Annotated in this window: 71 protein-coding genes, 2 tRNA genes, 2 pseudogenes and 1 riboswitch; of the genes and pseudogenes, 48 read left to right on the top strand and 27 right to left on the bottom strand. The window is 35.8% G+C overall.

All coding sequences use genetic code 11. The features are described from left to right. Positions 1-273: 273 nt before the first annotated feature. The 4 genes and pseudogenes from BJK46_RS12675 to BJK46_RS09105 all read right to left on the bottom strand — a co-directional run. A pseudogene (locus tag BJK46_RS12675) lies at positions 274-420 on the bottom strand (YSIRK-type signal peptide-containing protein); the annotation flags it as partial. 1,832 nt (positions 421-2,252) lie between these two features. Continuing rightward, positions 2,253-2,341, bottom strand: a tRNA-Ser gene (locus BJK46_RS09115). Between the two features lies 1 nt (position 2,342). Next, a tRNA-Asn gene (locus tag BJK46_RS09110) sits at positions 2,343-2,417 on the bottom strand. Positions 2,418-2,629: 212 nt separating this feature from the next. Beyond that, the gene (locus BJK46_RS09105; RefSeq protein WP_014614331.1) at positions 2,630-3,247 is read right to left on the bottom strand and encodes a competence protein ComK; all 618 of its coding nucleotides are present in this window, start codon (positions 3,245-3,247) and stop codon (positions 2,630-2,632) included. Between the two features lie 236 nt (positions 3,248-3,483). On the opposite strand from BJK46_RS09105, the gene BJK46_RS09100 reads away from it, so the two are divergent. Next, entirely contained in the window at positions 3,484-3,702 is a 219-nt protein-coding gene (locus BJK46_RS09100; protein ID WP_014614330.1) for an IDEAL domain-containing protein, read from the top strand. Positions 3,703-3,923: 221 nt separating this feature from the next. Here the strand turns inward: BJK46_RS09100 and BJK46_RS09095 are convergent, their stop codons facing one another. Then, positions 3,924-4,916, bottom strand: coding sequence for a lipoate--protein ligase (locus tag BJK46_RS09095; protein ID WP_014614329.1), 993 nt, complete (start codon positions 4,914-4,916; stop codon positions 3,924-3,926). 187 nt (positions 4,917-5,103) lie between these two features. Between BJK46_RS09095 and BJK46_RS09090 the strand changes: the two genes are divergently transcribed. Both BJK46_RS09090 and BJK46_RS09085 read left to right on the top strand, forming a co-directional pair. Next, a complete protein-coding gene (locus BJK46_RS09090) occupies positions 5,104-5,289 on the top strand; it encodes a YkvS family protein (RefSeq protein WP_014614328.1) in 186 nt (61 codons plus the stop codon). Positions 5,290-5,295: 6 nt separating this feature from the next. Then, entirely contained in the window at positions 5,296-5,898 is a 603-nt protein-coding gene (locus tag BJK46_RS09085) for a CPBP family glutamic-type intramembrane protease (RefSeq protein WP_014614327.1), read from the top strand. Between the two features lie 146 nt (positions 5,899-6,044). On the opposite strand, the gene BJK46_RS09080 is transcribed toward BJK46_RS09085, so the two are convergent. Continuing rightward, entirely contained in the window at positions 6,045-6,329 is a 285-nt protein-coding gene (locus tag BJK46_RS09080; protein ID WP_014614326.1) for a YolD-like family protein, read from the bottom strand. A gap of 195 nt (positions 6,330-6,524) precedes the next feature. Here BJK46_RS09080 and BJK46_RS09075 point away from each other — a divergent pair, with 195 nt between their 5' ends. From BJK46_RS09075 to BJK46_RS09060, 4 genes are read left to right on the top strand one after another with little or no spacing between them, the layout of a single operon-like run. Further along, on the top strand, positions 6,525-7,637 hold the full coding sequence (locus BJK46_RS09075) for a tyrosine-type recombinase/integrase (protein ID WP_000706213.1): 1,113 nt from the start codon (positions 6,525-6,527) through the stop codon (positions 7,635-7,637). A 2-nt stretch (positions 7,638-7,639) separates the two neighbouring features. Next, complete coding sequence (locus BJK46_RS09070; protein ID WP_000026851.1) at positions 7,640-9,703, top strand: tyrosine-type recombinase/integrase; 2,064 nt, start codon at positions 7,640-7,642, stop codon at positions 9,701-9,703. 8 nt (positions 9,704-9,711) lie between these two features. Next, positions 9,712-10,077, top strand: a complete 366-nt coding sequence (locus BJK46_RS09065; RefSeq protein WP_000410574.1) for a DUF6262 family protein — start codon at positions 9,712-9,714, stop codon at positions 10,075-10,077. Between the two features lie 4 nt (positions 10,078-10,081). Continuing rightward, positions 10,082-11,452 (top strand): hypothetical protein, encoded by a 1,371-nt coding sequence (locus BJK46_RS09060; RefSeq protein ID WP_000368920.1) that lies wholly within the window; start codon positions 10,082-10,084, stop codon positions 11,450-11,452. 42 nt (positions 11,453-11,494) lie between these two features. Here the strand turns inward: BJK46_RS09060 and BJK46_RS09055 are convergent, their stop codons facing one another. After that, on the bottom strand, positions 11,495-11,905 hold the full coding sequence (locus tag BJK46_RS09055) for a YolD-like family protein (RefSeq protein WP_000612779.1): 411 nt from the start codon (positions 11,903-11,905) through the stop codon (positions 11,495-11,497). Between the two features lie 312 nt (positions 11,906-12,217). Beyond that, positions 12,218-13,071, bottom strand: a pseudogene (blaZ, locus tag BJK46_RS09050) (penicillin-hydrolyzing class A beta-lactamase BlaZ). A 106-nt stretch (positions 13,072-13,177) separates the two neighbouring features. Here blaZ and blaR1 point away from each other — a divergent pair. The 5 genes from blaR1 (at position 13,178) to BJK46_RS09025 (ending at position 17,629) form a co-directional block, all read left to right on the top strand. Continuing rightward, on the top strand, positions 13,178-14,935 hold the full coding sequence (gene blaR1, locus BJK46_RS09045; RefSeq protein ID WP_002500295.1) for a beta-lactam sensor/signal transducer BlaR1: 1,758 nt from the start codon (positions 13,178-13,180) through the stop codon (positions 14,933-14,935). After that, positions 14,925-15,308, top strand: a complete 384-nt coding sequence (blaI, locus tag BJK46_RS09040) for a penicillinase repressor BlaI (protein ID WP_014614324.1) — start codon at positions 14,925-14,927, stop codon at positions 15,306-15,308. Before blaR1 ends, blaI begins: the two co-directional genes overlap by 11 nt. Positions 15,309-15,649: 341 nt before the next feature. Next, positions 15,650-16,225: a GNAT family N-acetyltransferase gene (locus tag BJK46_RS09035; protein ID WP_014614323.1), complete on the top strand. Its 576-nt coding sequence runs from the start codon at positions 15,650-15,652 to the stop codon at positions 16,223-16,225. Next, positions 16,218-16,868, top strand: a complete 651-nt coding sequence (locus BJK46_RS09030; RefSeq protein ID WP_014614322.1) for an ABC transporter ATP-binding protein — start codon at positions 16,218-16,220, stop codon at positions 16,866-16,868. Before BJK46_RS09035 ends, BJK46_RS09030 begins: the two co-directional genes overlap by 8 nt. Then, on the top strand, positions 16,865-17,629 hold the full coding sequence (locus tag BJK46_RS09025; RefSeq protein ID WP_014614321.1) for an ABC transporter permease: 765 nt from the start codon (positions 16,865-16,867) through the stop codon (positions 17,627-17,629). The genes BJK46_RS09030 and BJK46_RS09025 overlap by 4 nt, the downstream gene beginning before the upstream one ends. A gap of 315 nt (positions 17,630-17,944) precedes the next feature. Here BJK46_RS09025 and BJK46_RS09020 read toward each other — a convergent pair whose 3' ends face one another. Beyond that, a complete protein-coding gene (locus tag BJK46_RS09020) occupies positions 17,945-18,883 on the bottom strand; it encodes a 1,4-dihydroxy-2-naphthoate polyprenyltransferase (protein ID WP_014614320.1) in 939 nt (312 codons plus the stop codon). Positions 18,884-19,056: 173 nt separating this feature from the next. On the opposite strand from BJK46_RS09020, the gene BJK46_RS09015 reads away from it, so the two are divergent. The 4 genes from BJK46_RS09015 to menB are packed head-to-tail and all read left to right on the top strand — an operon-like array spanning position 19,057 to position 23,691. Then, entirely contained in the window at positions 19,057-20,415 is a 1,359-nt protein-coding gene (locus BJK46_RS09015) for an isochorismate synthase (protein ID WP_014614319.1), read from the top strand. After that, positions 20,408-22,078, top strand: coding sequence for a 2-succinyl-5-enolpyruvyl-6-hydroxy-3-cyclohexene-1-carboxylic-acid synthase (gene menD, locus BJK46_RS09010; RefSeq protein ID WP_014614318.1), 1,671 nt, complete (start codon positions 20,408-20,410; stop codon positions 22,076-22,078). The genes BJK46_RS09015 and menD overlap by 8 nt, the downstream gene beginning before the upstream one ends. Beyond that, entirely contained in the window at positions 22,065-22,856 is a 792-nt protein-coding gene (menH, locus tag BJK46_RS09005; RefSeq protein ID WP_014614317.1) for a 2-succinyl-6-hydroxy-2,4-cyclohexadiene-1-carboxylate synthase, read from the top strand. Before menD ends, menH begins: the two co-directional genes overlap by 14 nt. A 16-nt stretch (positions 22,857-22,872) precedes the next feature. After that, positions 22,873-23,691: a 1,4-dihydroxy-2-naphthoyl-CoA synthase gene (gene menB, locus BJK46_RS09000; RefSeq protein WP_014614316.1), complete on the top strand. Its 819-nt coding sequence runs from the start codon at positions 22,873-22,875 to the stop codon at positions 23,689-23,691. Positions 23,692-23,879: 188 nt separating this feature from the next. Here the strand turns inward: menB and BJK46_RS08995 are convergent, their stop codons facing one another. Both BJK46_RS08995 and BJK46_RS08990 read right to left on the bottom strand, forming a co-directional pair. Beyond that, positions 23,880-25,040 carry an aminotransferase class I/II-fold pyridoxal phosphate-dependent enzyme gene (locus tag BJK46_RS08995; RefSeq protein ID WP_014614315.1) on the bottom strand — a complete coding sequence of 387 codons (1,161 nt, stop codon included), beginning with the start codon at positions 25,038-25,040 and terminating at the stop codon, positions 23,880-23,882. Between the two features lie 114 nt (positions 25,041-25,154). Then, positions 25,155-26,165 carry an acyltransferase family protein gene (locus BJK46_RS08990; protein WP_014614314.1) on the bottom strand — a complete coding sequence of 337 codons (1,011 nt, stop codon included), beginning with the start codon at positions 26,163-26,165 and terminating at the stop codon, positions 25,155-25,157. A 358-nt stretch (positions 26,166-26,523) separates the two neighbouring features. Between BJK46_RS08990 and BJK46_RS08985 the strand changes: the two genes are divergently transcribed. Then, a complete protein-coding gene (locus BJK46_RS08985; RefSeq protein ID WP_014614313.1) occupies positions 26,524-28,329 on the top strand; it encodes an acyltransferase family protein in 1,806 nt (601 codons plus the stop codon). 448 nt (positions 28,330-28,777) lie between these two features. Here BJK46_RS08985 and BJK46_RS08980 read toward each other — a convergent pair whose 3' ends face one another. The 4 genes from BJK46_RS08980 to BJK46_RS08965 all read right to left on the bottom strand — a co-directional run bounded on the left by BJK46_RS08980 (position 28,778) and on the right by BJK46_RS08965 (position 35,559). Beyond that, entirely contained in the window at positions 28,778-32,944 is a 4,167-nt protein-coding gene (locus BJK46_RS08980; RefSeq protein WP_014614312.1) for a GW dipeptide domain-containing protein, read from the bottom strand. A 328-nt stretch (positions 32,945-33,272) separates the two neighbouring features. After that, the gene (locus BJK46_RS08975) at positions 33,273-33,701 is read right to left on the bottom strand and encodes a GNAT family N-acetyltransferase (RefSeq protein ID WP_014614311.1); all 429 of its coding nucleotides are present in this window, start codon (positions 33,699-33,701) and stop codon (positions 33,273-33,275) included. A gap of 194 nt (positions 33,702-33,895) precedes the next feature. Beyond that, positions 33,896-34,366, bottom strand: a complete 471-nt coding sequence (locus BJK46_RS08970; RefSeq protein ID WP_014614310.1) for a DUF2538 family protein — start codon at positions 34,364-34,366, stop codon at positions 33,896-33,898. Positions 34,367-34,380: 14 nt separating this feature from the next. Beyond that, positions 34,381-35,559: an LCP family protein gene (locus tag BJK46_RS08965; RefSeq protein WP_014614309.1), complete on the bottom strand. Its 1,179-nt coding sequence runs from the start codon at positions 35,557-35,559 to the stop codon at positions 34,381-34,383. 231 nt (positions 35,560-35,790) lie between these two features. On the opposite strand from BJK46_RS08965, the gene BJK46_RS08960 reads away from it, so the two are divergent. From BJK46_RS08960 to BJK46_RS08910, 11 genes are all read left to right on the top strand, one after another. Then, positions 35,791-37,434, top strand: coding sequence for a phospho-sugar mutase (locus BJK46_RS08960; protein WP_014614307.1), 1,644 nt, complete (start codon positions 35,791-35,793; stop codon positions 37,432-37,434). A gap of 659 nt (positions 37,435-38,093) precedes the next feature. Next, positions 38,094-39,368 (top strand): nucleotide sugar dehydrogenase, encoded by a 1,275-nt coding sequence (locus BJK46_RS08955; protein WP_014614306.1) that lies wholly within the window; start codon positions 38,094-38,096, stop codon positions 39,366-39,368. A 130-nt stretch (positions 39,369-39,498) separates the two neighbouring features. After that, a complete protein-coding gene (locus tag BJK46_RS08950; RefSeq protein WP_014614305.1) occupies positions 39,499-40,431 on the top strand; it encodes a hypothetical protein in 933 nt (310 codons plus the stop codon). A gap of 1 nt (position 40,432) precedes the next feature. Then, positions 40,433-42,994 carry a glycosyltransferase gene (locus BJK46_RS08945; RefSeq protein WP_103263644.1) on the top strand — a complete coding sequence of 854 codons (2,562 nt, stop codon included), beginning with the start codon at positions 40,433-40,435 and terminating at the stop codon, positions 42,992-42,994. Between the two features lie 12 nt (positions 42,995-43,006). Then, positions 43,007-44,875 (top strand): hypothetical protein, encoded by a 1,869-nt coding sequence (locus BJK46_RS08940; RefSeq protein ID WP_226957592.1) that lies wholly within the window; start codon positions 43,007-43,009, stop codon positions 44,873-44,875. Then, a complete protein-coding gene (locus tag BJK46_RS08935) occupies positions 44,872-45,681 on the top strand; it encodes an ABC transporter permease (RefSeq protein ID WP_014614302.1) in 810 nt (269 codons plus the stop codon). Before BJK46_RS08940 ends, BJK46_RS08935 begins: the two co-directional genes overlap by 4 nt. Positions 45,682-45,692: 11 nt before the next feature. Beyond that, positions 45,693-46,883: a glycosyltransferase family 4 protein gene (locus BJK46_RS08930; protein WP_103263707.1), complete on the top strand. Its 1,191-nt coding sequence runs from the start codon at positions 45,693-45,695 to the stop codon at positions 46,881-46,883. 5 nt (positions 46,884-46,888) lie between these two features. Then, positions 46,889-47,809, top strand: coding sequence for an ABC transporter ATP-binding protein (locus BJK46_RS08925; protein ID WP_100006656.1), 921 nt, complete (start codon positions 46,889-46,891; stop codon positions 47,807-47,809). A 19-nt stretch (positions 47,810-47,828) separates the two neighbouring features. Continuing rightward, complete coding sequence (locus BJK46_RS08920; RefSeq protein WP_103263706.1) at positions 47,829-48,644, top strand: glycosyl transferase; 816 nt, start codon at positions 47,829-47,831, stop codon at positions 48,642-48,644. Positions 48,645-48,691: 47 nt separating this feature from the next. Continuing rightward, positions 48,692-50,023 (top strand): glycosyltransferase, encoded by a 1,332-nt coding sequence (locus BJK46_RS08915; RefSeq protein ID WP_063284637.1) that lies wholly within the window; start codon positions 48,692-48,694, stop codon positions 50,021-50,023. A 109-nt stretch (positions 50,024-50,132) separates the two neighbouring features. Then, positions 50,133-50,768 carry a PepSY domain-containing protein gene (locus BJK46_RS08910; RefSeq protein ID WP_014614297.1) on the top strand — a complete coding sequence of 212 codons (636 nt, stop codon included), beginning with the start codon at positions 50,133-50,135 and terminating at the stop codon, positions 50,766-50,768. Between the two features lie 514 nt (positions 50,769-51,282). Here BJK46_RS08910 and rihC read toward each other — a convergent pair. The 6 genes from rihC to BJK46_RS08880 all read right to left on the bottom strand — a co-directional run bounded on the left by rihC (position 51,283) and on the right by BJK46_RS08880 (position 57,181). Further along, positions 51,283-52,188, bottom strand: coding sequence for a ribonucleoside hydrolase RihC (gene rihC, locus BJK46_RS08905; RefSeq protein WP_015728941.1), 906 nt, complete (start codon positions 52,186-52,188; stop codon positions 51,283-51,285). A gap of 180 nt (positions 52,189-52,368) precedes the next feature. Next, positions 52,369-52,659 (bottom strand): cytochrome aa3 quinol oxidase subunit IV, encoded by a 291-nt coding sequence (qoxD, locus tag BJK46_RS08900; protein ID WP_014614288.1) that lies wholly within the window; start codon positions 52,657-52,659, stop codon positions 52,369-52,371. Further along, a complete protein-coding gene (gene qoxC, locus BJK46_RS08895; protein WP_014614287.1) occupies positions 52,656-53,264 on the bottom strand; it encodes a cytochrome aa3 quinol oxidase subunit III in 609 nt (202 codons plus the stop codon). The genes qoxD and qoxC overlap by 4 nt, the downstream gene beginning before the upstream one ends. Continuing rightward, positions 53,254-55,242 carry a cytochrome aa3 quinol oxidase subunit I gene (gene qoxB / locus BJK46_RS08890; RefSeq protein ID WP_031253657.1) on the bottom strand — a complete coding sequence of 663 codons (1,989 nt, stop codon included), beginning with the start codon at positions 55,240-55,242 and terminating at the stop codon, positions 53,254-53,256. The genes qoxC and qoxB overlap by 11 nt, the downstream gene beginning before the upstream one ends. A gap of 2 nt (positions 55,243-55,244) precedes the next feature. Continuing rightward, positions 55,245-56,345, bottom strand: a complete 1,101-nt coding sequence (gene qoxA, locus BJK46_RS08885; RefSeq protein WP_014614285.1) for a cytochrome aa3 quinol oxidase subunit II — start codon at positions 56,343-56,345, stop codon at positions 55,245-55,247. A gap of 500 nt (positions 56,346-56,845) precedes the next feature. Beyond that, positions 56,846-57,181: a DUF5011 domain-containing protein gene (locus BJK46_RS08880; RefSeq protein WP_014614283.1), complete on the bottom strand. Its 336-nt coding sequence runs from the start codon at positions 57,179-57,181 to the stop codon at positions 56,846-56,848. Positions 57,182-57,408: 227 nt separating this feature from the next. Here BJK46_RS08880 and BJK46_RS08875 point away from each other — a divergent pair, with 227 nt between their 5' ends. Continuing rightward, positions 57,409-58,554: a globin domain-containing protein gene (locus BJK46_RS08875; protein WP_014614282.1), complete on the top strand. Its 1,146-nt coding sequence runs from the start codon at positions 57,409-57,411 to the stop codon at positions 58,552-58,554. A 310-nt stretch (positions 58,555-58,864) separates the two neighbouring features. Here BJK46_RS08875 and folD read toward each other — a convergent pair whose 3' ends face one another. Continuing rightward, complete coding sequence (gene folD, locus BJK46_RS08870; protein ID WP_014614281.1) at positions 58,865-59,722, bottom strand: bifunctional methylenetetrahydrofolate dehydrogenase/methenyltetrahydrofolate cyclohydrolase FolD; 858 nt, start codon at positions 59,720-59,722, stop codon at positions 58,865-58,867. A gap of 209 nt (positions 59,723-59,931) precedes the next feature. Here folD and purE point away from each other — a divergent pair, with 209 nt between their 5' ends. The 11 genes from purE to purD are packed head-to-tail and all read left to right on the top strand — an operon-like array spanning position 59,932 to position 71,117. Beyond that, on the top strand, positions 59,932-60,414 hold the full coding sequence (purE, locus tag BJK46_RS08865; RefSeq protein ID WP_014614280.1) for a 5-(carboxyamino)imidazole ribonucleotide mutase: 483 nt from the start codon (positions 59,932-59,934) through the stop codon (positions 60,412-60,414). Next, positions 60,401-61,534, top strand: coding sequence for a 5-(carboxyamino)imidazole ribonucleotide synthase (gene purK / locus BJK46_RS08860; RefSeq protein WP_015728942.1), 1,134 nt, complete (start codon positions 60,401-60,403; stop codon positions 61,532-61,534). Before purE ends, purK begins: the two co-directional genes overlap by 14 nt. Then, positions 61,531-62,232, top strand: a complete 702-nt coding sequence (purC, locus tag BJK46_RS08855; protein WP_014614278.1) for a phosphoribosylaminoimidazolesuccinocarboxamide synthase — start codon at positions 61,531-61,533, stop codon at positions 62,230-62,232. The genes purK and purC overlap by 4 nt, the downstream gene beginning before the upstream one ends. A 2-nt stretch (positions 62,233-62,234) precedes the next feature. Then, positions 62,235-62,495: a phosphoribosylformylglycinamidine synthase subunit PurS gene (gene purS / locus BJK46_RS08850; RefSeq protein WP_014614277.1), complete on the top strand. Its 261-nt coding sequence runs from the start codon at positions 62,235-62,237 to the stop codon at positions 62,493-62,495. A gap of 1 nt (position 62,496) precedes the next feature. Then, positions 62,497-63,168, top strand: a complete 672-nt coding sequence (purQ, locus tag BJK46_RS08845) for a phosphoribosylformylglycinamidine synthase subunit PurQ (protein WP_014614276.1) — start codon at positions 62,497-62,499, stop codon at positions 63,166-63,168. Further along, a complete protein-coding gene (gene purL, locus BJK46_RS08840) occupies positions 63,161-65,350 on the top strand; it encodes a phosphoribosylformylglycinamidine synthase subunit PurL (protein ID WP_070407580.1) in 2,190 nt (729 codons plus the stop codon). Before purQ ends, purL begins: the two co-directional genes overlap by 8 nt. Beyond that, complete coding sequence (gene purF, locus BJK46_RS08835) at positions 65,329-66,750, top strand: amidophosphoribosyltransferase (protein ID WP_014614274.1); 1,422 nt, start codon at positions 65,329-65,331, stop codon at positions 66,748-66,750. The genes purL and purF overlap by 22 nt, the downstream gene beginning before the upstream one ends. 3 nt (positions 66,751-66,753) lie before the next feature. After that, positions 66,754-67,785: a phosphoribosylformylglycinamidine cyclo-ligase gene (gene purM / locus BJK46_RS08830; protein WP_065354425.1), complete on the top strand. Its 1,032-nt coding sequence runs from the start codon at positions 66,754-66,756 to the stop codon at positions 67,783-67,785. After that, on the top strand, positions 67,785-68,351 hold the full coding sequence (purN, locus tag BJK46_RS08825; RefSeq protein ID WP_063284640.1) for a phosphoribosylglycinamide formyltransferase: 567 nt from the start codon (positions 67,785-67,787) through the stop codon (positions 68,349-68,351). The genes purM and purN overlap by 1 nt, the downstream gene beginning before the upstream one ends. A gap of 16 nt (positions 68,352-68,367) precedes the next feature. Continuing rightward, positions 68,368-69,846: a bifunctional phosphoribosylaminoimidazolecarboxamide formyltransferase/IMP cyclohydrolase gene (gene purH / locus BJK46_RS08820; RefSeq protein ID WP_096538264.1), complete on the top strand. Its 1,479-nt coding sequence runs from the start codon at positions 68,368-68,370 to the stop codon at positions 69,844-69,846. 17 nt (positions 69,847-69,863) lie between these two features. After that, on the top strand, positions 69,864-71,117 hold the full coding sequence (gene purD, locus BJK46_RS08815) for a phosphoribosylamine--glycine ligase (RefSeq protein ID WP_065520578.1): 1,254 nt from the start codon (positions 69,864-69,866) through the stop codon (positions 71,115-71,117). Between the two features lie 218 nt (positions 71,118-71,335). Here purD and BJK46_RS08810 read toward each other — a convergent pair whose 3' ends face one another. From BJK46_RS08810 to graF, 4 genes are all read right to left on the bottom strand, one after another. Continuing rightward, positions 71,336-72,127 (bottom strand): energy-coupling factor transporter transmembrane component T family protein, encoded by a 792-nt coding sequence (locus BJK46_RS08810; RefSeq protein ID WP_100006654.1) that lies wholly within the window; start codon positions 72,125-72,127, stop codon positions 71,336-71,338. Further along, positions 72,124-73,527, bottom strand: coding sequence for an ABC transporter ATP-binding protein (locus BJK46_RS08805; RefSeq protein ID WP_063284643.1), 1,404 nt, complete (start codon positions 73,525-73,527; stop codon positions 72,124-72,126). The genes BJK46_RS08810 and BJK46_RS08805 overlap by 4 nt, the downstream gene beginning before the upstream one ends. Positions 73,528-73,539: 12 nt before the next feature. Continuing rightward, the gene (locus tag BJK46_RS08800) at positions 73,540-74,115 is read right to left on the bottom strand and encodes an ECF transporter S component (protein ID WP_103263705.1); all 576 of its coding nucleotides are present in this window, start codon (positions 74,113-74,115) and stop codon (positions 73,540-73,542) included. 124 nt (positions 74,116-74,239) lie between these two features. After that, a riboswitch (TPP riboswitch) is annotated at positions 74,240-74,339 on the bottom strand. An 842-nt stretch (positions 74,340-75,181) separates the two neighbouring features. After that, positions 75,182-75,313, bottom strand: a complete 132-nt coding sequence (gene graF, locus BJK46_RS12280; RefSeq protein WP_014614266.1) for a glycopeptide resistance-associated protein GraF — start codon at positions 75,311-75,313, stop codon at positions 75,182-75,184. A 365-nt stretch (positions 75,314-75,678) separates the two neighbouring features. On the opposite strand from graF, the gene auxA reads away from it, so the two are divergent. The 5 genes from auxA to ptsP all read left to right on the top strand — a co-directional run bounded on the left by auxA (position 75,679) and on the right by ptsP (position 81,057). Next, positions 75,679-77,010, top strand: a complete 1,332-nt coding sequence (auxA, locus tag BJK46_RS08795) for a lipoteichoic acid stability factor AuxA (RefSeq protein WP_015728950.1) — start codon at positions 75,679-75,681, stop codon at positions 77,008-77,010. A gap of 135 nt (positions 77,011-77,145) precedes the next feature. After that, a complete protein-coding gene (locus tag BJK46_RS08790; protein ID WP_014614264.1) occupies positions 77,146-78,315 on the top strand; it encodes a class I SAM-dependent rRNA methyltransferase in 1,170 nt (389 codons plus the stop codon). Positions 78,316-78,375: 60 nt separating this feature from the next. Next, positions 78,376-78,906, top strand: coding sequence for a hypothetical protein (locus tag BJK46_RS08785; RefSeq protein ID WP_014614263.1), 531 nt, complete (start codon positions 78,376-78,378; stop codon positions 78,904-78,906). Between the two features lie 163 nt (positions 78,907-79,069). Further along, entirely contained in the window at positions 79,070-79,336 is a 267-nt protein-coding gene (locus tag BJK46_RS08780) for a phosphocarrier protein HPr (protein WP_015728952.1), read from the top strand. Then, a complete protein-coding gene (gene ptsP / locus BJK46_RS08775) occupies positions 79,336-81,057 on the top strand; it encodes a phosphoenolpyruvate--protein phosphotransferase (protein WP_015728953.1) in 1,722 nt (573 codons plus the stop codon). Before BJK46_RS08780 ends, ptsP begins: the two co-directional genes overlap by 1 nt. A 176-nt stretch (positions 81,058-81,233) precedes the next feature. Here ptsP and BJK46_RS08770 read toward each other — a convergent pair whose 3' ends face one another. Further along, on the bottom strand, positions 81,234-81,467 hold the full coding sequence (locus BJK46_RS08770) for a glutaredoxin family protein (RefSeq protein ID WP_014614260.1): 234 nt from the start codon (positions 81,465-81,467) through the stop codon (positions 81,234-81,236). Positions 81,468-81,669: 202 nt separating this feature from the next. Here BJK46_RS08770 and BJK46_RS08765 point away from each other — a divergent pair, with 202 nt between their 5' ends. The 3 genes from BJK46_RS08765 (at position 81,670) to BJK46_RS08755 (ending at position 84,840) form a co-directional block, all read left to right on the top strand. Then, entirely contained in the window at positions 81,670-83,013 is a 1,344-nt protein-coding gene (locus BJK46_RS08765) for a cytochrome ubiquinol oxidase subunit I (protein WP_103263704.1), read from the top strand. Continuing rightward, positions 83,013-84,032, top strand: coding sequence for a cytochrome d ubiquinol oxidase subunit II (locus BJK46_RS08760; RefSeq protein WP_014614258.1), 1,020 nt, complete (start codon positions 83,013-83,015; stop codon positions 84,030-84,032). The genes BJK46_RS08765 and BJK46_RS08760 overlap by 1 nt, the downstream gene beginning before the upstream one ends. A gap of 148 nt (positions 84,033-84,180) precedes the next feature. Beyond that, a complete protein-coding gene (locus BJK46_RS08755) occupies positions 84,181-84,840 on the top strand; it encodes a potassium channel family protein (protein ID WP_014614257.1) in 660 nt (219 codons plus the stop codon). Positions 84,841-85,017: the final 177 nt, after the last annotated feature.

Raw genomic sequence — 85,017 nt, 5'->3', positions numbered from 1 at the left:
TCACACTTTCCTTATCCCCCTCATTTTCTTCTAATTTAATTTCCCTCTCTATAGTCAAACAAATTTTGTTTATGGTATAATTTTGATACATGATAAAGCACCTCTCTCAAATGGATTAATCACCTATATTATAGCAGAGTGTGCTTTATTTTTGTATTCACTTTCAAAAGATAAATAGAGGTCTTTCCACTACTATCTAAATGGAAAGACCTCTATTTTTCATATAGGAGCTACTTTTGGGTCAGCCCTTTGTAATTGCGCTACAGTGACGGGAGTTGTTGAGTTTTCAGCTGCGAAAGCCTCGTGATGTATTCCGAAAAACGCAACAGTTCCAATTAAAAACGATGCTGTCCCCACAGAGCATTTTCGAATTGAAAAGCGAGAGAGCGTTCGGTTACTTTTCGAGTTCATGTGTTTCATTTAAATATCATCTCCATTTAACTTTTGTCGATTTAAATTCTAATCGATTGTGTTTGAATTCTATCATAACCAATTGTTTAAAACAACAAAAGCAATTAAAAATTTTAATTAATAACGGAATTCTAAAACTAAAATTTTCCTATTATATAAAATTTCTATTTTTACAAGTGAAAATAATTATATAATACTTCTATTAATAAGATTGAATAGCATAGAGGTTGTTTGGAATTTAACCATTTTTGATTAATGATATATTACAGAAGTAAACACGTTATTATAGTACTTTCTAACATTCGAACTCCAATGATAGTTGACTTTAAAATATTGAGATATTTGGAGAAGATTTTATGGATTGTTTTTAGCTATAAAAATTTAAAAAAGATAGAAATTTTAAAATGACTGGTTTTTTCATGATTAGACAATAGATATTCTTATCTAAATTTTAAAAAGATACTTTAAAACATCTAGTATCTCCCTTTTTGTAATTTTTCATCTCATCTAGTTGACTCGAACTTCAAATATTGTTTGTGTCATGTATTAATTATTGAACTATCCGATACGCTATATTTTGGGGGAGATTTTAGAACTTAAGTTATTATTCAAATATGCTTGAACGATTTTTAACGTAACGTCCAATCTATAATATTTACCTAATAAAAACGTACTATAAAAGTCGGATTTTAGTCCACCTTTTAAGATGTACATCATTACTCAAGTGGTATTTATTAATATTAAGAAAGGATAACAAACTGATGGATTCGATGTAAGAAAAAAGAGGGTGTAAGTATGGAGCTATAAAGCAATTTGATTGTAGAACAGGCAATTTTCGCTCTTTTTTGAAATGTATATTGTAAATATGAAAAGGTCGCGTGACTCGCTTGTGACCTAAATTCCTAAAAAATAAATTTAACTATACTCAAACTAAATTTTTAGGAATTTTGCCGTAACAATTTCAAGTCCTTGATATCGTGGTGTTTTGACATGCATAAAATAAAAAAGGGGGCGGGACATAAAAACTTTTGAAGCGATTGATGCAATATTTTGTTAAACTTGCCCTCCCTACGATTTTCGGTTTTTGATTGCCATCATGGCTTCCCTTTCCTAGGGGCTGACCCTCCAACTCAATTCGGCTTGATTGAAGTCAACACTTGTTTGAAGCCGAATTGGATTTTGGGAGCAGTACAGGAATCTCATGTGTAACAAAGATTTCGTCGTACTGCCCCCACAAGGCTGACTAGACTTCTCAAAAGCATGCGCATTGAGAAGTCAGACAGCTACTGCGTTAAACGGTAGCCACTTTTAAAGTTAAATGACGTTGTTTAGCCTTTAACTTATCCCTCAGGCGTCTCAGCCTTCTGGGCAATCATATTTCAAATACTGCGCAACTGCTTGCAAGTTGATGAAATCAAGAAAACAATCGCATCATTTTTTACATACACCCTTATTTTTCAACAGTTTAATCACCATTAATGGATATCAATCCATAAATAGAAGCAGAGACTGGGAAATCATCATGTCCCAGTCCCTTTCCTACGATTTGTCAAGGGTTCAATAAGTGAAATTGACATTACTGAACTAGACCGTCCAATTTTGTAATTTTATCTGAGTATAAAACGATGTGACTAATTGATAAAATGCTTGTGACTAAAATGATAATTTTTTAGTCATTATCTAGTCACATTGTGCCGAAAAATTTTTAAAACTAAGTTAAAGGTAGTTAAACAAAGTTTGTCTCTTATTTTTATAATCTCCTGAAACCCTTGATACGACTGGGTTTGACGAAGAAATAAAAAAGCGTCAAAAAAGCATTTTAAACTTTTTTGACGTCCTAGCGGAAACGGAGGGATTCGAACCCTCGCGCCGCTTTCGCGACCTACACCCTTAGCAGGGGCGCCTCTTCAGCCAACTTGAGTACGTTTCCATGGCTCCACAGGTAGGACTCGAACCTACGACCGATCGGTTAACAGCCGATAGCTCTACCACTGAGCTACTGTGGAATAACTTTTTCAATCACAAATATTATTATATCAACATCATTGGAGAAATCAAGGGTTAATAACAAAAAAGTTAACGGAACATTTACACTATGCGTATATAAATTCCGCTAACTTTACACTTTGTTGAATAAATAGTCTAGATGAAACATGTTGCGTTTTCTCGCAAGTCATACAATCATAATTTATTCAATACAAAATTCAAAATAACATAGCTACAGGTAAGTCGTTTTTTTCTTCTTTTCTTCTAATTCTCTTTTTGCATTTTCTAATAAAGCATATTGCGATAGTGCTTCAAAAATATTAAAAGGTTGTTGGTCATAATCAATAGGTTTTTCAGGATTATGTGTTTGTACTTGATTAGACCTTCCTACTAAATAAGCAAAATAAACACAATTCAAAAATTGATGTTTAACACTATGATGCGAAATAGGCAGTATGACAGTTAAATCATTGGCAAAAGTGACTTTACAACGGGCGCCTTTTAATGGTTTAAGTTTGACTACGTAATGCATGTTCAGCCAACTATTTTCAGGAACCCTATCCGAGTGAGTGGGGAAAAAGTAGGTTTGATAAATTGGAGTGAGCAATATGGGTGTCTTGTTAGAGATATTGGCGATACGTTTAGCTTGTGCTTTTCTTCCTGAGTACGATTCACCGTAATGTCTACAACTGCGCTCAATAATACGTTGGGCACGATCGTGAATAATAAAATGATCACCATCATATCTATAGATTTCCGTACTCGTGAGTGCACCATCAGGACCATCTACTGGTCTCAAAAACATATCTCCCTTACTAATTGCATACATGATGTTGGATTTTTGGTCCATAATAGAACCCTCCTATCTCTTAAGGTGTCGGGTCTCTCTGTCTAATTCTTATTATATGAATATTCTGAACTAAGTCAATGCCGTTTTGTAAATATATGGATAATATTACAAAAAGTAGATAAAAATTTGACTTAATTACTTTAAAAATTCAGAAAATTCGTTGCGTTTTGCGACATGTTTCGTTATACTATTAAATAACTTAATACTATGCATTTAACACAAAGGAGTGACTCAACATGAAAAATCAAACTGATGTAAAGAAACAAATGGTTGCTGACCCGGTACGTACGATTAATCAGCTGGGCGTTGAACTTGTGATTGCACATGCATTGAAGAATCAAAGGAAGCAAAAATTGCAGCATTTAATTGATGAAGCATTGGTTAATAAAAATGAACAAGCATTTCTAAAGTATACTGATGAATATTTAGAGTTGGAGGCAGTCAACGGTGAGTAGTCAAAGTGCATCCACATCTTCAAATTAAACAGGACTATCCTTCATGTATGAGGTAGTCCTGTTTTTATGTCGATATGTTCAATTTTTAACCATCTTATATCCAGAAATCAACCAATAAGAGAATATTTACACTTTTAACAGAAGTGAAATATGCCACATTTGACTCGGAATCAGATGAAGTTAATATACAATATGATTAATAACAGTGTGATCTACATGTATTAAACCATCATGTCAATGAGGTCATCACGAGGAATGTCGCCAAAATAATGATAAAGATCGTAATCTTTGAGCGCTTCTTGAATGGCTGCTCTTTGGTGTAAAATGTCTGTCAGTGCATTTTCAAGTTCAGCTACATCACCTTCACCGAAAAAGTCCCCGAAAATTTTAGCATGCGCAATACGACCTTTTTTGACATCAAGTTTAATTTGAACAAAACCCTTTTCAAATTTATGCTCGCGTTCAAAGTTATATTTTGGATTTTTACCGTAATTCCAGTCCCACGTGCGATATTTTTCGTTGCTTAACTTTTCAATATTTTTCCAATCTTCCTCTGTCAAAGTATAAGATTCGACTTCTGCTTCACCGAACAATTTTTTGAGTATAATGGTTTTGAATGTTTCAATATCAAGCGGCTCATCTATAAATTCTTGAATGTTAGCGACACGTTTGCGGACAGATTTGACGCCTTTTGATTGAATTTTTGCAGGATTGACACGCAATGCATTTTGCACTTCATCTAAATCACTGTTCAACATAAGTGTCCCATGACTAAACATACGGTCTTTGACTTTGACCATCGCATTACCAGAGATTTTAGCTTGACCAACTTGAATGTCATTGCGGCCTGTGAGTTCAGCCTTTACACCTAAATCGTTGAGCACTTCAACAATCGGCTGTGTGAATTTTTTGAAGTTATGAAAACTATCGCCATCATCTTTAGTAATAAAGCTGAAATTTAAATTACCGAAATCATGATACACTGCGCCACCCCCAGAAATACGGCGTACGACATCAATCGCATGTGTTTCGATGTAAGGTTGATGTACTTCTTCAATCGTATTTTGGTTTTTTCCCACAATGATGGACGGTCTGTTAATGTAAAATAGAAAATAACTATCGTCGTCATCCATAGGTACGGTTTTTAATACGTACTCTTCCATTGCTAAGTTTAATGTTGGATCAGTATGGTTTTGATTATTAATAAATTTCACTCATAAACACTCCTTTCCCCAAATATGCCCTTACTTATGTTATGCATGATTTAATTCGATTTTTCCAATCATTTATCTTAAAAAGACCCTGAATGTAAATAATTTCTGACAATTGACGTAAATTGTTTATTTAAAATGTAAATTTTAGTACAATATATGCTAGTAAATTTCTAAGGGGGACAGAAAGATGACAATTGCAGAAGTAGGAGATATCGTAGAATTCTATGATGGGATACGAGGAAAAGTTGAAAAAATCAATGATAATTCTGTCATTGTTGATTTAACGATCATGGAAAATTTCAGCGAGTTAGATTTGCCTGAAAAAACAGTGATTAATCATAAGAGATATAAAATTATTGAACAAAAAGGATAAACGTATATGAAAAAGATCAACAAACCGCTACTTTGGTTTATACTGAGCTTTATTGCTTTCCACATTATTTTAATGTTGTTGTGGGGTGAGCATGGTGTATATTGGCAACTCTATACAGGAATTATGTTAATCGCAGGCATTAGTTATGTCTTTTATCAAAGAGATTTTGCCTCCAAACGATTATTAACATCCATTGCCATAGGGTTAGCGACTGGTGTTGCGCTTGTACTGATACAAGTCATTTTCTCATGGATCACTTCAGAACTGACGTATGCTTCGTTAATTAAACAATTATCACGAACAGGTGTTTATTTTAAATGGCAAATTTTAGTGACGCTATTATTTGTAATGCCATGTCATGAATTATATATGCGTACCATTTTACAAAAAGGCATCGTGCGTATGACTTCAAAACCGTGGCTCGCTATAATAATCGGTGCTTTAGCTTCAGGTTCATTTTTTATCTATTTAGATCAATGGTGGATTGTGACATTCATTTTTGTTTGCCAATTGTTACTCGGTTTTAGTTATATGTACACACGCCGAATTATCACCACAACAGTCGCTCAAATTGTAGCGGTCGTCATTTTATTGATTTTTCATGGTTAAACCTTACACAGTAAATGTTGTTATTCGTGCAATGTTTGCTGTGTTTTTTTGTGATAAAAAGCATAGCCAATACATCTTTTTGAATCAAATGATGACATCTTTTTTCAAATCAGGGTATAAGATAAAATAAAGTCAATCACGCGATACTATTCAATCGCATACAATTCGTTTAATCCGATGACTAATCGATCTGTGCGTCGTTCATTAGTGAGCACTAATTCGTTTGTCAATGTATCGATACTCGCGATATAGCCTTGAATAGTATGGATGTGTCCAGCGCGCCAATAGTGAATTTTACTAAAAGCATTGTGCGCTATTTTTAAATGCAGCATTTGGTTCAGTTCATTGATTTGATCTTCGCTTAAGTCAGGACGGTCAATTTTAAGTTGATTGGCTTCGAATTGTTTAATTGCTTCAAACTGTTCGGGCAATGTTGCGAAAGGTTATATATATGTTGAAGAATATAGACTATTTTGTTTAAAATGAATCATATTTTAAGAAAAAATGAACAAAGTAAAAATATTAAATAGTCTTTTTTTATTACGTGTAATAAGTTTAATATGTATGATGTAAAAAGAATTTGAATAGTGTATACTTATACTATTAAAATTAGAAATGAGATTATTATGAAAATAGTAGAAGTAAAATCTAAGAATGGTACCAATTTTATGATTTTAGATGGTAATAATGAACCTATAGTAGATGCAGTAAGATATTTGAAGTATCTGGATAGTGTTAAGAAAAGTTTAAATACCAAGAAAACCTATGCCTATGCACTAAAAAATTTTTTTGTTTACTTAGAAAGTAAAAAGATATGCTATAAAGAAGTTAGTTTTGATAACTTTGTTGATTTTATAAGATGGATGAAAACACCTTTTGAATATGAGAATGTCCTCTCTTATCACCGAAAAGAAAAAAGCATTAGTCCTAAGACAATTAATCTGACTATGACTGTAGTATCTAATTTTTATGATTATCTCTATAGGAGTAAAAAATTAGATGTTAATTTCTATGATTTTATGCATATGGAAAGTAAATACTCTAAAAAATATAAAAGTTTCATGCATCACATAAATAAGGACTATAGAACGTTGAAAAATATTTTGAAAGTTAAAGAACCAAAGAAAAAAATAGAAGTGTTAACTAATGCGGAGGTTAAGAAATTATTAGAGGAAGCTAATAATATTAGAGATAAATTCTTAATACAATTACTATATGAAACCGGATTACGTATAGGTGAGGTATTATCATTACGTATTGATGATATTAAATTTGACTTTAGAAAAGGCCATCAAATAGTTTTGAAAAATAGATTTAATGATAATGGTACTTATTTGAAAACTGGGGAAAGAAAAATATTTATTTCCCAATCGTTAATTGATTTATACGATGATTATGTCTACGAAATAATTGACGAACTTTCAATATGTTCTGATTATCTTTTTGTAAAAATAAAGGGGAGAAATGTAGGAGAAGCTATGAATTATAGTGATATATATTCATTATTTAAAAGGCTAAAACATAAAACATCTATAAATGTTCATCCTCATTTATTTCGCCATACACATGCAACTGTTTTTTATAATGAAACTAAGGATATAAAACAAGTTCAAGAAAGACTTGGTCATAGTAATATACAAACGACTATTAATTTATATGTTCATCCCACTGAAGAAGATATACGTGAAGATTGGAATAAAGTAAAGCATCAATTTCAAGTTTTTAATAAAGGGGAATGACTATGTCAATACCAATTAATTTACCTACAAACAGTACTATGATTAATGAATTATGTACATTACAAAGTAGAACCATCAATATAAAAGGAGAGGTTTTAATAACTGAAATATATGATGATTACTTTTTTAAAAATGATGAGTGGCACATTACAGCTTTTAACAAATTCAAGCAATTTCAAGATAGTATCAAGAACTATAGAGACAAAAGAAAAAATGTTTTCTTTAGGATTAAAAGTAAAAATTTGAATTTAGAATTTAAATACCTTTTTTTGAAACTGATCGTTAAAGAGGATTGGTCCTTATCTAATTTATTTAATACTGGAGCAGTAAAGCTTAATAAGATTGCTAAGTTCTTTAATGAAGTTTATCCAAATTTAAATTCTTTACTTGATTGTGATATAAATACATTAGAAAAGCACTGGTTTAATTGGCTGACTGAAAATAATATACCAATAAAAAGAAGATCATCAACAATAGTTTTTGGTGATTATGAATACAAAAGCGGACTGGCTTCTTTTTTAAAGAATATGTACATTAATCTAATTAAGTTCATTGATAAGCGAGAAGAATGGGAAAAAGATAAATGGGATATTAGAAATTTAGAAAAATATGGATTGAGTTATAATAAAACACTAACTGGCAATTATTTAAACTTTGAAAAAATTGAGTCAATTAAAATGCGAGAATTAGCAAAAAAATATTTAAAAAATCGTTTGATAACTGGTGATATAGCATTTGCTACAGCAAGGTTTTATATAAGAGTTTTAACTAGGTTTTTTCAAAATATATCTAAAAATAAAGAAACAAGGAATAGTTTAAATGAACTAGATAGATGTCATATCGAAGCATATATAGAATTTTTGTTTGAATATGCAGCTAATAAAAATTTGCAAAGTACTAAGAATTTTGTGAGAGAAGAATTAAAAACAATTAGAAGGTTCTTAAACGATATTATAACTCAAAACTATGCTATAGCACCGTACCAAGATATACGATTTTTAATTTATCCTCAAGACTTACCTAAACACGAAAAGAAAAATAGTAGCCAAATTGATTATATCCCAGATTTTGTATTGGAACAGCTTTTTGAGCATATAAATGATTTGCATAAAGATTTAATACCTGTAGTTTGGATAGCTTTTAAAACAGGATTAAGAATTTCTGATGTATTGACATTACAAAATAATTGCCTTGCAAAAGTTAATGGAAAGTATTCAATAATCACAGATATTGCTAAAACTTTTGTTAAAGGACATAGAATACCAATTGATAATAAATTAGCTGATATAATAGCAGTTTTAATAGCCGATTCTAAAAGTAAAAGTACAAAAGATAATAATCCTAATAATTATATTTTTGCTATTTATAAAGGAAAAAGAAAGGGAATGCCCTTTACACAACATATGGTCAGAGCACACTTAAATCATTTATCAAAGACTAAAAATATTATTGATGAACAAGGAGAAATCTTCCATTTCAAAACTCATCAATTTAGACATACCTATGCAGTAAAATTGTTAAATGGTGGAGCAGATATATTAACGATACAAGAATTATTAGCACACTCCTCACCAGAAATGACTCTAAGATATGCTAAGTTACTTGATGATACAAAGAGAAAGGCTTTTGAATCAGTTATTGATCAAGGAGCTTTTAGTTTTGATGTTGACGGTAAAATTAAAAATATACAGCATAGTAGTGAACTATCTGAAAAAGCATTGAATTCTTTATGGCAAGAACATAAATTAAACGCAATGGACAATCCTTATGGCACTTGTCATGCTAGATTGAGTGGTGATTGTCCATACATGGAAGCTCCGCCATGCCTGACTTGTAATTCTGGGAAACCATGTAAGGATTTAGCTATTGGATTTTCTGATTTAGATGTTGAAAAATATGAATTACATATCAAATCAACGGTCAAATCTATAGAATTAGCTAAAAATAATAATAGACAAGATATGGTTGAAAAGCATATAAATATATTAAATAAATATGAAGAAATACTAGGTAATATAAAAGATGGAAACATTATATTCGGGAGAAGTAATAGAATAAAAGTATAGAGGTTAAGATGGAAAAATTTAATAGACAAGAACAATTAAAACAGTTGCATGCAGAACGAAAAGTTAAAACCGAGAAAAAAGTTGATAAAGCAATAAATGATTTAGTTCAAAAAAATAAAGAAATTAACTTTAACATCGTTTCTAAACATTCAAAAGTTTCGAAAGCTACATTATATAAAAATAATAAAATTCGAAAGAAAATAGAGAAGTTACGTGAACAAAACAGAGAAATATTTGTTCATAAAAATAAAAATGACGGTAAAGATGCGTTAATCTCCTCTTTAAAAAGAAAAGTAAATTCTTTAGAAAAAGAGAAAAAAATGTTGAAAGAAGAAATTAGCGTTTTATATTCTAGGCTGTATGAGGATATTTAAAATAATGGACAATAAAATTGAAAAGATTCTAGAAGATATTAATAAATTACAAGGCTATAAAGTAACATATCAATATGCTACTGCTATAAATATAAAAGATAATAACATGAACCCTTGGTTTGAAAAAATTGAGGAAATTCTATTGAATGTAAAAGGAGTTATACGCATTTTATCTCCTGACAACCCCCCGGTAAATTATGATTATTGGATTTTACCTGGAAGATATAAAAGACATACAAAAGAATATCACGAAAAACTAGAAAAATTTTTAGAAAAATTTGCTACTAATGCAAATATTAATGATGGATTGTTTGATCAAAATAATATACATGGATACAAATATAAAAAATATATATTCACTCCACATATTGAAATTACTCATGAGAACACTTTGAATTTATTTTTTTTAACCTTAACTATATTTAACAATGGTACATTTGTTATAGAAATCATTGAAGACTTAGAGAGTATAAACTTTGGAAGCGACTTGTATAGTACTTTCTCATGTGTAAAAGATAAGATATATCCTCTAATTAATCAAGAAAAAAATAATAGACAAAGACAGTATCAATTGTATGGTAATAGACATTGTAAAAATATTAGAGATGTTTCTAGACAAATTAATAGAATTATAAAAATTAATAGTAAGGATATTTTTGAATATAAAGTATCTAAAAATATGGGTTTTGAAGTTTATTATTTAGCTAATGAAAATGAATTTACTGATGATCCTTTCTATGAGGACGTGAAGATTCAAGAGTGGTTAGTAAATGCGCCTATTTTTTCATTTGAAGGAAAAAGTAAACATTTTAGGCAAGATGGTTATAGCGATAATTATATAAACTTCTTGAATAAAGCATCTGTTTTTGTAGTTTGGATGGATGAGCAAGAAGGAGATGTTTTAGAAAAATGTTCTCAAATGGCACTTTATTTCAATAGTTCTGCTAATTTCTTTTTCTTAGAAACTATGTTAAATGAATTACAATTGTATGGGTATCAACAATATAATTTAAATGGAAAAAAAGAAGCCCTATATTTTAGACAATGGATACTAAATTTCAAGAGATCTATTGCAATTATTTATAGAACAGAGCTTTTACCTAGTTTATATTTATATTTGTATCTAAAGAATAATAATGATTTTAAATCTCCACAATATATTGAAGAATTAAACAAAGAAGAATTATTACTAATTGAATTGGAGCAGTCATATAAGGAAGAAGAAAGAAGCGAAAAATTAAATAAACTTTTGTTAATAATAAGTCTTTTATCAATTTTCCAAGTAGTAGAAATTTTTTTCAGTGATAAAAATAATATATTTAATATCAGTATGATACTTATAATGATTTTGCTAGAAGTATTTCGAAAAAGGTAATTATAAGAACACTATTTAAACTTTTTAAAAGTTTAAATAGTGTTAAGTGATACTACAAACGTTAGCATTATTTAAATTATATATATTATTGTTAGTATCAGAAAAGGAAAATGTATTACTAATTTCATCCTTTTTTAAAATTTTTCCTGTATATTTTGAAATGTTACCGTCTTCCCAATATGAGATTGTACATAACTCATCATTTTGAATTTTTATTTGAAAAATCTGATCTAAATTATCTAATGAATCATGTGTTAGCAATGGTTTTTCTATTTTATTTTGATCCTTTATAATTTGTTCTAAAATTTCAAACTGTTGCGGGAGAGTCGCAAAAGCTTGCCATTTGATTTTTCCACGCCCTTGAGGGATTTTAGGGTTTAAATATTTTCTTGGTATTTTTCTATAATCAGTTTCATATTTATATTCATCTGGCGCATTAGGATTTGGAATCATGTTTACCACCTCATCATCATTGTAGAACGTATGTTCTTTTTTGGCAAGGATTATATAATTTTTTAATGTGATTAATTAATTAATTTAAAATAAGTTATTTTCTATATGGAAAAGTTGAGTAAGATTATCGAGCATTTATAATTATAGTAACTGGAATATGATGTTTGGTATGTTAATAGTATTTTCTCTTTTAAAAAATGTGAACATAAAAAAATAGAACATATATAATTATAAATAATATATATGTTCTTCGATATTATGAAGTTTTATGAAAGATAGAATTATATCAGTTTTTGTAGTACATTTAGACTATTAAAATTTGTTTATTACATTCTTGGCGGTTTCACTTATCAATTTATCATTAGGTTTATCACTTTTATTGTCTTTATTCGTAAAAATGACTAAAATAATAGGTTCAGATTGGTTCTTAGGATAAATAAAAGCTACATCATTTCTAGAAGCATATGTTATTGCTTGACCACTTTTATCAGCAACCTTATAGTCTTTTGGAACACCATCTTTAATTAAAGTGTCTCCGTTTTTATTATTTAACATTAAATCAAGTAAGAAATTTTTATTTTTTTTGCTTAATTTTCCATTTGCGATAAGTTTATTTAAAGTCTTGCCGAAAGCAGCAGGCGTTGAAGTATCTTTTTTGCTCTTTGGTGAATAGTAATTTAATTCTATTTCATATCTAACTGGATTTGTTACTTTATCTCCCAATTTTTTTAAACGTTTTTTAATTTTTTTGATTCCACCGATTTCGTTTATAATTTTATTGTTTGCTGTATTATCACTATACTTCATTGAAGCCTCAATAAGTTCTTTTAAAGTGATATCTTTTCCTACATATTTTTCTAAAATAGGAGAATAAGCAACTATATCATCTTTGTTAATATGTACTTTTTTATTTAACTTATTATAAGGTGCTTGTTCTAACAAAATAGCACTATTTATCGCTTTTGAAGTTGAAGCATAGGCAAATCTCTTATCGGCATTAAATTTTACTTCCTTACCACTTTTAGTATCTAATGCATAGACACCAATATTAGCATTATATTTCTTTTCTAAATTATTAAATTATTTAACTCTTTAGCATGTGAACTGGTTGAATTACATGCACTTAAAACTAAAGCAATTGCAATTAAAAGTATTAACTTTTTCAAAATATACCCTCCAATATTACAGTTGTAATTTCTATAAATCAATAATATTACAATTGTAATATTCTCGTCAATAGTTTATTATAAATATTTGAAAGAAGGTGTTGAAATGGCTAAGTTATTAATAATGAGCATAGTAAGCTTTTGTTTTATATTTTTATTGTTATTATTTTTTAGGTACATATTAAAACGCTATTTTAATTATATGTTAAATTATAAAGTTTGGTATCTAACTCTTCTTGCAGGATTAATTCCTTTCATCCCTATTAAATTCTCTTTTTTTAAATTTAATAATTTGAATAATCAAGAGCCCACAGTTGAAAGTAATTCACACAATTTGAATCCTAACATAAATACCACTAAACCTGTTCATGAGTTTACAACAGACATCTATAAGTTTAATTGGGATTCAATAGATAATATCTGCACAGTTATTTGGATAGTTTTAGTTATTATTTTAAGTTTTAAATTTTTAAATTCTTTATTATATCTTAAGTATTTAAAGAAACAGTTACTTTATCTAAATGAAAAAGAAAAAGATAAAATAAACAAGATACTTTTCAATCATCAATATAAAAGAAATATTGTGATTCGAAAAGCAGAATCTATTCATTCTCCAATAACTTTTTGGTATGGAAAATATATTATTTTGATTCCCAGTTTATATTTTAAAAGTATAAATGACAAAAAACTAAAATATATAATATTGCACGAGTATGCTCATGCTAAAAACAGAGATACTTTGCATTTAATTATCTTTCATATTTTTTCTATTGCTATGAGTTATAATCCACTAATACAAATTGTAAAAAGAAAGATGATTCATGACAATGAAGTAGAAGCCGATAGATTTGTCCTTAATAATATTAACAAAAATGAATTTAAGTCTTATGCGGAAGCTATTATGGATTCCGTATTAAAAACCTCATTTTTCAACAAAAATATATTAAGCCATTCATTTAATGGTAAAAAATCATTACTCAAAAGAAGATTAATTAATATAAAAGAAGGCAATCTGAAGAAGCAGTCAAAATTAATTCTAATTTTTATTTGTATTTTTACTTTTTTTATCATGATAATTCAAAGCCAGTTTTTAATGGGGCAATCCTTAACTGATTATAATTATAAAAAGCCCTTACAAAGCGATTACCAAATTTTAGATGAAAGTAAAAATTTTGGTTCAAATAGTGGATCTTTCGTTATGTACAGCATGAAGAAAGACAAATACTATATTTATAATGAAAAAGAAAGTAGAAAAAGATATTCTCCTGATTCAACTTACAAAATTTATTTAGCACTGTTTGGACTTGACCGTCATATTATAAGTGACAAAAATTCACGTATGTCATGGAATCATAATCATTATCCTTTCGATTCTTGGAATAAGGATCAAGATTTAAATACGGCAATACAAAACTCAGTTAATTGGTACTTCGAACGTATTAGTAATCAATTATCAAAGAATTATACTTCTGATCAACTCAAGCAATTAAATTATGGTAATAAAAATTTGGGAAGTTATAAAGCCTATTGGTTGGAAGATAGTTTGAAAATATCTAATCTTGAACAAGTAATAGTTTTAAAAAATATGATGGAACAAAATAACCATTTTAGTAAAAATGAAAAGAAACAATTATCTTCTTCGTTATTGATTAGAAAAAATGAAAATTATGAATTGTATGGGAAAACAGGTACAGGTATAGTAAACGGGAAATATAATAATGGGTGGTTTGTAGGTTACGTAATTACAAATCATGATAAGTATTATTTTTCTACACATTTATCAGATGAAAAAGCCTCTGGTGAAAATGCTAAATTCATAAATGAAAAAATATTAAAAGAAATGGGTGTTTTAAATGGCCAATAAGCAAGTTGAAATATCTATGGCTGAATGGGATGTTATGAATATAATATGGAATAAAAAATCAGTATCAGCTAATGAAATTGTAGTTGAGATTCAAAAAAATAAAGAAGTTAGCGATAAGACGATTAGAACATTAATTACAAGACTATATAAAAAAGAGATTATAAAACGATATAAATATAATAATATTTATTTTTACTCATCAATTATTAAAGAAGATGATATTAAAATGAAAACTGCTAAAACCTTTCTTAATAAATTGTATGGAGGGGATATGAAAAGTTTAGTGCTTAATTTTGCGAAAAATGAAGAATTAAATAACAAAGAAATTGAAGAATTGCGAGACATTTTAAATGATATTAGTAAAAAAAAATAGATATAGGGTTCAAACATAATACATATATAAATTATGTTTGAACCCTATTAAATTAGATTTTTTATGAGATTAGTACATATAATAAAAGGGGCCCATTTCACAATGCCGCGCCCTCTAGGAATTCGAGTGTTAAGATATTGTCTTGGAATTTTTCGATAGTCTGTTTCAGATTGGTATGCTGTAGGGAGCGTATGATCATGCATGGAAATCACCTCAACCTGATTATAGAACACTTGTTCTGATTTGTGAAGTATTTTTAGAACATTTGTTTGTGTAAATGTTGGGGTATTTTTAAACGTCAGATAAATAGGCTAAAATGTAAAGAGTGAGGTGACTCAAATATGATTAGAACAGCAACACCCAAAGATGCGCGTGCGATTGCAGAGTTAACATACCTCGTTTGGCAAGATATGGAACTTGAAATTGTGCGTCGTTATGAGAAAGAAACCGTGATAGCAGCACTTGTTAAAAGCGCCACAGAAGTTCATTATCGCAATCATATTGAACACGTAGATATTTATGAAGTCGCAGGACAAGTGGCAGGTATCTTGATTGCGTATCCGGGCCAGTACGAAGCGGCATACGAACAGGCTTGGCAAAATTTAACATTAGCCGAAAAGATTCAATTAGAAACAGACACGCCATTACCTGTATTAGAGGCAGAGCGAGGAGATGTCTATATTGAAACGATTGCTACTTTCCCTGAGTTTCGTGGTCGAGGTATTGCAACAAAATTGATTCAAGCACGGCTCCAATCGAATCCAGAAGTGACATGGGGCTTGAACTGTGATGAGCAAAATGAACGTGCCTATCAGTTGTATTGTAAGTTGGGATTTCAAGAAAAAATGAAAAAAGTACTTTATGGGCATGAATACCGCTATATGATCTACCAAAATGAGGGTAACGCTTATGCTTGAGTTAACAAATGTCAGCTACGAAAGCGGTGAACGCAAAATTTTATACAATATCAGTTGTCATATCGACAAAGGTGAAGCGGTGGCTATTGTCGGGCCGTCTGGAAGTGGTAAAAGTACGCTGTTGAGGTTGATTGCAGATTTAATGAGCCCAACTAGTGGAAATATTGAATTTAAAGGACAACCTTATGCACACTATTCACCCGAAATATTAAGACAGCATATTAGTTATTTGCCGCAAAGTGTGGAATTGTTTGGTGAGACGATTCAAGATAATTTAGCTTTTCCGGCAAAGGTGCGTCAAGTTTCGTTTAATAAGTCTAAAGCAAAGAAGCTATTGGAAAAAGTAGGTTTAAAAAAATACAAACTTTCGGACAAGGTGCAACATATGTCCGGGGGTGAAAAACAACGAATCACGATTGCACGTCAGCTCATGTTTACGCCAGATATACTGATGCTTGATGAAGCGACGAGTGCGTTAGATGATAAGAGCAGTCGTCAAATTGAAGAATTGGTGTTTGATTTAGTTCAAGAGGGCATGTCCGTTTTGTGGATTACGCACAATGATGCACAAAGTCAACGCCAATTTCACCGCAAAATGGAAATTCGTAATGGTATGTTAACGAGGGAGGCGCGTTTGTCATGATGAGTACGACTTCGCTATTATTGACATCATTATTGCTACTCATTCCCATTTTAGTTTCGTTTAAAGAGCGATTACATATTGCTAAAGATTTAATCATTGCGGCGATACGTGCAGTGATTCAATTAGTGATTATTGGTTATTTACTAGAATTTGTTTTTAAATTAGAAACGACATGGATTGTACTGTTACTCATTTTAGTCATTATGGTTAACGCGGCTGCCAATACACAAAAGCGAAAACCAGAAGTGGTGCAGCATGCGTTTTGGATATCCTTAGCAGGGATACTCACAGGCTCAATTTTATCTTTAGGTGGCGTGCTTTTAACGGGTGCTATTGATTTTAAGCCGAATGAAATTATTCCTGTTGCGGGGATGGTCGGTAGTAATGGCATGATTGCGATCAATTTAAGTTATCAAAATTTAAATCGTATCTTTACGAAAGAGACAGCGGTCATTGAAGCAAAACTTTCTTTAGGTGCAAGTCCAGCTGTGGCGGCAAAAGAAGCGATAAGAGAAAGTGTCAAAGTCGCGATTGTGCCGACGATTGATTCTGTGAAGACGTATGGCCTGGTATCGATTCCAGGTATGATGACGGGCATGATTATTGCAGGTGTGCCACCGATACAAGCGATTAAGTTTCAGTTAATGGTCGTATTTATTCATACTACAGCGACGATTATTTCAGCATTGGTTGCGACGTATTTGACCTATCGACAATTTTTTAATGCGCGCCATCAATTAGTACAAGCGTCTCAGAATTAGCTAATGTAACGCTTTTGAGGCATGACGTTTAAGAGATAAATGCATACTGTTATGGTACAGTATGCGTGACATTCAGAAGAGCTTTCCGATTTTTACAAAGTGCGTGAAGATATCAAAAGCGTGGTGTTTCTTTAATCTTACGTATGCAAATAGAGGATGACATGAATGATAAAAATGGTAAAGTAGAGATATATTAAAATTTCGTAAACACATTTTCATTTGTAAGCGAATAGTGTGGTACGATATATATAAAACTATAAAAAAGAATCGAAGCCTTTGTTATTCTAAGACTTCGATTCTATCGAGTGTTTTAACTTATACGCCACCAAGCAATGCACTAATGTAAATACCTAATGCGTATAGTAGACCGAATAATGTATTCGTTTTACCTGAAGCAGCCATTGCCGGCATCATTGATTGCGGTGTATCATTCTTTTGGAAACGACGATACACTTTCACTGGTAATGGGAAACTCAGTAATACAAGTAAATAGAACAGTGAACCACCATCTTTGAAAAGTGCAGTGTAAATGACAAAAAGGTAGGCAATCGCGTAAAATGTTGCTAAAAAGATAAGTGAGCCACGTTTTCCTAATAAAATAGGTAAAGTACGTCTACCACTTTGACTGTCTTTAACTCGGTCACGAATGTTGTTTGACATGTTGATGAGCCCAATTGTAATGACAATAGGAATACTAATCCAAAATGCATAATTTTGAAGGTGACCTGTTTGGATGTAAAAAGCAATCACGATAATAATCATACCCATGAAAACACCTGAGAATAATTCGCCAAATGGTGTCCATGAGATTGGGAATGGACCGCCTGTATAGAGGTAACCAATAGCCATACATAATAAACCAACAGGAATAAGCCAAAATGAACTTTGAATCGCTAAGTAAAGCCCAAGTATTGCTGCAATGATATAAAAAATAATTGCAAGTTTTAATACATGTTGGGGTGTCATCCCGTTACGTACGATGGCGCCACCAATACCTACTGATTCATGGTCATCTAACCCTTTTTTGAAGTCGTAGTATTCATTGAACATATTCGTTGCGGCTTGAATTAACAAACAAGCGAACAACATTGCTAAGAATAAACCGAAATGGAGATGGTCCTCGCTACCTAATAAAAAAAGTTTTGCAGTCGCTGTTCCGACTAAAACAGGAACAACAGATGCTGTTAATGTATGAGGACGCATGAGTTGCCAATATTTGTGAAACGTTGAATGTTTTTCAAATTGAGACGTCATGTTAGTCAACCTCTTTTTTATAATATTTATATTACATTGATATTATAAAAAAGTTCGTCAATGAAATCAATAACAATATTATGGAAAAGACACTTGTGCACACAATCGCCTTTAAAAATGTTAAAATGTAATAATGGATAAAACTTGATTATGATGAAAGAAGTGAGTATGGGATGAGTGTTGATGTCTGCGAACAGGCAATCATCGACGCGGTACAACAAACAAAACAACGATGGGTCTCAGTTGAAGTCAAATTAGAACAACAATTAGATCCGATTACGTTGTTCGATATGTCGAAAGAAGATGCAGGGGACCGTTTTTATTTTCGGTTAAATGATAACGAAACTTCTTTTTTTGGATACCGTGTTGCAGCAAAAATAAAAAATGATTTTACAAATAAACGTTCTATTTTTAAAGAATGGGAAAAATTTAAAGATGATATCGCATTAATCCATCCCGATTCTGAACGCCATCATTTACGTATTTGCGGTGGATTTCAATTTTCTACTAAGCGGATGGGGGATGAATGGCGTCGCTTTGGTGTGAATCATTTTATTTTACCTGAAGTCTTAATATCGCAAGTCAATCAAGAAACGTTCTTAACATATACTGTGCAAAAAGAAGCGTTTTCGATTGAGCAATTTTATGAATTAGTTGAAAAGTTAAATCATTTACCGCGTGTGGTCGTGCAAAATACAACACCGCCACAGATTAAGCGGATTGAAGATATATATAAAGATGAGTGGGAAGCATTAGTCGAGGAAACGACAGCAAAATTAGCGCATGATGAAAAGGTTGTGCTCTCTCGTCGTCGCATGGTGCAATTTGATGCGGATATTGAAATCGGAGCCGTGTTATATCGTGCACTTAAAAATGAAAAAAATAGTTATTTATTCGTGTTAGAGTCAGAAGATGATATTTTTATTTCTCAAACGCCCGAGCAATTATTTAAGGTTACAAATGGCATGTTATCAACGAAAGCTGTTGCGGGAACAATTCCAAGAACACACAACGAAGCCCAAGATCAGGCGCGTATCAATGCGTTGTTAAAAAATGAAAAGAACTTAATTGAACATGGTATCGTTGTTGAAAGTATTCTTGAAGATATTCGTCCGTTTATTCAGTATGCCGATTACAATCGTGAGCCACAAGTATTGAAAAATGACCATTTATATCATTTATATACTGAGATTGGAGGCCCATTAGCGCATAAATCATATATTGAGCTGATAGATGATTTACATCCAACACCTGCTTTAGGCGGGTATCCGAAAGCACGTGCATTAGAATATATTGAAGCGCATGAATTTGGTGCACGTGGCCTTTATGGTGCGCCAGTCGGTATGATCGATATGTATGATGATTGTGAATTTATCGTGGCCATTCGCTCGATGTTAATGAATCATCAGCAAGCGTTACTGTTTGCAGGTGCGGGCATTGTAAAAGATTCGGATGCAGCAGAAGAAGTCGCTGAAACAGCATTAAAATTCAAACCGATGATGGTAGCTTTAGGGGTGAGTGAACATGACTAATCAACGTTTTTTGACGGAGCAAGTGTTTCATTTTGTATCAGAATTATATGCATATGGATTACGTGAAGTCGTGATCAGTCCGGGGTCACGCTCCACGCCTTTAGCACTCGCGTTTGAATGTCATCCGTATATTCAAACGTGGATCCATCCTGATGAAAGAAGTGCGGCTTTTTTTGCGTTAGGTTTAATCAAAGGAAGTCAACGTCCGGTTGCAATTCTTTGTACATCTGGCACAGCTGCTGCAAATTATGTGCCTGCTATTGCTGAAAGTCATATTAGTCGTTTGCCCCTTATTGTACTGACAAGCGATCGACCGCATGAATTAAGAGGTGTAGGTGCGCCACAAGCAATCAATCAAGTCAATATGTTTCAAAACTATGTGCGTTTCCAATTTGATTTACCGATTGCAGATGGCACGCCGAATACATTGGCTGTGAACAAATACCAATTACAAAAGGCGAGTCAGTTTTTCGATGGCCCTCACCAAGGTCCAGTGCATTTCAATTTACCTTTCCGTGAACCGTTAACACCGGATTTGTCACGTCAAGATTTGTTGACGTCATTGCATTATGAACGTCCACACTATCAAAAAACGATGGACTTCAGTGCGATTCTTCCAGTGTTGAAGCAATCTAAAGGACTGATTGTTGTAGGGGACATGCAGCATCAAGATATTTCACAAATTTTAACTTTCGCGACGATATATGACTTGCCGATATTGGCTGACCCACTCAATGGTATTCGCGCGACACAACATCCGAATGTCGTCACGACGTATGATTTATTGTTGCGCTCAGGACTCAACTTGTCGGCTGATTTTGTCATTCGTGTCGGTAAACCAGTCGTCTCTAAAAAGTTAAATCAATGGTTGAAAACGACAGATGCGACACAAATTTTAGTTCAAAACAATGCAGATATTGATGCGTTCCCGAAAAATCCAGATTACTTTTTTGAAATGTCGGCCAATGACTTTTTCAGAGCATTAGGAGATATCCCTGCTGCTTATCGAAAAATGTGGCTGCGACAATGGCAAAGTATGGAAGAACAAGCGCGTCATACGATTAAAGCACATCAAAAAACGGCGAATGATGAAGCGGCGTATGTCAGTCGTGTACTCGATAAATTAGGCGCTGACGACGTGTTGTTTGTCAGCAATAGTATGCCGATTCGTGATATCGATAATTTATATATTGACCATCAAGCACGCATTTATGCCAATAGAGGGGCGAACGGCATTGATGGTGTTGTTTCTACAGCACTCGGTATGGCTGTACATCAAAAAGTGACATTACTTATAGGTGATATTGCATTTTATCATGACATGAACGGGCTATTAATGTCGAAACTGAACGATATCCATATGAACATCGTCTTATTGAACAATGACGGTGGGGGTATTTTTTCTTATTTACCACAAAAAGAAGGGGCACCGGAACATTTTGAACGGTTATTTGGTACGCCGACTGGTTTGAACTTCGAACATGCAGCATTGTTGTATGACTTTAACTATAAACGCTTCCAAGACTTACAATCGTTCGAATATAGTCATTTGACGACGATGACACCGACATTATTTGAAGTCGTGACGCAGCGTGAAGCCAATTACGAAGCACATCAAAATTTATATCAGAAATTGAGTGAAGTTGTGAATGTTACATTATAACTGGTATACAGCACAGTCAGAAACGAACAAAATGATTGTCCTCTTACACGGCTTTATCAGTGATCAACGCACATTTTCATCTCATATTGAGCCATTGACCCAAGCGGCGCATGTCTTATGTGTGGATTTGCCTGGCCACGGTCAAGATCAATCACCAGAGGAGGTTGTGTGGGATTTTGAGTGGATATGTACGCAATTACATGCTGTGTTGGCACAGTTCAAAGGCTACACGCTATACCTTCATGGCTATTCAATGGGGGCACGTGTTGCGCTAGCTTATGCATTGCAATATCAAGATGCATTGGCAGGTGTCGTGTTAGAAAGTGGCTCACCTGGAATTGAAGATGATGAAGCACGTCTTGAACGTCAACAAGTGGATGCAGCCCGGGCGCGCGTCCTTGAAATTGCGAGCATTGAAGTGTTTGTGAATGATTGGGAAAAATTGCCATTATTCCAGACACAACGCTTTTTAACGGAGACAACACACCAACATATTCGCGAGCTGAGACTTGCACAACAACCGAAGCGATTAGCGAAAGCATTGCGTGATTATGGTACAGGACATATGCCGAACTTATGGCCACAATTAGCAAGTTTGAAATTGCCTGTGCAACTCATCGTAGGGGAATGGGATGAAAAGTTTATGCATATTGCTGAACGTATGTCTGACGCGCTTTCAGAGGCACAATTGACAGTCGTATCGCAAGTCGGCCATACAGTAAATGTGGAAGATGGCGATAAATTTGATACAATACTATTAGAGTTTATAAAAGGTTAACTTGAGGAGGTCCACCATGGAAAGACAATGGGAAACATTAAAAGAATATAAAGAAATCAAATATGAATTTTTTGAAGGGATTGCGAAAGTAACAATTAATCGTCCCGAAGTACATAATGCGTTCACACCGAATACAGTACAAGAAATGATTGATGCATTTACACGTGCAAGAGATGACGAGCGTGTAGGTGTCATTGTATTAACGGGTGAAGGCGACAAAGCGTTCTGTTCTGGTGGAGATCAAAAAGTACGTGGCCATGGCGGTTATGTCGGTGATGACCAAATTCCACGTTTAAATGTGTTAGACTTACAACGTTTAATTCGTATCATTCCAAAACCAGTTATCGCAATGGTAAAAGGGTATGCCATTGGTGGCGGTAACGTCCTTCAAGTCGTATGTGACTTAACAATTGCGGCTGATAACGCCAAATTTGGTCAGACAGGTCCTAAAGTAGGTTCATTTGACGCAGGTTACGGTTCAGGTTATTTAGCGCGCATTGTCGGCCATAAAAAAGCACGTGAAATATGGTATTTATGCCGTCAATACGATGCACAACAAGCGTTGGATATGGGTATGGCGAACACAGTTGTACCACTTGCGGACATTGAAGATGAAACAGTACAATGGTGTAAAGAAATCATGCGTCATTCACCAACAGCGTTACGTTTCTTAAAAGCAGCGATGAACGCAGATACAGATGGCTTAGCTGGTTTACAACAATTCGCTGGCGATGCGACATTGTTATACTACACAACTGATGAAGCGAAAGAAGGCCGTGACGCGTTTAAAGAAAAACGTGAACCTGACTTTGATCAGTTCCCTAAATTCCCATAAGTCTTTAAATTAAAGATGTAAGATGAAAAGTCCGTTTTATTCATTGAGTGAGTAGAATGGGCTTTTTTGTTTTGACATTGAATATCTTTTTGAACATAAAAACTGATATTAAAAATGATCACTAAAAAAGTAGCAGATATTGTTGTTGAGTGATCTTACAACATCCGCTACCCTTATCGTGTATTAAGTTAATTATAACGCGCTTCCAAATACTGTCGTAAACGTGCCATACCTTCTTGCAATTGCGTCATTTCATAAGCGTAGGAGATGCGGACGTAGCCTTTACCGAAATCAGTAAATGCGGAACCCGGTACCATCGCAACGCCTGCATTTTCTAATACATCGACACAGAACGCAAAGTCATCGTCGGCAAAGGCTTCGATATTTGGAAAAATGTAAAATGCCCCCTGTGGTACGCCGTCTAATCGAAAGCCCATCGATTGTAATGCGTTGACGAGGTAATCTCGACGTTCGACATAAGCTTGATTCATCACATGAGGTGCATCAACGGCTTCACGTAATGCAGCTATAGTTGCCATTTGTGCGGGTACGTTGGCACAAATACAGTTGTACGCATGCATAAATGTCAGCTTGTCGATTAAGTATTGTGGACCTGATAGAAAACCAATACGAATCCCTGTAGCTGAATGAGATTTACTTAAACCATTGATTAACAATAATTGATCACGAATTTCATCAAATTGCGCGAAAGATGTATGCGTATGACCGAAAGTGTTCTCGGCATAAATTTCATCGCTTATCACAAATAGAGGATGTGTCTTTAATACGTCGACAATAGCTGTCACTTCTTCAGCCGTCAATATCGCTCCAGTTGGATTGGAAGGGTAGTTCAGTAATATCGCACGTGAACGCGGTGTCATATGTTGTTGAATCGCTTCAGGGGTCACTTTAAAACCTGTCTCCCGTGTATCAATAAATACAGGTACGCCACCTAACGTTTGAATTAATGGAATATAGCCCGCATAAACAGGTCCAGGTAATAAAATTTCGTCTCCTGGATTAATAATACAACGGAGTGCCGTGTCCAATGCTTCAGAAGCACCATTCGTAATAATGATTTCTTCCGGATCAAAATGCACATTGAAGCGAGATTGATAATAATGTGCAACAGCTTCACGTGTGTCACGACGGCCTTTGTTGTGAGAATAAGTTGTATAATCATTCGCAATTGCATCTTGATATGCTTGTTTAACGACATCAGGCATCTGAAAATCAGGTTGTCCAATTGTCAGATTGATCACATCGTCCATTTCATTGATTTTACTTGAAAACTGGCGGATACTAGGTGCTTTTAAAAATTGTGCGTATGTATTGAGTTGTAATTTCATCCTATCACGTCCTAAAAAAAGAGAAGTTAACATTTAGAATAACACGACCGTATAGCCAAAATCTAATGTAAAGTGATGACTATAGGCGATGTATTCTCATGTTAACTTCATTGTTTATTGGTCATAAGGTTTAAATGCGGAAGGTCGTTGTAAATGAACGACAGGATTCGTCCATTTCGCCACAAAGCTACTCGACCATATCCAAACGATAAAACATGCGAGTAGGAAGTTATAAAACAATCCTAACCAAGGCTGTTCAATAAATGGATAGATTTGATGGCCACGAATGAAGCCGATAAAAATACCGTGAAGTAAGTATACATACATTGTGCGTGAGCCAATATACGTAAATGCATGATGCGTTCTAGGTACTAAATTAAGAAAGGCACACATCGTCCCTAAAATAATGATGTACAAGCTCAATCTTTTTAATGGGCTAAATAAAAATTCAGTGCCTTCAATATTTTTATAAGGTGAGCTTGCGAGTAACCAGTCCGAATCGATAGGGTGTACCGTATAAAAAATAAAGAAGCTCACTAACACCATCACCGATACTGGCATAAAACGTCTTAATCGGATATAACGGCTAAATCCACCATCCATAATGTAACCGATGTAGAAAATAGGGAAAAAGACCAGTGTTCGTGACCAGCTCAGATACCCGTTGACATCAGTGGAATAACCCGCCAATACTGCAATTAAGATCGCAATCGGAAGCACGTAAATCGGTTTGAATTGACGCACAATGACAATAATGACATTGAAGAAAAAGAGTGTTAATAAAAACCAAAGTGCAAATACTGGGTCAAATGGATCTAAGTCTAGTGAACTATTTTTACCAGTAATAAAGTAATAAATCGAGAAAAATGCGAAAAAGATTAAGTAGGGGCCTAACAACTTTTTACCGACTTTTTCGATATAACCCGCACGTCCGACATTTTTAGCAAAGTAACCCGAAATAAATAGAAAAGCTGGCATGTGAAAGCTATAAATGAGTAAATAAAGTGCATATACTGTGGGATGTGCATCAGTATAAGGTTGTATTAAATGTCCAAACACAACAAGAAATATTAAGATTGCACGCGCATTATCAAAAAATGCATCTCTCTTTTTAGTTTGTGCCATAATACGGTGTGTCTCCTTTTTTAAATATCAACATTAGATTATTATAAATCCTTTTCATAATGCAACGAAAATGAATATTAAACGCAATGATTTGCAAGAATATTAAAGGCATAGTGTTGAGAAAGATGAAATTTCGCTTATAATAATTGAGGGGACTCAAAATCATCGTTAAAAGTAGCACAAACGTTCTTATAATATTTCGCGTCATCATCATAAGAAAAAATAATGAGGATATACAATAAAACTTTTACGATACGTTATATATTATCTGTTTAATTTGGGATAATTTTGTGGTAAATTGAATAGCATATATCCACAAATCGTTTCTTATTAAATCATCAATTAGGAGAATGTTGTTATGTTACATCATAATTTTACTGGAATGAAACGATTGCAACATCCACCACGGTATTTGCCGGGATTAGATGGGTTGCGTGCAATTTCAGTGATCGCGATTATTATTTATCATCTTAATGCACAGTGGCTAGCTGGAGGATTTTTAGGTGTAGATACATTTTTTGTGATCTCTGGTTATTTAATTACATCACTATTATTATTTGAATATGAAAACTACCAAACAATCGATTTAGCAAACTTTTGGATTAAGCGTTTTAAAAGGTTAATCCCAGCGATGTTATTCGTGACTTTAGTATCAGTCTTGTACGTCGCTTTATTTGCCCCTCAAATATTACATTCGATTAAAGGGGATGCGATTGCAGCGTTGTTATATGTATCGAATTGGTGGTACATTTTCCAAGATGTAGACTATTTTGACCAGTTCAAACCGATGCCATTGAAACACTTATGGTCATTGGCTGTTGAGGAACAATTCTATATCTTTTTCCCAATTGTTTTAACGTTATTTTTTAAAATATTTAAAAGAAAAAGATGGATTGTACTCGCATTTTTCATTATTTCTATTGCGTCGGCAGTATTAATGTTTTATATGACAACACCCGATACGAACCATGCACGTACATATTTTGGGACAGACACCCGTTTACAAACATTATTATTAGGTGTCATTTTTGCATTTATATGGCCAGCTTTTCGATTGAAAGAACATCCGCCTAAATTTGCGGCTAACATCATCGATAGTCTAGGTCTTATCGCATTATTCGCTTTACTTACATTATTCTTTTTTGTAAACGAACAGCAAATCATCCTTTATAGCGGTGGATTTTACTGTATTTCATTACTCACATTGATACTCATTGCAAGCCTTGTACTTCCGAATGGGCGATTAGCTAAAGTGATGAGTAACCCTGTATTTTTGTATATCGGTAAAAGGTCATACAGTTTATATTTATGGCATTACGTCATTGTGACTTTTGTACATCAATACTTTGTGGCAGGTCAATATCCATATTATATTTATATCATTGATATTGCGTTAACATTTTTAATGGCCGAAATATCATATCAATTCATTGAAACGCCATTTAGACGCTATGGTTTCAAAACATTCTATTCAAAAGATAAGGTTTGGTTAACGGTGATTCGTACACCCGTTGTTGTGGCTATTATCGTCATAGCAGCATTAGTGCTCAGTGGTCAATTTGATTACCTTGCTAAACAAGAGAAAAAGGCGAGCAGTTATCAAACGAATCACAAAAATAATGGTAAAGACAATGAAAAACCAATAGAAAATCCAGCTGAAAAGGAACAAAAAGCAGAAAAGTTCGATCCTAAAAAGCAATCACCGCTCTTTATTGGTGACTCTTTAACAGTAGGTATGGGTTATTATCTGGATGAGCATTACCAAAAGCCTACTATTGATGCACAAGTCGGTCGTTCAATGGGCGCAGCGATACAGGTTGCGAGAAACTATACGTCATTTAATCAAAAAGGGCAGCCGGTCGTCATTCAAATTGGTACGAATGGTGATTTTGACCAAGACCAATTAGAAACACTCATCAAAGATTTTGATAAAGCCGATGTTTATTTAATCAATACGACAGTGCCACGTGATTATAAAGATCACGTGAACCAATTGCTTAAAAAGGCGGCAGATAAACATAAGCATGTGACGTTAGTAGATTGGAATAAAGTCGGTGTCGGTCATACGGAATATTTTGCGTATGATGGCATACATTTAGAACATCCAGGAATTCAAAAGCTCGTGTCAGAGTTGGATAAAGAGATGAAGGCGAATCAGAGTTAGTCTAAAAATAAAGCAGAAGCAAAATAGAGAAGAAGCGGTTGATGGTGAATGCTATTGACCGCTTTTTGCATGTTTATATAACATTTCTTTAATTTAAGTATAGTTGTACAACAAGATTATAAAATGATTTCTATTTGTATGATTTGTCTGGATGATTGATAGTTAAGGACTCGCGTTCCCATGGGACTTGTCTCAACGCAATTTTATGTAAAGTTTTTATTTTGTGAGTGACTCTGATTTTGTAGGGAGGTGTGAACATGTGGTGTGAAATAGGCATTTAAGGATGAGTGTTATCAGTTGGGCACATCAGTAAAGCGCGGGTGATCAGGTGCGCTGTAGTGAGTCCTAGTGACATGTTTTAACATCAAGCCAATTGCAAACTACCTTAAGATATCAATAAAAAAGCTCTAATCACCATAAAGATGACTAGAGCTGCTTTCTACTGTATCTACTTCTTATATACATCGACGTCGAAATATTTACCTGTTTCACCAATTTGATCATAGAAATATTTCATGCGTTGTGCGTTTACATTTGCCCAATTAATATCAGTCGCATACTGATGTGTGGCAGGGTGTTCTGGATTCCAACGCATACGATACAATGTGTTTTGTCCTGAACCGATGTACTGATCACGGATGAATTTTGCGCCACCGATAATCGCTTTGCTGACCGTATTCCAACCATATTTTTCAGCAGTTTTAAAGCCATTGCGTAAAGCGTCTGTATCAATTGCCCCGATACCGAACATGTTGTAATACTTCGGTTTACCGTTTGTTACGACTTTATTATTTTTATCTACGTGACCGCCATTGGCTAATTGAGAAGTCCCGTTACCTGTTTCTAAAAATGCGTGAGACATTAAGTAAACCTCATTAATATTGTGTTTTTGTGCGGCTTCTTTAAATGCGGCACCTTGACCTTCTAAAATGCCTTTGCCTCTTAACAATTTATTAAGTTCTTCTACGCCAAGACCTTGGTATTTATCAAGTTTTAAAAATTGGTAAATGAGAGTCGGATCTTTTTCAATTGCTGCGGTATTCATTGCTTTTTCAGTTTCTGCACGATTCGCATTGACCCATTTACCGGCTACACGTTGAACTTGAGGCGGGTAAGTCAGCGCCATTTGTTTATCGAGTGCTGCTTTCAATGTGCTACTGACCGCAGTATGTTGAATGAATGATGAACGTATGTCAGCTGCTTTAATCCATCCTTTCGTCCCGTTTTGGAATGCGCCATAGTACCAAGTAATGCCGTTCAGTAAAGATGTTTTTTCGACTTTAAAAATTTGTTGATAAAAACCTTTTAAAGCACCAGCTGTTTTTGAATCTCCAACTTTAGTGTAATAATAACCATTTTTATTCGTAATCACATAATCTTCTACTTTTTTCAAAGTTGTGATTGCGGCACCTTTGACTGCGCTATTCGATGCAGTTTTCATGTTTGCAACTTTTGCTGCTACAGCTGTTAAGTCTTTTTGATTAATCCAGCCCAATTTTTGATTCACTGTACCGAATAAGAATGTATCATTACCGACTTTAACTGATTTTGAAGCTGTAAATAAACGACTTGTGGCATTTTTTAATGTATCGACACGTTGCTTCGTTGTACCCCAAGGCATAGCGTAGAGTCCAGATGTTTTACTATTAACAGTGTACCGCCCTTTAACAGCTGTTTCAGCACCTAAGTTGCGTGTTGTGACGTCTTTAACATTGAACCAACCGAGTGGCGTGCCTCCTGTACTATTTTGCAGTAATACATAGTCTTCGTTATTGGCAGAAGCTGTTTTAGTAATTTTATAAGTTTGACCTGCCCATTTGGATGCATCTTTTGCTGTTTTGTCATAAATAGAAGCTTTGACACCGCTATTTTTCGTGTTCAGTTGACCGATTTGAGAAATTGTTTTAGTAACATTCGTTGTTGTTTTTTGAGCTGCTAATGCTGTTGAATTAATCCAACCAGATAATTTGCCAACTGTCCCATACAAGTATGTTGCTTTACCTACAGTTTGAGATTGTGTTGCCTTAAATGTTTGTGTCGCAGCACCTGTCACTGTACCGGCAACTTGTTTACTTGTACCCCAAGGCACTTGATACAATTTCGCACCCGATTTAATCGTATAATTTTGATTCACTTTAGAAGGGGCTTTACTTGTTTGATATTCGACATCTGACTGTTTCACCCAACCAACATTTGTACCTTTAGCATAATCTGATACTAAATAGAATGATTGGCCATTGACACTTGCTTTTTTCGTTACTTTTAATGTTTGGTTAGTGGCTGAAGTGCTTTTACCAGTTTTATCATATACCGTTGCGTATAAACCACTATTTTTGTCTTTAATGCGACCGAGACCAGTGTCAGTTGTTACTTTTAGTGCGGTATTCGTCGATGGTTTTTGATCATTTGCTACAACACTACTTGCATTAATCCAGCCTGTCACTTTGCCAACTGTCCCATAAAGCCATTTCGTTTTCGCAACAGTTTGTTCTTTCGTTGATTTGAATGATTGGTTTGACGTACCTGGAGCTTTGCCTACTGTTTGAGATGAGGCACCCCAAGGCACTTGATATACTGTTGTTCCTGGTTTGACAGTATACGTTTTCGTTACTTTTTTCTCAGCTTGGGCAGCTTGATATGTTGCGTCGTTTGATTTGACCCAACCGAGTGTTTGATTAGATTTTGCATCACTCATTAAATAGAATTTGTTGCCATTTAACGTCGCTTCTTTTGTAACTTTTAACGTTTGATTCGTTTGATTCGTCGCTTTACCTTTTTGATCATAAACGGTCGTATATAAACCGCTATTTGTTGTGTTAATACGGCCGAAACCTGTTGTGTTTTTAACTGTTAAGCCAGTATTTGTTGATGGTTTTGAAGACGAGTTAGCAGGTGAGGCATAACCCATTTTCACTTGATATTTTTCATTGATTAAATCATACAACGCATCAAAGGAATAACCATGTTGTTTTAAATAGCCGTGCGGATCGGTATGGTCTGTACCACCTAAAAATCTAGAAACAGCATCATGTGTCCAAACTGTCCCACGACCATCATATTCCGCACTATCTGGAGAAAGGCCATAATATTGTAAGTTCGTCGCCGCATAATCTGCCATATTGTTCATTTGACGTGCGAAATCTTCTTTACTGTGAACATGAACGAGTTCGATATGAATAAAGCGTTCATTCGCAATCGCACCTGCACCCCATGCTAAATAATCTGTAGGTTGCGTTTCAACAATACGTTGACCATTAATAAAGCCATGTACGAAAGCATTTTGATAATTTCTTTTCATGTAACTGATTTCGCCATCAATTGTAGAGTTGTCATTTGCTGTATCATGCACGATGATGCCCTCAGGTTTACCGACACCATTACGATAACCGTATTTAGGGAAGTAACTTGAATAATCTTCTTCATATACAGGCACTTTGTAGTTTTGCTTACGAATATAGTCATTAATAGACGATTTCACTTTAGGTTGATATGCACTCGGTTTACTAGCGACAGCTGAACGGAATGCTGTTTGACCAGTCGATTGGAGTGAAAGTGAAGCAGGGGGACCCCCTTTACCGCCAACGCGTGGAGGTGTTGGACCGTCCGGATTCGCATTTATGTCTTGGTCAGTTGCGGTTTGTGCACTGTAAGTTGTTGCCTTCTTGTCTGTTATCGTTTTTGCTTGTGTATCAGCTTGATGTGTCACTGAAGTAGGTGCTTGTGTTTTCGCTGTTGTGGCATCCGCTTTCGTTTCATTTGTCACTGCTACGCGTTTTGAGACTTTGTCAGTAATATCCTGATGCCCCGTTGCTAACTGTGCTGTATTTTGAGTTGCTGTTGCTTTCTTTTCAACTTGAGGTGTTTTATTTTGAGCTGTTTCAGTAGTTGCCTTCGCTTCTTTGTTGGCTTCAGATTGTACAGCTGCTTGAAGTTGTGTAGTAGGTGCATCTTCTGTTGTCGAAACGGCCTCTTTGTCATTTACATTTGTTGACGTATTTACTTGCGTCGCTTCAGTTTGTGCTGATGTTGAATCGCTTACATCCATTGCTGAAGGTTGTTGCGCATGCGTGTCCAGTGCATGATATGTATCTGGTGACACAGTTGCGTCTTCATGTGTATCGATTTCACTTGAATGATAAGGATATTTTGTCACATTTTCAGTGACGTCTTGTGTACGGTTAGTAGCCGTTTCATCTGAATTGACTTGTGCGTTTAATGTTCCTTCATCTATAGAAGCTGTTGCAGGTGATGCACTTTCGTTTGTACCTTTTGATACAGTATGATCTGTTGATGTCGCTTCATCAGTTGTAGTAGGTTGTTGTGCGTCTTGTTGCCCTCCTTCTACGGGCGTTTCAGTTTGTGCTGCTGTATCGACTTGAGTCGTATCAATTTGTGAAGGATCCTTGTATTCTTTTGAACCTGCAAGTGTTGTTCCTTGTGTCGTTTGTTTCGCATCATCAGCTTGTTTTAATGCGTATTGATCATCAAGTACATTCGTAGGTGTTTTTTCAGGTGCAACTTGTTCAGCGGCATTGGCTTGGTGTGCAGAAAATGCAGTTCCAGCCAAAGTAAGTGCAACGATTGTAGGTGTTTTATAACCAAATTTTTTGACCATTTTATTGCTCCTTTTAGATAAAATAAAAAGTTGATTATTCACATTATAGAGTTATTGGGAGACGATTTGTGTATTTTAACTGGATTGTAATTTAATTTTAATAATCGTTCTCCGTATTTATATTTTTGCGTTGTTTTTAATTAGTAGAAATTGTTAAAGTTAACATTTAATAATTTAAAAGTGAATATTTTGGAGGAAAGAAAAAGTAGAGTATTAAAGTGTAAATGAATGAATTGATTTAATAATGATATTAAATGATCGAATTGAAATCGCCTAAGTTAGGACATATCTCAATTCGAATCATTAATATGAATGAAGTGGGAAAAGTCTAAGAAGTGAGGTGCTTTTCCATATGATAATGAGGGATACCTGCATCTAAAAATTCTTCGCCGTACGTATGATAGCCTAATGATTCATAAAAAGGGATCGCGTGCGTTTGGGCGCCTAACTTAAAATGACGGTGGCCTTGTTCATATGCGACTTGCTCAAGATATTGCATGAGTTGTTTGCCAATACCTAAGCCACGAGCACTTTTCAACACGGCGACACGTTCAACTTTAGCACTGCCTTCTACATGACGAAAACGCGCTGTTGCGATAGGCTGTTGGTCGTCGTTATAGGCGATGATATATTGTGCGGTATGTTCATGTTCATCAATTTCTTCATCACGAGAGACACCTTGTTCGTCGATAAATACTGTTTCACGAACGACCAGGACATCTTGATATTCTTGTTCCGTTTCTACTGTTTTAATCATAGGCCACATTCCTTTCATAAAGAGCGTGAGTTTAATGTTTATCATAATCGATTGAGCTGTAGAATAAAAGTATTTTTAAAATTGAAATAACAGCGCGACAGATGATACGCGTTGAGGACTATTTGTAATGATATAAAAAAGTACCCTCATTGTAAAAATGACGGATACTTATCATTAATTCGTATTTGACGGTGTTACATCGCTTGTTGGCGTACAAGGGCAGTATATTGCCAGAAGAGACGCATTTGTACGAGATTCCAGTTGTTCATACCCATAGTATAGCCAGAAGGTTTGAAAATATTCACATCTGTCACTTCTAATGCCGCAGCGACAAGATATTGAATCGGCACGCTTAAATTTTGCATTGCGGGTGTTAAACCATTCTCATCATAAACCCAAGAAAACGGTAATGGCGATTCAAAGACATCAATCGCATCAAAAATTTCAGGAAGGGCGACGATATAACATGCGGCATTGATGACAGGGTTCGTTTCACTTTCCTGATAATAAAGCAATAGCGCTTCATAATTTTCACGATGTGTATGATTTACATAGAACAACTCTTGACGAAAATGCGCCATGTCTTTACTGTGAATAATTTGTTGCTCGAGCATATTAAAAATGCCATTGATATGTCTAATTTTTTCTTGTGTATGACGTGCCATGTGTGAACCTCCTATTAGTAGTATGAACCATCAGGATTTTGGTTTTGATACGGTACTCCTTGTTGCTGATTATGCATTGCGCCATTTGTGTTATCAGCTGATTCACCTTTATTGTTTTGATCATTGTTCTCATCTTTTGGCAAGAGCTTTTTAACGTTCTGTAACAATGATTCTTCTAAATATGTGAGTGGTGGAATTTCTCCATAGTATGCTTTCACTCGCTCCACTAAAAATTGGTTTCTGTCTTTAAAAGGTGCTAAACCTAAGTCTTTACGTAAAGTGTTAGACGTTTCAATTAAATTATCAACGTCAGGATTAATGTAATAAATACCATTCAGTAATTCATTTTCACCTTTAAGTTGTTGTGATTGAATGTCTACATCATTTGCTAAGTAATTTGTCGCGAGTGCTTTGATTTCTGAGTAACTTAAGTTGTGTTTTGAATTTTTCCCTACAATTTCAATGATATCATCTAATTTGTGTAAAGATTTAGTGTCTTGGGCTTTTTTGAACAATATTTTTAATACTTCCATTTGTCGTTGCCCGCGTTTTAAATCAGAGTCTTGCTTACGCGTACGTGTCACAGCAAGCACTTCATCACCATTAAGTTGTTGCTTTCCTTTTTTTAGTTTGATACGACCTTTGTCCATTGTATTCGGTTCGTTCAGATCGTATGGGACATCATATTCAATACCGCCAAGTTCGTCTACAGTTTTGGCAAAAGCTTCCATATTAATGCGAACATAGTAATCAACAGGGACATTTAAATTTGCTTCTACGGTACGCATTGAAGCTTCTGGTCCACCGTATGCATGCGCGTGCGTAATCTTATCGTAGTAACCGACCTCTGGAATGTAACTTAACGTGTCACGAGGAATACTGACCAAACGAATTTGATGTTTGTCAGGATTCATCGTTGATAAAATCATCGCATCGGTACGTGCATTTTCAGCGCTTTGTCCGTTTTGTCTTCTTGTACTGCTATCATCTATGCCTAGAAATAAAATAGAGATAGGTTGTTTGGCAGCATTGACTTTTGAATCTCTTAATTGGGATTGTCGTTGATCCGATTGTGAGAACGAGTCGTCAAAAGCATTCTTTGATGAATTAAAAAGAGTGAATGCGAAAATTGTAGGAACAATTATAAGCATTAAAGCTAATAAATAGAGTAAAAATTTAAGTCCTTTATTCATAGTGAATTGCTCCTAACAGGTATTTTTACATATGATTATATATTGTAATGAAGTGTTGATGACTTTTCAATCATTTCATACATTTTCATCTATTTTGTATTGGTTAGTCGAATTCTATGTTGGAAGCGTGTCGTTCATGTATAATGAAGTTATTATTATGAATGAGGGATATCAATCACGTTGGCGTCCCGTTAATTTTTATCAATGAATCATATGAGGATGGTGGATGTTTTGAAAGCACAATGGATGTCAAAACTAGATGAAAGTTTAGTACGCGAATTTTATGAAGGCCAAACCGAAGAAGAACGACAAGCAGGCTTTGAAGATGTACTTACGTTTGGGACTGCAGGAATTCGAAGCACTTTTGGCATTGGACCTGGACGTTTAAATAAATTTACAGTGCGTAAAGTTGCGCTCGGTCTTGCACAATATTTAAACGCGAAACAATCAGATGCGACGGTGGTCATTCATTTTGATACACGCTTTTTATCGGAAGACTTTGGCGACGAAATTGCGCGTGTATTAGCGACTAAAGGTGTTAAAGTAGTACTGGCTGACAGTTATAAATCAACACCGGAGCTGTCTTTTGCGGTGCGTCATTTACAAGCGACAGCAGGTGTGATGATTACAGCGAGCCATAACCCAAGTAATTACAATGGCATTAAAATTTATGGTCCAGATGGGGGGCAATTGTTGCCAGATGCTTCAGAAGATTTAAGCCAATATATTAATGCGATTGAATCACCATTAGAAATTGAAGCGAATGATTTTGAAGCTTTACGTGATGCCGGTATGATTTTACCATTAGCGGATGAAGTCACTGAAGCGTATAAAGCGGGCGTTAAAGCATTAGTAGGGGCAATCGAATCACAAGGCGAAAAAGTCGTTTTAACAAGTCTTCACGGCACAAGCCTACCATTAGGTGCGACATTATTAACAGAGCTCGGCTTTGAAGATTTTGTCATTGAAACAACACAATCACAACCAGACGGACGATTCCCGACAGTTAAAAGTGCGAATCCAGAAGAGGAAGCGGCATTTGAATATGGTATTCGTCTTGCTGAACAAGAAGACGCATCATTAATCATTGCGACTGATCCAGATGCAGATCGATTTGGTTTTGTAGAAAGATATCAAGACGGTACGACACGTTATTTTGATGGGAATGAAATCGGCTTAATTTTAATGAAACTGCGCTATCAAGAACTCCAACCGACTGGTGATGCGTTTTATATCATTAAATCAATTGTGACAGGTGCTTTAAGTGAAGCATTAGCCAAAGCGTTAAATATTGAGGTAGTTAATGTGTTGACCGGCTTCAAATACATTTCCGAACAATTACAACAACGTCAAACAGATGATGCCCAGTTGGTACTCGCATTTGAAGAAAGCCATGGTTATTTAGCAAAAGACTTGTCACGCGATAAAGACGCCATTCAATTTATTCCATTATTAGTGAAATATAAGCAAATGTTGGCTCAAAATGGTTTGACGTTTAAAGAAGTGTTGAACGACATATACCAACAAATTGGCCGATATGATAATCTCACGTTATCTCCAACTTATGCAGGTCATGCGGGAAGACAAAAAATCGAAGCACTCATGGCACAATTTAGAGGTGATACGAGTGATCAATTGCTCGGCTTAAATGTAGTAACAAAAGAAGATTATCTCACGCAACAAACAACAAATTTAAAAACAGGTAAGACTACAGTCATCTCATTACCGAAAGCTGATGTCATCCGATATACATTTGAAGAAGGTTTTATTGCGTTAAGACCTTCTGGAACTGAACCGAAAATTAAAGTGTATTTCTCATTAAATGTACCTGATTTTAACGAAGTAGTAGAACAATTTAAACAAAAATATTTATAACTCGAGCATCGAACGTATCTTTGACGCAATAGAATGCTGTTGAATGAACTATTTTTAATTGTTTTTGGGAACGTTAAATTATTGAAAGAGCGATACGGAAGTCTAAAGAAATGTATTGACTTCCATATCGCTCTTTTTTAATGCTTATAGTGACGATCAAAACAATTATAAACCAGGCACTGAAATATTTGGCGTTTTCTTTTAAATAACATATGCATCATGGCAGATAAAGATTTCTAACAATTGAATAATTGTGAATAGGGAAATGACTCATTTTATAAAAACGGTTTAGTTGAAATGAGCATTGACTACTAAAAGCACTCTTTTGTAATTCGGCTGAATGCAATAAGAGTGTTTTTCATTTAATTTGTCATTTCTATACAGTTTATTTTAAAATCATTCGTTGTTCCTTAGAGTAGCTATTACAATTCATATTTTTTAAGCGCAATGTAAACACTAGGTAAAGAATGTTTATTTATTGTTTATTCAATTATAAAATATAGTAAAACAATGAATTATTTTGTATTTTTAATTGAAATTAATCTTCATATACTTAAAAATTAAAATAGAAATAACGTTCAATTGACTGAGATGTCATTGTGAATAAGTTGATAAATGAAACACTCAAAACAATTTCTATGGAAGAAAGGTGTATGAAAGTGAAACTTACAACTGTAGGATTAGGATACATTGGTTTACCCACATCAATTATGTTTGCGAAACATGGTGTAGATGTGATTGGTGTAGATATTAACGAAGAAGCTGTTAAAAGTTTAAATGATGGACATATTCACATCGAAGAACCAGGTTTACAAGAAGCTTATGAAGAAGTATTAGCTACGGGAAAATTTAAAGCATCACAAACACCAGAAGAGGCAGACGCGTTTATTATCGCAGTGCCAACACCGAATAATGATGACCAATATGAGTCTTGTGATATTTCAATTGTCATGAGTGCAACAAAAAGCATCATTCCTTATTTGAAAAAAGGGAATACTGTGATTGTTGAATCAACAATAGCACCGAGAACGATGGATGACCATGTTAAACCGTTATTAGAAGAACACGGATTTACAATTGGAGAAGATTTATACCTTGTTCATTGTCCCGAACGCGTACTACCGGGGAAAATATTAGAAGAATTAATTCATAATAATCGAATTATTGGTGGAATCACACCAGCGTGTATCGAAGCAGGGAAGCGTGTTTATAGTACATTTGTCAAAGGCGAAATGATTGAAACAAACGCGCGTACTGCTGAAATGAGTAAATTGATGGAAAATACCTACCGTGATTTAAATATTGCTCTAGCGAATGAATTAGCTAAAATCAGTATTCATTTAAATATTAATGTATTAGATGTCATCGAAATGGCAAATAAACATCCACGTGTGAACATTCATTTGCCAGGACCAGGCGTAGGAGGACATTGTTTAGCTGTTGATCCGTATTTCATCATTGCGAAGGATCCTGAAAATTCTCCGTTGATACAAACAGGGCGTCGAATTAATCGTTCCATGCCAGCTTATGTCGTTGAGACAACCAAAAATATGTTGCGCGAATTAACTGGCAATAAGATTGTGGTTTTTGGTTTAACGTACAAAGGAGATGTGGATGATATCCGAGAATCACCTGCTTTTGATATTTATGAATTACTTCGTCAAGAGTCGAATCTTGAGGTGGTAACATATGACCCTCATGTTGAATTAGATTTTGTAGAGAAAGATATTCAAAAAGCAGTGGCTGATGCTTCGTTAGTTTTAATTTTAAGTGATCATTCAGAGTTTAAACAACTGACTGACAGCGATTTTGTAAATATGAAAGATAAAGTGATTTTTGATACAAAAAATGTGATTCGAAATCAATTTGAATCAGTTCAATATTACAATTACGGCAATTTATATGAATTTGATAATCAAAAACAATTAATTTAATTTGAAGAAAAAATGAGTTTGTATTGCGAAATCTTTATAAAATATCATCTTTATCATTGTTGAAAGTACGATTACTTTAGATTTCTACAAGCTCATTTTTCTTTAAAAATATTTTTTAAGAGGTTAGCTTATGCATGATTTAAAAGCGTATATCATTGAAAACCAAATTCTTTTTAGCGTATTTTTAGATGAACCACAACATCAATTTGTGTATAGAGATGATTATTTAAATGAGGAAATAGGCGCAATAGAAGTGTTTAATAATAAAGTTTATAAGGTTTTAAGTACGAGAATGATTGAGGGCGAACTTTATGGCTACTTAAAAGGGCAAAGAGAGATTGGATGGACCAAGTTAAAAAATTCTCATTACGTCTTTAATAAACAAGACGAAATCGTTTTCGTGAAGAATAAAGAAGGGATTCAAAACGAGTTAAATATTACATATCAGTTCGTAGATGGTTTTACTAAGGAAGTTCAGAACAAATTCTTAACGTCTAAAGGTTTTATAAAATATAAAGGGGAATTTTATGAGCTCTTATTTGAGAAACATAAATTAATCGGCTTTATGAAACCATCTGACATAGATGTAGGATATCATGTGGACGAGGATGTGCACTTATTACAAGGTGCAGAATTGTATTTAGAAAGTCGTCTTAAAACAAAAGCCGAAAACATCAGCGAGAAAGATGACTTTACATTGAAATTAGTGTTTCCAGAAAGAGGAATTGGTAAGGTAGAGAGAAAAAATCAAGTGTATTGGATTGAATTAAATCATGTAGTAGAGCATCAACTTGAACGTGTATTTCATTCATTGCAAGATTATAGTTCAACAGAAAATGTGGAGATAAACGATATTATTCATAATTTTTTAGCGGAAAGAAAAAAGGCTAAAAATATATTAACTGCATTAGTCAATGACAAGATTAATAATGAATCGAACACTAACCCTGATCAAATTGAGGGTAAAAGTAATATCTATACACGATATCAAAATTTAAAAAACTCAAAACTAGGTAAACTGCAGATTAAATATTGGAATATGAGAAAAAAATGGGGGAAGTAACATGTCAAAAAAACCTCAAACGAAGAACGACCAACTGATTGAAGCGGTCAGTTTACTGCAAACTGACTATTTACAAGGTTTAAGTCGATTAGAAGAAACAATCAATGCAAGTGATGTTTATACGTATTTAAAATCATTAGAAAAAAATGGCAAGTTGAATTTTATCAATCAGTTTAAAAATGAATTAGAAAAAGAAAAATCTAGTAACGGTTCGCGAATTTTGAAAAAAGCCAAGTATAAAATTGGAATCATTGCCGATGAGTTCTTATTCAATTCATTTAAAGATACAGCGGATATTACTTTTATTTCGAGTGACGCAGAGATTGAAAAACTGAGCTTTGATTTTGTTATCGTGGCAACGACATGGCGAGGAATTGATGAAACTTGGCAAGGTGTAGCAAGCCCTAAAAGTAGAATGCGTGCACATCTTATGCTGTTATTAGATGAATTAATCGAACGTCAAATTCCATTAGTATTCTATTCAAAAGAAGATCCTGTTAATTTTCATTTGTTTAAAGATATAGCGAGTAAATGTGATTATATTTTTACTACAGCACAAGAAATGGTTCAAGATTATATTGAATATACCCATAATACAAAAGTTAAAGTTTTACAATTTGGTGTAAACCCACATTATCATAATCCAATTGGAACAAGAACTGAAGAAGCGATAAAACATAAAGATGGAGTGATATTCGCTGGTAGTTGGACAAAAAAATATCCTCAAAGAAATAAAGACTTAGCACGTATTTTTGATGGATTGAGTTTAAGTGGTAACGATTTAACAATCTTTGATCGAAATTTACATCTTGAAAGGGAAAGATACTTATTTCCTAGTAAATACATTCCATATATTACCGGTCCATTGAGTCATGATGAACTAATGAAAGTACATAAGATTTTTAGATGGGCACTGAACGTCAATTCTGTGAAGTATTCCGAGACGATGTTTGCGAATCGTGTCTTTGAATTACAAGCATTCGGAAATTTGATTATTTCTAATTATTCAGTAGGTGTGAACAATCAATTTCCTAATATATTTATGGTGAATGATAAATCTGATGTAGGACCTATTTTAAACCGACATTCGGACAGTGAATTAAGGGAGTTTCAAGCAAAGAATATTCGCAATGTGATGTTGGAAAATACGACATATCACCGAATTGACGAAATTGCTAACTTCATCGGTTTAACAAGCGCTTCTATGCAACCCGTAATCGGTGTTGTAGTGAAAGAAAGGACAGAAGCTTTAATTGAAATGTTTAAGCGTCAAATGAATGTGAAGAAAATATTGCTGACCGAACAAGAACTGAATGATCGTATACATGAGTTGGATTTTATTACATTTTTTGATGAGAACTACATTTATGAAGAATATTACTTAGCTGATTTAATCAGTGCGTTTTATTACACAGATGTCGATTTTGTTCAAAAGGTGTTAACCGCCGACTATCAAGTGCATGACTATACCGATACGTATCATGACAAATATTTAACTTTATTTGATGCTCAGGCTTATCAATCAGGGGACTATCAAATCGGTTATACATTAGATGATGCCGAATTATTTTACAATGAAAAGCAAATTTTAAGTAAAAATGATTTAGTCAGTGTAATCGTACCAATTCATAATAATGGGCGCTACTTAGAAGATAAGTGTATGCGTAGTTTGAGACGATCTTCTTTGTTCAACAGATTTGAAATTATTTTTGTCGATGATGGTTCAACTGACGAAGAAACGCGTCATGTTATTCAAAGATTAAGACGAAAATATCCTAATATCGTTTATTATCGATTTGAATCTGGCTCAGGTAGTGCTTCGAGACCAAGAAATAAAGGTGTGGAACTCGCCTCTACACCATACATTACGTATTTAGATCCTGATAATGAAGCGATAGGTGATGGATACGCACAACTGTATGAAAAATTAAAAGAAGATTCATCTCTTGATATGGTCATAGGTAATATTATTAAAGAGGACAATCGTAAAAGATCCGTCTTTAATTATCACGGTACGATAAAAAAGTATAATAACGACAATGCATTAATCACAAATACAAAAAAGTTTTTGAAAAATGCAGGGTTACGGGCTCAAAGTATTCAGGCCTTAATGGTCAAAGCGAATGTCATCAAAAATAATAACATTAAAATGGTTGAAGGTGCAGCAGGGCAAGACACCGTATTCTTTCAAGAGTTGATGTTATATTCTAAAAAAGTATTGGGCATCAAAGTTCCTATACACATGTATTATGCTGCGGTAAGTGGGTCGGTTACGAATTCAATCTCAAAAAAATTGTTTGATAAGTATTACAAACTAGAGCTTGAACGTATTCCTTTTTTAGAACAACATCATCTCATGGATGCGTATATGGAACAGCGCTTTAATTTGTATGTGAAGGGCTGGTATAAACCAAGACTAGATATAGTGAAAAGTGAGGAACGAGAAGAAGCTGTAAAACGTTTTTTAGATATTTATCATCTGTATGAAAAGTATGAGAGACCGCACGATGTTGAATTAGATGATTATATTAAAACGTTAAAAAAAGAAGTGAAACATCTATAAGGGGGTTAGATGATGCACAATCACTTACATTTAATCAATTTTTCTAAAAGTTACTTTATTCTTCAAGACGAAAAAAACTATGATCTTGATGGGTACAATCGTTTCAATATCAATCACAAAACAATTTATTTTACTAGAGATTTTCGGTATTATTCGTTGTCATTTCAAGATTATCATATATTTATTCTTGGGGAGCTCGTAGATGTGAGAGACAGCAAGAAACCGGTTAATGCGATTGTAAGTGATTTGCTACAATACCCCATTGATTCTGATTCTTTTCTAAATGAGATGTCTTTTTTCAATGGTAGTTACGGATTATTTATCGCTCATGAAGAGAACTTGTATTTTTATAATGATGCAACTTCTTTTCTTTCGCTGTATTACCACAATGAAAAGCCGGTTTATGCCTCTCATTCGAAATTGTTACATCAATTGATTCAACAAATCTTTGGTGTAGAAGAGAGACTTATTAAGGATAAAATGCGCGGCTTCTTAGATTTTAGTAAATTTGAGAACATTTATAAATTTAATTCTAATATGCGTTTTGAACTTAATCATCATGAATTGAAAAGGGTATATCCTATTGATGATTATCAGACACAAGAAATAGCACATGTTGTAGAGCAAGTCATTCCTTTGATGACAGAGATGGTTGAGTTTGTTTATCGTCTTGACCGTCCTGTTGTGATGTCACTTACGGGCGGTTATGATTCACGGGTGTCACTTGCATTGCTGAAAAACAAGCTATCACATACTTTATTTTTCACTTATTTAAGAACTGATGAACAAAAAATTACTCGTGCACAAAAGAATATTTATGATACTGATCAAAAAGCTGTACAATTTCTCGTTGATCAACTTAATTTAAACCATCACTTTTTTAATATTGATAACAATCAAGGAAAAAAAGAAGTCGCTGAATTATACGCACATTATGAATCGAGTCATTCTAAAAATATGATTAATCACTATAGCCAAGATGCTCAGTTTCAAGGTGTAGCCCATGTCAAGTCGACAATTTTTGAGCTTGCAAAAGGGATAAGACCTTTGAAACTTGAAGCGCAACATCATGACATCTATGACTTTGTAGACGAGCTGAAAAAATGGTCGCCTATCAAAGAGATGGCGTGGATTCAACAAGCATTAACCCAATTTATCAATAGAAACGCACTCTTCTCATTTTTGGATAAAGGGTATCATCCATGTGATGTATTATACCTAGAGTCTAAGATGAATGGTTGGCATAGTGCCATTATTCAAGAAAGTGATCCTTACATGGATGTGTATAACTTAATTAATTGTAGGTTTATTTTATTTCAATTGATATGTATGAATTACGAAGATAGAAAGAATCTTGCATTTCACAAGTCAGTGATTGAACAACGCTGGCCGTTACTTCATTTTTTTGGTGTAAATACAAAAGTCAATTTATATGAAAAGTATCAAATGATTGAAAAACAGCTGGAAGAATGTCAAACAAATAAAATAAATGCACAAAACATGAAACTCAGTTATGAAACACAAGATTTTAATCGTGTATTTCAACAGCAAAGGGTGCATTTTAAATTGAAGCGTAGAAAGTTTGTTGAGAGCGAACGATATCATTTAAATATTGAGAATCAAAGTGGTGAGTCAGTTCAAATTTCGATGCGTACTTTTTATAAAAATAATAAAGGCAGAGCACGTATATTTATCACTATTGATAACATGAAATACGATATCGTTGACTTAGCGTATGAAAGCGTTGAAAAATCAATAGCACCGGGTTCGAAAATGTGCATTGCAATCCAGTCGACTAAGGATATCGATAAGAAGTCTTGGATAGAAGCAGCTAAATTTGAAATCAAAGAAATTTACGCAAATAAGAAGGTCATAGAATGAGAGCAATCATAGAAATATTTAAAGAACAAATTGTCAATTTACCTAAAATTTCTAAATTAGCTATCTATAACATGAAAAGTCAATATGCCAATCATTATTTAGGTATCTTTTGGAATATTTTGCAACCCGTTCTCCAAGTGATTATCTACTATATTGTTTTTGGTCTTGGATTAAGAGGAAGTTCCGGATTAGTGATGGGTGTGCCATTTATTGTTCACTTGATTTCAGGTCTATTTCCTTGGCTTTTCATTTCCCAAGGTATCAATTCTGGTGCTTCAGCGATTCAAAAAAATATTGGTTTGTTAGCTAAGATGAAATTCCCGTCTTCTATTTTTATATCTATTGCACTGACGAACAATATGATTAATTTACTGATTACAACAACCATCGTTTTTGTAATTTCTGTGATTAACCATTATGTACCATGGTGGCATTATTTTTGGTTCGTTTATTTTATGATAGGAGCCTTTTCAATTATCTTTGGCATTTCTTTAATAATGAGTACGCTTACTGTTATTGTAAGAGATACTAAAAATTTATTGCAAAATATTATTCGAATGCTTTTCTTTCTCACACCTATTTTTTGGGTGCTTGAGGAACAACATGGCATTTTAGCAAAGTTAGCAAGTTTGAATCCTTTTGCATATCTTATTGGTGTGTATCGTACAGCATTAGTTCACTCTCAAACAGCCGTTTATGGCACTTGGTCTGATCATATCTATTTTTGGGTCACAACGCTATTACTTATTATAATTGGCTCAGTGATTCACATGAAATTTAGAAAGAGAATTCTAGATTATATATAGGGGTTTAAAATATGAAATCTAAAAAACTCTTAATCATCACACAAAATTTTTATCCCGAATTAGGTTCAGCAGCAAATCGTATGAAAATGTTATTTAAGCATTTCACAAAAGAAAGTGTGATGACACATGTATTAACAACGCAACCTTCATATCCCAATCATGAATTGTTTCAAGATGACAGTTATTTCGATGATGACGTCATTAATCAGTATGAAAATAACAGAATTATTCGCATGAAGATGTTGTGTGAAAAGCAAAATAAAAATCTCATTGCAAGGCTATTTTATTATATAGAGCAATATTTGAGGGTTAGATATTTTATTTTTAAGCACAAAAATGATTTTGACTATATTTATGTAACAAGTCCTAATATTTTTATTGCGTGGGCAACTTTGTTTATGAAAAAAGCAAAGAGACCGGATTATATTTTGGAAGTCAGAGATTTATGGCCAGATAGTGTGAATAGTATAAAAGGGATCAATCTCAAATTAACTTGGCCATTGCTCAAACGATTAGAAAAGATTATGTATAACCGTGCAGATAAGATTGTCATAAATAATGAGGGCTTTCGTGAGCATATCCATCAAATGTTGGATAAGGCGGTTCCTATACAATTTATACCTAACTCAGTCAGTCAAGAAGAACGTTTTACAGAGGAGAAATATGAAGACTTTCGGGTGATATATACTGGTAATATCGGTTATGCGCAAGATGTTGATCATTTAATTGAATTGTTCAGTTTACTTAATGATTATAAAATTAACGTTACCGCTATTGTTTATGGTGTGAAAGCACCGAAGTTCAGAGAAGCGGTTCAACATTTAGAATTTGTTACGCTTAAACATGCGATGAGTCGAGAACGATGTCTTCAAGAAATATCTAGACACCATGTTGCTTTGTCGATTTTAAATGAAAATGATACGTTTTTAAATGTTTTACCTGGAAAAATTGTAGATGCGATAGGAGTCAATACGCTCCCTGTCACGAACATAGGTGGCAAAATGGCAGAAGATATTAATGCTTTCCGAATTGGTTTTGCAGAAAAGAAAGCGACACCCCAAATATTATTAGAAAAAATTATAGCCTATCGAGACAACCCTTCACACTTTGAATCTCAGTTAGTTAATGTCAGACGCTATCGTAATCAATTTTTAAACTGGGAAACGAATATTAAAGCATTAATCAGGTTCCTTAAGGAGTGAATAGTATGCCAGAAGTACAATATAATGTGATATGTGAAAATGTCACTAAAATTTATGATCTGAATCGTAGTCGTAAAGACAAATTACTCTCTTTATTCACTTTTGGAAAATCATATCAATTTAAACCTTATTATGCATTGAAAGATGTGAGCTTCAAAGTGGAACGAGGTACGTCAGTTGGGATTATTGGATTAAATGGTTCTGGGAAGTCGACACTCTCAAATATATTAGGACAAGTGGTGATGCCAACATATGGAAAAGTAAACACAGATGGAAAACCGTCATTAATTGCAATTGGTGCGGGACTCAACCCATCTTTTACGGGTGAAGAAAATATTCGCTACAAATGTATGATGCATGGGATGTCTACTAAAGAAATCAATGACAAATTTGATGAAATAGTTAAATTTAGTGAACTGGATGAATTCATTTACCAACCGCTTAAATCATATTCAAGTGGGATGAAGTCGAGATTAGGTTTTTCTATTGCAATTCATACCGATCCTGATATTTTAATTGTCGATGAGGCATTATCTGTCGGTGATGAAACGTTTTCGAATAAGTGTATTGATAGAATGAAAGCATTTCAAAAGCAAGGAAAAACAATCTTTTTTGTTTCTCATTCTGCAAGTCAAATTAGAAAGATGTGTGATAAAGCACTTTGGATTCATTACGGTCAAATGGTCGTATATGATGATGTCAATGTTGTGATCAAACGTTATAATGCATTAGTTCAAAAAATTAAACATATGCCTAAGTCAGAACAAGTCGAATACAAGAAAAAGAAATTACAGCAACAGCAAGTGGGTCATCTTGACGAAGTGACTATTTCTCAAAAAAATGATGTATCGCTAATGACACATGGATTGATTGGTGTCACTTTGATAGGTTGGTTCGTAGCAATGTATTTTCAATTATTTGGATAGAAAATGGTAGGTATTCTCAATGATTAAATTAGATTTTGACACAATGACTAAAGAGGATTTGTTAAAAGCAAATAATCAAAAAGTTAAACTCATCGTAGACGAAATAGACTTTTACATTTTCATAAATATAAAACCGAATAATCAGCGTCTTCTTGTTCATACAAATGGTGCGATTAATATCAAAAAATCTCAACCGCCTGTATTTTTAAGAAACAGTTGGAGAGATGATTTTGATGCAAATTGTCTGTTTATTGATGATCGCACAATACATGACAGTGAAGTCAATTTAGGATGGGGGTTAGGAACCAAAGAGCGGCACTACGTTAATGATTACGCACGAATTAGTCAAAAAGTGAGTCAACTTTTAAATGTCGAGGATAATCAAGTGACGTATTATGGGAGCTCAGGCGGTGGATTTGTATCTATTTTGTTAGCCACGCTTCACAATCATTCACGTGCTATAGTAAACAATCCACAAACCTATGTACATCGATATAGGAAAAAGAATGTAGTGGATGCATATCAAGTTGTTTTTGAAGATATGGAATTTGAAGCGGTTAATAAAATGTATGCAAATCGCGTCTCTTCCACAAGCCTTATGAAAAAATGTAATCGTGTACCTGAAATACTCTATGTTCAAAACCGTTTAAGTGATGAAGATATGGAAAATCATATAATTCCTTTTATCCGAATGTTAGATAAATATCAACTGGATAGTTCTAAAATTAACTTTCTTTTATATAATGACAAGAAATCCGGACATAATCCATTACCTAAAGATAAAACTTTGGAATTAGTCAATTTATTTATGAAAAGACAATTGAATATTTATTAGTAAGTATATTTTTGACTGGAAAACCATAATAAAGAGGAGATACTGAAGTGAAAAAAGTAGCGATGTTCGTGTGGAACCATTTCACCAATGATGCGCGGGTCAATCGAGAGTGTACAGCATTGGCCGAAGATGGATATGATGTAGATTTAATTGCTATCAATGATCCGAAAAACACCGATATTGAAGCATTTGAACAACGAGAACCTCATTTTCGAGTGCATCGTGTCAAACGCTATCCTATGTTAATCCAAGTCTACGCTGATTATGGAAAGCGATTTTTAATTATAATCGGGGGTGTCTCATTTACGATAGCAGCGGGATTATTTTTTATTAATTTAAAGTTGATGCTCGGTTACTTAGCGATGTTGCTTGCTGGAATGGTGATACTCAAAGTAAAAAAATTACGAAAATGGGTCGTGAATGGTGCGATTATTGCACGTATGATTATTAAAGGGTATCAGCAAAAAGCAGATATCTATCATTCGAATGATTTAAACACTTTACCTCAAGGCATTGTATGTTCAAAATTGCGCCTCCACCCTAAGCCATTAGTGTATGATAGTCACGAGGTACAAACTGATCGGACAGGGTATAATCCTGAACGTATTAAGAAAATAGAACGTTTTTTACTGCAATTTGTTGATACGATGATGGTGGAAAATCATACACGCGCCCAACATAACGAGTGCCTTTATGGCTTTTATCCGCAACCATTATATAATTATTCTGTTTTATACGATATTGAACAACAACCTTATTACAACTTGCACGAAAAATTGGGTCTCAATCAAAATGAAAAAATATTGCTCTATCAAGGTGGCTTACAACAAGGTCGTGGTCTGGAGAAACTTATTGAAGCCATGCCGATGATTCAAGAAGGGGTTCTCGTGTTTGTGGGCGGTGGCAAATTAACAGAAACACTTAAAGCACAGGCCCAACAGTCTGAAGAGCGAGATCGAATTTTCTTTTTAGATAAAGTACCATTTGAAAAGCTACCGCAAATTACTAGAGAAGCATTTGTTGGTTTCCAAGTTCTGCAAAATGTGTGCTTTAATCATTATTCTGCGAGTTCTAATAAATTGTTTGAATATATCATGGCACATGTTCCGGTCATTGCTTGTGACTTCCCTGAAATCAAACGTGTCGTAGAAGAAAATGAAGTTGGAATCGCTACAGATACGCATAGTAGTCAAAATATTGCGGCTGCTGTGAATCATTTATTACAACATCCTGAATTGTATGACCGTTACCGTGCGAATACGAGACGTGCGAAAATGATTTATAATTGGCAAAATGAAAAACAAAAATTATTAAATGTGTACAATACACTTGATGATAACGTTTCATTTATAGGGAAAATACAGCCTCAAATGAAATAAACAGCTCAAACTTTTATCCGATATTGAGATTTATGTGATATGAATATGTCTTAAAATCCATTCAATTGGGTATATCAATTATAAATACTAATATTGGAGGTTTTTAAATATGAAGTTTAAAATCATATCTTTATTATTAGCATCAGGAATCGTCCTAGCAGCTTGTGGTAACGATGATGATCAAAAAAATACGAACAACGCAGATAACGACACAAAAACGGAACAGACTACTGATAACAATCAAAATAGCCACGACAATGATCGTGATGACAATGATGATCAAAACACAAATCAACACACTAAAACACAGACGATTGATGTTAAAGACGTAAAAACAACACCTGAAGATGCCATTAAAACAGCAAAATCTTCATTTGATGGTGACGTGAAACAAGTGGAATATAAAAAAGAAAATGGTCAATGGGTTTATGACATTGATTTAAGAAGCAATAATGAAGAAGCAGAAGTCAAAGTATCTGACAAAGATAATAAAGTGCTAAATACAAACAAAGAAAAAGAAATGGACAACGATAACGACAAAACAATTAATTACGGAGATGCCATTGATTTTAAAGAAGCAGTGAAAAAAGCACAAGAACAACAAAAAGGTGACTTGAAAAAATGGTCATTAGATAACGATGACGGTCAATTTGTTTACAACATTGAATTGATGACAGATAATGGTGAACAAGAATTAGTACTCGATGCCAAATCTGGTAAAGTGTTACAACAAGAAAATGATTAATGTGACGTCTTAATATTTTGCTGAACTTACACTCTTTCCTTTAAGAACATGTCACTTGTATGCGATTGCCGTCTTTCCTTTTTGAACATGTCGCTTGCATACGATTGCCGTCTTGGACTCGCGTTTCCCAGGGGCTGAACCTACAACTAACCAACGCTTTGATTATACTGTTACATTTGTTGAAGCGTTGGTGGATTTTCCGGTTCAGCTGATCCCTCGGGAGTTTCGTTCGTTCGGTAATTTTGCATGAACAAAGGCAAGGAAAGAGAGCAACGTCATATCATCGACTCAAGTAACCTTATAAAAAGTAGCATCTCTTTTTAATTTATTTTAACTATAAGAAGACAGAGCAAGGTAAATTGAATGACCTCGCTCTGTTTTTTTGAGATAAGGTAGAACTGTTGATGGGTGTGTCTGTACATGTGAAAATGGGGATGTGTCCATACGTAGCAAGGCAGTACATATAGAATTAGCAGAGGACATTGAAAAGTAAACTCCTTTTTGCTTAACGATTTTAAGGGCAATATTTCAACATATCAAGGAAAGCAGTTTGAAAGGCTTCTGCTTGAATATCCATGAGCACGTGTGTTGAACTGTCTGTCACATTAAAGTCAACAAATGTTGCGCCACGTGCATGGCTACCACTTAACTCCACGTCTACTTTAGCTGGGCGAACTGTAAATAACTCAGGATAGCATAAATACATTATTGTATAAGCGTCATAAACGTTTAACCCATCTAAAAATGATTCACCACGATAATGTTGGAAGAGATGATACAACATGTGACCGGTGTGATTCATTTCCTTAATCTTTGGCAATAATGCATGAGGTAGGTTAGATGCACGCGCAATATCCAAACCAGCCATCACGATAGGTAAGTTTGAGTTGAAGACAATATGTGCAGCTTCAGGGTCGGCATAGACGTTAAATTCTGCCGCAACACTTACATTGCCATTACCGACACTACCACCCATAAGCACGATCTGATGTATATATGTATGAACTTCTGGATACATTTTTAAAAGTAATGCGATGTTTGTGAGTGGTCCAATTGGCACTAATGTTATCGGTGTCGTCGATTGGAGAAGTAGGTCTTTCATCGCTTCTACACTATTCTTTGACATGAGAGAGGTAGTCGGTTCGTCAAATGTGTAACCCGCCATACCGCTTTCACCATGAACATGAGGGGCGTGGACGGCCTTTTGAACGAGTGGTGATGCTGCACCTGATGCAACAGGTACATGGGCATGAAAGTGTTCAATCAATTGTTGGGCATTTCTCGTTGTGCGCTGGAGTGGCACGTTACCATGTACGGTTGATATCAGTTGTACGTCAAGTTGTGGATGATGAAGTGCCAAACTGATGGCAGCTGCATCATCAATGCCAGGGTCTGTATCAATAATGATTGGAATGGGCATAGTAAAACCTCCTTTTTTATCTATAGTAATGGCTGTGTACGTTCGCTTCAACTTGTTAAAATTGTTTTAGGAAAAAAGATGTGACAATACCACAAAGGGGGAGTGCAATAGAAGTGTCATACTAAAATAGGTATAAAAAAGCACTAACACGCGATGTGTTAGTGCTTTTTGCGTCATGGATTAAATATGTGAACCATGTCCGCCTTGCATTACCCAGTATGTTCCGATAACTGTGATCAATGTAATGATAATCGCGAAGATAACTTTTGCAAGTTGAACACGACCATCTTTACCTTCAGTTAAGTGCATGAACATTAAGAGCTGTAAAAACGCTTGGATGAATGCAAAACCGAAAATAATTGTTACTTTTGCTTGGAATGACAATGATGTATATAGAGTCACGAAAACAGCGAGTAAAGTTAAAATGATTGAGGCGATAAAGCCTATTGTATGTTTTACAATTGTATTCATCCGCTATACACCATCCCTATCATATACACTGCAGTGAAGATGAAGATCCACACAACGTCTAAGAAGTGCCAGTATAAACTTACAATGAATAATTTTGGTGCATTATATTTTGTAAGTCCGCGAGTGGCAACTTGGATTAATAAACAAATAATCCAGAAGATACCAACTGTCACGTGGGCACCGTGCGTTCCTAAAAGGATGAAGAAACTTGACCAATAAGATGCAAGTTGTGGTGTAGCACCTTCATGCACATAGTGACTAAATTCGAAAATCTCAAAGCCAACGAATCCAATACCTAAAATAATTGTAATAATCATCCAAATTAATAACAATTGCTTGTTCTCTTTACGCATGTAGTATATTGCAATACCACAAGTGTAAGAACTTGCTAAAAGTAGGAATGTCATGATTAAAACAAGTGGTAATTCAAACAAATCAGTTGTTAACATACCACCGTAGCTACCACCATGTTGGAGCGTTAACAATGTTGCGAAAAGTGTACCAAAAAGTGCGAATTCAGCTGTAAGGAAGATCCAGAAACCGAGTTTATTTAAATCGCCTTCATGTGTACGAGCATCAATAGTATTCACATTTTTATGACTCATGATTCATAGCCTCCCTTTCTTTTTGGCGAGCTTTTCTCAAGCGCGCTTCAGTTTCAGCTACTTCACTTGCAGGGATGTGGTAACCATGATCTTGTTGGAAACTTCTCCAAATCATTAAACCGAAGATACCAGCTAATGCAAGAATCGCAGGTAATAATGTTTCGAATACTAAGAAGAAACCACCGATGAAGAAAAAGATACCCATCCAGAAACCGATGTGTGTATCGTTCGGCATGTGAATGTCGCTGTAATTGTGATTGTCAAGATAGTGTCTACCTTGTTTTTTCATTTCAACAAATGTATCAATATCATCCCAATCAGGTGTAATTGCAAAGTTGTATTTAGGTGGAATTGCAGATGCAGTAGACCACTCTAAACCACGACCTAAACCGTTCCAGTTATCACCAGTTGCTTCACGTGGTGCTTTGAGGTGACTGTATACAATGTTACCTACAAAGATTAAGAACGCAATCGACATCATTGCAGCACCGATTGAAGAAATCACGTTTAATACGAACCAACCATCTTCTGGCATGTAAGTGTATAAACGACGTGGCATGCCATCAAGACCTAAAATGAATTGTGGTAAGAATGTCACGTTGAAACCAACCATGAAGATCCAGAAGAACCATTTGTTTGGTTTTTCGAACAATTTGTAACCCATAGCTTTTGGATACCAGAAAATCATAGCTGCGAAACATGCAAATACAACACCGGCAACAATTGTATAGTGGAAGTGTGCCACTAAGAAATATGTGTTGTGGTATTGGAAGTCTGCGGATGCCATCGCAAGCATAACCCCGGTAACCCCACCAATTGTAAAGTTAGGAATAAACGCTAATGAGAATAACATTGGCGATTCAAATGAAATACGTCCTTTGTGTAGTGTAAATAACCAGTTAAAGATTTTTACACCTGTTGGCACAGCGATCAACATTGTTGTGATAGAGAAGAATGAGTTAACTAATGCACCATTACCCATTGTATAGAAATGGTGAACCCAAACTAAGAAACTCAAGAATGCGATACCAGCTGTTGCCCACACCATACTTTGGTGTCCAAATAAACGTTTACGTGCAAATGTTGGAATAATTTCTGAATAAATACCGAATGCTGGAAGGACAAGGATGTATACTTCAGGGTGCCCCCATACCCAGAAGAAGTTTGCCCATAACATCGGCATACCGCCATTAGCTACTGTGAAGAATGCAGTATCAAACACTCTGTCAGCAGTCATTAATGCAAGTGCTACAGTTAACACTGGGAATGCCAAGATGATGATTAACATTGTGATAAATGTTGTCACAACGAACATTGGCATTTGCATAAATGTCATACTTGGTGATTTTAGACGGATGATTGTTACGAAGAAGTTCACACCCGTTGCTAAAGTACCAATACCTGAAATCTGAATGGCAATTAAATAATAGTTGACACCAGGTCCAGGACTGAATTCACCGGCAAGCGGCGCATAGTTTGTCCAACCTGCAGCTGGAGAACCACCCACGATGAATGAAAGGTTAAATAAAAGCATACCCGCTACGAACAACCAAAAGCTAATGTTGTTCAATACTGGGAAAGCAACGTCACGAGCACCGATTTGTAATGGGATAATGATGTTCATTAGACCGATTACAAGTGGCATTGCCATGAAAATAATCATGATGACACCGTGCGTTGAGAAAATTTCGTTATAGTGATTTGACTCTAAGAATGGGTTGTCGGGTACTGTTAATTGAATACGTAATAGAATTGCATCAATACCACCACGTACGAACATTAATACCGCACAGATTAAGTACATCAAACCGATTTTTTTGTGGTCGACTGACATGAACCATTCCTTATATAAATATCCCCAGAGCTTAAAGTAAGTAATGGCTGCAATGACACCGATAACTAAGAAAGGTGCACTGATTTGAGCCAATGTAATCATCCAGTTACCTTTTACAATAAGCTCATTCCATGGAAAGTCCATCATTAATGTCCACCTCCACTTTTATGATCTTTGTGTGCCTCAGCGTCTTTGGCACCTTCATGCATTGATTCCATTTCATCCATAGTATGTTTTTGCTCTTTTTTGAATTCGTTATCAAATGGTTGATCATTTTTAAGAATTGCAGCTTTCATACCATGGCGTTCATAGTTGGCATTCGTAATTTGAGATTTACGTGCTGGCTTATTCGGTTCGCTTAAGACACCTTTTTTATCATCATAGAAGTTGTGATCTTTTGGTGCATAATTAAATCGTTTATAAGCATAGAAAATATATTCTGGATCAGCTGCTGGATCAACAAATGCCATATGTGTACCACTGAAAGTTAATTCCTTATTTTCAGTGATTGGAAGAAGTTGTTTATCGAATGTATCTTGGTCGAGTTGTTTCTTAGATTGTGCTTCTTTAACCCAAGCATCATACTCTTTTTGGCTCACAGCTTCAACGTTAAATGTGTGACGTGAGAAACCTTCACCGTTGAAGTTTGAGTTACGGCCACGATATGTACCTTCTTCATGTGCTTCATAAGTCCACTCCATAGTCATCGCAGTCATTGCGTATTTTTGACCGCCGAGTTGTGGAACCCAGAAACTTGTCATTGTATCCATCGCTTGAAGTTTGAATGTCACTGGACGATCAGTTGGAATTTTAAGATGGTTAACCGTCTCAATTTTTTCATCCGGATAAGCGAAGAACCATTTGTATCCACCACTTACTGCATAAATGACGATAGGGTCATCTTCAGACTTTGGTGGTTCCTCATATTGATATAAGGCTTTTACAGTTGGAATCATCAATGCAATTAAGATAATTACAGGGATAAGGAACCATACTGTTTCGAGAAGTGCGTTGTGGTGTACTTTACCAGATTCGCGTGTATTATTATAGCGGTATTTATAAGTGAATATCGCGAAAAGAATAAGTACAACTACAACAATGGCAACCATAAAGATAATTGAATAGATAATCAAAAATCTTTGGTCGCTGGCCATTGGCCCTTTTGCGTTTAAAACTTCTACATCAGAACAGCCCGCAAGCAAAAACAATGTTCCAAATGCAAGAAGCAAAGACTTTAATTTTGACACTTTTTTTGACCTCCTAATACTACAATTGTAGGGCTTACATTAATTTTAAAATAATATGGGATATTTACAAGTGGCTTTTTGAAAAAACAATTAAATCAAATTGTAGAAGGCCTTGTCACTCTAGGAATGGCGCCGTTTTTGGCATTTATTAAAATTATGTGTACATTTTGTGAAATGTCACAATGTTTACTTATTAATGAAGAAAAAAGGGGGAAATAATAAAATTCACGTCTGTTAACAGAAAATTCTTACGGCTTAGACAGAGGGGATTTTGAATTGAAATTTAGGGAATTGACTAATAAAAGTTTGTGAAAAAAAGTGTAAAATAAAAGTGTAGGGTGCGATAGTATATAGAGCCTGATGATGAAAAGGTAAGTTCTGCTCTATATACTATGTGGGATGATGATGGGATTCAGTTTCGATGCTTAGGATAAAACAATGGACAAGTTGGCGACAAAATATGATAAAACGTTATGCATTTATAATAATTGTATTGTTAGCTACTCGTTAAGTGGGGCGTCTACAACTTTAATGGTACGTGATGACGTTTCTATAGCACCATCAGAATCAGTGACTTCATATTGTAATGTATAAATACCTTGTTTCGTTGTATCAATATGTCCATTGACCTTAATTTTATCAGTCAAGTCACCGTCTTCTTTATCATATGCTTTGACACCATCACAAGGATTGTAGTCCTCGCCGACTTTGATGACTAAATCGTCTACACCTTTGATAGAGGGAACAGTATTCGTAGTTGCCTCTGCATTAAGATTAGGTGAAACAAGTGTCGCTGATACACCCAGTGCTGATAAAGATTGAAGTATTTTGTTCATAAAATAAGGCCTCCATTCAACGCAATGATTTCGATGTCGTGTGATTAATTAGTATTATACATTTTTGAGCAAAATAAGCTATCCTACTATGGACCGAATTATGATTAAAAATTTGTAAGTTTATTGAATGATTGAAAGCGTTGATGTAAAGACGGTTTATTAATAGCGCGCGCTATATCAATTCATATAAACTATAAAATGTAAACTTTAAACAGGAGTGATGATCAATGTTAACGCAAGAAGAAAAAGGGATTATTTTAGAAACAGTACCGGTATTAAAAGAAAAAGGAACAGCAATAACTTCTAATTTTTACCATCGCATGTTTAACCAACACCCTGAATTACGTAACATGTTTAATCAGACGAACCAGAAGAAAGGATTCCAATCTACTGCACTGGCTCAATCTGTATTGGCTGCTGCGATGAACATTGAAGATCTAACACCGATTTTGCCAGTAGTGAAAGAAATTGGCTATAAACATTGTGCGTTACAAGTATTACCAGAGCATTATCCTATTGTAGGAGAAAATTTACTAGCGGCGATTCAAGAGGTCGTAGGTATTGATGAAAATCACCCAATCATTCAAACTTGGGCAAAAGCGTACGGCGTAATTGCAGACGCATTTATTATGGTTGAAAAAGAAATCTATGAAGGCATGGCTTGGGACGGTTTTAAACCATTTAAAGTATCAAAAATTGAGACAGTAACACCTGACATTAAGGCATTTACAGTCACTTCTGAAACACAAGATTTAAGTCAATTCACACCAGGACAATACATTACAGTCGATATCGAAAGTGAAAAATTACCGTACAAAGCGAAACGACACTATTCCATTGTTGATGGTGGCAAAGATTTCTTAACATTTGGCGTTAAACGTGACGTGAATGAAGGACATGAAGGTGAAGTATCAACGGCATTACATGATGAAGTTCATGAAGGAGACACATTATACTTATCTGCGCCGGTGGGTGGTTTCAAAATCCATCATCCTGAGCGTCCGCAATTATTCCTTGGTTCAGGTGTAGGAATTACGCCACTCATCTCAATGTATCGTCAAGTTGCAGGTGATGCTGTATCTGCACAAATGATTCATGTTGCGGCAACTGAAACAGCAGCGGCATTTGTACCTGAGCTTGAGCATATTACTGCATCAGGTAAAAACAATCATTTACACATTCATTTGAGAGACAGAGAAGGGTATTTAGAAGCAGACGAATTAAAAACGTACCTTTCAGATAATACAGAAGTTTACGTTTGTGGTGGCACAGCATTTTTACAATCGATGCTTAAATCATTACAAGCATTAGGTGTGGAACAAGAGCGCGTCCATTTCGAAACGTTTGTACCGCGTTTAAGTGTACCTGTATAAAAAAGAGATTGTCAGAGGCTAGGACATAGCCCCCCTAGTTCGTTAAAAAAGCGATGTTGAGTGCGAACTTGGCATAACACTCATGGCAGTAAATATACGGAAACTGGCCAAAATAAGTGCTAGTTTTCGTTCGCTAATTAAGAAAAAAGCCGTCAAATTCTAAAAAATGAATTTTGACGGTTTTTTCTTAATGAATATGAAGGTCTGTGTCCCAGCCCCTGACTGTTCATCGGAAAATGAGAATGAATTAGGGTACAAAAACATTGCATCAATCGCATCAAAAATTGTTGTCTTTTATCCCTTCATCTCATTATTCGATACCGCGACGCATTTTTTCAGCGATTAACGTATTATTCAATACCATTGTGATTGTCATTGGACCTACACCCCCAGGTACAGGTGTAATTGCACCAGCTACTTCTTTCACCTCATCGTATTCGACATCGCCTTTAAGCTTACCATTTTCATCTGGTGTATTGCCGACATCAATGACAACAGCACCTGGTTTCACGTCATCTTTCGTCACCATTCCTGGACGACCTACTGCGCTAACAATCACATCAGCTTGTTTTAAATGTTCACTAATATTTTGACTGCGAGAGTGTAAAATTGTCACTGTTGCATTTTGTTGAAGTAATAATTTCGCAACAGGTTGGCCAACAATATGACTGCGACCGATGACTACTGCATTTTTTCCTTCAAGTTCAATATCAGCGTGCTTTAATAATTCCATCACGCCAAGGGGGGTACAAGGAATTAATTGTGCATTGTCTAAGTATAAGCGACCGATATTGATAGGGTGAAAACCATCGACATCTTTATCTGGATCAATCGCATCAAGCACTTTTTGCTCATCTACATGATCAGGGAGTGGCACTTGAACTAAAATACCACTAACTGAATCGTCTTGGTTCAAACGATCTAACTCTTTTAAAACATCTGCTTCTGAAGTACTTTCCTCTAAATGAATCACTTCTGAAATCATGCCGATTTTTTCAGCTGCTTTCTTTTTAGAACGGACATAACTTTGGCTCGCACCGTCATTCCCAACTAAAATAACCGAAAGTTTTGGTGTATAGCCTTGTTCTTTCAATCTTTCTACTTCATCTTGTAAACCTTGACGATAATCTTTCGCAATTTGCTTGCCATCTAAAATCTTTGCACTCATAAAATATTAGCCTCCTCATAATAATTCGAACATTAACGAATGATTGCAATTTGATTATAACAAAAATGAACTGAAATACGAAATATAGATGTTAAAAAAGTATTAAAGTTCGATTTTTGCGTTGAAAAAACAATTTAAGCTTGTTATGCTATACCTGTAATATACAACTATTAAGAATAGTATTTCAAACTTTTGAAAGGGTGTTCATTGTGAAAGTAGCAGTCATTATGGGGAGTTCTTCAGACTGGAATGTCATGAAAGAAGCATGTGCCATGTTAGAAGAATTTAACATTCCGTATGATCAAAAAGTAGTATCTGCACATCGTACGCCACATATGATGGTCGATTTTGCCACAAATGCGCGCAGTAATGGATATCATGTCGTTATTGCAGGAGCAGGGGGAGCCGCGCATTTACCAGGAATGGTGGCTTCGATGACAACACTCCCTGTCATCGGTGTACCGATTGAGTCAAAAAGTTTAAAAGGGCTAGATTCTTTACTTTCAATTGTACAAATGCCAGGAGGGATACCCGTTGCGACGACAGCCATTGGTCAAGCAGGGGCGAAAAACGCAGGCATTTTAGCGGCAAGAATGATTGGTATGACCGATCAAGAAGTACAACGAAAACTCGAAGTATATGAACAATCGCTTGTTGAGAAAGTGGAGGCGATGCAAGATGACCTTCAATAAGTTGCAAATTGGCCAAACAGTTGGCATTATCGGCGGCGGTCAATTGGGAAAAATGATGGCACAATCCGCACAAAAAATGGGATTTAAAGTAGTTGTGCTCGATCCTGATGAAACGTGTCCTTGTCGTTACGTTGCTCATGAATTTATACACGCAGCTTACGATGATATGCCAGCGTTAGAGCGATTAGGTGAACGATCAGATGTCATTACTTATGAGTTTGAAAATATCGCGGCGGAACAGCTCCAAACATTAGTTTCGAAATATAATGTGCCACAAAGTTATCAAGCCATTCAACTGTTGCAAGACCGTTTGACAGAAAAACAAACACTTGCTCAAGCAGGAACGAAAGTGGTGCCATTTGTTCAAGTGACTTCTGTAGCGGATTTAGATGAAGCGGTACAGACATTAGGTTTTCCGTTCATGTTGAAAACACGTTTTGGTGGTTATGATGGCAAAGGTCAAATCCGTCTCACCTCAGAAGCACAATTAGATGAAGCACGTGAATTGATTGCCAACCAAGAATGTGTCGCGGAGCAATTTTTAGACTTAGCGAAAGAAGTGTCTTTAACTGTCACAATCGGTAATGAAGGGCAAATGGTCTATTTCCCATTACAAGAAAATGAACACCGAAACCAAGTATTATTTAAAACTGTTGTACCTGCACGGGCGAATCACGAACAAGAAGCACGTCGTGAAGTCGACAAAATTACCCAAGCGGTACATTTTGTAGGGACGTTTACAGTGGAATTTTTTATTGATCAACAAAATGAATTGTACGTCAATGAAATTGCGCCACGTCCACACAATTCAGGACATTATTCAATTGAAGCCTGTGATTATTCGCAATTTGATACCCACATCTTAGCTGTGACAGGCCATCGTTTACCTGAACACATTGAATTGTTAAAACCTGCAATCATGATGAATTTGTTAGGTAAGGATTTGGATTTGTTGGAGAAAGAATTGTTTGCACATCCTGATTGGCATGTTCACCTCTACGGCAAAGTTTCACGTAAACCTGAACGTAAGATGGGGCATTTAACAATACTAACTGATGATGTTTCAAAGACTGAACAACAACTGATCGTAAAATTTGAAGGGAGAGACGAATACAAATGAGTCTTTTATATGAAGGCAAAGCAAAACGTGTTTTTTCAACAGAACAACCGGATGTATTGAGAATTGAATATAAAGATGAAGTCACAGCTGGTAATGGTGCGAAAAAAGATGCAATGGTAGGTAAAGGGCGCTTAAACAATCAAATTACATCGCGCATCTTTGAATACATTAAAAATGAAGGTATCGAGAGTCATTTTGTTGAGCAACTTTCAGAAACAGAACAACTTGTTAAAGCAGTCAACATCGTTCCTTTAGAAGTTGTTGTACGTAACATTGCAGCGGGTTCAATTACGAAACGTCTCGGATTTGAAAAAGGACATGTGTTTGATTATCCGTTTGTAGAGTTTTTCTATAAAAATGACGACCTTAATGACCCGCTTATTACTGATGATCATGTCAAGCTGTTGGGGGTTGCGGATGATGCAATGATTGCACAGTTGAAAGAACAGGCATTACGCATTAACCAAGCATTGATCAAATTAATGGATGAAATGGGCTTAGCATTAGTTGATTTTAAAATTGAATTCGGCGTTGATCATGAAGGTCAATTGTTGCTCGCTGATGAAATTTCCCCGGATACATGTCGTATTTGGGATAAAGCAACACAAGAAAACTTTGACAAAGATGTTTATAGAGAAGATACAGGATCTTTAATTGATACTTACCAAACTTTCTTAAATAAATTGGAGGCACTTTAATCATGAAAACAATCGAATTACACATCACTTTACAACCACAAGTTTTAGATACACAAGGTCAAGCGTTGACTCGCGCTGTACATGACTTAGGTTATGAACAAGTCAATGATATCCGCGTTGGTAAAGTTTTATACATGACAGTAGATGAAGCAACTGATGAAGCGGTACACAATGTTGTGACAACTTTAAGTGAAAAGTTATTTGCGAATACAGTGATTGAAGAATATAGTTACAAAGTTTTGGATGAAAAGGAGAATCAATAATATGAAGTTCGCTGTCCTTAGATTCCCAGGTTCTAACTGCGACCGTGATATGTATAATGCAGCATTGAAATCAGGTGTCGATGCGGATTATGTCGATTACCGTGAAACATCATTAAAAGGGTACGATGGCGTATTGATTCCTGGTGGTTTCTCATTTGGTGACTACTTACGTTCAGGTGCGGTGGCAAGTGTAGCACCGATTATTGCAGAAGTGAAAAGATTGGCTGATGAAGGAAAGCCCGTTCTTGGCGTATGTAACGGATTCCAAATTTTAACGGAAATTGGTTTATTACCAGGTGCGTTATTACACAACGATTCACATTTATTCGTGAGTCGAAATGAACACCTTAAAATTGTGAATAATCAAACACCATTTACGAAAGGTTATAGTGAAGGTGAAGAAGTTGTTTACCCAGTAGCACATGGTGAGGGTCATTATTATTGTACAGAAGAGATTTATCAAGAACTCATCGACAATAATCAAATCATCTTAAAGTATATGGACAATCCGAACGGTTCACATGATGATATTGCTGGAATCGTCAACAAAGCAGGGAATGTTTGCGGCATGATGCCACATCCAGAACGTGCATTAGAGGCCATTCTTGGTACAGACAGTGGTGTGAAATTATTTGAATCAATGGTGAATAGCTGGAGGGAACAAAATGCCTAAATTTTTAGAGCCAACTGCAGAAGAAGTCAAAGTTGAAAAATTATATCGTGACATGGGGTTAAGCGATGCAGAATTTGAAAAAGTAACTGAAATTTTAGGACGTACACCTAATTTTACGGAAACAGGTATTTTTTCTGTTATGTGGAGTGAACACTGTTCATATAAACATTCTAAACCATTTTTAAAACAATTCCCGACAACAGGTGAACATGTTTTAATGGGGCCTGGTGAAGGTGCAGGGGTAGTTGATATTGGTGACAATCAGGCTGTTGTATTTAAAGTGGAATCACATAACCACCCTTCAGCAATTGAACCTTATCAAGGTGCTGCGACAGGTGTCGGTGGGATTATTCGTGACATTGTTTCTATCGGTGCGCGTCCAATTAACTTATTGAACAGCTTACGTTTTGGTGAACTGACTGAAAAAACAAACCGTCGTTTATTACGTGGTGTCGTTGCAGGTATTGGTGGTTACGGTAACTGTATCGGTATTCCGACAACTGCAGGTGAAATCGAATTTGACGAACGTTATGACGGCAATCCACTTGTCAATGCGATGTGTGTCGGTGTCATTGATCACGATATGATTCAAAAAGGTACAGCTAAAGGTGTCGGTAACTCTGTCATTTACGTTGGTTTGAAAACAGGACGTGACGGTATTCATGGTGCGACATTTGCATCAGAAGAGCTCACTGAAGAAAGTGAAAGCAAACGTCCTTCTGTTCAAATCGGTGACCCATTTGTTGGTAAAAAATTAATGGAAGCCACTTTAGAAGCGATTACTTATGACGAACTTGTCGGTATTCAAGACATGGGTGCGGCTGGTTTAACATCTTCATCATCTGAAATGGCAGCTAAAGGGGGCAGCGGGATTCATCTTGAGCTCGAAAAAGTCCCAGTACGTGAAAAAGGTATTTCTCCATATGAAATGATGTTGTCTGAAACACAAGAACGTATGTTACTTGTCGTTAAAAAAGGGACTGAACAAAAGTTTTTAGATTTGTTTGACTATCATGAACTAGACAGTGCAGTGATTGGTGAAGTAACGGATACGAACCGCTTCGTCCTCACTTATGAAGGTGAAGTATTTGCAGATATTCCTGTCGAACCACTCGCGGATGAAGCGCCAGTATACATCCTTGAAGGTGAACCGTTACAACACGATACAGCACCGAACCGTTATGATGATATTGACGTGAATGATGTTTTTGATCGTTTATTAATACATCCAACGATTGCATCAAAACATTATTTATATGACCAATATGATCAACAAGTTGGTGCAAATACAATTATTAAACCAGGTTTACAAGCGTCTGTGGTCCGTGTAGAAGGTACAAACAAAGCAATTGCGTCTACGATTGATGGTGAAGCACGTTATGTCTTTAACGATCCGTATGAAGGCGGCAAAATGGTCGTAGCCGAAGCATACCGTAACTTAATTGCTGTCGGTGCAAAACCATTAGCGATGACGGACTGCTTAAACTATGGTTCACCTGAGAAAAAGCACATTTATCAACAATTGACAGACTCAACACGTGGGATGGCAGAAGCATGTGAAGCACTTGCAACACCTGTCGTATCAGGTAACGTTTCACTTTATAATGAAACACGTACATCTTCTATTTTCCCAACACCTGTTGTAGGGATGGTAGGTTTAATTGAAAACATCGACTTCTTAAAATCATATCAACCGTCTATAGGTGACACACTTTATGTCATCGGTGAAACGACAGATAGCTATGGTGGGAGTCAAATTGAAAAATTATTGTATAGCGATGTGAATCATGAAGTTGAAAAAGTCGATTTATCACAAGAAGCAGCGAAAGGTGAAGCAATACGTGGTGCGATTCGTGAAGGTGTGATTTCACATACACAAACTGTCGGTAAAGGGGGTATTGCGATTACACTTGCTAAAATTAGCGCGCATTACAGCCTAGGTATTGACGCTGAAGTCAATTTAACAAATGCACAATTATTTAGTGAAACGCAAGGACGTTATATCGTTGCAGTGAAAGCAGGTCAAACATTAAATATCGAAGGCGCAACACGTATCGGTACATTGACGGATACAGATGACTTTAAAGTCGTTGCACAAGACAGTGTGATTGAACGTCGTACATCTGAACTTAAACGTGAATGGGAAGGAGCTATTGAGTCATGTATGACATCCGTGGACTAAACGAAGAATGCGGTGTTTTCGGCATCTGGAACCATCCTCATGCAGCCTATTTGACTTACATGGCATTGCACAGTTTGCAACATCGCGGTCAAGAAGGTGCAGGGATTGTGTGCTCGAACGGTGAACAACTTTTTGGTGCGCGTGGTATGGGATTGTTAACTGAAGCAATTTCACAACAACAATTGGAGTCATTACAAGGTTATCCGAACGCCATTGGTCATGTCCGTTATGCGACCACAGGAGCGAGCGAGATTTCCAACGTGCAACCGTTTTTGTTCAAACATTCTAAAGGGGACTTAGGTTTGGCACACAATGGAAACTTAACGAATGCACATCAAATTCGTTTAGCCATTGAATCAACAGGCGGCATTTTCCAAACGACGAGTGACTCAGAAGTACTTGCTCATCTGTTGATTAAAGGAAAATCGGAAAATATTAAAACAAACCAAAAAGCAGCATTGAATCAAGTGAAAGGGGCATTCAGTTGTGTCATTTTAAACGAAGAACAACTGACAGCGACACGTGACAATCGTGGCGTCCGCCCATTGATGTTAGGTCAAGTCGATGGCGCATACTGTGTTGCGAGTGAAACATGTGCCTTTACAGCAATTGGTGCAGAATACATCCGTGACATTGAACCAGGTGAATTGATTACATTTTCTGGTGAGAACGAAGTGGACTACGACATGTATACACAAGATATCGGTCATAAGATGTGCTCGATGGAATATGTCTACTTTGCACGTCCGGATTCAGAATTTCACAGACACTCGATTTACAATGTCCGTAAAGCACTTGGACGTAAATTAGCTGAAGAAATGGGCATCGATGCGGATATCGTGATTGGTGTTCCCGATTCTTCATTACAAGCGGCGAAAGGCTTTTCTGAACAAACAGGGATTCCGAACGAACAAGGGTTGCTGAAAAACCGTTATATCGGTCGTACGTTTATTACACCAGATCAGTCTGTGAGAGAAAGACAGGTCCGTATGAAGCATTCACCGATTCGTGATGTGATTGAAGGCAAACGTGTGGTCGTGATTGATGACTCGATCGTGCGCGGAACGACAAGTAAATATATCGTTAAAGCATTGAAATCTGCAGGTGCGAAAGAAGTGCATATGGGCATTTCTTCACCCCCATTAAAAGATCCGTGTTACTACGGTATTGACGTGTCTACTCATGCAGAATTGATGGCGGCTCAACATACTGTAGAAGAAATTCGCGAAATGATTGGCGCAGATACATTGACATATTTATCTGTTGAAGGCATGCATGAAGTGTTTAAAGCCCATGATTCTAAAGGCGAATGTAACGCTTGTTTTACGGGTGAATATCCGATTGAAATTGTGGATCATGAACTACCAGAAGTTAAGGAAATGAAAAGAAGAGGAGTGTAATCAATGGCTGAATCATATAAAAAGGCTGGTGTCGATATCGAAGCTGGCTATGAAGCGGTAAAACGAATGTCAAGCCACGTTGAACGAACGATGCGTAAAGAAGTACTTGGCGGCTTAGGAGGATTTGGTGCAACATTTGATTTATCACAACTCAATATGAAAGCCCCCGTACTCGTATCAGGAACAGATGGTGTCGGTACAAAGTTAAAGCTCGCTATCGACTATGACAAACATGACACAATCGGTATTGACGCCGTTGCAATGTGTGTAAATGACATTTTAACGACTGGCGCAGAGCCGCTATACTTTTTAGACTATATTGCGACACATAAAGTGGTACCGGAAATTATCGAACAAATCGTAAAAGGCATTAGTGATGGTTGTGTTGAAACAAACACAGCTTTAATCGGTGGCGAAACAGCTGAAATGGGTGAAATGTATCATGAAGGTGAATACGATGTTGCGGGCTTTGCTGTCGGTGCAGTTGAAAAAGACGAATACATTGACGGCTCAAAAGTAGAAAAGGGTGACGTCATCATTGGCCTTGCCTCAAACGGCATTCATTCAAACGGTTACAGTTTAGTCCGTCGTCTTGTCGCAGAATCAGGTATTGATGTGAACGATACATTTGAAGGTGAACAAAGCTTCTTAGACATGCTCTTAACACCAACCGCTTTATACGTGTCGCCTGTGCTTGCGGTGAAAAAAGATGTTCAAATTAAAGCGATGACACATATAACAGGTGGTGGTTTTTACGAAAATATTCCGAGAGCTTTACCAGAAGGCAAAACGGCTGTTGTGAACACAGCATCGTTTCCAACACCGGCTATTTTCAATTGGTTACAAGCACAAGGTAACATCGATACAGACGAAATGTACCATATCTTCAACATGGGGATTGGTTTTACACTCATCGTTGCGCCTGAAGATGAAGTAGCAGTTCATGAAATCTTAAAAAATGCGAATGTGGACGCATACACAATCGGTCATATTGCTGAAGAAGACAGTGCCATTCGCTTAACGGAGGCAAAATAGTGGTTAAAATTGCAATCTTTGCATCTGGTTCCGGCACAAATTTCGATAACATTATGAAACGTGTCAAATCGGGTGAACTCGCGCATATCGAAGTCACGGCATTGTACACTGACAAACCTGAAGCAGCGTGTGTTCAGCTTGCTCAACAACATGGCATTCCTGTCCATGCATTCGAACCACGCACGTTCGATGATAAAGTAGCTTATGAAGCGGCTGTATTAAATTGGTTGCGTCAGGAAGGTGTAGAGTGGATTGTATTAGCAGGCTATATGCGTTTAATCGATGAAACATTGTTATCAGCATATGAAGGACGCATTTTGAACATTCACCCTTCATTATTGCCGAAATATAAAGGTAAAAATGCAGTCGGACAAGCGTTAAACAGTGGGGATAAGGAAACAGGTTCAACAGTACACTACGTCGATGCAGGTATGGATACAGGTCAGATGATTGAACAGCGCACATGTCCAATTTATGAAGACGATACACAACAATCATTAGAAGAACGTATTAAATCATTAGAGTATGAATTGTACCCAGCAGTCATTAAGAAGATTATTCGATAAGGAGATATCATCAATTATGAAAAAAGCAATTTTAAGTGTTTCAGACAAAACTGGTATTGTTCCATTTGCACAATCCCTCGTTGAAGCAGGTTATGAGTTGTATTCAACAGGCGGGACTTTTCGTGCAATTGACGAAGCGGGTGTCAAGGTGACATCGGTTTCTGAACTGACACAATTTGAAGAAATTATGGACGGTCGTGTGAAAACATTACACCCAGCTGTGCATGGCGGTATTTTAGCAGATCGTGACAAGCCAGAACATCTTGAGCAATTAAAAGGACAAAATATTGATTTAATCGATATGGTCGTTGTGAATTTATATCCATTTAAAGAAACGGTGAAAAATCCAGACGTCACTGAAATGGACGCGATTGAAAACATCGATATCGGTGGTCCAACGATGTTACGTGCAGCTGCGAAAAACTTCAAACATGTCACAACAATTGTTGACCCAACAGACTATGATGAAGTCATTCAACGCATTCAAAACGGTTCTTTAAATGAAGCATTCCGCAAGTCATTAATGATTAAAGTATTCCAACATACATTTGAATATGATCAAGCGATTACACAATTTTTTGGGCATCAACTTGAACAATTACGTTACGGTGAAAACCCACAACAATCTGCACAGTTTATTCGTACATCTACAGCGAAAAATACGATTGCGGGCGCGACACAGTTACACGGTAAACAACTGAGCTACAACAATATTAAAGATGCGGATGCGGCACTAAGTTTAGTGAAACAATTCGAACAACCTGCAGCGGTCGCGGTAAAACATATGAATCCTTGTGGTGTCGGTACAGGCGAAAACATTCATGCAGCGTACACACATGCGTATGAAGCGGACAGTCAATCTATTTTCGGTGGTATCGTCGCATTAAACCGTCCAGTCACAGCTGAACTCGCAGAAGACTTACATGCGATTTTCTTAGAAGTCGTTATTGCGCCAAAATTCGAACAAGCTGCTTTAAATATTTTACAACAGAAGAAAAATATTCGTTTACTTGAAATTGAAATGACTGAAGAAGCAGATGCAACAGAATTTGTATCGGTTTCAGGCGGTTATTTAGTTCAAGATAAAGACCGTTTTGATGTAGCACAAGCTGACATGACAGTTGTGACAGATGTGAAACCGACGAAGGAACAATGGGACGCATTATTATTAGGATGGAAAGTTGTGAAATCAGTGAAAAGTAATGCGATTGTCCTTGCAAATGACAAGCAGACAGTCGGTATCGGTGCTGGCCAAATGAATCGTGTAGGCTCAGCTAAAATTGCGATTGACCGTGCGATTGAAATAAATGACAATGTCGTCTTAGCATCAGATGGTTTCTTCCCAATGGGTGACACTGTCGAAACAGCAGCAAAAGCAGGTATTAAAGCAATTATTCAACCAGGTGGCTCGATTAAAGATCAAGAGTCTATTGATATGGCGAATCGCTATGGTATTGCTATGGTGACAACAGGCATGCGTCACTTTAAACATTAATAAGGAGGATATCGAATATGCACGTATTAGTCGTTGGTGGCGGGGGACGTGAACATATACTCGCACACAAATTAAATCAATCGCCATTAGTTTCACAAGTTTATGCCATTCCAGGCAATGCTGCAATGACCCATGTGGCTGAAGTACACGGTGAGATTGCAGAATCAGATCATGAAGCAATCGTCGCATTTGCACAAGCACATGATGTGACATGGGTCGTGATTGGACCTGAACAGCCGTTGACAGATGGCTTAGCTGATGCATTAAGAGCGGTAGACATTAAAGTATTTGGTCCAAACCAAGATGCGGCTCAAATCGAAGGATCAAAGTCATTTGCGAAACGTCTCATGGCCAAATATGATATTCCAACTGCTGCATACCGAGAAATCGACCAAAAAGATGAAGCAGTGGCATACATTGAAACGTGTGAATTACCGATTGTGTTGAAAAAAGATGGACTCGCAGCAGGTAAAGGGGTCATCATTGCTGAAACACGCGAACAAGCACGTGAAGCGGTAGAAACATTATATCCAGAAGCGAATAGTAAAGTCGTATTCGAACAATTTTTAGAAGGGGAAGAATTTTCACTCATGACATTTGTCAATGGTGATTACGCTGTTCCATTCGATACAATTGCGCAAGATCATAAGCGTGCGTATGATCAAGATAAAGGACCGAACACAGGTGGTATGGGTGCGTACTGTCCTGTACCACATATGAGTCAAAGTGTCTTAGATGAAGCGAATGACAAAATCGCGCAACCGATTGCCAAAGCGATGCAAGCAGAAGGGCATGATTTCTTCGGTTTATTATACATCGGTGCGATTTTAACCAAAGAAGGGCCGAAAGTCATTGAATTTAATGCACGTTTCGGTGACCCTGAAGCACAAGTATTATTGACACGTTTAGAAAGTGATCTCATGGCGCACATCGTTGAATTAGATGAAAAAGCACCGATCAATATGAAGTGGAAAGATGATGCGGTTGTAGGCGTTATGCTCGCTTCAAAAGGGTATCCAGGTGCATATGAAAAAGGTGCAACTGTCAAAGGTTTTGAAGATGAACCAGGCGCATACTTTGTCAGTGGTTTAACACATGATGGAGAACACTATGTCACATCAGGTGGACGCGTGATTCTGGCGATTGGTGAAGGCGCGACAATCGAAGCGGCACAACAAGCAGCTTATGCACGTGTCGAAAAAATTGAAAGTGACGGTTTATTCTATCGTCAAGACATTGCCCATAAAGCGATTAAAGCGAATGAATATTGAATGAACATTAAAGATGCGTAAAATCTTTTAGGTAAAATGACTAAGGATTTTACGCTTTTTTGGGTTGAATAAAAAATAAAAATCCCTTTATTGACTATCAAAAATCAATAAAGGGAAACGATTTCCTTTGCAGATGGTCATACGGGAAAGTTAAAAAGGAAATCTAGACCTGCCTTTTCACATCGTCGAGATCATGAAAACGCAAAATCTCAGTTCGGTTAACGTGCATCAGTAATACCAGTTATCGGTAACATTTGTGCGAATGTAAATGCGAGTATAACGATGATCACAGTGAGCCCAATCAGAATCAAATCTTTATAACTAAACGGGACATGATAATAATACGTCCGTGGTCCATCTTTAAAGCCTTTTTTCTCCATCGCTACAGATAGACGATGCGCTTTTCTGATGTTTTGACTGAGCAATGGAATTAATAAATGTTTCAGACGTTTGAAGCCTGAATAGTTGCGGTTATCAATCATTTGATAACGCATTTTTAAGGCGTTGCGTAGTTGAAAAAGTGACTCTAACATGATGGGAATCATACGAAATGCCGCCATAAAAGCATAGGCAATTTTCGGTTTTACTTTTAAATGTTGCATCAAGCTGTAAAAAATCATAATGACTTGTGATGTAAAGGCAATAGACAACCCAAAATAACTCACAGTCATCGTCCGGAATGAAAGATGCAATCCACGCACAAGACTTTCCGTCGTGATGTTGACGAAGCCGAATTTCAATAATTCATGTTGCCCATCGCCGTAAAAGATCATAAATAACGAAGAGGTGAGGGCGAAAAAGGTTGCGAGTATTGTGAACGTCAAGACGACTTTCCATTTTGTCCCTGCAACGAGTAACATAAAAATGAGCATCAATGTCGCAAGATAAATCATGACGTCAAAATGATGAACGAAAATAATGAAGAAGAAAAGTGCGACGCCTAAAAACAATTTGGTGACGATATTCACATCATCCATGAACGTGTGACGTGTTTTCCAAGATTCAATCATGTGCGCACCTCCTCGACTTCATAAAGTTTGCCTTCTTTGACTTCTATCCGACGAGTAGGGTAACGTTCGATAATATGTGCGTCGTGCGTGACCATTAAAATCGTCTGACCTTGCGCAATACGACTTTGGAACAATTCAATTAATTTAAACGTATTGTGACTGTCTAAGCCGAATGTCGGTTCATCTAATAAAATAATATCTGCATTGGTACTTAGTGCGGTAGCGACACTCAGTCGACGTTTTTGCCCCATAGATAATTCAAATGGGTGTTGACTCGACACATGCTCCAAATCAAGTAGTGCTAACATTTCTGCAGTTTTTGCTTTCGCGTGTTCAGGATCCATATGGTGATAGTTGACCCATATTTCATCAAACACACTATTTTGTATAAATTGCAGTTCAGGATTTTGATACACTAAAAACATATGTTGCGCGGCATCTTTAATTCTAGTTAATTTCTGCCCGCCATAATGCATGTTCCCCTTATAACGTATCAATTGCATCATCGACTCTAATAGCGATGTCTTACCTGATCCATTTTTCCCAGTGAGTGTTATCCATTCTCCCGGTTCAATATGTAATGCGTCTACTTCATATAATGTACGACGGCCCCTTTGTATCGCGCCTTGTTCGAATGAAAAATAAAAATTTTGAGCAGTAGATTGAACGGGATGTTGAGGCATAGGTGCATGTGACCACGCTTTTGGATGCCACACACCATATTCACTTAATAAAGATTCGTAATGCGCCATAATATATTCAGGCGTGCCTTGTTGGATAATATGGCCGTGATGATTCATCAGTATGACACGATCGACATGTTGCCAAATATGTTCTACCTTGTGTTCGACAATGAGTACGGTCTTGTCCTCCCACAAATCCTTTAAAAGATTCCATAAATTTTCGGTCGCTTCTACATCTAACATCGCAGTCGGTTCGTCAAGAAACAATGTATCTGCCCCTTGAAGTAACGTTCCCGCAATCGCTAATTTTTGTTTCATACCGCCGCTCAATTGATGAATACGTTGCTTTGGATTTACATCAAGACCGACATGATTTAATGCTTCATGGATACGGCTGTCCATGTCGTGACGTGGAATTTGTTGGTTTTCTAAAATAAAGGCTAACTCTTCGTTCACTTGTGGCATACAAAACTGCGAATCCGGGTCTTGGAAAATGACACCTGAATTTTCAGCAATTTCTAATGCATCATATTTCATTGGTAAATCAATTAAGTTCGGCACAATGCCACTTAATACATTGAGTAACGTACTTTTACCCGAACCAGATGGCCCAAGTAAAAGTACTTTTTCTTTATCTTTGATTTCTACGTCAATCCCGTCAAAAATTTTATAATCTGCGCTCGGGTATTTTAAACGTAAATTTTTAACTTTTAACACAATAAGTCACCCTTATAATGCATCGTAATCGTCTTTTGAAGCAGGACGAAACAGTTTCGTTACGCCAGTCTGATCCAATGCCTTAACGAGTAAGTATGGGAACACACCGGCTAATATAGCACCACTGATAATACGAAAAGCAATCAGTAGAATTAAGTTCCAAGTCGCAACTTCATTTAAGTAACCATAGTACCAGTCGATAGGTAAACTAATGATTGCGGCTGCCATACCTGCAAGGATAGCGACCATAAAAGCACGTGATTTGTAGCGGAAAATCGCAAAAATAATCTCACATGCCAAACCTTGAAGTAAAGCGTAAATAATTGTTGGGATATCAAAACGTCCCATCATAATTGTTTCGCCAGCACCTGCAGCAAATTCAGCTAATAATGCAATCCCCGTTTTAGGAATAATGAGATATGCAACGACTGCAGCACTAAACCACATACCATACATTAATTGATCAAGATGTAAACCTAATGGCTGTAAAGTATTTGTGACAGCCCACCATAAATTATAAATCACTGCAAAGATCACGGATACGAGTACAGTGACGAGGATGTCTGACAACGTTAAGCCTTTTTTCATATGTAAATTCCTCCCAAAAATAAAAAATACGCATATCTTAAACTGAAGATAGGCGCATCATGTGCTCATTGATATATGGATACGTTATTGGTATGACAGACATAAGTCCACCGCACAATATACATATCATAACAAAACACTTTCCTACGCTAGTATCATCTAGTTCAGGTTCAAAGGGTTTGAGGTGACACCTCATCTCAGCTTTCACACCCCTAGTGTGCGTATTTAATTGATAATGTCAATGTACACCTAGAATATTGAAAAGTCAAGGTTTCAAGCGGCTGATGATTCAAATTTGAAAAACCCTAAACCATTAAAAATGTATATATTGAAAAAATGAACACGAAAGATCTCACTGTGAGTTCATATGCATAAAGTAGGATACGACAGTGACCCCAATGAATTTTGATAAATGCAACATCAGTGTGCATCAATAAATGACAGTATTTGAAGAAAAACACTAGACGTAGTTTTCAAAATCTTTCACTGTCTATGTCAGAGTTGAGCTGCTTAAACAATTGCCAGCATCTGCAGCCTAAAGTAATAAAGATGATATGCATATTCAAAGTTAGAATTTGTTTTTGATGACGAGGCGAGCGATTTGAGGAGAGGTGAATTTAATTTTTTCATTAAAAGCATTTCACTATCATAGTTAATGAGACTCGTTGAAGGTTGACGGGACGGCTCGAGACTCCCGAGGGATGCGTGTATATGACTCATAGTTACTTCTTTACTCTAATAGTGGTTACTGTTTATCGACGTAGCTGCCTAAGTCTCAATGTTTGCATTTTTGAGAAGGCCACTCAGTCTTGCGGGGGCAGGAAAACGAAATCTTTGTTACACATGAGATTTCTGTAATGCTCCCAAAATCCAATTTGGTTTCTCTCAAGTTTACACTTAAATCAAGCCAAACTTAGTTGAGTCAAGGCCTTGGGAAAGCAAGAGCTAGTTTGTCAATCTGTAAGAAACGATGAAATTAAACAAATGAAAAAGAAATAATTTAAAACGAAAAAAAGGAACAGGCCATAATCATCCTGCTCCTCACACATTAAACATAAATTAAAGTTTACTCAAATGTTTTTTGAATATCATCTTTCGTTTTCTCTGCACCATCTTTCGCATCTTCAGTCTTATCTTTCAATTCTTTCTCTTTATCTTTCGCTTGTTCTGCAGCTTTTTTAATATCTTTTTCAGCCATTTCCAACGCCTACCTTTCAAATTGTTTGTATCATCAATATAACCTTTATGTGCACAACCTAAACATCATCGCCTTATTAAATGTATACAGAAATGAGGATTGGACATCACGTGCGCCTAGCTTTAGAGACATATTAAATAATTTATCTCCTATTCTCGTATAAAAATAAATGAACTTTGATATACTTAACGCATCATTTTAAGGTAAAAACAACACATAGATAATTAAGATATTTGAAACTGAAAATAAATCCGTTTTATTATAGTATTATGGATTAAATTTAATAGGTCATTCTGAAGACTGATATTTTTGAAATATAAAGACAGGTGACAAGAGTTCGTATATAATAGCTTTGAGGTGAGAGGATGTCTTTGTTAAACAAATACACCGAAGTGATTTATAGCTATATTATCGGTGGACTTTCAATTTTATTAAGCATCATTATTTTTATTAATATTCCACTCATTCAACAGTTTAAGTCAGGCAAACAACCGAGCACAAACATCGACAATTTGTGGGATTTTATTATGGCATTCTTTAATGAAATCATTCGAGTCATGAGTCGATATATTGGTGACATTCCACTTGCGAGCGGCATTGTTATTTTATTGTTTGGAATTTTAATGATTTTAATTGGTCGGACATTAACGAATACAACACGATTTGATTATGACATTTCAATATTATTTTTACTCGTCGGCATTATTTTCTTCGTATTAACATTAATTTTCATGTCTCAAGTTTATGGTTGGATTGCGTTTATTTTTATTATTCCATTTCTTGTACATATTGGTTATATCACATACAAAGACGAACTAAATCCATTGCACCGTAAAGAACATTATTTATGGATTATATTCAGTTATGGGCTTTGTTACATCCTTACACAAATAGCGCTCTATGCCCGTATTGAAGCGAAAGATGTTGCATCGATTGACGTTCTGAGTATTAATACATTTTTCGTAGTTTTATGGTTGATAGGACAAATGGCAGTATGGAATTTTCTCTTTTTACGTCGTGCATTACCAGTGTCTGAAGAAGAAATCACTGGTGAAGCGAATGCGTATTCAAGAAGTAAAAAGTATCAATTTACGAATACTTCTAAAAACCATTTCAAAGACTTTCAAGATCGTACGGCTGAATTCACACATGGTATTTCACGTCGCACACGCCGTAGTATTGATTTAGAGAAGTTACGTCAAAAGCGAGAAACACTAGGAAAAAAATGGTTTTCATGGGCTAAACTAGAAGAAGATGACATTCCGACGTTTCTTAAAATAAGACCTAAATGGTTGAACCGCAATTATGTCATGATTGCTTGTGGCGTGATTCTGTTATTCTTTATATTACTAGAGTTCAATAACCGTAATGCGCTATTTATGTCAGGGGACTGGCAGTTATCTCAAACGCAATACGTTTATGAATGGGTGAGCTTGCTGTTATTACTCATCGTGGCGATTGTTTTTATTTTTACAACTGTAGTGAGAATGTTAAGAGGTAAGTATTATTATTTACAACTTTTCATGATCAGTATTTTATTCTTCAAATTGTTAACGGAATACATTGTCATTTTGTTCCACGGACTATTATTATCTATTTTCATTACACCGATTCTTGTATTAATGTTAGTACCAGCAATTGTCGCGTTCGTCTTACAATTGAGACAACCCGTGGATACACAAGTTAAAAAACATTAATAATGCTTGACTTGATGAGGGCTAGGGAGACCATTTCCTAGTCCTTTTTATAATGGCGTGTTTGGGTGAAAGATATCATTGTGAAATCATCCGTGTTAAAATCAGAATAATGATAAGAAAAGAAAGGCTGATAAAATGAAGACAGCTATTTTAAATAAAGGTAAGGAAGAAAAATATTTCAATCAGTACCCACTTGTGGAGGAAGAGGATTTATTTCAGCATGATCAATTAGAAGAAGGGGATGTCTTTCATCTCTTGACTTCCACAAACGTCTATATCGCGACTTGTTATGTAGGGCATCAGCATAAAGGATTAGGTTGGATATTAACGTATCAAAAAGATGAAGTGATTGATCAAGCATTTTTTGAGCAACTGTTCGAACAAGCGCTCGAAGTCCGTCAGTATTACTATCAAATTGAAGGCACCAATGCATTTCGTCTATTTAATGGTGAAGGCGATGGCGTGGGTGGTCTCACGATTGACAACTATGATGGCCACTTATTAATTCAATGGTACTCAGAAGGGATTTATCGTTTTCGTCCACAAATTGTGAGCGCGATTAAAAAGATTTATAATTATACGTCTATATATGAAAAAACGCGTTTTAAACATCAATCTATTGAAGGCGGTTTTGTAACGGGGACAGCACCGGAGTTTCCGATTGTCGTTGAAGAAAATTTCACGTTTTACAATGTACATCTTGATGACGGTCCGATGACGGGGATATTCTTAGACCAAAAAGAAGTGCGTAAAAAGATTAGAGACTATTATGCTAAAGGACGCCAATTACTCAATTTATTCAGTTATACAGGGGCATTTTCGGTTATCGCTGCAACAGCTGACAGTCAAACAACGAGCGTGGACTTGGCTAATCGCTCACGTCAGTTGACTGAAGAGAACTTTGGTTTGAATGGTATTGATCCTAAATCACAACATATTTACGTGATGGATACGTTCGATTACTACAAATACGCACTACGCCATGGTTTGACTTACGATACGATTGTCATCGATCCACCGAGTTTTGCGCGCAATAAAAAGAAAACATTTTCTGTGACAAAAGACTATGACAAGTTAATTGAAGGGGCACTTAGTATTTTGAACCCAGGTGGCAGTCTCGTATTGAGCACGAATCATAGTGCTTATTCGCTAAAGGTATTTAAAAATATGGTCAAACAAACGATTGAAAATCAAGGGTTCACGTATGAAATGAATGAAGTCATGGGCTTGCCAAAAGATTTTAAAACACATCCACACTATAAACCGTCGAAGTATCTGAAAGTTATTTTTATTACAATCAAGTAGTAAAAATTGTTAAAAGGGGTATAGATGTGAAGAATTTTCATAATGAGGTGAGTATGGAAGATGAATTTTAAACAAAAAATTTCTGAAACATTAGGTAATAAAGTACTAGATATTGAAACGATTAATCGAAAAGACGCGCTACCGGCATCAGTACAAGAGATACGTGCAAGACGCGAACGTGCAGAAGTGCTTGTGAGAAAAAAGGCGTTGTTATCTTCAGGTGCAACCGTTGTGCCCATACCGGGATTTGATTTTGGGATGGACATGAAATTGATGCGCGATGTCATTGAAGATGTGAATAAAATTTATGGCTTAGATCATCAACAAGTGAACCAAATGAGTGATGACATGAAAAATCGTATCTTAATGGCAGCGGGTATTCAAGGCAGTCAGTTAATTGGTAAAAAAGTGTCGAGCGGTTTGTTGAAAGTTTTTATACGTGATGTAGCTAAGCGAACTGCTGCGAAACAAACACGCTGGTTCCCAATTGTCGGACAAGCTGTGTCAGCATCTATTAGTTATTATTTTATGGTTAAAGTCGGCAAAGACCATATTCAAAAATGCGAAAATGTAGTAAAATCATTATTGTAGCTTGTAAAAAAAATCACAAAGCATTATGAATGCCGTTAAAAAAGAGATGGCGGGGCATTTACGAATTGAATTTAACAATAGAATTTGGTAATGTAATGCTATGTAGCGAAGTTAAATATAATTTATGCTAGTAAATCTAGAAGTAGAAGGAGTAAGATGACAGATGGAACAACAATCATATGTAATTATTGACGAAACAGGTATTCACGCACGTCCTGCAACAATGCTTGTTCAAACAGCTTCAAAATTCGATTCAGATATTCAATTAGAGTATAACGGTAAAAAAGTTAACTTAAAGTCTATCATGGGTGTTATGAGCTTAGGTGTGGGTAAAGACGCAGAAATTACAATTTATGCTGATGGTAGCGATGAAAAAGGCGCAATCGACGCAATCACTGAAGTATTATCTAAAGAAGGATTAACAAAATAATGTCAAATATTATTAAGGGAATTGCAGCTTCTGATGGTGTTGCTATTGCCAAGGCGTATCTGCTCGTAGAACCCGATTTAAGTTTTAGTAACGAAAAGACGGACCAACCGGAAGCGGAAGTCCAAAAATTTAATGAGGCGCTGAATAACTCTAAAATTGAATTAACGAAAATTCGTAATCATGCAGAGGAACAATTAGGTGCGGATAAAGCGGCTATCTTTGACGCACATTTACTCGTTTTAGATGATCCTGAGTTAATTCAACCAATTGAAGAGAAAATTAAAAATGAAAGCGCAAGTGCACCACAAGCATTAACTGAAGTGACACAAAACTTCATTACTATTTTCGAATCAATGGATAACGAATATATGAAGGAACGTGCTGCGGATATCCGCGACGTAGCTAAACGTGTTTTAGCGCACATTTTAGGGGTGGAATTACCAAATCCGAGTATCATTGATGAAAGCGTCATCATTGTGGCTCACGACTTGACGCCATCAGATACTGCACAGTTAAACAAACAATATGTTCAAGGATTCGTTACCAACATTGGTGGTCGTACTTCACATTCAGCAATTATGAGTCGTTCATTAGAGATTCCTGCTGTTGTAGGTACAAAATCAATTTCTGAATCTGTACAACAAGGGGACATGGTTATCGTCGACGGTTTAACAGGGGATGTTATTGTTAATCCTTCAGACGATGAAATCAAAGCGTATCAACACAAGCGTGAATCGTTCTTTGCAGATCGTGAAGCGTTGAAACAATTACGTGATGAACCATCAAAAACATTGGATGGACACGAAGTAGAACTTGCAGCGAACATTGGTACACCGAATGATTTAGAAGGTGTGCACAACAATGGCGCAGAAGGTATCGGTTTATACCGTACTGAGTTCCTTTACATGGGTCGCGACAACATGCCGACTGAAGATGAGCAATTTGAAGCATACAAAAAAGTGCTCGAATCAATGGAAGGTAAACGCGTTGTCGTACGTACATTAGATATCGGTGGCGACAAAGAGCTACCATATTTAAACTTACCTGAAGAAATGAATCCATTCTTAGGATACCGTGCGATTCGTTTATGTTTAGATCAACCAGAAATTTTCCGTCCACAATTACGTGCACTATTAAGAGCTTCAGCATACGGAAAATTGAATATTATGTTCCCAATGGTGGCAACAATTCAAGAGTTCCGTGATGCGAAAGCGTTACTTCTTGAAGAAAAGGAAAACTTGAAACAAGAAGGCGTAGAAGTGAGCGACGATATCGAATTAGGTATCATGGTTGAAATCCCAGCAACAGCCGCACTTGCAGATGTATTTGCGAAAGAAGTGGATTTCTTCAGTATCGGTACAAACGATTTAATTCAATATACAATGGCTGCAGACCGTATGTCAGAACGTGTTTCTTATCTTTACCAACCATATAACCCTTCAATCTTACGTTTAATTAAACAAGTGATTGACGCTTCTCATCAAGAGGGCAAATGGACAGGTATGTGTGGTGAAATGGCTGGCGATGAAACAGCAATTCCATTATTAATTGGTTTAGGATTAGATGAGTTCTCAATGAGTGCAACTTCTATCTTAAAAGCGCGTCGTCAAATTAAAGATTTAAGCCGAACTGAAATGGTGCAATTAGCAGACCGTGCATTAAATTGCGCAACTGTTGATGAAGTTGTTGACCTAGTAAAAGCGAAAACAACAAAAGCTTAATTGAATCAAATAAAAAGAGATTGAGTCATTGCGGCTCAGTCTCTTTTTTGGGTGTGTCTCATACTTGCTATACATATTCTCAAGAAGTATGTATAGGATGAAAGACTAAACTTAAAAAGACTGGGAGATGCATACTCCCAGTCTTTAGCTAAAACTAAAATATTCAAATAATGTGTTTATGATTGAATACCGAGCTTTTTGTTCATTAAATCTAAATCGACTTGATACATCGGCTCGCCATCAATTAAAATGAACGGTGTTGAAAAAGCGTCGCGTTCGATCATTTCGTTTCGATACGTTGAATTGACAATGTTTCGTTCTTCAAATGGGACATTATGCTGTTCAAGATATTGTTTGACAAATGAACATGGCGGACATTCATTTTGTGTGTAAATAATCACTTCTGACATAGAGACGCCTACTTTCATATCAATTGTTGTTACATCTTAATCGACACTTTAATAAAATGCAACTGAAACGACTGTATAAAAATGACAAATTTTAGTCATGTCATTAAATTGTCAATGTCTTAATGAACAAAAAAATATATATGTGACCTGTATATTGTTTATAATGAATAGACATTTTCATCATAGTTAAGGAGGTCGTGAAATGGATGCAGTGGATATTAGCCGGTTTTTAACAGGTATGACACTTGCAGTCCACATTATTTTTGCAACGATTGGTGTAGGTATGCCACTTTTCTTTGCGATGGCAGAATTTATCGGCATTAAAAAGAAAAGTGCTCAATATATAGCATTAGCGCAACGTTGGGCTAAAGGATATACGATTACCGTGGCAGTAGGCGTAGTAACAGGGACAATTATAGGTTTACAGTTATCATTACTATGGCCGACATTTATGCGAATAGGTGGGCACGTCATTGCTTTGCCATTATTTATGGAAACATTTGCGTTTTTCTTTGAGGCGATTTTCTTAAGTATTTATTTATATACTTGGAATCGTTTCAAAAATCAATGGATACACTTTTTCATTAGTATCCCAGTGATTATCGGTGGTAGTTTTTCTGCGTTCTTTATTACGTCGGTCAATTCGTTCATGAATACGCCGGCAGGTGTGACAATAGAAAATGGTCGCATGGTTAATGTGGATCCAATTGCAGCGATGTTCAACGCATCATTTTTTGTTCGATCTTTCCATGTGATTGCGACAGCGCTTATGACAATGGCGTTCATTTTAGCAAGTATTGCAGCGTTTAAGTTACTGAAAAACAAAATTGAAAAGGATCGTCGTTATCATCAAGCAGCACTGAAGATGACGATGATTGCAGGATTGATTTTTTCAATGTTATCGATGTTAGCAGGGGACTTATCAGCGAAGTTTTTACATCAAGAACAGCCTGAGAAACTTGCAGCATATGAATGGCATTTTAATACAGAATCTCAAGCGGATCTCGTGTTATTTGGCGTGCTTGATGAATCAACGCAAGAAGTGAAAGGCGCCCTCCATATTCCAGGTGCGTTAAGCTTTTTATCGGATTCAAGTTTTGATACAGAAGTCAAAGGACTCAATGAATTTCCAAAAGATGAATTACCCCCACTCATTGTCCATTATTTCTTTGATTTAATGGTGTTCTTTGGGATTTTCTGTTTCGTCATTTCATTCGCTTATGTCATGGCATTGTGGATTAAAAGATTCAACCCACATCATAAACTATTACTCTATGCAACGTTGTTAGGTGGTCCAGCAGCCATGTTAGCGATTGAGTTCGGTTGGTTCTTAACTGAGCTTGGACGCCAACCATGGATTGTGAGAGGCTTCTTAAAAGTGCAAGATGCCGCGACAGACGCAAGTGGGCTCGTGTTTGTGACGATTTTATTTGCGATACTTTACTTCGTGCTGTTATTCTCAGCCACATACGTGCTTGTAAGAATGTTTAAAAATAAACCGGCCTATCAGCACATTGAAAGTTTAAGTCAACGAGGTGATGCATGATGGTTTATGAAGTGATAGGGATAACAGTACTCTGGATTTTCTTATTTGGTTATATCATCGTTGCTTCGATTGATTTCGGCGCAGGATTTTTCTCATTACACGCAAAATTATTTGGACAATCGCATGAAATTAATGATTTAATTCAACGTTACTTGAACCCGGTATGGGAAGTCACCAATGTATTTTTTGTCTTTTTCTTTGTAGGCATTGTTGGATTTTTCCCAGATACAGCTTATTATTATGGCACAGTTTTACTTATTCCAGGTTCGATCGCACTTATTTTACTTTCAATTCGAGGAGCCTTTTATGCCTTCGAAAATTACGGTCAAGATAGTAAATTGTCTTGGCTTATGTTATATGCGGTATCAGGATTATTGATTCCGGCTTCATTATCAACGGCATTAACCATTTCTGAAGGTGGTTATATCACTGAGTCGTCTTCTGGCAACGTTGATTTGAATTGGACAGAATTACTATTAAGTCCATTCGGTTGGGCGGTCGTCCTACTAGCCATTGTGTCTGTGCTATACATTTCATCAGGATTTTTAACGTTTTATGCGCACCGTGCCAAAGACACATCCGCATATCAATTGATGCGTAAATGGTTTTTAATGTGGGGTGCACCGATGATCATGATGTCGTTGTTTGTGTTTTTATCATTAAGAATACAAAATGAAGCACACTTTATGTCAGCAGTGTTTGATTATGGCTGGTTATTTATCATCAGTTTCATCGCTTTTGCCATTGCTGGCGTATTGACGCTCTTGAAAAAAGCACACGGTATCGCATTTATTTTTGTTATCATTCAAATGGGCACAGCCTTTTTCGGATATGGGTTAAGCAAGCTGCCATACATTTTATATCCATACGTGCACATTGACGATGCGGTGACCAATGATAGTATGGCGCTAGTGTTAACAATCGCCTTTATCGGTGGTTTACTATTATTGTTACCATCACTCTTTTTCATATTGAAATTGTTCGTGTTTGATAAAGATTACGTCCGTGGTAAAAAGTAAGCGGGACCAGTAAAACGGTGCATCATAAATCATTTTGTAGTAATATGATAATAGTATTGAATACATGTGTGGCTTAAAGTCAAGGATTATCAACATCTGAGCACTTTGAGCCCGCATTTTTAATTTAACTTAATTCAGGAGGCCAAAAATGGATAAAGAGTATGTAGTCATTGGTCTAGGTCGCTTCGGTGGCAGTATTGTAAGAGAATTGAACGCGTTAGATATGGATGTCATGGCGATAGATAAAGATGAAAATCGTGTCGATGAATACAGTGATATCGCGACACATGCCGTTGTGGCTGATACGACTGACGAAGCCGTTATGAAAAGTTTAGGGATTCGAAATTTTGATCATGTCATTGTGGCAATCGGAGAAAATATTCAGGCAAGTACGTTAACAACATTGATTCTTAAAGAACTCGGTGTTAAAAAAGTAACGGCTAAAGCACAAAACGATTATCACGCCAAGATTTTAAACAAAATTGGTGCCGATACAGTCGTGCATCCTGAAAGAGACATGGGTCGTCGTATCGCGCATAATGTGGCTAGTGCAACAGTGCTCGATTATTTAGAGCTTTCTGATGAACACTCTATTGTAGAAATTAAAGCGAGCGAAACGATGGCAGGACAAACCCTTATTGACTTAGATATTCGTGCGAAGTTTGGGATTAATATTATTGCGATTAAAAGAGGGAAGGAAATCATTGTCGCACCCGATCCAGATATGGGATTAGAATTTGATGATATTTTAATTATGATTGGTCATGATAATGATTTAACACGATTTGAGAAGAAAATGGCGCATTAATCATTGAGAAGTGGAATGGTGGAGACTGTTCCGCTTTTTTAAGTGCGCCCGGCATGGGTAACATCTTGACGGTGAAAGTCCGTTACAGGCTTGGTAGTAGGAACTGTTAGCGAAAGACAAGGGTGTCCATTGCGAAGTGGAATCTGAAGGAAGTCGGACGCAAACACTCGCACTGAC

The organism is Staphylococcus pseudintermedius, assembly GCF_001792775.2.
In the GTDB taxonomy this organism is placed as follows: Bacteria; Bacillota; Bacilli; order Staphylococcales; family Staphylococcaceae; genus Staphylococcus; species Staphylococcus pseudintermedius.
This window is presented reverse-complemented; position numbering and strand designations above follow the sequence as displayed.

Coding starts and splice junctions, on each gene's coding strand:
- BJK46_RS09025 (WP_014614321.1), top strand. CDS start 16,865: ATGATGAGTACGACTTCGCTATTATTGACATCATTATTGCTACTCATT.
- rihC (WP_015728941.1), bottom strand. CDS start 52,188: ATGCCCATTCCAATCATTATTGATACAGACCCTGGCATTGATGATGCA.
- BJK46_RS08875 (WP_014614282.1), top strand. CDS start 57,409: ATGTTAACGCAAGAAGAAAAAGGGATTATTTTAGAAACAGTACCGGTA.
- BJK46_RS08790 (WP_014614264.1), top strand. CDS start 77,146: ATGAAGACAGCTATTTTAAATAAAGGTAAGGAAGAAAAATATTTCAAT.
- BJK46_RS08925 (WP_100006656.1), top strand. CDS start 46,889: ATGCCAGAAGTACAATATAATGTGATATGTGAAAATGTCACTAAAATT.
- blaR1 (WP_002500295.1), top strand. CDS start 13,178: ATGGCTAAGTTATTAATAATGAGCATAGTAAGCTTTTGTTTTATATTT.
- BJK46_RS09020 (WP_014614320.1), bottom strand. CDS start 18,883: ATGACGTCTCAATTTGAAAAACATTCAACGTTTCACAAATATTGGCAA.
- purK (WP_015728942.1), top strand. CDS start 60,401: ATGACCTTCAATAAGTTGCAAATTGGCCAAACAGTTGGCATTATCGGC.
- BJK46_RS09075 (WP_000706213.1), top strand. CDS start 6,525: ATGAAAATAGTAGAAGTAAAATCTAAGAATGGTACCAATTTTATGATT.
- BJK46_RS08755 (WP_014614257.1), top strand. CDS start 84,181: ATGGATAAAGAGTATGTAGTCATTGGTCTAGGTCGCTTCGGTGGCAGT.
- BJK46_RS09090 (WP_014614328.1), top strand. CDS start 5,104: ATGACAATTGCAGAAGTAGGAGATATCGTAGAATTCTATGATGGGATA.
- BJK46_RS08780 (WP_015728952.1), top strand. CDS start 79,070: ATGGAACAACAATCATATGTAATTATTGACGAAACAGGTATTCACGCA.
- BJK46_RS08940 (WP_226957592.1), top strand. CDS start 43,007: ATGCACAATCACTTACATTTAATCAATTTTTCTAAAAGTTACTTTATT.
- BJK46_RS08930 (WP_103263707.1), top strand. CDS start 45,693: ATGAAATCTAAAAAACTCTTAATCATCACACAAAATTTTTATCCCGAA.
- BJK46_RS08785 (WP_014614263.1), top strand. CDS start 78,376: ATGAATTTTAAACAAAAAATTTCTGAAACATTAGGTAATAAAGTACTA.
- blaI (WP_014614324.1), top strand. CDS start 14,925: ATGGCCAATAAGCAAGTTGAAATATCTATGGCTGAATGGGATGTTATG.
- purL (WP_070407580.1), top strand. CDS start 63,161: ATGCCTAAATTTTTAGAGCCAACTGCAGAAGAAGTCAAAGTTGAAAAA.
- BJK46_RS09055 (WP_000612779.1), bottom strand. CDS start 11,905: ATGATTCCAAATCCTAATGCGCCAGATGAATATAAATATGAAACTGAT.
- qoxB (WP_031253657.1), bottom strand. CDS start 55,242: ATGGACTTTCCATGGAATGAGCTTATTGTAAAAGGTAACTGGATGATT.
- purQ (WP_014614276.1), top strand. CDS start 62,497: ATGAAGTTCGCTGTCCTTAGATTCCCAGGTTCTAACTGCGACCGTGAT.
- BJK46_RS08810 (WP_100006654.1), bottom strand. CDS start 72,127: ATGATTGAATCTTGGAAAACACGTCACACGTTCATGGATGATGTGAAT.
- purC (WP_014614278.1), top strand. CDS start 61,531: ATGAGTCTTTTATATGAAGGCAAAGCAAAACGTGTTTTTTCAACAGAA.
- BJK46_RS09035 (WP_014614323.1), top strand. CDS start 15,650: ATGATTAGAACAGCAACACCCAAAGATGCGCGTGCGATTGCAGAGTTA.
- BJK46_RS08770 (WP_014614260.1), bottom strand. CDS start 81,467: ATGTCAGAAGTGATTATTTACACACAAAATGAATGTCCGCCATGTTCA.
- BJK46_RS09100 (WP_014614330.1), top strand. CDS start 3,484: ATGAAAAATCAAACTGATGTAAAGAAACAAATGGTTGCTGACCCGGTA.
- BJK46_RS09070 (WP_000026851.1), top strand. CDS start 7,640: ATGTCAATACCAATTAATTTACCTACAAACAGTACTATGATTAATGAA.
- BJK46_RS08985 (WP_014614313.1), top strand. CDS start 26,524: ATGTTACATCATAATTTTACTGGAATGAAACGATTGCAACATCCACCA.
- BJK46_RS09060 (WP_000368920.1), top strand. CDS start 10,082: ATGGACAATAAAATTGAAAAGATTCTAGAAGATATTAATAAATTACAA.
- purS (WP_014614277.1), top strand. CDS start 62,235: ATGAAAACAATCGAATTACACATCACTTTACAACCACAAGTTTTAGAT.
- purD (WP_065520578.1), top strand. CDS start 69,864: ATGCACGTATTAGTCGTTGGTGGCGGGGGACGTGAACATATACTCGCA.
- BJK46_RS08950 (WP_014614305.1), top strand. CDS start 39,499: ATGCATGATTTAAAAGCGTATATCATTGAAAACCAAATTCTTTTTAGC.
- BJK46_RS08880 (WP_014614283.1), bottom strand. CDS start 57,181: ATGAACAAAATACTTCAATCTTTATCAGCACTGGGTGTATCAGCGACA.
- BJK46_RS08765 (WP_103263704.1), top strand. CDS start 81,670: ATGGATGCAGTGGATATTAGCCGGTTTTTAACAGGTATGACACTTGCA.
- ptsP (WP_015728953.1), top strand. CDS start 79,336: ATGTCAAATATTATTAAGGGAATTGCAGCTTCTGATGGTGTTGCTATT.
- purM (WP_065354425.1), top strand. CDS start 66,754: ATGGCTGAATCATATAAAAAGGCTGGTGTCGATATCGAAGCTGGCTAT.
- BJK46_RS08760 (WP_014614258.1), top strand. CDS start 83,013: ATGGTTTATGAAGTGATAGGGATAACAGTACTCTGGATTTTCTTATTT.
- BJK46_RS08975 (WP_014614311.1), bottom strand. CDS start 33,701: ATGATTAAAACAGTAGAAACGGAACAAGAATATCAAGATGTCCTGGTC.
- graF (WP_014614266.1), bottom strand. CDS start 75,313: ATGGCTGAAAAAGATATTAAAAAAGCTGCAGAACAAGCGAAAGATAAA.
- menB (WP_014614316.1), top strand. CDS start 22,873: ATGGAAAGACAATGGGAAACATTAAAAGAATATAAAGAAATCAAATAT.
- BJK46_RS08980 (WP_014614312.1), bottom strand. CDS start 32,944: ATGGTCAAAAAATTTGGTTATAAAACACCTACAATCGTTGCACTTACT.
- qoxD (WP_014614288.1), bottom strand. CDS start 52,659: ATGAATACAATTGTAAAACATACAATAGGCTTTATCGCCTCAATCATT.
- purH (WP_096538264.1), top strand. CDS start 68,368: ATGAAAAAAGCAATTTTAAGTGTTTCAGACAAAACTGGTATTGTTCCA.
- BJK46_RS09085 (WP_014614327.1), top strand. CDS start 5,296: ATGAAAAAGATCAACAAACCGCTACTTTGGTTTATACTGAGCTTTATT.
- menD (WP_014614318.1), top strand. CDS start 20,408: ATGACTAATCAACGTTTTTTGACGGAGCAAGTGTTTCATTTTGTATCA.
- BJK46_RS08945 (WP_103263644.1), top strand. CDS start 40,433: ATGTCAAAAAAACCTCAAACGAAGAACGACCAACTGATTGAAGCGGTC.
- BJK46_RS08935 (WP_014614302.1), top strand. CDS start 44,872: ATGAGAGCAATCATAGAAATATTTAAAGAACAAATTGTCAATTTACCT.
- BJK46_RS08995 (WP_014614315.1), bottom strand. CDS start 25,040: ATGAAATTACAACTCAATACATACGCACAATTTTTAAAAGCACCTAGT.
- BJK46_RS08970 (WP_014614310.1), bottom strand. CDS start 34,366: ATGGCACGTCATACACAAGAAAAAATTAGACATATCAATGGCATTTTT.
- BJK46_RS09105 (WP_014614331.1), bottom strand. CDS start 3,247: ATGGACCAAAAATCCAACATCATGTATGCAATTAGTAAGGGAGATATG.
- BJK46_RS09030 (WP_014614322.1), top strand. CDS start 16,218: ATGCTTGAGTTAACAAATGTCAGCTACGAAAGCGGTGAACGCAAAATT.
- auxA (WP_015728950.1), top strand. CDS start 75,679: ATGTCTTTGTTAAACAAATACACCGAAGTGATTTATAGCTATATTATC.
- BJK46_RS09065 (WP_000410574.1), top strand. CDS start 9,712: ATGGAAAAATTTAATAGACAAGAACAATTAAAACAGTTGCATGCAGAA.
- BJK46_RS08990 (WP_014614314.1), bottom strand. CDS start 26,165: ATGGCACAAACTAAAAAGAGAGATGCATTTTTTGATAATGCGCGTGCA.
- menH (WP_014614317.1), top strand. CDS start 22,065: ATGTTACATTATAACTGGTATACAGCACAGTCAGAAACGAACAAAATG.
- purF (WP_014614274.1), top strand. CDS start 65,329: ATGTATGACATCCGTGGACTAAACGAAGAATGCGGTGTTTTCGGCATC.
- BJK46_RS08910 (WP_014614297.1), top strand. CDS start 50,133: ATGAAGTTTAAAATCATATCTTTATTATTAGCATCAGGAATCGTCCTA.
- BJK46_RS09015 (WP_014614319.1), top strand. CDS start 19,057: ATGAGTGTTGATGTCTGCGAACAGGCAATCATCGACGCGGTACAACAA.
- BJK46_RS08920 (WP_103263706.1), top strand. CDS start 47,829: ATGATTAAATTAGATTTTGACACAATGACTAAAGAGGATTTGTTAAAA.
- folD (WP_014614281.1), bottom strand. CDS start 59,722: ATGAGTGCAAAGATTTTAGATGGCAAGCAAATTGCGAAAGATTATCGT.
- BJK46_RS08800 (WP_103263705.1), bottom strand. CDS start 74,115: ATGAAAAAAGGCTTAACGTTGTCAGACATCCTCGTCACTGTACTCGTA.
- qoxC (WP_014614287.1), bottom strand. CDS start 53,264: ATGAGTCATAAAAATGTGAATACTATTGATGCTCGTACACATGAAGGC.
- BJK46_RS08965 (WP_014614309.1), bottom strand. CDS start 35,559: ATGAATAAAGGACTTAAATTTTTACTCTATTTATTAGCTTTAATGCTT.